Source organism: Caulobacter sp. SRI_014 (assembly GCF_057586315.1).
In genome coordinates this window covers 1-110,511 of record NZ_JBYCZQ010000006.1, presented here as the reverse complement: position 1 = coordinate 110,511, position 110,511 = coordinate 1, and the positions used below count along the sequence as shown (strand labels likewise).

The 110,511-nt window shown below is 68.0% G+C and carries 107 protein-coding genes and 3 tRNA genes (1 of these 110 only partly in view); 44 read left to right on the top strand and 66 right to left on the bottom strand.

What is annotated here, in order from left to right; all coding sequences use genetic code 11:
- Positions 1–347, top strand: the 3' portion of a protein-coding gene (gene pdeM / locus AC2YG9_RS14630; RefSeq protein WP_487298836.1) for a ligase-associated DNA damage response endonuclease PdeM. It extends 319 nt beyond the left edge of the window; 347 of the gene's 666 nt are visible here — the last part of the coding sequence; its start codon lies off the left edge, out of view; it ends in the stop codon at positions 345–347.
- 101 nt (positions 348–448) lie between these two features.
- On the opposite strand, the gene AC2YG9_RS14625 is transcribed toward pdeM, so the two are convergent.
- A complete protein-coding gene (locus AC2YG9_RS14625; protein WP_487298711.1) occupies positions 449–3,385 on the bottom strand; it encodes an SEL1-like repeat protein in 2,937 nt (978 codons plus the stop codon).
- Between the two features lie 266 nt (positions 3,386–3,651).
- On the opposite strand from AC2YG9_RS14625, the gene AC2YG9_RS14620 reads away from it, so the two are divergent.
- The gene (locus AC2YG9_RS14620) at positions 3,652–3,849 is read left to right on the top strand and encodes a hypothetical protein (protein ID WP_487298710.1); all 198 of its coding nucleotides are present in this window, start codon (positions 3,652–3,654) and stop codon (positions 3,847–3,849) included.
- Here AC2YG9_RS14620 and AC2YG9_RS14615 read toward each other — a convergent pair.
- Entirely contained in the window at positions 3,846–5,483 is a 1,638-nt protein-coding gene (locus AC2YG9_RS14615) for a phosphatidylglycerol lysyltransferase domain-containing protein (protein ID WP_487298709.1), read from the bottom strand. The two genes, AC2YG9_RS14620 and AC2YG9_RS14615, sit on opposite strands and share 4 nt — an antisense overlap.
- A gap of 98 nt (positions 5,484–5,581) precedes the next feature.
- Here AC2YG9_RS14615 and AC2YG9_RS14610 point away from each other — a divergent pair, with 98 nt between their 5' ends.
- The gene (locus tag AC2YG9_RS14610; RefSeq protein WP_487298708.1) at positions 5,582–5,959 is read left to right on the top strand and encodes a nuclear transport factor 2 family protein; all 378 of its coding nucleotides are present in this window, start codon (positions 5,582–5,584) and stop codon (positions 5,957–5,959) included.
- A 13-nt stretch (positions 5,960–5,972) separates the two neighbouring features.
- Here AC2YG9_RS14610 and AC2YG9_RS14605 read toward each other — a convergent pair whose 3' ends face one another.
- Positions 5,973–6,788, bottom strand: a complete 816-nt coding sequence (locus AC2YG9_RS14605) for a crotonase/enoyl-CoA hydratase family protein (RefSeq protein WP_487298707.1) — start codon at positions 6,786–6,788, stop codon at positions 5,973–5,975.
- Positions 6,789–6,948: 160 nt separating this feature from the next.
- On the opposite strand from AC2YG9_RS14605, the gene AC2YG9_RS14600 reads away from it, so the two are divergent.
- Complete coding sequence (locus AC2YG9_RS14600) at positions 6,949–8,334, top strand: methyl-accepting chemotaxis protein (RefSeq protein ID WP_487298706.1); 1,386 nt, start codon at positions 6,949–6,951, stop codon at positions 8,332–8,334.
- A 66-nt stretch (positions 8,335–8,400) separates the two neighbouring features.
- Here the strand turns inward: AC2YG9_RS14600 and AC2YG9_RS14595 are convergent, their stop codons facing one another.
- Positions 8,401–9,075, bottom strand: coding sequence for a polyamine aminopropyltransferase (locus tag AC2YG9_RS14595; protein ID WP_487298705.1), 675 nt, complete (start codon positions 9,073–9,075; stop codon positions 8,401–8,403).
- Positions 9,076–9,356: 281 nt separating this feature from the next.
- On the opposite strand from AC2YG9_RS14595, the gene AC2YG9_RS14590 reads away from it, so the two are divergent.
- Positions 9,357–9,716: a DUF6481 family protein gene (locus tag AC2YG9_RS14590; protein WP_487298704.1), complete on the top strand. Its 360-nt coding sequence runs from the start codon at positions 9,357–9,359 to the stop codon at positions 9,714–9,716.
- A gap of 116 nt (positions 9,717–9,832) precedes the next feature.
- Here the strand turns inward: AC2YG9_RS14590 and AC2YG9_RS14585 are convergent, their stop codons facing one another.
- The gene (locus AC2YG9_RS14585; protein ID WP_487298703.1) at positions 9,833–10,906 is read right to left on the bottom strand and encodes a sensor histidine kinase; all 1,074 of its coding nucleotides are present in this window, start codon (positions 10,904–10,906) and stop codon (positions 9,833–9,835) included.
- A 305-nt stretch (positions 10,907–11,211) separates the two neighbouring features.
- Positions 11,212–11,652: a nucleoside diphosphate kinase regulator gene (gene rnk / locus AC2YG9_RS14580; protein ID WP_487298702.1), complete on the bottom strand. Its 441-nt coding sequence runs from the start codon at positions 11,650–11,652 to the stop codon at positions 11,212–11,214.
- A gap of 269 nt (positions 11,653–11,921) precedes the next feature.
- Between rnk and AC2YG9_RS14575 the strand changes: the two genes are divergently transcribed.
- Positions 11,922–12,383 (top strand): tetratricopeptide repeat protein, encoded by a 462-nt coding sequence (locus AC2YG9_RS14575; protein ID WP_487298701.1) that lies wholly within the window; start codon positions 11,922–11,924, stop codon positions 12,381–12,383.
- A 25-nt stretch (positions 12,384–12,408) separates the two neighbouring features.
- On the opposite strand, the gene AC2YG9_RS14570 is transcribed toward AC2YG9_RS14575, so the two are convergent.
- Positions 12,409–13,356 carry a hypothetical protein gene (locus AC2YG9_RS14570; protein WP_487298700.1) on the bottom strand — a complete coding sequence of 316 codons (948 nt, stop codon included), beginning with the start codon at positions 13,354–13,356 and terminating at the stop codon, positions 12,409–12,411.
- A gap of 97 nt (positions 13,357–13,453) precedes the next feature.
- Between AC2YG9_RS14570 and AC2YG9_RS14565 the strand changes: the two genes are divergently transcribed.
- The 7 genes from AC2YG9_RS14565 (at position 13,454) to AC2YG9_RS14535 (ending at position 20,806) form a co-directional block, all read left to right on the top strand.
- Complete coding sequence (locus AC2YG9_RS14565) at positions 13,454–14,728, top strand: hypothetical protein (protein ID WP_487298699.1); 1,275 nt, start codon at positions 13,454–13,456, stop codon at positions 14,726–14,728.
- A gap of 143 nt (positions 14,729–14,871) precedes the next feature.
- Complete coding sequence (locus AC2YG9_RS14560) at positions 14,872–16,080, top strand: acyl-CoA dehydrogenase family protein (protein WP_487298698.1); 1,209 nt, start codon at positions 14,872–14,874, stop codon at positions 16,078–16,080.
- 211 nt (positions 16,081–16,291) lie between these two features.
- Positions 16,292–16,903 (top strand): DsbA family protein, encoded by a 612-nt coding sequence (locus AC2YG9_RS14555; RefSeq protein WP_487298697.1) that lies wholly within the window; start codon positions 16,292–16,294, stop codon positions 16,901–16,903.
- Positions 16,903–18,018: an acyl-CoA dehydrogenase family protein gene (locus AC2YG9_RS14550; RefSeq protein WP_487298696.1), complete on the top strand. Its 1,116-nt coding sequence runs from the start codon at positions 16,903–16,905 to the stop codon at positions 18,016–18,018. Before AC2YG9_RS14555 ends, AC2YG9_RS14550 begins: the two co-directional genes overlap by 1 nt.
- Positions 18,019–18,408: 390 nt before the next feature.
- On the top strand, positions 18,409–19,359 hold the full coding sequence (locus tag AC2YG9_RS14545; protein ID WP_487298695.1) for a CsgG/HfaB family protein: 951 nt from the start codon (positions 18,409–18,411) through the stop codon (positions 19,357–19,359).
- 17 nt (positions 19,360–19,376) lie between these two features.
- Positions 19,377–20,237 carry a DUF4440 domain-containing protein gene (locus AC2YG9_RS14540; protein WP_487298694.1) on the top strand — a complete coding sequence of 287 codons (861 nt, stop codon included), beginning with the start codon at positions 19,377–19,379 and terminating at the stop codon, positions 20,235–20,237.
- A gap of 62 nt (positions 20,238–20,299) precedes the next feature.
- A complete protein-coding gene (locus AC2YG9_RS14535) occupies positions 20,300–20,806 on the top strand; it encodes a pyridoxamine 5'-phosphate oxidase family protein (protein WP_487298693.1) in 507 nt (168 codons plus the stop codon).
- A gap of 9 nt (positions 20,807–20,815) precedes the next feature.
- Here AC2YG9_RS14535 and AC2YG9_RS14530 read toward each other — a convergent pair whose 3' ends face one another.
- Positions 20,816–21,862, bottom strand: coding sequence for an aldo/keto reductase (locus AC2YG9_RS14530; protein ID WP_487298692.1), 1,047 nt, complete (start codon positions 21,860–21,862; stop codon positions 20,816–20,818).
- A 255-nt stretch (positions 21,863–22,117) separates the two neighbouring features.
- Here AC2YG9_RS14530 and AC2YG9_RS14525 point away from each other — a divergent pair, with 255 nt between their 5' ends.
- Positions 22,118–22,801, top strand: coding sequence for a Crp/Fnr family transcriptional regulator (locus tag AC2YG9_RS14525; RefSeq protein ID WP_487298691.1), 684 nt, complete (start codon positions 22,118–22,120; stop codon positions 22,799–22,801).
- Here the strand turns inward: AC2YG9_RS14525 and AC2YG9_RS14520 are convergent.
- A complete protein-coding gene (locus AC2YG9_RS14520) occupies positions 22,798–23,379 on the bottom strand; it encodes a TetR/AcrR family transcriptional regulator (protein WP_487298690.1) in 582 nt (193 codons plus the stop codon). The genes AC2YG9_RS14525 and AC2YG9_RS14520 overlap by 4 nt on opposite strands.
- A gap of 209 nt (positions 23,380–23,588) precedes the next feature.
- On the opposite strand from AC2YG9_RS14520, the gene AC2YG9_RS14515 reads away from it, so the two are divergent.
- The 3 genes from AC2YG9_RS14515 (at position 23,589) to AC2YG9_RS14505 (ending at position 25,966) form a co-directional block, all read left to right on the top strand.
- Positions 23,589–24,806: an NADP-dependent isocitrate dehydrogenase gene (locus AC2YG9_RS14515; protein ID WP_487298689.1), complete on the top strand. Its 1,218-nt coding sequence runs from the start codon at positions 23,589–23,591 to the stop codon at positions 24,804–24,806.
- A gap of 111 nt (positions 24,807–24,917) precedes the next feature.
- Positions 24,918–25,526, top strand: a complete 609-nt coding sequence (locus AC2YG9_RS14510; RefSeq protein WP_487298688.1) for a hypothetical protein — start codon at positions 24,918–24,920, stop codon at positions 25,524–25,526.
- Positions 25,523–25,966 (top strand): N-acetyltransferase family protein, encoded by a 444-nt coding sequence (locus AC2YG9_RS14505; protein WP_487298687.1) that lies wholly within the window; start codon positions 25,523–25,525, stop codon positions 25,964–25,966. Before AC2YG9_RS14510 ends, AC2YG9_RS14505 begins: the two co-directional genes overlap by 4 nt.
- 184 nt (positions 25,967–26,150) lie before the next feature.
- Here AC2YG9_RS14505 and AC2YG9_RS14500 read toward each other — a convergent pair whose 3' ends face one another.
- Positions 26,151–26,420 carry a hypothetical protein gene (locus tag AC2YG9_RS14500; protein WP_487298686.1) on the bottom strand — a complete coding sequence of 90 codons (270 nt, stop codon included), beginning with the start codon at positions 26,418–26,420 and terminating at the stop codon, positions 26,151–26,153.
- 66 nt (positions 26,421–26,486) lie between these two features.
- On the opposite strand from AC2YG9_RS14500, the gene AC2YG9_RS14495 reads away from it, so the two are divergent.
- The 5 genes from AC2YG9_RS14495 to AC2YG9_RS14475 are packed head-to-tail and all read left to right on the top strand — an operon-like array spanning position 26,487 to position 29,823.
- The gene (locus AC2YG9_RS14495) at positions 26,487–27,953 is read left to right on the top strand and encodes an alpha/beta fold hydrolase (RefSeq protein WP_487298685.1); all 1,467 of its coding nucleotides are present in this window, start codon (positions 26,487–26,489) and stop codon (positions 27,951–27,953) included.
- 46 nt (positions 27,954–27,999) lie between these two features.
- Entirely contained in the window at positions 28,000–28,563 is a 564-nt protein-coding gene (locus tag AC2YG9_RS14490) for a DUF2939 domain-containing protein (protein ID WP_487298684.1), read from the top strand.
- A gap of 58 nt (positions 28,564–28,621) precedes the next feature.
- A complete protein-coding gene (locus AC2YG9_RS14485; RefSeq protein ID WP_487298683.1) occupies positions 28,622–29,014 on the top strand; it encodes a VOC family protein in 393 nt (130 codons plus the stop codon).
- A gap of 1 nt (position 29,015) precedes the next feature.
- Positions 29,016–29,408 carry a VOC family protein gene (locus tag AC2YG9_RS14480; RefSeq protein ID WP_487298682.1) on the top strand — a complete coding sequence of 131 codons (393 nt, stop codon included), beginning with the start codon at positions 29,016–29,018 and terminating at the stop codon, positions 29,406–29,408.
- Positions 29,302–29,823, top strand: coding sequence for an endonuclease domain-containing protein (locus tag AC2YG9_RS14475; RefSeq protein WP_487298681.1), 522 nt, complete (start codon positions 29,302–29,304; stop codon positions 29,821–29,823). Before AC2YG9_RS14480 ends, AC2YG9_RS14475 begins: the two co-directional genes overlap by 107 nt.
- 187 nt (positions 29,824–30,010) lie before the next feature.
- Here AC2YG9_RS14475 and alaS read toward each other — a convergent pair whose 3' ends face one another.
- From alaS to AC2YG9_RS14450, 5 genes are all read right to left on the bottom strand, one after another.
- On the bottom strand, positions 30,011–32,653 hold the full coding sequence (gene alaS / locus AC2YG9_RS14470) for an alanine--tRNA ligase (RefSeq protein ID WP_487298680.1): 2,643 nt from the start codon (positions 32,651–32,653) through the stop codon (positions 30,011–30,013).
- A gap of 47 nt (positions 32,654–32,700) precedes the next feature.
- The gene (locus AC2YG9_RS14465; RefSeq protein ID WP_487298679.1) at positions 32,701–33,768 is read right to left on the bottom strand and encodes a LacI family DNA-binding transcriptional regulator; all 1,068 of its coding nucleotides are present in this window, start codon (positions 33,766–33,768) and stop codon (positions 32,701–32,703) included.
- Positions 33,769–36,261, bottom strand: coding sequence for a coiled-coil domain-containing protein (locus AC2YG9_RS14460; protein WP_487298678.1), 2,493 nt, complete (start codon positions 36,259–36,261; stop codon positions 33,769–33,771).
- Positions 36,262–36,481: 220 nt separating this feature from the next.
- Complete coding sequence (locus tag AC2YG9_RS14455) at positions 36,482–36,697, bottom strand: hypothetical protein (protein WP_487298677.1); 216 nt, start codon at positions 36,695–36,697, stop codon at positions 36,482–36,484.
- Positions 36,698–36,766: 69 nt separating this feature from the next.
- Positions 36,767–37,954, bottom strand: a complete 1,188-nt coding sequence (locus AC2YG9_RS14450) for an MFS transporter (protein WP_487298676.1) — start codon at positions 37,952–37,954, stop codon at positions 36,767–36,769.
- Positions 37,955–38,346: 392 nt separating this feature from the next.
- Between AC2YG9_RS14450 and AC2YG9_RS14445 the strand changes: the two genes are divergently transcribed.
- Positions 38,347–38,985, top strand: a complete 639-nt coding sequence (locus AC2YG9_RS14445; protein ID WP_487298675.1) for a glutathione S-transferase family protein — start codon at positions 38,347–38,349, stop codon at positions 38,983–38,985.
- A 35-nt stretch (positions 38,986–39,020) separates the two neighbouring features.
- On the opposite strand, the gene AC2YG9_RS14440 is transcribed toward AC2YG9_RS14445, so the two are convergent.
- From AC2YG9_RS14440 to AC2YG9_RS14425, 4 genes are read right to left on the bottom strand one after another with little or no spacing between them, the layout of a single operon-like run.
- A complete protein-coding gene (locus tag AC2YG9_RS14440) occupies positions 39,021–39,272 on the bottom strand; it encodes a DUF2164 domain-containing protein (RefSeq protein WP_487298674.1) in 252 nt (83 codons plus the stop codon).
- A 21-nt stretch (positions 39,273–39,293) separates the two neighbouring features.
- Positions 39,294–39,710, bottom strand: a complete 417-nt coding sequence (locus AC2YG9_RS14435; protein WP_487298673.1) for a hypothetical protein — start codon at positions 39,708–39,710, stop codon at positions 39,294–39,296.
- On the bottom strand, positions 39,707–40,720 hold the full coding sequence (locus AC2YG9_RS14430) for a phosphotransferase family protein (protein WP_487298672.1): 1,014 nt from the start codon (positions 40,718–40,720) through the stop codon (positions 39,707–39,709). The genes AC2YG9_RS14435 and AC2YG9_RS14430 overlap by 4 nt, the downstream gene beginning before the upstream one ends.
- Positions 40,717–41,826, bottom strand: coding sequence for an Rv3169 family protein (locus AC2YG9_RS14425; RefSeq protein WP_487298671.1), 1,110 nt, complete (start codon positions 41,824–41,826; stop codon positions 40,717–40,719). The genes AC2YG9_RS14430 and AC2YG9_RS14425 overlap by 4 nt, the downstream gene beginning before the upstream one ends.
- 108 nt (positions 41,827–41,934) lie before the next feature.
- Here AC2YG9_RS14425 and AC2YG9_RS14420 point away from each other — a divergent pair, with 108 nt between their 5' ends.
- Positions 41,935–42,492: a DUF423 domain-containing protein gene (locus AC2YG9_RS14420; RefSeq protein WP_487298670.1), complete on the top strand. Its 558-nt coding sequence runs from the start codon at positions 41,935–41,937 to the stop codon at positions 42,490–42,492.
- Here the strand turns inward: AC2YG9_RS14420 and AC2YG9_RS14415 are convergent.
- Complete coding sequence (locus AC2YG9_RS14415) at positions 42,479–43,690, bottom strand: multidrug effflux MFS transporter (protein WP_487298669.1); 1,212 nt, start codon at positions 43,688–43,690, stop codon at positions 42,479–42,481. The two genes, AC2YG9_RS14420 and AC2YG9_RS14415, sit on opposite strands and share 14 nt — an antisense overlap.
- A 173-nt stretch (positions 43,691–43,863) precedes the next feature.
- On the opposite strand from AC2YG9_RS14415, the gene AC2YG9_RS14410 reads away from it, so the two are divergent.
- From AC2YG9_RS14410 to pip, 3 genes are all read left to right on the top strand, one after another.
- Positions 43,864–44,949 (top strand): acyltransferase family protein, encoded by a 1,086-nt coding sequence (locus AC2YG9_RS14410; protein ID WP_487298668.1) that lies wholly within the window; start codon positions 43,864–43,866, stop codon positions 44,947–44,949.
- A 69-nt stretch (positions 44,950–45,018) separates the two neighbouring features.
- Complete coding sequence (locus AC2YG9_RS14405) at positions 45,019–46,023, top strand: alpha/beta fold hydrolase (protein WP_487298667.1); 1,005 nt, start codon at positions 45,019–45,021, stop codon at positions 46,021–46,023.
- 47 nt (positions 46,024–46,070) lie between these two features.
- A complete protein-coding gene (gene pip, locus AC2YG9_RS14400) occupies positions 46,071–47,063 on the top strand; it encodes a prolyl aminopeptidase (RefSeq protein ID WP_487298666.1) in 993 nt (330 codons plus the stop codon).
- Between the two features lie 148 nt (positions 47,064–47,211).
- On the opposite strand, the gene AC2YG9_RS14395 is transcribed toward pip, so the two are convergent.
- Genes AC2YG9_RS14395 through AC2YG9_RS14370 form a run of 6 tightly spaced genes read right to left on the bottom strand, consistent with a single transcriptional unit; the run spans position 47,212 to position 54,688 of the window.
- The gene (locus AC2YG9_RS14395; protein WP_487298665.1) at positions 47,212–47,934 is read right to left on the bottom strand and encodes an RluA family pseudouridine synthase; all 723 of its coding nucleotides are present in this window, start codon (positions 47,932–47,934) and stop codon (positions 47,212–47,214) included.
- On the bottom strand, positions 47,931–49,232 hold the full coding sequence (locus AC2YG9_RS14390) for a replication-associated recombination protein A (protein WP_487298664.1): 1,302 nt from the start codon (positions 49,230–49,232) through the stop codon (positions 47,931–47,933). The genes AC2YG9_RS14395 and AC2YG9_RS14390 overlap by 4 nt, the downstream gene beginning before the upstream one ends.
- Before the next feature lie 58 nt (positions 49,233–49,290).
- Positions 49,291–51,402 (bottom strand): peptidase domain-containing ABC transporter, encoded by a 2,112-nt coding sequence (locus AC2YG9_RS14385; RefSeq protein ID WP_487298663.1) that lies wholly within the window; start codon positions 51,400–51,402, stop codon positions 49,291–49,293.
- Positions 51,403–51,413: 11 nt separating this feature from the next.
- A complete protein-coding gene (locus AC2YG9_RS14380; RefSeq protein WP_487298662.1) occupies positions 51,414–52,664 on the bottom strand; it encodes an HlyD family secretion protein in 1,251 nt (416 codons plus the stop codon).
- Positions 52,665–52,684: 20 nt separating this feature from the next.
- Positions 52,685–53,452 carry a hypothetical protein gene (locus AC2YG9_RS14375; RefSeq protein WP_487298661.1) on the bottom strand — a complete coding sequence of 256 codons (768 nt, stop codon included), beginning with the start codon at positions 53,450–53,452 and terminating at the stop codon, positions 52,685–52,687.
- Between the two features lie 24 nt (positions 53,453–53,476).
- Positions 53,477–54,688, bottom strand: coding sequence for a hypothetical protein (locus AC2YG9_RS14370; RefSeq protein ID WP_487298660.1), 1,212 nt, complete (start codon positions 54,686–54,688; stop codon positions 53,477–53,479).
- Between the two features lie 119 nt (positions 54,689–54,807).
- On the opposite strand from AC2YG9_RS14370, the gene AC2YG9_RS14365 reads away from it, so the two are divergent.
- A complete protein-coding gene (locus AC2YG9_RS14365; RefSeq protein WP_487298659.1) occupies positions 54,808–55,605 on the top strand; it encodes a Fic family protein in 798 nt (265 codons plus the stop codon).
- A gap of 182 nt (positions 55,606–55,787) precedes the next feature.
- Here the strand turns inward: AC2YG9_RS14365 and AC2YG9_RS14360 are convergent, their stop codons facing one another.
- From AC2YG9_RS14360 to glyA, 13 genes are all read right to left on the bottom strand, one after another.
- The gene (locus AC2YG9_RS14360; protein ID WP_487298658.1) at positions 55,788–56,303 is read right to left on the bottom strand and encodes a DUF2846 domain-containing protein; all 516 of its coding nucleotides are present in this window, start codon (positions 56,301–56,303) and stop codon (positions 55,788–55,790) included.
- A 75-nt stretch (positions 56,304–56,378) separates the two neighbouring features.
- Positions 56,379–58,508 carry a sodium-translocating pyrophosphatase gene (locus tag AC2YG9_RS14355; RefSeq protein WP_487298657.1) on the bottom strand — a complete coding sequence of 710 codons (2,130 nt, stop codon included), beginning with the start codon at positions 58,506–58,508 and terminating at the stop codon, positions 56,379–56,381.
- A 162-nt stretch (positions 58,509–58,670) separates the two neighbouring features.
- Positions 58,671–59,105: a hypothetical protein gene (locus AC2YG9_RS14350; RefSeq protein WP_487298656.1), complete on the bottom strand. Its 435-nt coding sequence runs from the start codon at positions 59,103–59,105 to the stop codon at positions 58,671–58,673.
- Between the two features lie 24 nt (positions 59,106–59,129).
- Positions 59,130–59,477: a GIY-YIG nuclease family protein gene (locus tag AC2YG9_RS14345; protein WP_487298655.1), complete on the bottom strand. Its 348-nt coding sequence runs from the start codon at positions 59,475–59,477 to the stop codon at positions 59,130–59,132.
- A gap of 177 nt (positions 59,478–59,654) precedes the next feature.
- Positions 59,655–60,626, bottom strand: coding sequence for a thiamine-phosphate kinase (gene thiL / locus AC2YG9_RS14340; RefSeq protein ID WP_487298654.1), 972 nt, complete (start codon positions 60,624–60,626; stop codon positions 59,655–59,657).
- On the bottom strand, positions 60,610–61,146 hold the full coding sequence (gene nusB / locus AC2YG9_RS14335) for a transcription antitermination factor NusB (RefSeq protein WP_487298653.1): 537 nt from the start codon (positions 61,144–61,146) through the stop codon (positions 60,610–60,612). Before nusB ends, thiL begins: the two co-directional genes overlap by 17 nt.
- Positions 61,143–61,604: a 6,7-dimethyl-8-ribityllumazine synthase gene (gene ribH, locus AC2YG9_RS14330; protein ID WP_487298652.1), complete on the bottom strand. Its 462-nt coding sequence runs from the start codon at positions 61,602–61,604 to the stop codon at positions 61,143–61,145. Before ribH ends, nusB begins: the two co-directional genes overlap by 4 nt.
- Positions 61,601–62,722, bottom strand: a complete 1,122-nt coding sequence (gene ribB / locus AC2YG9_RS14325) for a 3,4-dihydroxy-2-butanone-4-phosphate synthase (RefSeq protein WP_487298651.1) — start codon at positions 62,720–62,722, stop codon at positions 61,601–61,603. Before ribB ends, ribH begins: the two co-directional genes overlap by 4 nt.
- Positions 62,719–63,312, bottom strand: coding sequence for a riboflavin synthase (locus AC2YG9_RS14320; protein WP_487298650.1), 594 nt, complete (start codon positions 63,310–63,312; stop codon positions 62,719–62,721). The genes ribB and AC2YG9_RS14320 overlap by 4 nt, the downstream gene beginning before the upstream one ends.
- Before the next feature lies 1 nt (position 63,313).
- On the bottom strand, positions 63,314–64,009 hold the full coding sequence (locus AC2YG9_RS14315) for a RibD family protein (protein WP_487298649.1): 696 nt from the start codon (positions 64,007–64,009) through the stop codon (positions 63,314–63,316).
- 11 nt (positions 64,010–64,020) lie between these two features.
- Positions 64,021–64,278: a hypothetical protein gene (locus tag AC2YG9_RS14310; RefSeq protein ID WP_487298648.1), complete on the bottom strand. Its 258-nt coding sequence runs from the start codon at positions 64,276–64,278 to the stop codon at positions 64,021–64,023.
- A 41-nt stretch (positions 64,279–64,319) separates the two neighbouring features.
- Positions 64,320–64,787 carry a transcriptional regulator NrdR gene (nrdR, locus tag AC2YG9_RS14305; protein ID WP_487298647.1) on the bottom strand — a complete coding sequence of 156 codons (468 nt, stop codon included), beginning with the start codon at positions 64,785–64,787 and terminating at the stop codon, positions 64,320–64,322.
- Between the two features lie 31 nt (positions 64,788–64,818).
- Positions 64,819–66,108 (bottom strand): serine hydroxymethyltransferase, encoded by a 1,290-nt coding sequence (gene glyA / locus AC2YG9_RS14300; protein WP_487298646.1) that lies wholly within the window; start codon positions 66,106–66,108, stop codon positions 64,819–64,821.
- A 163-nt stretch (positions 66,109–66,271) separates the two neighbouring features.
- Between glyA and AC2YG9_RS14295 the strand changes: the two genes are divergently transcribed.
- Positions 66,272–66,706: a Ros/MucR family transcriptional regulator gene (locus AC2YG9_RS14295; RefSeq protein ID WP_487298645.1), complete on the top strand. Its 435-nt coding sequence runs from the start codon at positions 66,272–66,274 to the stop codon at positions 66,704–66,706.
- A gap of 7 nt (positions 66,707–66,713) precedes the next feature.
- On the opposite strand, the gene AC2YG9_RS14290 is transcribed toward AC2YG9_RS14295, so the two are convergent.
- The 7 genes from AC2YG9_RS14290 to AC2YG9_RS14260 form a co-directional block, all read right to left on the bottom strand.
- On the bottom strand, positions 66,714–67,196 hold the full coding sequence (locus AC2YG9_RS14290; RefSeq protein ID WP_487298644.1) for a hypothetical protein: 483 nt from the start codon (positions 67,194–67,196) through the stop codon (positions 66,714–66,716).
- Positions 67,180–68,406, bottom strand: coding sequence for a 5-aminolevulinate synthase (gene hemA, locus AC2YG9_RS14285; protein WP_487298643.1), 1,227 nt, complete (start codon positions 68,404–68,406; stop codon positions 67,180–67,182). Before hemA ends, AC2YG9_RS14290 begins: the two co-directional genes overlap by 17 nt.
- A gap of 187 nt (positions 68,407–68,593) precedes the next feature.
- Positions 68,594–69,487, bottom strand: a complete 894-nt coding sequence (mmsB, locus tag AC2YG9_RS14280) for a 3-hydroxyisobutyrate dehydrogenase (protein ID WP_487298642.1) — start codon at positions 69,485–69,487, stop codon at positions 68,594–68,596.
- A 68-nt stretch (positions 69,488–69,555) separates the two neighbouring features.
- The gene (locus AC2YG9_RS14275; protein WP_487298641.1) at positions 69,556–70,305 is read right to left on the bottom strand and encodes a class I SAM-dependent methyltransferase; all 750 of its coding nucleotides are present in this window, start codon (positions 70,303–70,305) and stop codon (positions 69,556–69,558) included.
- Positions 70,296–71,096, bottom strand: coding sequence for a class I SAM-dependent methyltransferase (locus AC2YG9_RS14270; protein WP_487298640.1), 801 nt, complete (start codon positions 71,094–71,096; stop codon positions 70,296–70,298). Before AC2YG9_RS14270 ends, AC2YG9_RS14275 begins: the two co-directional genes overlap by 10 nt.
- A gap of 69 nt (positions 71,097–71,165) precedes the next feature.
- Positions 71,166–72,218, bottom strand: coding sequence for an enoyl-CoA hydratase/isomerase family protein (locus AC2YG9_RS14265; protein ID WP_487298639.1), 1,053 nt, complete (start codon positions 72,216–72,218; stop codon positions 71,166–71,168).
- On the bottom strand, positions 72,215–73,354 hold the full coding sequence (locus AC2YG9_RS14260) for an isobutyryl-CoA dehydrogenase (protein ID WP_487298638.1): 1,140 nt from the start codon (positions 73,352–73,354) through the stop codon (positions 72,215–72,217). The genes AC2YG9_RS14265 and AC2YG9_RS14260 overlap by 4 nt, the downstream gene beginning before the upstream one ends.
- 106 nt (positions 73,355–73,460) lie before the next feature.
- Between AC2YG9_RS14260 and AC2YG9_RS14255 the strand changes: the two genes are divergently transcribed.
- Complete coding sequence (locus AC2YG9_RS14255; protein ID WP_487298637.1) at positions 73,461–73,910, top strand: hypothetical protein; 450 nt, start codon at positions 73,461–73,463, stop codon at positions 73,908–73,910.
- Between the two features lie 56 nt (positions 73,911–73,966).
- Positions 73,967–74,983 (top strand): porphobilinogen synthase, encoded by a 1,017-nt coding sequence (hemB, locus tag AC2YG9_RS14250; RefSeq protein WP_487298636.1) that lies wholly within the window; start codon positions 73,967–73,969, stop codon positions 74,981–74,983.
- Here the strand turns inward: hemB and AC2YG9_RS14245 are convergent.
- The 6 genes from AC2YG9_RS14245 to AC2YG9_RS14220 are packed head-to-tail and all read right to left on the bottom strand — an operon-like array spanning position 74,980 to position 85,188.
- Positions 74,980–76,710: an alkaline phosphatase family protein gene (locus tag AC2YG9_RS14245; RefSeq protein ID WP_487298635.1), complete on the bottom strand. Its 1,731-nt coding sequence runs from the start codon at positions 76,708–76,710 to the stop codon at positions 74,980–74,982. The two genes, hemB and AC2YG9_RS14245, sit on opposite strands and share 4 nt — an antisense overlap.
- Positions 76,711–76,765: 55 nt before the next feature.
- A complete protein-coding gene (locus tag AC2YG9_RS14240) occupies positions 76,766–78,883 on the bottom strand; it encodes a xanthine dehydrogenase family protein molybdopterin-binding subunit (RefSeq protein WP_487298634.1) in 2,118 nt (705 codons plus the stop codon).
- A 14-nt stretch (positions 78,884–78,897) separates the two neighbouring features.
- Positions 78,898–79,347 carry a (2Fe-2S)-binding protein gene (locus tag AC2YG9_RS14235; RefSeq protein ID WP_487298633.1) on the bottom strand — a complete coding sequence of 150 codons (450 nt, stop codon included), beginning with the start codon at positions 79,345–79,347 and terminating at the stop codon, positions 78,898–78,900.
- A gap of 57 nt (positions 79,348–79,404) precedes the next feature.
- A complete protein-coding gene (locus tag AC2YG9_RS14230) occupies positions 79,405–81,417 on the bottom strand; it encodes a M3 family metallopeptidase (protein ID WP_487298632.1) in 2,013 nt (670 codons plus the stop codon).
- Between the two features lie 38 nt (positions 81,418–81,455).
- A complete protein-coding gene (gene mfd / locus AC2YG9_RS14225) occupies positions 81,456–84,926 on the bottom strand; it encodes a transcription-repair coupling factor (RefSeq protein WP_487298631.1) in 3,471 nt (1,156 codons plus the stop codon).
- Positions 84,916–85,188: an FAD assembly factor SdhE gene (locus AC2YG9_RS14220; protein WP_487298630.1), complete on the bottom strand. Its 273-nt coding sequence runs from the start codon at positions 85,186–85,188 to the stop codon at positions 84,916–84,918. The genes mfd and AC2YG9_RS14220 overlap by 11 nt, the downstream gene beginning before the upstream one ends.
- Positions 85,189–85,290: 102 nt before the next feature.
- Between AC2YG9_RS14220 and AC2YG9_RS14215 the strand changes: the two genes are divergently transcribed.
- The 3 genes from AC2YG9_RS14215 (at position 85,291) to recG (ending at position 89,507) form a co-directional block, all read left to right on the top strand.
- Complete coding sequence (locus tag AC2YG9_RS14215; RefSeq protein ID WP_487298629.1) at positions 85,291–85,710, top strand: hypothetical protein; 420 nt, start codon at positions 85,291–85,293, stop codon at positions 85,708–85,710.
- A gap of 45 nt (positions 85,711–85,755) precedes the next feature.
- Positions 85,756–87,111 (top strand): DUF6880 family protein, encoded by a 1,356-nt coding sequence (locus tag AC2YG9_RS14210; RefSeq protein ID WP_487298628.1) that lies wholly within the window; start codon positions 85,756–85,758, stop codon positions 87,109–87,111.
- A gap of 326 nt (positions 87,112–87,437) precedes the next feature.
- The gene (gene recG / locus AC2YG9_RS14205; protein ID WP_487298627.1) at positions 87,438–89,507 is read left to right on the top strand and encodes an ATP-dependent DNA helicase RecG; all 2,070 of its coding nucleotides are present in this window, start codon (positions 87,438–87,440) and stop codon (positions 89,505–89,507) included.
- On the opposite strand, the gene AC2YG9_RS14200 is transcribed toward recG, so the two are convergent.
- A complete protein-coding gene (locus tag AC2YG9_RS14200; RefSeq protein WP_487298626.1) occupies positions 89,495–90,745 on the bottom strand; it encodes an MFS transporter in 1,251 nt (416 codons plus the stop codon). The genes recG and AC2YG9_RS14200 overlap by 13 nt on opposite strands.
- 220 nt (positions 90,746–90,965) lie before the next feature.
- On the opposite strand from AC2YG9_RS14200, the gene AC2YG9_RS14195 reads away from it, so the two are divergent.
- Together AC2YG9_RS14195 and AC2YG9_RS14190 are read left to right on the top strand one after the other, a co-directional pair.
- Entirely contained in the window at positions 90,966–91,943 is a 978-nt protein-coding gene (locus AC2YG9_RS14195; RefSeq protein ID WP_487298625.1) for a phosphotransferase family protein, read from the top strand.
- Positions 91,940–92,308, top strand: a complete 369-nt coding sequence (locus AC2YG9_RS14190) for a DUF6285 domain-containing protein (protein WP_487298624.1) — start codon at positions 91,940–91,942, stop codon at positions 92,306–92,308. Before AC2YG9_RS14195 ends, AC2YG9_RS14190 begins: the two co-directional genes overlap by 4 nt.
- Before the next feature lies 1 nt (position 92,309).
- On the opposite strand, the gene AC2YG9_RS14185 is transcribed toward AC2YG9_RS14190, so the two are convergent.
- From AC2YG9_RS14185 to rfaE2, 3 genes are read right to left on the bottom strand one after another with little or no spacing between them, the layout of a single operon-like run.
- Positions 92,310–93,494, bottom strand: a complete 1,185-nt coding sequence (locus AC2YG9_RS14185; protein WP_487298623.1) for a DUF3089 domain-containing protein — start codon at positions 93,492–93,494, stop codon at positions 92,310–92,312.
- A 43-nt stretch (positions 93,495–93,537) separates the two neighbouring features.
- Positions 93,538–94,539: an ADP-glyceromanno-heptose 6-epimerase gene (rfaD, locus tag AC2YG9_RS14180; protein ID WP_487298622.1), complete on the bottom strand. Its 1,002-nt coding sequence runs from the start codon at positions 94,537–94,539 to the stop codon at positions 93,538–93,540.
- Positions 94,539–96,005: a D-glycero-beta-D-manno-heptose 1-phosphate adenylyltransferase gene (gene rfaE2 / locus AC2YG9_RS14175; protein ID WP_487298621.1), complete on the bottom strand. Its 1,467-nt coding sequence runs from the start codon at positions 96,003–96,005 to the stop codon at positions 94,539–94,541. Before rfaE2 ends, rfaD begins: the two co-directional genes overlap by 1 nt.
- A gap of 86 nt (positions 96,006–96,091) precedes the next feature.
- On the opposite strand from rfaE2, the gene AC2YG9_RS14170 reads away from it, so the two are divergent.
- The 8 genes from AC2YG9_RS14170 to metC all read left to right on the top strand — a co-directional run bounded on the left by AC2YG9_RS14170 (position 96,092) and on the right by metC (position 104,564).
- Positions 96,092–97,552: a cryptochrome/photolyase family protein gene (locus AC2YG9_RS14170; protein ID WP_487298620.1), complete on the top strand. Its 1,461-nt coding sequence runs from the start codon at positions 96,092–96,094 to the stop codon at positions 97,550–97,552.
- Positions 97,549–98,853 carry an NAD(P)/FAD-dependent oxidoreductase gene (locus AC2YG9_RS14165; RefSeq protein ID WP_487298619.1) on the top strand — a complete coding sequence of 435 codons (1,305 nt, stop codon included), beginning with the start codon at positions 97,549–97,551 and terminating at the stop codon, positions 98,851–98,853. Before AC2YG9_RS14170 ends, AC2YG9_RS14165 begins: the two co-directional genes overlap by 4 nt.
- Positions 98,850–99,716 carry a DUF1365 domain-containing protein gene (locus tag AC2YG9_RS14160; RefSeq protein WP_487298618.1) on the top strand — a complete coding sequence of 289 codons (867 nt, stop codon included), beginning with the start codon at positions 98,850–98,852 and terminating at the stop codon, positions 99,714–99,716. Before AC2YG9_RS14165 ends, AC2YG9_RS14160 begins: the two co-directional genes overlap by 4 nt.
- A complete protein-coding gene (locus AC2YG9_RS14155) occupies positions 99,670–100,902 on the top strand; it encodes a class I SAM-dependent methyltransferase (protein WP_487298617.1) in 1,233 nt (410 codons plus the stop codon). Before AC2YG9_RS14160 ends, AC2YG9_RS14155 begins: the two co-directional genes overlap by 47 nt.
- An 87-nt stretch (positions 100,903–100,989) precedes the next feature.
- Entirely contained in the window at positions 100,990–101,988 is a 999-nt protein-coding gene (locus AC2YG9_RS14150) for a cysteine synthase A (RefSeq protein WP_487298616.1), read from the top strand.
- Positions 101,989–102,006: 18 nt separating this feature from the next.
- Positions 102,007–102,858 (top strand): 3-mercaptopyruvate sulfurtransferase, encoded by an 852-nt coding sequence (gene sseA, locus AC2YG9_RS14145; protein ID WP_487298835.1) that lies wholly within the window; start codon positions 102,007–102,009, stop codon positions 102,856–102,858.
- Positions 102,855–103,385 carry a GNAT family N-acetyltransferase gene (locus AC2YG9_RS14140; protein ID WP_487298615.1) on the top strand — a complete coding sequence of 177 codons (531 nt, stop codon included), beginning with the start codon at positions 102,855–102,857 and terminating at the stop codon, positions 103,383–103,385. Before sseA ends, AC2YG9_RS14140 begins: the two co-directional genes overlap by 4 nt.
- A 15-nt stretch (positions 103,386–103,400) precedes the next feature.
- A complete protein-coding gene (gene metC / locus AC2YG9_RS14135; RefSeq protein WP_487298614.1) occupies positions 103,401–104,564 on the top strand; it encodes a cystathionine beta-lyase in 1,164 nt (387 codons plus the stop codon).
- On the opposite strand, the gene AC2YG9_RS14130 is transcribed toward metC, so the two are convergent.
- The 10 genes from AC2YG9_RS14130 to glpX form a co-directional block, all read right to left on the bottom strand.
- Positions 104,558–105,007 carry a surface-adhesin E family protein gene (locus AC2YG9_RS14130; RefSeq protein WP_487298613.1) on the bottom strand — a complete coding sequence of 150 codons (450 nt, stop codon included), beginning with the start codon at positions 105,005–105,007 and terminating at the stop codon, positions 104,558–104,560. The two genes, metC and AC2YG9_RS14130, sit on opposite strands and share 7 nt — an antisense overlap.
- A gap of 15 nt (positions 105,008–105,022) precedes the next feature.
- Positions 105,023–105,099, bottom strand: a tRNA-Arg gene (locus tag AC2YG9_RS14125).
- Between the two features lie 21 nt (positions 105,100–105,120).
- Positions 105,121–105,426: an ETC complex I subunit gene (locus AC2YG9_RS14120; protein WP_487298612.1), complete on the bottom strand. Its 306-nt coding sequence runs from the start codon at positions 105,424–105,426 to the stop codon at positions 105,121–105,123.
- 29 nt (positions 105,427–105,455) lie between these two features.
- A tRNA-Pro gene (locus AC2YG9_RS14115) sits at positions 105,456–105,532 on the bottom strand.
- 50 nt (positions 105,533–105,582) lie between these two features.
- A complete protein-coding gene (locus tag AC2YG9_RS14110; RefSeq protein WP_487298611.1) occupies positions 105,583–106,011 on the bottom strand; it encodes a PaaI family thioesterase in 429 nt (142 codons plus the stop codon).
- On the bottom strand, positions 106,004–106,498 hold the full coding sequence (locus tag AC2YG9_RS14105) for a DUF192 domain-containing protein (protein WP_487298610.1): 495 nt from the start codon (positions 106,496–106,498) through the stop codon (positions 106,004–106,006). Before AC2YG9_RS14105 ends, AC2YG9_RS14110 begins: the two co-directional genes overlap by 8 nt.
- A gap of 26 nt (positions 106,499–106,524) precedes the next feature.
- Positions 106,525–107,112: a cold-shock protein gene (locus AC2YG9_RS14100; RefSeq protein ID WP_487298609.1), complete on the bottom strand. Its 588-nt coding sequence runs from the start codon at positions 107,110–107,112 to the stop codon at positions 106,525–106,527.
- A 176-nt stretch (positions 107,113–107,288) separates the two neighbouring features.
- Positions 107,289–107,363 (bottom strand) — tRNA-Glu (locus AC2YG9_RS14095).
- A gap of 65 nt (positions 107,364–107,428) precedes the next feature.
- Positions 107,429–109,234, bottom strand: coding sequence for a single-stranded-DNA-specific exonuclease RecJ (gene recJ / locus AC2YG9_RS14090; protein ID WP_487298608.1), 1,806 nt, complete (start codon positions 109,232–109,234; stop codon positions 107,429–107,431).
- A complete protein-coding gene (glpX, locus tag AC2YG9_RS14085; protein ID WP_487298607.1) occupies positions 109,234–110,184 on the bottom strand; it encodes a class II fructose-bisphosphatase in 951 nt (316 codons plus the stop codon). Before glpX ends, recJ begins: the two co-directional genes overlap by 1 nt.
- Positions 110,185–110,511 lie beyond the last annotated feature (327 nt).

The window sequence follows — 110,511 nt, the reverse complement described above, 5'->3', positions numbered from 1 at the left end:
ACCACGACGAGGACGGTCCCGCCGCCCTGCCCGGCGAGTTGGCCGATGAACTCACCGTCGGAACCCTCATTCTTCGCCATGAGCCGCAGCCCGGCCGTCAGCCCGGCGAGATCGCCGGCCACCTGCATCCCTGCGCCCGGCTGGTCGGCCGTGGCCGCGCCGTACGCCGCCGCTGCTTCGCCACCGACGGGGAACGGGTCATCCTGCCGGCCTTCGGCGCCTACGCCGGCGGCCTCAACATCCGCGACAAGGCCTACGCTGGAATGTTCGGCTCACCGCCGCTGGCCGTGGCGTTGGGCAAGGACAAGGCTCACCCGTTGCGGTGGGACATGTTGGGCGGGGATTGAACCTTCACCAACCGATGCCCTGGCGAACGTCGGGGCCCACGGGCAACGCGCCGGCTCAGGCGGATGGGTCCTGACTTTCGTCGGGACGATCGGAGTTCGTTTTATTGAGCGTAGATCGCCAGGGTCGGCGAGGTCTGGCCGTCCATCCGGCCGGTGACCGGCAGGCCCTTGTCCTTCTGGTAGGCCTTAAGGGCGCCTTCCAGCGCGGGCGAAGCCTTGCCGTCCTGGGGGCCCTGATAGTAGCCGAGCCGCGACAGGGCCCGCTGGGCCTGGGCCGCCGTGCCGACGGCCGGCGCGGGAGCCATCGCCAGCTTGGCCGACGGGTTCGGGGCGGCGGCGCGGTAGCCGCTGGCGGCCCGTTCGGCGCCGGTGCGGGCCTGGGGCGAGAGACTGTCGCGCAGGCGCTGGGCGCTGGCCTTGGCCTCGGCGTCGCCGGCTCGGCCGGCGATCAGGTACCATTTGTAGGCTTCGGCGCTGTTCTGGGTGACCCCCGAACCGATCTCGTACAGCTTGCCGAGGTTGTACTGGCTGTCGGTCAGGCCGAGGTCAGCCGCCTTGCGGAACCACTGGGCGGCGGTGGTCTGGTTGGTCGAGCCACCGGTGCCTTCGAAATAGTAGAGGCCGAGGTTGTGCATGGCCTTGCGCTCACCGCCCTGGGCGGCGCGCTCAGTCCAGGCGCGGGCCTGGCTCATATCCTTGGCCACGCCGCCCTCGCCGTTCTCATAGAGTTTGGCGAGATAGAACTGGGCCGGGGCGTAGCCCTGGTTGGCCGATTTGCGCAGGGCGTCGAGGCCGCCCGTTTGCTTGCTTTCGATCCGGCGCACCGCATCGCCGAACAGACCGGCGGCGGTGTTGACCGGGGCGGCGGCCGGAGTCAGGGGCGCGGCGGTCGGCGCGGCCGGGACGGCGTCCTCGGCGGTCGCCACGTCCGGCGCCAAGGCCATGGCGACGCGCGGGCCGGCGGTGAGGGCCGGAGTCGTGTCCGCCTCGGCGGTCATGATCTCCTGATCGTCGGCGTCCTTGATCTGCAGGCCGCGGGCGATGCGGTCAGCCATGGTCCCGCCGTTGCCCGCATTGAGCGAGATCAGACCAACGGCGGAAACCGAGACGAGGGCCAACACGCCGGTGATGGCCAGGGTTGTGGTCAGGGTCGAGCTGGCCGGCTTCTTGGCCGACTTCGGCCGGCCGCCGAACAGGCCCTTGCGGGCAGGCTTGGCGGCGGCCGGGGCGGCGGCAACGCCACCGGCGTTGCGGGCCGCGGCGCGGGCCTGTTCGATGACTTCGCGGGTGCTCAGAGGGCGACCGGGATCGGCCTCGAACACCGGCGCCGGGGCGGTTTCGAAGTCGAGGCCGTCATTGTCGTCATCCAGCGCGACGAACTCGTCGGCGGCGTCGAAGTCGGCGTCGGAGAAGGCGGCCGGACCGGTGTCGCGGGCCGGGAAGTCGTCATCGTCAAAGCCCGGCTCGGCCGGCCCCAGCGAGGCGGCGCCGAACGACGGCGGCTCAAAGCTGCGCGGCGCGAAGGTGTCGTCCGGGATCGCCTGCCCCCGGGTCGGGAAGGGATCGGGCGCGAAGGGGTCCATGCCGGCCGGCTCGGCGCGGCGGATCGTCGGGGCCGGGGCCGCCACGGGGACAGCAGCGGTGACCGAGTCGGTGATCCGGCGCGTGGCGCTGGTCATCGAGGCGTCGATCTTTTCACGCGCCTCGTCGAGCAGGCGGGCGGTGCGTTCCTCGCTCTGGCGGATGCGTTCGGCCAGATCGGTGGAGACCCGCTCCTGGCGCTGGCTGATCCGCTCGGTGACCCGGGCGACCTGTTCGCCGACGTCGTCGATGGCCTGGGCGCTGCGGCGCTCGCTGTTGGCGATGCGCTCGCTCAGCCGCTCGGTGATGCGGGCGATTTCGACGCCGAGGCGCTCCAGCGCCTGGGCCTGACTGCCATCGTTGTGAGACAACCGCTGCTCGACCAATCCTGCGATCCGCGACACTTCGCTGCCGACGTTCTCGACGGCCTGGGCGCTGCGCCCCTCGACCGACTGCACGCGTCGGCTGAGAACATCGGCCATACTGACCATCTCCCGGCCCATCCGCTCGATGGCCATGGCCGAGCGCTGCTCGGCGGCATGGACGTGGGCGGTCATTTCGCCAAGTTTCTGCTCGACCCGGCCAAACCCGCCGTCCGAGGCGCGGCGCAGCTGTTCGGCCATCTCCTGGCGCACCTGCTCCAGGCGGCTGTTGAGGCCGTGCGACAGGGTCTGCAGGGCGGCGGTGTTGTCGGCCCCCTCCACCTTGCGCAGGCGGCCGTCGAGTTTGACGAAGCTGTAGCCGAGGTCGCGGATGGCCTCGTTGGTCCGGGTCTCCGCAGCTTCCAGGCGGCCCAGGACCCGAGCGGCGACCTCGTCGGCCAGGGCGGCCGTGTCGGGCGCGCCGCCGCCGGCTTCCAGGGCCGCAACCTTGGCTTCCAGGGCGGTGATGGCCTCGCGGCTGCGGGCCTCGGTGTCGTAGACGGCGCTGGCGACCTTGCCGAGCGAGCCCTCCAGAGCGCGCAGGGCCTCGGCCGAGCGGGGACCGGTGCTCTCGGCCTCGATACGGCGCAGGCGTTCGATCGCCCTCGCCTGCTCTGTCCGGATTTCATCGACCGCGCCCTCGAAGCGGGCGGCGACCGAAATCTGCTCGCGCTCGGCGCCTTCCAGGCGGCTCAGCGCGCCGCGCACCGACTGGTCGATGCCGGTGATGGCCAAGGTCGAGCGCTGCTCGGCCGCCTCGATGCGGCTGGTCAGCCGTTCGATGGCTTCGGTTACCTTGCCGACCTCGTCGGCGGGGTGGTGCACGGCCTCAAGACGGGCCGGCGCGTCCGGGCGCGGATGCGGGATCACGGACGGATCAGCGGCCTCAGGCTCGCTCTCGGGCGCCTCGCCCTCGACGATCATGTGGTTGAGCCATTCGCCCAGGGTCATGCCGGAGCGGCGCGCGAGATCCTTCGCGATCTCCCTCGCCTTGGGGTCGATACCCTTAACGCTCCAGGGCGCCCCCGCCGTCATTCGAATCGTTCTCCCGGCACTTAGGTTCGGACGCTAGCCAGCGATCCCTTGTGTGTAAACGCGAGGTTAACGCTATATCTTGCGTTGGCCGCGATATCCTGTGGACGGATGGCCGCACCAACCGTTTCAGGCCCTACCTTCGCGCCGGATATGGTTAACAAGACCTTTCCGGACAGGGTTCTGTGGCCGCCGAACCCCTGGCCGCGCTGAAACATCGCGGCCCCCTTGTGTCCGGGCCCTCACGGTTCCATCTGGGCGTCATGCCGATGAACGCGACCCTCATCCTGCTGGCGGCAATGGCCTCCCTGACCGCCTTCGCCGGCTGGCGCGGCGCGCGGCCGCCGAACCTGGTCAAGGGGCCCCGGATGATCCCCTGGCGGCCGCTGATGATCGTCTTCGCCACGGGTACGGTGGTTACGGCCGCCCACGTGGCCGCCCTGCTGGTCATGATGTTGAACGGCTAGCTGTCTTTCTTCGGCCGCCCCATCACGCCGGCCATGCCGCCGGACGACAGCAGGCCGATGTCGGCGAGCAGGAACGGGACCTGCCATTTGTGCGGGCAGGCCATGTAGCGGGGCCGCCATAGCGGATCGTACTTGTCCTTGTAGCGGCGCACGCCGCGGAAATTGTAGAAGTCCTCGCCCCGCTCGAAGAGCAGACGCCCGACCCGGCTGAGGATCGGAGCCAGGGGCCTGTCCTCCAGCCCGGCCAGGGGCGCGACCCCGAAGTCGAAGGCCAGATAGCCCTGGTCGCGTCCCCAGGTCATCAGTTCGACGAACAGGAAGTCCATGATGTTCTTGGGCGCCTCGGCCCCATAACGCATCAGATCCATCGACAGGCTGGACTTGTTTGCCGTCGGCCACAGGGTGGCGAAGGCGACGATCCGGCCCTCGACGCGAACCAGGGCGACCGGAAACTCCTCGACGTAGCGGGGGATGAAGCCGCCCAGGCTGAAGGACTTCTCGCCGCCGGCGTGATCGGCCAGCCAGGCGTCGGATATGCGCTGCAGCTGGTCCATCGGCGCGGTTCCAGGGGGCAGGACCTCGAAGGTCGCGCCCGCTTCGCCGGCCTTGCGCCAGTTGCGGCGCAGCACCTCGCGGCGGCGCCCGGCGAGGGAAAAGTCGGCCAGCGGCACGCGGGCGCTCTCACCGGTCTTCTGGATGAAGAAGCCGAGCTCGACGACATCGGCCAGATCTTCCGGCTCCAGACCGTAGGCGCAGGGTCGGGCGGCATGGGCGTCGGCCATCTCCCGGAAGCGCCAGAACAGCTCCAGATGCTCGTCGCGGCGCCCGACGGGAGGCCCCATGGACACCCAGCTGCGTCCGCGGACGCCGAACATCAGGAAGGTCTCGCCGCTGGCGGAGAACAGGAACCGCTTGTCGCCCAGCAGGGCCAGGTTGGACTCCGGCTCGGCGCTTTCGGCCTTGGCCAGGATGGCGCGGACGCGGGCGAAGTCCGGGTCGTCCTCGCCGGCCACGGCAGGCGTCGCCGGCGTGGCGAACAGGCGCCAGACCCCGACGGCCAGCAGCAGGACGCCGGCCCCGATCGAGCTGCGGATGGCGCGGGTGACGTCACCGTCGAACATCATCCGCCAGACCTGGCGGTCGCCGTAGTCGGCGTTGCTGAACGACCACCAGCCGAGCAATCCAGCTCCCGCGATGGCGGCGGCGGCCGACAGCAGCCAGCCGGGGGTGATTTCCATACGGGTCAACCGGGCGGTGCGGGTGAAGGCGGCGCGGAACGGCGCGACCAATACAAGCAGCAGCACCAGAATGCCTGTCTCCTCCAGATTCACGCCCTTGAGGGGCGCCAGGGCCGCGGCCACCGCCAGACAGGCCACCGTCGCCGCCCAGGCCGCGCCCAGCCGGGCGCGCAGGCCGAAGGCCAGCAGGATCAGGAGCAGGCCGAGCATCGAGGAGGCGAAGTGGCTGGCGTCGATGACCGCCGGCTCGCTCAGCCGCAGCAGGAAGCTGAGGCGCTCCGGATCGGTCGGCGTCGCGCCCGAGGCCAGCAGCAGCCACCCGCCGAACAGGGCCGCCGCCGCCGACAGGGTCGGGGCGAGCGCGAGCGCGGCGGTGCGGATCTCGGAGGTACGCATGAACCCCTGCAGGCTTAGCGACAGTTGCGGCGCGCCGCCAGACGCGGAACTGTCAGCGCGCGCCGGCCGTTGGCGGCGCGGGCCCAAAGCACGTGAAAATGGCAAAGATCGACCCCGAATCCCTCGTCCGCGACTGCTTCCAGGCCTGGGCCGACAGCGATCGCGAATGGCTGGAAGCGCTGCTGACCGAGGACTTCCAGTTCACCAGCCCGCTCGACAACCGGCTGGATCGCGACACCTACTTTCGCCACTGCTGGCCGAACGGCTCGATGATCGTCGGCTTCGACATCAAGCACCTGGCCGTGGCCGGCGACACGGTCTTCGTCACCTACGAGGGCCAGAACACCGGCGGCAAGGTGTTCCGCAACACCGAACTGCACCGCATCCGGGACGGCAGGATCGCCTCCGTAGAGGTCTACTTCGGCTGGAACGTGCCCCACGACGCCTCGCGGGGCGGGTTCCTCGGCCACGGCTAGCCTTCCAGGACCCCTAGTCTTCGAAGATCGGCGCGCGCTTCTCCATATTGGCCATCACCGCCTCGATATTGCCCTTCGAGCCGATCAGAGCGCCCTGCTCGACGCTTTCGGCCAGCAGGATGGCGTGCTGGTCGCCATCGGCCATCAGGTTCAACAGCCGCTTGTTGCCGCGAATGGCGGCGGGGTTCTTGCCGGCGATTTCACGCGCGGCGGCCAGGGCCTCGGCCCGCGGATCGGCGCAAACCCGCGTGGCGATGCCCAGGGTGAAGGCCTCCTCGCCGGTAAAGATGCGTCCCGTATAGGTCAGGTCCCGCGCCACATCGTCGCGGACCAGGCCGCGCAGCAGGGCGATCCCGGCCATATCCGGCACCAGTCCCCACTTGATTTCCAGCACCGCCATCTTCGCATCCGGGGCCACGAACCGCATGTCCGCGCCCAGCGTCAGCTGAAAGCCGCCGCCCAGCGCCACCCCATGCACGGCGGCGATCACCGGCACGGGAATGTCGCGCCAGACCATGACCGCGTTCTGCGCCCTGTTGGCCCCGCTCTCGGTGCGCGGCGTATCGACCAGCCCGGCCCCGCCACTGCGCTCGCCCGAGGCCATCTTGCCGAAATTGCCCATGTCCAGCCCGGCGCAGAAGGCCCGGCCCTCGCCCGACAGCACCACGGCGCGCACGCCTTTCTCTGCCTTCAGCCGCTCGCCTGCCGCGATCAGGGCGGCGAACATGGCGTCGTCCAGGGCGTTCATCTTGTCGGTGCGGACCATGCGCACATCGGCGACGCCGTCCTGGATATCGATGGTGACGCGGCCTTCGGTTGTTTCTGGCATGGCGTGTCCTCCTGCTTGAGGCACAAACTGGAGAAGTTCCCCAAGGGTCGGCAATACCCATGTTCGGTAACCGAAGGTTGACCCATATCAGGGAACTCGCCTTTAAGGGGAAATTAAGCCCGTCCTCCGCAACCTCACCCCACAAATTGGGGGATCGCACGTGTTCGGAAACAAGAAATCCAAAACCGTCGTCAGCCAGGATACCGGCGCCGCCGCCATCGTCGACGCGCTGTCGCGCTCTCAGGCGCTGATCGAATTCACCCCGGAGGGCATCATCCTCCGCGCCAACGACAACTTCTACAAAACCATGGGCTACACGGCCGATGAGGTCGTCGGAAAGCACCACTCCACCTTCGCCTCGGCCGAGTTCGCGGCCAGCGAGGAGTACCGCCAGTTCTGGCGCACCCTGCAGAGCGGCCAGTTCGTCGCCGGCAAGTTCCACCGCCTGGCCAAGGGCGCCCGGGAAATCTGGCTGCTGGCCAGCTACAACCCGGTCTTCGACATCAACGGCAAGCTCGACAAGGTGGTCAAGCTGGCCAGCGACATCACCGCGTCCGAGCAGCAGGCCCTCCGCGCCGAAGCGGACCGCCAGGAAAGCCGGGCCCAGCAGGAACACGCCGTCGAGACCCTCGGCCAGGCCCTGTCCGCCGTCGCGCGCGGCGACCTGACCTTCCGCATCAGCGGCGCCTTCCCGGCCGAGTACCGCCAGGTGCAGAGCGACTTCAACACCGCACTGGACCAGCTGGAACAGACCATGGGCTCCATCATCGAGTCCGGCGAGGCCATGCACAGCGGGGCCGGCGAGATCAGCAGCGCGGCCGACGACCTGTCGCGCCGCACCGAAAGCCAGGCCGCCCGGCTGGAGGAAACCGCCGCCGCCCTCGACCAGATCACGGCCACCGTCGGCCGCACCGCCGAGGTCTCGCGCACCGCCCGAGGCCTGGTCGACCGCACCACCGAGCGGGCCAGCGCCTCGGGCATCGTGGTCGGCGACGCCATCACCGCCATGGAGCGGATCGAGTCCAGCGCCGGCCAGATCGGCCAGATCGTCGGCGTCATCGACGAGATCGCCTTCCAGACCAACCTGCTGGCCCTCAACGCCGGGGTCGAGGCCGCCCGCGCCGGCGACGCCGGCCGAGGCTTTGCGGTCGTCGCCCAGGAGGTCCGGGCCCTGGCCCAGCGCTCCGCCGACGCGGCCAAGGAGATCAAGGCCCTGATCAGCGCCTCCAGCCGCGAGGTCGGGGCCGGCGTCGAACTGGTCGGCAAGACCGGCGAGGCCCTGCGCCAGATCGTCACCGACGTGGCCTCGATCACCGAACTGGTCACAGAGCTCGCCGCCTCGGCCCAGGAACAGGCCGCCGGCCTGACCGAGGTCAACTCGGCCATCAACGCCATGGACCAGATGACCCAGCAGAACGCCGCCATGGTCGAGGAAAGCACGGCCGCCAGCCATGCCCTGGCCCAGCAGTCGGCCGAACTGTCCCGCCTGACCGGCCAGTTCCGCGTCGGCGGCGGCGGCGCCGAACAGGCCCGCTGGGCGGCTTAAGGTTTCGCCTCGGGGCGCCCTTCTCCCCATGTGGGAGAAGGGCGCCCCGAGGCCACCCCCTGGAAGTCAGCGCTTCACCGCCAGCCAGATCACATGGCTGGCCTTGCGCCGCCCCGGCCCGGCCTTCACCTTCAGCTCCTCCACCGCGAACCCCGCCCCGCGCACCCGCTTGCTGAACACCGCATGCGGCGCCGAGGACCATACCGCCAGCACCCCGCCCGGCTTCAGCGCCGCCCGCGCCGCCGCCAGCCCGCCAGTGTCGTAGAGGCTGTCGTTCGCCCGCCGCGTCAGCCCCTCAGGCCCGTTGTCGACGTCGAGCAGGATCGCGTCCCACACCCCCTCGCCCCGGATCTGCCCGCGCACATCGCCGACCGCGATCGACACGCGCCGATCATCCAGACAGCCGCCGTAAACCGCCGCCATCGGCCCCCGCGCCCAGTCGACGACCTCGGGGACCAGCTCACCGACGACAATCGCCGCGTCCTTCGGCCAGGCCGCCAGCGCCGCCCGCAGGGTGAACCCCATCCCCAGCCCGCCGATCAGCACCCGCGGCGCCGGCCGCCCGGCCAGCCGCTCCGCCGTCAGCCCGGCCAGGGCCTCTTCCGACCCGCTGAGGCGGCTGTTCATCAGTTCGATGCCGCCATCGGCCATGATCGAGAACTCCTGGCCGCGCTGCATCAGGCGCAGGCTTCCGCCGCCGCCGGGCATGGTCGCGGTATCGAGGTGAATCCAGGGGATCATGCCCCTCCTATAGGGGCGGCGGGCGCGTCCGAAAAGCGCGCGCCTAAGGACAATTTTCGGCAAGTTTTCAGCCCTGCCGACAAGTCATCCACCAATGTTTCTTGCTTTTGGGCCGTGAAAAACGCACCCTGTCCCCTCGCATGTCGGCCCGCCATTTCGGTTCGATGACCTGAAAACGACTTCGTTTCGCCGGCTGGACCCTCTGATTTTCTGGCGCGTTACGAACATGGCCTGAGATTTCGCATCTCACGCCCGCTGCCACATCCCTCTCAAGGACCCTGATGAAAAACGCCCTGGGCGATACGTTCGCCGACCGCCAGAAGACCGCCGCCGACGCCAAGGCCGCCCTGCTCGCCCGTTTCAAGCCCAAGCCCACCGTCACCGACCCGACCCTGAAACCCCGCGCCGAGAAGAAGGCCGAGGAACTGGCCCGGGTGCGCGAGGAACGCGTCGCCGAGAAGGCCGCCAAGAAGCAGGCCCAGGCCGACGCCGCCGCCGCAGACGAAGCGGCCCGCGCCGCCGACGAAGCCGCCGCCCTCGACGCCAAGCGCGGCGAACGCAAGGAGCGCAAGGCCCTGACGAAGGCCGAAGCCCAGGCCGCCCGCGACGCCAAATACGCCGCCCGCAAGGCTCGCCGCTAGATCTCTGATCCTGCTCCCGCTCGCCGGGAGAAGGTGGCCCCCGAAGGGGGTCGGATGAGGGCGGCGCCAGCCTCCAACGGCCGCGCGCTTTCTGGCGCGGTCCAGCGCCGTCGCCCCTAGTCCAGCGCATTCTCCCGCGTGAACCAGGCCGTCACCCGCATCCCCTCGCCGGGCGCGGTCTCGATCTCCACCCGCGCCCGCGCGTTCTGGCGCAGGCTCTGGACGATCAGGTTGCTCAGCTTGCCCGGCCGCGGCCAGACCACGCCCTCGGCCAGCCCCACCCCGTCGTCGGCCACCACCACCCGGCAGCCGGTCTCGTCGACCAGGCATTTCAGTGTGATCGTCCCGCCTTCCCGCCCCTCGAAGGCATGCTTCAGCGCATTGGTCAGCAGCTCATTGACCACCAGCCCGGTCGGCATGGCCACATTGATCGACACCGGCCAGGTATCGACCTGCAGGTTCAGGTGGATGCCCTCCACCGCATGCGCCGCCATCACCGAGGCGGCGATGCCCGACAGATAGGTGCCCAGGTCGACGGTGTCCTTCTCGTCCTCCCCGGCCAGCGAGCGGTACAGCAGCCCCATGGCCTCGATCCGCCCGGCCAGCCGGTCGAAGCGGTCGTCGCGCGGCCCGCCGGCGTCGGCCTCTGAAACGTTGCGCGCCTCGATGCGGATCAGGGCGGTGACCATCTGCAGGTTGTTGGCCACCCGGTGCTGCAGCTCGCGCAGCAGGGTGTCCTTCTCCTTGATCCGCGCCTCATAGGCGGTCAGGTCGGCCTCGCCGCGCCCCTCGGCGCTGACCAGGGCGATCAGCCGGAACACCTCCTGCCCGGTCTCGTCCTCGATCAGGTTGCTCCACACATCGACCGACCCCGCCGCCCCGGCCGGCTCGAAGGCGAACACCCCGATGTAGTCGCTCTCCTCGGCGACCGCTTTCGCCAGCGCCCGCCCGTCGCGCGTGGCGGTCCCGGGCAGCGCCGACCACGGCTCGCCCTCCAGGTCGGCGGCGGCCAGCCCCGTCAGCCGCTCGAACTCGACGTTGGCATAGGTGATGTGCTCGTCCGGCCGCAGGCTGGACACGGCGATGGCGATCGGCACCTGGTCGAGGAACTGCCGGAAGCGGTCGGATTCGAGGACATGCGCCAGGTCCGGGGACGCGAGCAGGCCGGTGGGGTCGTCCTGGTCGGTCATGACGGAACTCTACGCGGGTGGCGCCCGGCGCGATGCGCGGACGGCGGGAACGTCCTATAGCGCGGCTGGGGCAAGGGAGCGAGGGCGCTGGCCTGGGCGCAATGACCTCCTCCGTCATCCCGGAAGTCCGCGAAGCGGGCTATCCGGGACCCAGGGGGTGTAAGACCTGGCTATCAAACGCAGCTTTGCCGCCGGCGACCCTGCACCCCCTGGGTCCCGGATAAGCGCTGCGCGCTTTCCGGGATGACGGGCGTTTCATAAGCGATCGCCATGCCGGTGGAGAGCGGAAGGGCGCTAAAACCCCCTCACTCCGCCCCCGTCACCGCCACGATCCGCAACGCCCGCTGCTCCCCACCCCGGTCCGGCCACAGGATGCTCTGCCCGGGCCGCAGCCCGATCAGCCCCGCCCCGACCGGCGTCATCACCGACACCCGCCCCTGCGCGATATCCGCCTCCGCCGGCCAGACCAGCTGCACGGTCCGCGCCTCCCCGTGCGCCTCGTCGACAAAGGCGACGCAGCTGCCGACCCGCACGACATCGGCGGGCACCCGCGCGTCGGGACAGATCCGCGCCCGCTCGATCTCGCCCAGCAACAGCTCGGCGACCAGCGGCGCCGCGGCCTCCATGCGCAGGGCCAGGGCCGACAGCCGCTCGGCCTCGGCGGCGCCTAGGACGATGGCGGGGCGGGTGGCGGCGGCGCGGGACGCGGGCTGCGCCCGGGTGCGGGTCGTGGTGGTGGTGGTCATGGCAAGGGGTTCTTCGCAAACAGCCACGCCTCGCCGCTGGGCGAGACGCGGGGGTGAAATTTGAAATGTGGTGGAAGGGTAGAAACCCCGGACCCCAAGCGCGCGGCGCAAGGACGGCCCGGGGCTAGGAGCCTGCCTGCAGGCTACCGCCGTGATGCCGGAAACGCTGGAAGGTTGCGCGGAACATGCAGGAGATGTGGGGTGTGGGTGGGGTGGAAGTCAACGGTGGGCGACCTCACGACCGCCCACGCCTCGCTCGACGCCACCCGATGAACTGCAACCGCTGCGTCCGCGCCCTCGCCATCCTCGCCTCGGCCGAGCGCGACTGGCCCCGCGCCGACCGCTTCTTCGCCCTGACGACCGGCCTGGCCCCCTCCATCCGGGCCGGCTGGAGCGCCTGGGGCCAGTCCAAGGCCGCGCGCGGCGACCACGCCGCCGCCGTCCCCCTCTACCGCCGCGCCCAGCAGGTCGGCCCCAGCGGGGCCACCCCCCTGAAGTACGAAGGCGACGCCCTCATTGCCCAGGGCAAGGCCACCGCGGCGGCCAAGCGCTACGCCATCGCGGCCGAGCGGGCGCCGAAGTGGGGGGCGCTGCAGATTGCGTGGGGGGAGGCGCTGGCGAAGGCGGGGCGCAGGGATGAGGCCGTGGCGCGGTGGAAGGCGGCGCTGGGGTGTGAGTTGTCGGCGGGGGATCGGACGGTGGTGAAGGGGCGACTAGCTGCAAAACTATGACAGCCGGAGGACCAATGTAGATTGTCTAGCGGGCGGGGTGCCGCTTGCGTCGAATGACGGCGGAATCACCAAAAAGGTCGGCGTCAGCCATCATCGCCTTCAGCGTTTCTGAATTCGCCAAACGGGCCTTGTCCCGGAGTGCTTCAGCTTCAATCTTGTCGAGCTGGGCGTCCGATATCTGATCAAATATCGCCGCAGTTTCTCTGGCTTTGTCCTTCAAGAACTCGAGCAACGTATAGGGCAACACGTATTTGGTCGGCTGAATGACCCCTTGCCTTACGTGAACCTTAGCGCCTTCCCATTTCACCGGTCCGGGCTGGATTAGGCCGAATATTATAAAGCGCCCGAGTTTTGCGTACGTCATGAGGGAGCGGTCGGAACCGATTACATCCATCCCGACAGTGCCGAGCAAAAACCGATTGATATTGTTTGGCAGCCCTTCGATCTGCCCCCCATCGATCACATCAAATATCACTAACTGCTGGGAAAATTCCGCAGGATGAGGAACCTCGCCCAATAAAAATTGCCGCCACCGGCCTTCAGCGCAACTGATGAGACGTTCCTGCTCGGCAGTATATATGTTGCCGGGATTTATCCCTTTGCAGTGCCTCAAAACGCGCCAAGACACTGACACGCAGAATCTCAAGAGCCATTCAGTGTACGGAATTGTATAGGACCCGCCGAGCCAAGGGTGAAACAGCTTAGTCGCGAAGGCCGTTTCCTCTTTGCTTAAAAGACCCTCGCAAGCGTTGCAGAGCCAAGGTTTCTTAAGGCCATCCTGGGTTCGGCGGTTGGGACTGTCTGAATACCGAATGTGCCCGGTCGCTGAGCGCAGCTTCATGCTGCGAAATATAAAGGAGGGAAGAACATGGCTTTCCCGCACATCTCCTTCTGAGAGACACAATGGGCACTGCCCAGATAGAGAACGAGTCTTGGCCATCTGGAACATATTAGCAACATGATCGCTGGCCATCTAGCTGCGATTGCGTCTACGGTCATTGATCGAAATGCAAATGGTGGGGCGACGCACGGACCCGCCACGCCAACTCAGGTGACCTGCGGAGATAGCCTTGGACCAAGCAACAATTGTCGAGGCGACCGAACTGCTGCTTAGGGCCACATTTCCGTACGGCCAGGGCGACGGACGACGCATGCAATTTATGTTCGTTGGCGTGGCCTCGGCCCTCTCAGCACCCCAAGGCGGTGCGAGCATTTCGATGGGAAAAATCGAGCTACTCAAGACGGCTCTGTTTATCCGCCGCCATGGCCCCAACTATCTACGCTCACTATCCATCCACGAGATAGAAGGCCGTCTTTCCAATTTTCTAACGGACAATTACGCCATCCTCGCCAACGAAACTTGGTTCGCAGATTTTTCCGGCTCATTTTACGAAAACATATCAGCCGAAACCAAGGAACAATTGACGGCCGCGCTAGGAAACTCTGAACTGATTTCACCAATTTCTTATCCGACGGTGTTTCCACTTTGCACTGTCGACGTGCAATCCGATTTTGAAGGATCTTCATTCTTTTTGATCAAGCCTGACAGTCTCAGACGAGAAATTCTGGGCGATGACGTAGATGTTCGCGACATAAGATCAAAAAATTTTCCACCCTACGAAGATAAAAACATAAAACCAAAATACCCGCTGTCCTGGCTCGGGGTGCGCTCTCCAACATTGTTTACCTCTAAGAAAATTCGCTCGTCGGTACTTGGATCAATAGCGTTGCTGCCACACCAGAAAGAACGATATTTATTTACGGGAAGAACCTTATTCGGCGGAAGCGCCACACTTAAGCAAGGGCGATGGACTTGGAATGTTGCGTTTGATGGAGCCCATACTCCACGAATATCTGAGGATATTCGCATTGATGGGGACGACCATAGCTGGCTAGAAATATTAGATGAAAAGCTGAGTTCGGACACCATTGAGGATGCGAACGCTATAAAGGCGCTTGAGTATTTCTACCGAGCCTGGTTCCTTCCGGAAGTAGAGAGATTTCCGATATTTTTTCAGGCTATTGACGCAATTTTTGGCGATATCAGTGGTGCTACTCAATCCGCGATGGATGGGTTGGCAACTATCGCCGGTACCGAATTCGACACTCCGCGCCTCAAACTGCTCTTAAAGCTTCGAGGAGCCGTAATTCACGGAGGGGCACCCGATATCTATGACTCTTCCAAGTATTTTAAGTATTATGAGAAGCATGGTGCTGACCCCATTGACGACTTAGAAGTTTTGACTGCGCGAGCTATCCGAACGGTCGTTTTCGGCAATAAGCTCGTTGAGCGTCCTCACACCTATGCTGCATTGGCCAAGTCGGCTCTTGGCATTGATATCTGACGGACGCATTCGATGGTGCCTACGGAGACAGTCTTACCCAAACATCCGTTTGAATCCCCTTCCCCCTCCCCGCCTCCCCCGCTAATCTCCGCCGCGAACCGGCCGCCAACGCCGGACGCCAACATTTCGCGGGAGACCACGCCATGGCCGACTTCGGCGCTACCGAGCTCGACGCTTTCCGGGCCGAGACCCGGGCCTGGCTGGAGGCCAACTATCCCCCGTCGCTGAACGCCCCGATGACGTCCGAGAACGACACCCCCTGGGGCGGGCGCAAGGCCAGCTATTCCAACCCCGATATCCAGGTCTGGATGGACCGGATGGCCGAGAAGGGCTGGACCGCGCCGATGTGGCCCAAGGCCTACGGCGGCGGCGGGCTGACCAAGGAGCAGAACCGCGTGCTCGAAAGCGAGCTGCGGCGGATCAAGGCGCGGCCGGCGCTGGCCAGCTTCGGCATCTGGATGCTGGGCCCGGTGCTGCTGGAGTACGCCACCGAGGAACAGAAGCAGCGGTTCCTGCCCGACATCGTCAAGGGCAAGATCCGCTGGTGCCAGGGGTACTCGGAGCCTGGCGCCGGCTCCGACCTCGCCGGCCTGCAGACCCGCTGCGAGGACCAGGGCGATCACTACCTGATCAACGGCCAGAAGGTCTGGACCTCCTACGCCGACCAGGCCGACTGGATCTTCTGCCTGGTGCGCACCGACACCTCCAAGAAGCATGAGGGCATCAGCTTCATCCTGTTCGACATGACCAGCCCCGGCGTCGAGACCCGGCCGATCAAGCTGATCAGCGGCTCCTCGCCCTTCTGCGAGACATTCTTCACTGACGTGAAGGTCCCCAAGGAACAGCTGGTCGGCAAGCTGAACGGCGGCTGGGAAATCGCCAAGCGCCTCCTCCAGTACGAGCGCCAGAACATCTCGGCCGGCGGCTTCGGCGGCGCGGGCGGGCTCGATGTCGTGGACGCTGCCAAGAGCTACGTCGGCACGGACGAGGCCGGCCGCATCGAGGACGCAGACCTGCGCGGCCGCATCGCCAGCCACAAGATGGACCAGGCCTGCTTCGCCCTGACCATCAAGCGGGCCGAGGCCGAGAGCAAACAGGGCGCAGGCCCCAGCGCCGCCACCTCGATCATCAAGTACGCCGCCGCCAAGCTGAACCAGGAGCGCACCGAGCTCTTGGTCGAAAGCCTCGGCCTGCAGGGCCTGGGCTGGGAGGGCGAGGGCTTCTCGAACGAGGAGCTGGGCTCGATCCGCTCGATGCTGCGGGCCAAGGCCAACTCCATCGAGGGCGGCACCAGCGAGGTGAACCTCAACGTCATCGCCAAGCGGGTGCTTGGGTTGCTGGATCACCAGTAACACCACGGTTCCTTCTCCCGCTTGCCGGGAGAAGGTGGCCCCCGAAGGGGGTCGGATGAGGGCGGCACCAGCGGATGACCTTTTGCCATGACCACCAGCGCTAACCGCGCCAGAACGAGGAGCCCCGGCCACGGCCGGTGCTGCCCTCATCCGTCGGCTTCGCCGACACCTTCTCCCGGCGAGCGGGAGAAGGGCGCATGGGGCGAGCCCCATGCTTGAGTTCTGGTACGAGTTCGCCTCCACCTACAGCTACCCGGCCGCCATGCGGATCGAGGGGCTGGCGGCGCAGCATGGGGTGGCGGTCGCCTGGCGCCCCTTCCTGCTCGGCCCGCTGTTCAATGAACAGCAGGGCCTGACCGACAGCCCCTTCAACACCTTTCCGGTCAAGGGCGCCTACATGTGGCGCGACATGGAGCGGGTCTGCGCCGAGGAGGGCCTGCCCCTCACCCACCCGACCCAGTTTCCCCGCCACACCATCCTGCCGGCCCGTTGCGCCATCGTCGGCCTGGACGAGGGCTGGACCCCGGCCTTCAGCCGCGCCGTCTACCAGGCCAACTTCGTCGCCGACCTCGACATCTCCAAGCCCGAGGTGCTCGAGCCCCTGCTGGCCGAGGTCGGCGCCTCGCCCGGCGCGGTGTTCGACGCCGCCGGCTCCGACACCACCAAGGCCAAACTCAAAGAGCACGTGACCCAGGCCCGCGAGCGCGGCCTGTTCGGCTCTCCCAGCTTCCTGACCGCCGACGGCGAGCTCTTCTGGGGCAACGACCGTCTCGAATCCGCCCTTGAATGGGCTGTCCACCACCGATCGATGGAGACCGCCTGATGGCCGTCCTGAACGAAGAACAAACCATGCTGCGCGACGGGGCCAAGGCCTGGACGCAGACGGAATCTCCGACGACCAAACTCCGCGCCCTGCGCGATTCCGGCAGCCACGCGCCGTTCGACCCGGCCGCCTGGGCCGAGATGGGCGCCATGGGCTGGGCCGGGGTCATCGTCCCCGAGGAGCACGGCGGCTCGGCCTTCGGCTACCTGAGCCTCGGCCTCATCCTTGAGGAGACCGGCCGCACCCTGACCGCCTCGCCCCTGCTCTCCACCGCCCTGATCGGGGCCAGCGCCCTGACCCTGTACGGCTCCGACGCCCAGAAGGCCGAGTGGCTGCCCAGGATCGCCGAGGGCGCCGTCGTCACCGCCCTGGCCGTCGATGAAGGCCCGCACCACAACCCCGCCCGCACCGCGCTCTCCGCCTCCGGCGGCAAGCTGACCGGCAAGAAGACCTTTGTCGTCGACGGCGACGTCGCCGACCTGTTCATCGTCGCGGCCCGCACCAGCGGCAAGCCCGGCGAGACGGACGGCATCTCCCTCTACCTCGTGCCCAGGGGCGCGCCCGGCCTGACCGTCAAGCACCTGGCCCTGGCCGACAGCCGCGGCGCCGCCGAGGTGACCTTCGCGGGCACGCCCGGCGACCTGCTCGGCGCCGAGGGCAAGGGCTGGGAGCCGCTGGAGGCGATCCTCGACCGCGCCCGCATCGGCCTGTCGGCCGAGATGCTGGGCAGCGCCCTGCAGGCCTTCGAGATCACCCTCGACTACCTCAAGGTCCGCACCCAGTTCGGCCAGGTGATCGGCACCTTCCAGTCGCTGCAGCACCGCGCCGCCAAGATGTTCACCGACCTGGAAATGGCCCGCTCGGCCATCGAGGCTGCGCTCGAAGCCCTCGACAGCGGTTCGGGCGCCGTCCGCGCCGCCGCCAGCCTCGCCAAGTGCAAGGCCAGCGAACTGATCCACCTCGTCTCCAACGAGATGGTCCAGATGCACGGCGGCATCGGCATGACCGACGTCCACGACGCCGGCCTCTACATGAAGCGCGCCCGCGTCACCGAGCAGCTGTTCGGCGGCGCCGGTTTCCACAAGGACCGCTACGCCAAGGTGCTGGGCTTCTAGAGCCGACCCCGCCCTGTCATCCTTCGCGCCGCCGAAGGATGACAGCGCAAACATACCCGGAATTCAAAACCCGCGTCCTGCCGCCTCGCCGGCTCCCGCCCGCTCGCCGACCCGTGCGCGGCGGCAAAGGTGGTCGCCGGGTGGTTCCGCCCCGGTCGAAACGGCCCTCCAGGCGGACCCCGGGCGGGTTTCGGATTGGTCATAACGCCCTGAAAAGACGGCACATTTTCCAAACGACGCCGCCCACGCCGTGCTATAATGGAGCCGCTTCGATAAACCACCCTCCAGCCGGCCCGACCTCTCGAATTCTTGCTCCGCATCAAACCGCTGGGCGATTGCCTGCGTAAGGTTCAGCAACTACCGTTCGCGCAACCAATCGGGGAACCTGCCATGCGCAAGATCATCGCCACCCTCGTCGCCATCGGGATGACCGCGGCCCTGTCCGCGCCCGCCTACGCCCAGTACGGAGCCAAGCCCGCGCCCAAGGCCGCGACGCCCGAGCTGCCGCGCTGCGCGGCGCCGATCGCCACCGTGGCCATCCAGGAGCCGGAAGTTCAGTGGTGGCGCTCCTACGGCCTCTCCAACCCCGAGAAGCTGATCAAGCTGTTCGCCTCGCGCTCCAACTGCCTGCGGGTGGTCGATCGCGGCGCCGGCCTCGAGATGCGCAAGGGCGAGCGCGAGCTGGCCGAGTCCGGCGAACTGCGCCGTGACAGCGGCATCGGCCGCGGCACGGTCAAGGCGGCCGACTACTTCATCATCCCCGACCTGGCCAACGCCGACGAGAACACCGGCGGCGGCAACGTCGCGGGCATCGCCGGCGGGCTGATCGGCGGCACGGCCGGCGCCGTGGTCGGCGGCCTGCGGACCAAGAACATCGAAGCCCAGGCCCTTATCACCCTGGTCGACGCCCGCACCACCGAACAGGTCTATGTCGCCGAGGGCACCGCCAAAAAGCGCGACATCAGCTTCATGGCCGGTGGTGGCGGCGGCGGCTTCGGCGCCCTGATCGGCGCGGTCGGCGGCGGCTATTCGGACACCGACATCGGCAAGATCATCAGCGCCGCCTACTTCAACGCCTTCGTCGACCTGATCGACCACATCCAGGCCGGCGGCGTGCAGTCCGGCGATGACGCCAAGTACAACGCCGGTCCGGTCGCCCAGGTGACCACCGCCGAGGTCAAGCTGCGCAAGGCCCCCGCCCCCACCGCCCCGATCCTCTACACCCTGCGCCAGGGCACGCTGGTCTACCCGACCGGCGCCCGCAACGGTGTCTGGATGGAAGTCGACGACGAGAACGGCAACCGGGGCTGGATGAGCAGCGCCTTCGCCAGTCCGCGATGAGTATCCTTGGGGGGAAGATGATGGGATTGAAGTCGGGCCTGGCGGCCCTGGCCGCCGGGCTGCTGCTCAGCAGCGCCGCGCTGGCCGTACCGCCGACGCCAGAGCAGGCCGCCAACGTCAATGGCGTGGTCGAGGCCGAAACCGCCTTCGCCAAACGGGCGGCCGAGATCGGCAACGTCCCGGCCTTCCGCGAATTCGCGGCGCCGGGCGTGATCATGTTCCTGCCCGAACCCATCGTCGCCACCGACTACCTGGCCAAGGCCGACTGGCCGGGCCTGATCGAATGGGCCCCTGACTTCCTGGCCGTGGCCGCGGCGGGCGACCTGGCGTTTGCCTCCGGGCCGTCGCAGTGGACGACCAAGGGCGAAGTCGATCCCGGCTACTACCTGACCGTCTGGGCCCGCCAGCCGGACGGGTCCTGGAAGTTCGTGCTGGATCGCGGCACGCCGGGGACGCCGAACTTCTACAGCAAGCAGGGTGGCGTCCAGATCGCCATCTTCCCCGAGGCCAAGGGCGAGTCGAAGAGCACGCCGGCCGGCCTGGAGGCCGTGCTGGCCGACGGGCTGTCGCGGGACGCGTCCGCCACGCTCAAGAGCCGCCTGACGAAGGACAGTCGGGTGATCCGGGCCGGAGCCCGTCCAGCCGCCACGCCAGAAACCATCCGCGAGCTGCTGTCCAAGGATCCGGCCCATGTCGAGGTGACCTACCTGGGCGGCGGCATGTCGAAGAGCAGCGACCTGGCCTACACCTACGGCGAGACGCGCTGGACGGCCGAGGGCAAGGCGCGGCGGGGCCACTACGTCCGGGTCTGGGTGCGCGACGGCCAGAAGTGGTCGATCCTGGTCGATCAACAGGTCGCTTTGCCGGCGAAAGATTGAGCTTTTTCGGAACGTTGGACAGCTGAGCGGCATTCTGTTGCGACAATCTCGCAGGAGCCGTCATGTCCACCGACACCCATGATCAAGCCGCCGTTGAAGACCGTCTCTGGGACGAGCTCGACAAGGCTCGCATCGGCATGGTGGGCATCGTCGACGGCGATCCGCAGCACTTCCAGCCGATGACCGCCTTCACCGAGCGCGGCGACGGCGAGATCTGGTTCTTCACCCGCGCCGACACCGATCTGGCCCGCGACGCCAGCCGTGGCGCCCGCCAGGTGATGTTCACGGTCCAGGCCAAGGACGGCGACTTCCAGGCCTGTATCGGCGGCGAGATGACCGTCGAAATGGACCGAGCCAAGATCGAGAAGTGGTGGAGCCCGATGGTCGCCGCCTGGTACCCCGAAGGGAAGGATGACCACGACCTGCGACTGCTGCGCGTCAAATGCCACGAGGCCCGCGTCTGGATCAGCGACGCGGGCCCGGTGAAGTACCTCTGGGAAGTGGCCAAGGCCAACGCCACCCACAACCCGCCGGATCTCGGCGGCCGGACCGACGTCAACTTTCACTAGCTCCCATTTCTACTTGCTTGGCGGTTTGAACGGCTTGGGCGCCCGGTTGGGCCCCTGCCGCGCCAGCATCCAGCCCGGGTATTCCGGCGGCAGGGCAGAAACCTCATCGAGGGCCTTCAACTCCTCGGCGGTCAACTCGATCTCGGCGGCGGCCAGATTGTCGTCCAGCTGTTCGTTGGTCTTGGCCCCGATGATCACCGTGGTGACGAAGGGCTTGGCCAACACATAGGCCAGGGCGATGCGGGCCACAGACACGCCGCGCGCGTCCGCGATCTCACGCATGGCGGCCACGCACGGCCAGGCGCGGTCGCGGTTGACCGGCGGGAAGTCGAAGGAGGCGCGGCGGGCGCCCTGCGGATTGTCATCAGGCCCGAACTTGCCCGACAGCAGTCCGCCGGCCAGCGGCGACCAGACCATCAGGCCCATCTGCTGGTCCTCGAGCATCGGCACGATGTCCCGCTCCAGGTCGCGGCCGGCGATGGAATAGTAGGCCTGCACCGTCTCGAACCGGGCATAGCCCAGCCGGTCGCTGATGCCGTGGGCCTTCATCATCTTCCAGGCCTGCCAGTTGGAGCAGCCGATGTAGCGGACCAGGCCCTGGCTCACGAGGTCGTCCAGCGCCCGCAGGGTTTCCTCGACCGGGGTGATGGCGTCGTCGGCGTGGATCTGGAACAGGTCGATATGGTCCAGGCCCATGCGGTCGAGGCTGGCCTTGACCCCGTCCATGATGTGGCCGCGCGATGCGCCCCGGTCGTTGGGGCCCCTGCCCATCTCGCCATAGACCTTGGTGGCGATGACCACGTCGCTGCGCTTGACCCCGAGGTTGCGCAGGGCGGCGCCGACCATCCGCTCGGACTGGCCGGCCGAATAGACGTCGGCGGTGTCGATGAAGTTGACCCCGGCGGCCAGGGCCCGCTCGACCATGGCGTCCACCCCCGGCTGGGCGACGGCCCCGATCGCGCCCCACATGCCGGCGCTCTCCTCGGCGAAGGTCATCGCCCCGAGGCAGATCTCGGAAACATAGAGCCCGGTGCGGCCGAGGCGGCGGTACTTCATGATTATTCTCCGGCTCTGACCCAAAACGAGTGTTACTAAATGAAGTATATGTCGGTTGGCCGACATCGGCATGAACTGGTCAGTGGCTAAAACTGTCGACGTTGAATCTGTATATCCAAATCAAACGCCGATACCCGAAAGACCTATGTCGGCCAACTGACGGTGCTTTCCTCTTCTCCTCGTTAGCTTGCAACCCCCGCCGCAGTAACGGCGTTTCGATTCGCCATGATGAGTTCACCGCGCTTGAAAAACCGATTGCTTGCCAGCCTGCCCCCGGAGGACTTCGCCCTTCTTTCGGCGCAGCTATCGCCCGTGGACCTGGAGAAGGGCCGACTGCTGTACGAGCCGGGCGACCCCATCGAAACCGTATACTTCCCCCACGACTGCGTCATCTCCCTGATGACCCTGATGCACAACGGCGCGGCCATCGAGTCCGTGACCATCGGCCGTGAGGGGGCGTTCGGGCTGATGACGGCGCTGGGGCCCCGCGCCTCGCTGTCGCGGGCGATCATCCAGGTGGCCGGCTCGGCGTCGCGCATCTCGGCCAGCGCCTTCCAGCAGTGCGTCAGGCGCAGCACCGCTCTGCTGGGGCTGGTGGACCGCCACAACGACGCCCTGTTCGGCCACGCCGTGCATTCCGTGGCCTGCAACGCCCTGCACTCGGTGGAAGCCCGGTTCTGCCGCTGGCTGCTCAGCTGCCACGACCGCATCGACAGCGACACGGTCGGGCTGACCCAGGAGTTCCTGGCCGACATGCTGGGCGTGCAGCGCACCACGGTCACCGCCGTGGCCGGCCAGCTGCAGGCCAAGGGCCTGATCCGCTATCGCCGCGGGGTGGTCGACATCCTCGACCGCGACGGGCTCGAGGCCGCCGCCTGCGAATGCTACGACTCCGTGCGCGGCATCTATGAACGCCTGCTGCCCGCCAGCTTCGACTAGCGCGCCGCCCAGGCCCGCAGCAGCCGCTCCAGCACCGCCAGGCTGTCCCCGACATCCACGCCCTTCTCGCCCCGCGCCAGGGCGAGGATCAGTTCGTTCAGGGCGCCCATGATCATGACCGCCATCGGGCGCAGCGCCGCCTCGCCGGCGTGTGGCGCGATATTGCGCAGGCCCTGACGAATGGTCGGCAGGCCGAGTCCGTGGTCGATCTGCTCCCAGACGGTCTCGCCGAGGACCCCTGGCCCCTCGATCATGACAATGCGGGCAAAATCCCGCCGGCCGCCGAACTCCAGCGCCGCCCGGCAGCCGGACAGGAACAGATCCATCGGCTCGCCCAGCAGGCCCGACGAGGCCTCCCGGCAATGGGCGTCGAAGGCCTGCTCCATGGCCACCACGACGGCGGTCAACAGGGCCTTCTTGTCGGGGTAGCGTTCGACCAGCGCCGCCGGGCTCATGCCGGCCCCCTCCGCGATCGCCGCCATATCCGCCGCCTCGAAGCCGACCCGGGCGAAGGCCGAACGGGCGGCGTCCAGGACCCTCTGGTCCTCGGCGGCGGCGGTCTGCTGGTCCAGCGGCATGGGTCGATCATGGCGCCCTGCCCCGCCGACGCAAGCGCCGCGGCTTGAACCAAAAGGGGGGAACCGGTGGCGCCGGCGCGCAAGAGCGCTCACCAGGGCTTCGCAGCCGCCGCCGTTGAGGTTATAGCCACCCCACCTCGCGCGGTGCGGACGGGCCTGTGTCCCCCCGCCATCAGCGCGCTCAACCCCTTTGGGAGACCCCCAACACCATGGCCAAGATCAAGGTCGCCAATCCCGTCGTCGACATGGACGGCGATGAAATGACCCGCATCATCTGGAAGCTCATCAAGGACAAGCTGATCTTCCCCTACCTCGACCTCGAGCTCGATTACTACGACCTCTCGATCGAGCACCGCGACGCGACCGACGACCAGGTGACCATCGACGCCGCCAACGCCACCAAGCGCCACGGCGTGGCGGTGAAGTGCGCCACCATCACTCCCGACGAGCAACGGGTCGAGGAGTTCGGCCTGAAGAAGATGTGGAAGAGCCCCAACGGCACGATCCGCAACATCCTCGGCGGCGTCATCTTCCGCGAGCCGATCATCTGCCAGAACGTGCCGCGCCTGGTGCCCGGCTGGACCCAGCCGATCATCGTCGGCCGCCACGCCTTCGGCGACCAGTACCGCGCCACCGACTTCCTGTTCCCCGGCGCCGGCAAGCTGACCATCAAGTTCGTCGGTGAAGACGGCACGGTCATCGAGAAGGAAGTGTTCGACGCGCCCAGCGCCGGCGTCGCCATGGCGATGTACAACCTCGACGACTCGATCCGCGACTTCGCCCGCGCCAGCTTCGCCTACGGCCTGGCCCGCCAGTACCCGGTCTACCTGTCGACCAAGAACACGATCCTCAAAGCCTACGACGGCCGTTTCAAGGACATCTTCCAGGAAGTCTTCGACGCCGAGTTCAAGGCCGAGTTCGACAAGTTCGGCGGCACCTACGAGCACCGCCTCATCGACGACATGGTGGCCTCGGCCCTCAAGTGGTCGGGTGGCTATGTCTGGGCCTGCAAGAACTACGACGGCGACGTGCAGTCGGACATCGTCGCCCAGGGCTTCGGCTCGCTGGGCCTGATGACCTCGGTGCTGCTGACCCCCGACGGCCAGACCGTCGAGGCCGAAGCCGCCCACGGCACCGTCACCCGCCACTACCGCCAGCACCAGAAGGGTCAGTCGACCTCGACCAACTCGATCGCCTCGATCTTCGCCTGGACCCGGGGCCTGGCCCACCGCGCCAAGCTGGACGGCAACGACGAACTGGCCAACTTCGCCGACACCCTGGAAAAGGTCTGCATCGACACCGTCGAGGCCGGCTTCATGACCAAGGATCTGGCGCTGCTGGTCGGCGACAAGCAGAGCTGGCTGACCACCGAAGGGTTCCTCGACAAGGTCGATGAGAACCTCAAGGTGGCGATGGCCAAGGCCTGATCGGCCCTGTCCTTCCGGAAGATCGAGGGCGGAGGGAAACCTCCGCCCTTTTTCTTTGCCGCCTCGGCGCGATAGGTTGGAGGGCCGATTGTTGGCGGGGGGATTGCGACCATGAAGATGATTTCCGCGGCCCTGGCCGCCTTGGCTATTCTGCTGCCCGCGGCCGCCTCGGCCGCCGAGCGGCTGGTGGTCAAACCCTATCCGGCCGATCCGGCCTGGGTGAAGGCCACCGACGGGATGAGCGAAGTCGGCCCCATCCAGGAATACATTCCGCCGGGTCAGACGCTGGAAGACCACCGCGACATCCTCAGCGTCCAGACCTTCCCGAGCTTGCAACAGGTTCCGCCGGCCGAGTTTCTCCAGAAGATGTTGAGCCGGGTCAACGGCGCCTGCTCAGCGGTCCGGGTCAACGGGCCGGTCGAGCAGACGGAGGGCGGCTTCAAGGTCGCCTACGGCCAGGCCTACTGCGGCCAGCAGAACGGCAAGCCCTATGGACTGCACATCTTCTTCAAGATCATCCAGGGGCGGGAGGCGCTGTACGTCATCAACCGCGAGTTCCGCACCCCGGCCTCGAAGACGCCCGGCGCCCTCGCCTTCCCGCCAGAACGCCAGGCCGAGGCACTGGCCCTGTTCAAGGCTGAGGGCCAGGCGGACCGCTACCTGACGGACGGCGTCTACCTCTGTGCCGATGGCTCGGCCGAGGCCCGCTGCCGGCCATGAGCTTTAACGGGACCCTCCGTGACCTGACAGCCGCCGACCGGCGCGACTGGGACCGGCTGTGGGCCGGCTATCTCAGCTTCTACAGCGCCAGCGTCGAGGAAGAGGTGAGCAACGCCACCTTCGAGCGACTGCTCGATCCGGCCCAGCCCTTGTTCGCCCTGGTCGCCGAGCAGGACGGCGCGGTGATCGGCCTGGCCCATTGCGTGCTGCACGCCACCACCTGGTCGACCTCGCCCTACTGCTACCTGTCGGACCTGTTCGTCGATCCGGGCGTGCGCGGCAGCGGCGCCGGCCGGGCCTTGATCGAGGCGGTCTACGCCCGGGCCGATACCCTCGGCGCAGCGCGGGTTTACTGGCTGACCCATGAGAGCAACGCCGATGCCCGAGCCCTCTACGACAAGGTGGCGCTGAACCTTGGGTTCATCCAGTACCGTCGCTGAGCAAAGCTCGTGAAAAAATTGACGTGATGACTGTCACGGCAAGCCATACGTTCTATCTGTAACGCTGCTCTCCAGGCGACAGTACGGGATTGCAGCCCTTTGGTTTCTACCTTTAGTAGAGTTGGTGTGACCTGACATGGACCGGCTGACGCCCTTCAACGAGGACGAGAGCATGGCTGGACGGTCACTTGAGCCCTGGCTGACGGATCACGCCGCGCTGACTGAAGCTCTGCGCACCGGTTCGCGCGCCTTTGCCAAGGACCTTGGTGAGGATGGGACGGTCTTCGCGCTTCTGAGAGCCGAAAGGCTGGGTGTCGCGGTTCTCGACAAGCGCGGCGCGCCGCTGTTCGTGAACGCCGCCTGGCGCGAGGCTTTTGCCAATGCCGGTCTGCAGCCCGAACTCGTCGACGATGTCATCGCCAGACAGGAGCGTCGCACGGTCCTCGTCGACCATGAAACGGGTTCGGCCGGGCGCTCCACGGCCGTTCTCGCGCCGGCGGATCTTGCTCGGGATTGGACGTTGCCTCCCGAGGCTGTGGCCCTGCTGGAGGACCCTCGCGCCGTGCTGGTCGGTGTCGTCGCAAGCCCTCTTTCGGCGAGCCAGGTGCTTGCCGATGTCTGCCGCGCCTTCGGACTGACCGACCTGCAGACCCGGGTGGCGATCGGACTCGTCCGGACGGGCGATGTAAGGGGGGCGGCGCTTGAGGCGCAGATCTCCTACCAGACAGCCCGAAAAGTCGCCTTCGACGCCATGCGCCGCATTGGCGCGCCCCGCATCACGGGCCTGATCGAGCGGCTGGTGCGCCTGTCCTACGGCGTCTGGCCCGAGGGACCGGGCGGCGCAGCCGAGCTCGCCGATGTCTGGGGTTTGAGCGCCCGACAGGCCAGTCTGGCCCTTCGGATCGCCGAAGGCCTGAGCCGGGCGGAGGCCGCATCGGCGGCGGGGATCTCCGAGGCCACGGCCAAGAAGGAACTGGAACTCATATTCGAGACCCTTGGCGTCCATTCGGCGACGGCCCTGGCGCGGGCGGTGACCGAGGCTCGGGCGCTGGCCCTGATTACAGACGCCACGCAGGGCGACACGGAGGTAGAAAACGATCACTACGAGCCGCTCGGCCTCCTCAAGCGGCCAGACGGATCGCAGGTCGCCTACAGCGATTTTGGCCCCCGTAGCGGTCGGCCGGTGCTGGTCGTGCATAGTTCCAGCGCCAGCCGCAGCGTCTCAAGTCGCTTTGTAACCCTGCTGCATGCGCGGGGTTTCCGGCCCCTGACGCTGGACCGGCCGGGCTTTGGACTGACTGATCCCCACCCCGACCGGGCGGCCCATCGCGCCGATCCCTTCGGCGCCGCCTGCGAGGATCTGCGGCTGCTGATGAAGCATCTCAAGATTCCGCGCATCGACCTGGTGGCGCGCGGCGGCGCCCAGTTCGCCGTGGCCATGGCCCAACAGTCGCCGGAGCTGCTGGGCAAGGTGGTGCTGGTCAATCCCGATCCGGCGACGGCGACACACAACCGGCGCAGGGGGCCGGTGGGCGCAATCCAGGAGGCCTATTTCCGCCATCCGGACCTGATCGAGCGTCTGGTCCGCCTGCTGGTGTCCAACCTCTCGGCGGAGCAATCGCGCCGGATCATGATGAAGGCCGTGGAAAGCAGTCCGCTGGACATGGCGGTCATGAGCGACCCTCGGAACATGGCCGAATACCGCCGGGCCTTCCGGATGTTCTCAACCGGCCGGATCGCCGGCTATGTCGCTGAACAGACGGCGATGACGCGCTGGAGCTCCCCTCCGCTCCAGGGCGCCGGGCACTGGCAGGTTATCCTCGGCCGACACGACTTCCTTCACGACCCGGACCGGACGTACGAGGTCTGGCGCGCCATACTTCCTGAAGCCGGCTTCCACTGGGTCGAGGACGCCGCGCGGTTTGTGGGTCTCAGCCACCCCGACCTCATCGCCGACATCCTGGCCGCCGCTTCAGAGAGCAGTTGAACCGGAGGCAGGCGACAGGGCGGCCGTTTCGTGATGACATGCGGCCATGCGCAACAGCCTCTTCCGTATCGTCCTGCTCGCCCTGGCGGTCTTCGCCGTCGCCTTCGTGTCGGCGCCCTTCTACAGCTACCGGGCCCTGCGGGCGGCGACCGTGGCCGAGGATGTGCAGGCCATGAGCCAGCTCGTCGACTTCCCCGCCGTTCGCAAGAGCCTGGCGGGCCAGCTCGACCCCGACAGCACCCGTACCGCCGAGGCGCCGACAATCTGGCAGGACCCGATCGGGGCGGTCAAACGGGCCTGGAAAGACGTCGCCCAAGAGCCGCCGAAGGTCGACCGCTATGTCACCGTGGCGGGCCTGGGCGACGTGCTGCGCGGCTATGCGCCGGGAACCGCGCCGCCCGAGGCCAAGCCGGACGGCAGTTTCATGAGCGGGGTCAAGGGCATGGTCAGCGGGCCTTGGCCGGGTGTGGCCTACTTCGGGCTGGAGCGGGTGCGGTTCGCGGTCAAGCGGCCGGGCGACGCGGCCAAGGTGACCCTGCTGACCTTTGAGCGCCGCAGCCTGTTTGCGTGGAAATTGACCCATGTGCAGCTGCCCGAGGGCGAACGATAGTTCTTGTTTTGTTCTGATTCGGGCGTAGAGTTCTCCTCCACAGACACGGGAGGTTTTCATGATCGGCTACGTCACCATCGGCGCACTCGACAGCGAGCAATCGGGCAAGTTCTACGACGCGGTGTTCGACGCGCTGGGTCACGACCGCCGCACGGAAGGCGGCGGCTGGATCGGCTATGGTCCAAAGGGCGGCGGCGAAGGCTTCGCCGACTGCCACACCGCCATCTGCCCGCCCTTCGACGGCCAGCCGGCTCGGGCCGGCAACGGCATCATGGTCGCCTACCAGGCCAGGACGGCGGCCGAGGTCGACGCCGCCCACGCGGCGGGCCTGGCGGCCGGCGGCTCCGACGAAGGCGCTCCGGGACATCGCCCGCCGGGCACGCCGGGCTTCTACGGGTCCTATCTGCGCGACCCGACCGGCAACAAGATCGCCATCTTCGCGGCGGCGTGAGATGCGCAAGGTTGTCAGCTACCTGACCCTCGGCTGCAATGATCTGGACCAGGCGGTGGCCTTCTACGACCCGGTGCTGGGGGCGCTGGGCCTCCAGCGGGCCTGGATGCAGAACGGTTGGGCCGGCTACGGTCCGGAGGGCGACGACCACGGCACGATCCTCCTCTGCCCGCCATTCGACGAGCAGCCGGCCCGGGCCGGCAACGGCGTGATGATCGGCCTGCACGCGGAGTCGGCGGCGGAGGTCGACGCCTTCCACGCGGCGGCGCTGGCCAACGGCGGGACCTGTGAGGGACCGCCGGGGCCGAGGGCGTCGTACGGCGAGGGGTACTACCTGGCGTACGTGCGGGACCCGACGGGGAACAAGCTGTCGGCGTTCTTCAAGGCCGAGTGACGTCGTGCGCAGTCGGCGGACGTCTGTCGTTCGGGCGCGGGCGCTCAGGCGCGAGATGAGCCTGCCGGAGGTGCTTCTCTGGCAGGCTCTTCGAAGCCGGAAGTTCGAAAGCATTCGCTTTCGACGCCAGCAGCCGATCGGCCCTTATGTGGCGGACTTCTACTGCGGGGCCTGTCGGCTGGTGATCGAGGTCGACGGCCAGTGGCACCACTTCGATGGCCGCCCCGAACGAGACGCGGCTCGTGACCGCTGGCTGACTGACCAAGGCTTCGGTGTCCTTCGCCTACCCGCCTCCGTGGTCCTCGGCGACATGGACTCTGCCGTCATGACCATTCTCGCCGCCGTCCACGACCACTCAAATCCTCCTTCGGGACGCGAAGCGTCACGGGGGAGGGGGACCGCCGGCCCGACTTAGGGCCGGGGGTGGAGGGGGCAGCGCCGGCGGATGGGGTTGGCCGCGTTATGGCGCGAACGGCGACGACAGCGTTCAGGGTCATCTTCGGGGGCCGGTGCTGCCCCCTCCACCACGCGCTTCGCGCGCGGTCCCCCTCCCCCGTCAGGCCTTCGGCCTGCCGAGGGAGGATTTTCCGAGCCTGGCCCGGTTAGGCCAACGCCGCCTTCACAGCCGCCACGCCTTCGCCGGCCTTGCTGTCGTCCGGGGCGCCGCCCTGGGCGAAGTCGGGTTTGCCGCCGGCGCCTTGGCCGCCCATGGCGATGACGGCGGCCTTCGCCAGCTCGGCGGCGTTGAAGCGCGCAGTGAGGTCAGCCGTTACGGCCACGGCCACGGCGGCCTTGCCGTCGGAGACGCCAACCAGGGCGACGACGCCCGAGCCGACCTGCTTCTTGAAGTCCTCGACCAGGCCCCGCAGGTCCTTGCCGCCAACGCCGTCCAGCACCCGGCCGATGAAGGCGACGCCGCCGACATCTTCCGGACCGGACGCCGCCGAACCGCCGCCGCCCAGCGCCAGCGCCTTCTTGGCGTCGGCCAGGGCTTTTTCGAGCGCCTTGCGCTGACCCTCGAGGGCCTCGACGCGGGCGGCGACCTCAGCCACCGGCACCTTGAACTTCTCGGCCAGGCCCGTGGCCACACCGGCTTGGCCTTCCAGCCACTTGCGGGCCGCGTCGCCGGTCAGGGCTTCGATGCGGCGGATGCCGGCGGCAATGCCGCCCTCGGACACCACCTTGAACAGGCCGATGTCGCCGGTGCGCGAGACGTGGGTGCCGCCGCAGAGTTCGACCGAATAGTCGCCTTCCCCGTCCAGCGCCTTGCCCAGCGCCAGCACGCGGACCTCGTCGCCGTACTTCTCGCCGAACAGGGCCATGGCGCCGGCCTCGATGGCTTGCTCCGGCTTCATCAGCTTGGTCTCGGCCGCGCGGTTCTGCAGGACGACCGTGTTGACCTCGTCCTCGATGGCCCCGATCTCGGCGGCGGTCAGCGGACCGCCGTGGCTGAAGTCGAAGCGGATGCGTTCGCCGTCGACCATCTGGCCCTTCTGACTGACGTGCGGTCCCAGCACATGGCGCAGGGCGGCGTGCAGCAGGTGGGTGGCCGAGTGGTTGGCGCGGGTCGCCTGGCGGGCCGGCGGATCGACGTGCAGCGCCGCCGACGTCCCGACGGTCAGGGAGCCGCTCAGCACCTTGATGTCATGGACGAAGAGGTCGCCGGCCTGCTTCTGGACGTCGAGCACCTCGCCGGAGCCGCCGTCCCATTCGACGACGCCCTTGTCCCCGGCCTGGCCGCCGCTCTCGGCGTAGAAGGGGGTGCGGTCGAAGACGGCCTGGACGGTTTCGCCCGAGGCGGCAGCTTCCACCGCCGCGCCGTCGATCAGCAGGGCCTGCACCTTGCCGGTCCCGTCGACGCTGTCGTAGCCGGTGAAATCGGTCGCGCCGACCTCGTCGCGGACGGAGAACCAGGCAGCGGCGGCAGACTTCTGACCCGAGCCCTTCCAGTTGGCGCGGCTGTTGTCCTGCTGGTCCTTCATGGCCGCGTCGAAGCCGTCGGTATCGACGGTCAGGCCCTTGGCGCGCACGGCGTCCTGGGTCAGGTCGAGCGGGAAGCCATAGGTGTCGTAGAGCTTGAAGGCCACGTCGCCGGACAGCACGCCGCCCTCGGCCAGGTTGGCGGTCGCCTCGTCGAGCAGGCCCATGCCGCGGCCGAGCGTGCGGCGGAACCGCTCTTCTTCCTGGCGCAGGGTGTCGATGATGGCCGGCTCGGCCCGGCGCAGTTCGCCGTAGGCCCCGCCCATCTCACCGACCAGGGTCGGAACCAGGCGGTGCATCAGCGGGTCTTCCGCGCCCAGCAGGTGGGCGTGGCGCATGGCCCGGCGCATGATCCGGCGCAGGACGTAGCCCCTTCCTTCATTGGAAGGAGTCACGCCGTCGGCGATCAGGAAGGCGCTGGTGCGCAGGTGGTCGGCGATGACCCGGTGGCTGGGGGCGCGGTCGCCCTCGGCCTTCACGCCGGTCAGGTCGACGCTGGCCGCAATCAGGGTCTTGAACAGGTCGGTGTCGTAGTTGTCGTGCACGCCCTGGAGCACGGCGCCGATCCGTTCCAGCCCCATGCCGGTGTCGATCGAGGGCTTGGGCAGCTCGTTGCGCGTGCCATCGGCATGCTGTTCGAACTGCATGAACACCAGGTTCCAGATCTCGACGAAACGGTCGCCGTCCTCTTCCGGGCTGCCGGGCGGGCCGCCCCAGATGTGGTCGCCGTGGTCGTAGAAGATTTCCGAGCAGGGGCCGCAGGGGCCGGTGTCGCCCATGGACCAGAAGTTGTCGTTGGTCGGGATGCGGATGATCCGCTCGTCGGACAGGCCGGCGATCTTCTTCCACAGCGCGGCCGCCTCGTCGTCGGTGTGGTAGACGGTGACGGTCAGCTTGTCCTTCGGCAGGGCGAAGTCGCGGGTCAGCAGGGTCCAGGCGTGGTTGATCGCCTCTTCCTTGAAGTAGTCGCCAAACGAGAAGTTGCCCAGCATCTCGAAGAAGGTGTGGTGGCGGGCGGTGTAGCCGACGTTGTCGAGGTCATTGTGCTTGCCGCCGGCGCGGACGCACTTCTGCGAGCTGGCCGCGCGGGGGCTGGCCGGAGTCTCGGCGCCGGTGAAGACGTTCTTGAACGGCACCATGCCGGCATTCACGAACAGCAGCGTCGGATCGTTCTGCGGAACGAGCGGAGCCGACGGCGTGACGGTGTGACCGGTCTTGCCGAAGTAGTCGAGGAAGGTGGCGCGGATGTCGTTCAGGCTCTTCATGCCGCGTATCTAGTGTGCGGCGCGGCAGAACGGAACACCGATTTACGTTACCGGGGCGGCGGACCGCTGGATTGCCGCACGACGATCATCGGCAGACGGTCTTCCGGCGCCGGTTCGGCCGTCTCCCTGCCCATCAGTTTCTCGGCCGCCATCTGGCCGATGCGGCGGGTGGGCGTGCGCACGGTCGTCAGCGGCGGCCAGACGCGGCTGGCGATCTGGAAGTCGTCATAGCCGACGATGGAGACGTCGTCGGGCACCTTGAGGCCCAGCTCGCGGGCGGCATGCAGGGCGCCGGCGGCCATCTCGTCGTTACCGGCGAAGATGGCGGTGGGGCGGTCGGCCCTGCCCAGCAGGGCGCGGGCGCATTCGAGGCCGGACTCGAAGGTGTAGGCGCCCTCGGCGACCAGGGCCGGATCGAGCTTGAGGCCCTTCTCGACCAGGCCCTCTTCGAGACCCGAGCGGCGTTCAGCGCTGGAGCGGAAGGTGGCGACGCCGGAGATGAAGCCGATGCGCCTGTGGCCGAGTTCGGCCAGGTGGCGGGCCGCGGCCAGGCCGCCGAGGCGATCCTGGGTCTCGATCATATGGCCCGGCGCGTCGAGGGCAACCGAGGCGACGCGGATGTAGGCGCAGTCGATCTCGCGCAGCATCTCGGCGATGCGCTCATCTTCCGACACCGACGGCGTGAGGACGACGCCGTAGAGCTTCTGGCGTTCGATAAAGTTGCGGATGTCCTCGACCAACGGCGGGCTGGCCCGGTCGCAGGGGTGGACGACGAGCTCGAAGCCGCTGCCACGCATGGCGTCGAGCAGGCCCAGCTGCATGTTCACGACATACTGCGGGTTGGGGTTGTCGTAGATCAGGCCGATCAGGAACGAGCGGCGGAAGGCCAGGCCCCGGGCCTGCGGGTCGGGGACATAGCCGGTCTGCTTGATGACCGCCTCGATGCGCTCGCGGGTTTCTTGCTGCACCGAGGGGCTGTCGTTGATGACCCGGCTGACGGTCTTCTTGGAGACGCCGGCCAGGCGGGCGACGTCATTGATCGTCGCTCGTTTGCGCGAGAAATCGGTCTCACCCCCCAAAGGAGTATTGGCCGACGTCGGCTTGCGAGGCGGCATCTAGACCAGGTCGCCGTGGGCGGCGTCGAGCAACAGCCAGGCGCGGCCGGCGTCGGAGCTCAGCAGGCTGGCGACCAGCATGCCGCCGCGATCACGCTCGGCGGCTTCGTCCAGCATGCCGGTGAAGCGGCGCAGGTAGCGCTCCGTCTGCCCGCGAAGCGCGGCGTCGGAGAACAGGCGGCGGACCAGGCGGCGGATGGCGGCGGGGGCCAGGCGGCGGACCACCTCGCGAGCGCCGCCGTAGTCGCGGGTCTGGACGGCGGCGGCCAGCTCGTCGATGCGGTTGCGCGGCAGCAGGGCCGTCGGGTCAATGCCCATGGCCTCGATCTCGCCCAACAGGCGCTCAGCCAGGCCCTCGGCGTCGCTGTCGTCGCCGTCGATGGTCGAAAGCAGGTCCTTCCAGCTCCAGGCTCCCTCGCCTTCCGGCGCGGGTTCGGGAGGCGCGCGGCCGCCGGCGGCCTCAAAGACGCTACGGAACTCCTCGTCGGTGGCCGTCGGGGTCAGGCGCAGGCGGGGGCGCAGGCCGGCCTCGCGGCTGACGACCTCACCGCTGATCTCGCGGCTGCGCAGGGAGGCCGGCGGCGGGGTGACCGGGGCGGCAGGCGCGGTCTGGCCGGCGGCGCCGGCGACGACGCCCATCAGCTTCACCGCGTCGGTCAGCATGTCGTAGTTGCGGCGGACCCGGTCCTGGAAGGCGCTGTCGATGGCTTGCGTTTCCTCGGCCGTGCGGCGGGCCGAGTCCATCAGATCTTCCATGCCCTGGTCGACGGCGGCCTTGACCTGTTGGGTCTGGGCGCGGGCCTGTTCGGGCAGGGCGCGGGTGCGGGTCTCGAGATCGGTCAGCAGGGCCTGCAGCTCGGCGAGCGTCGCCTTGGCCGAAGCCGCCCCTTCTTCCAGCCGCTGGGCGGTCTGGGCGCCGGCCTGCTCGACCATCTGGGCCGAGGATTCTATGAGATCGCGGGCCTCGTCGAGCCTGGCCTGGAAGATGGCGTCGGCCTTCTGGTGGGCGGCGAAGGCGGCTTCGTTCAGCTGATCGACGCGGCTCTGGGCGGCGCCGGCGTGGCCTTCCGCCGCCTCCTTGGCGTCGAGGGCGGCGCGGGTCAGACGGTCGATCGCCTCGCGCAGGTCGCGTTCCATGCGCTGACGTTCGCCGGCGGCGGCGTCGCTCAGCAGGTTGAGGGCGTTCTGGCTCTCGCCGGTCAGGGCTTCACGCTCGGCGGCGGCCGTTTCCAGCAGGGCCGACATCTGGCTGGCCGCCTCGCCGATCAGGTTGCGCAGGGCCTCGCCGCCGCGGGCGGCGGTGTCGCCGAGCTCGCTGGCGCTCATCGTCGCCTGGGCCATGAATTCGGACAGCTGGGCGGCGCGGGTCTCGGCCTGGGCGGCGAAGTCTTCCTGGTCGGCGCGGATTGCGTGGCTGACCGTCACCAGGCTGGCGCGTTGCTGCGACAGGCCGGCCTCGACCAGGCGCATCTGGTCGCCGACGCCGACACCGGCGGTCTCCAGGCGGGCAACCTGGCGGGCCAGGTCCTCGCCGGCGACGCGGGCTGCGTCGCTGGCCTCGCCGGCGGCGGCGGCCAGGTCGGCGGCGCGGGCGGTGAGCGCCGCCTCGGCTTCGCGCAGTTGGGTCTCGGCCAGGTCGGAGGCCTCGGCGACCATTCGGGCCTGCATCGAGATGCTGTCGGAGACGGCGGCGGCGCGGTTGTCGAGTTCGCCGCTGAGGGCGCTGAGGGAATCACGTTGCCGGCCAAGGGTTTCGGCCAGGTCCCTCGAGGTGCGCTCGGCCGTGGCGGCGGCGGCGGCGAGGCGTTCGGTCTCTTCCGCGAGCGCCTGGCGCAGGGCCAGCATGGTCTCGCGGGCCTCGGTGGCGGAGGCGGCGGCGGCGTCGATCTGGCCGCGAATGGCCTCGACGGCGGTGCCGGCCTCGGCGGCGGCCAGGGCGGCGGGGCCGACCATGGTCTGGGCCAGCTCGCGGGTGCGGCGGATCTCGACGGTCAGCTTGCGGCCCTGGAGGGCGAAGTAGGCGACCAGCCAGATCAGGGCCAGCGGGCCTATGGCCAGCAGGCCGATGACGGTCATCGCCATCGGGTCGTTCTGCAGCGGAACGATATTCTGGCGATAGGCGAAGGCGTAGGCGATCGGCGCGACGGCCCAGGCGGCCGACGCGATGCAGGCAAGCACGACGACCGGAACGTAGCTCGGTTCCTTGACCTTGGGCGCGCGTTGCAGGACGGCCGGCGGCAGCGGCGGTTCGGCGACGGGCTTGAGAACCTGTTCGGGGATCGGCGGAGTCAGGGCGGTCTCGGGCTCGGGCGTCGGGGCCTCTTCGCGCACGGGCTCGGCCTTCATCTCGACGATGGGGGCTTCGATGATTTCCAGCTCGGCCTCAAGCACCGGCGGCGCATCGAGGCGCTGGTCCGGGGCGGGCTCGAAACGCGGGACGATTCCCTCCGGTGCGATGCGAGTGAAATCGAGCGTCGGGCGCTTCTTGGCCATGCGCTTAGCGTCGTCCTGGGGGCCGGACCTCCAACCTGCGCCAAGGCCCCGACCCCTGCCTCGCGCAACGGGAGAAACCTAGACGGGAAAGTGCTGCGCGTTAAGCGGCTTGCAACGATTTCGTTAAGGTTCGCGGGCGGATCGACGCAGCAACTCGGCGCGGAGGCGCAAACGGCCCCGCAGGCAGGCGTTTATTCAGGGAAATCAGGCGCCAAAGCCGCTAGGCGGCGGTGGCCCTGGGCTTCTCGACCTTCACCGCGTCGGGGCAGTCGGTGGACCGGGTGTCGGCCTTCGCGGCCGAGGGCGATTCGCGTTCGATCACCCGCTCGGCCTTGGCCGGCGGTTCAGGCAGATCGACCTTGAGACCAAGCTGATTGAGGCTCGCCACGGCCATCCAGACGATGACGGCGACGATCAGATCAACAATGGCTTGCATGGGGCGTCCCTCCCCGGAACCAGATATCCCGGTTATCCAACGAGCAACTCAGTGTGGCAATATGTCCGATCATGAAGAATTAGACAGGTTGTCACGCCCCCCTGCCCCTTGGGGCTGACGGATCAGCAGCCCGATGATAGACATCCCGATCAGGGTCATCACGGTCATTCCGAGATAGCCGAAGGCCCCAAAGGCGTCGAACAGGGGGCCGGAACCCAAGGTCGCCAGGCCGATGAACAGACCGCCGGACAGGGACGAGCTGATCGTCTGGGCGGCGCTGGCGGTGTGCGGCGGGGCATAGCGCTCGATCAGCGCCAGGGAGCTGAGGAAAGTTGCGCAGAAGCTGAGGGCATGCAGGCCCTGCAGCGGAAACAGCAGCCACAGCGGCGGCGAGAAGGCCAGGGCCGTCCAGCGGACCAGGGCGGCGACGCCGCCGATGGCGACCATGACCTCCGGCCGGACGCGGCGTCGCCAGCCCTCGGCGAACCACATGAAGGCGACCTCGAGGATGACGCCGATGGCCCAGAGGGCGCCGATCCAGGCCTCGCCGATCTCCTGTTTGCGCCAGAGCAGGGCCGAGAAGGCGTAGTAGAAGCCATGGCTGGCCTGGATGACCCCCGCCCCGACCACGGCGAGCATGAAGAGGCGATTGCGGAGCAGGTCGGAGAGACCGCGCCAGCGCGAGGCGCGCGGCGGGGCCTCGCCGGCCTCATGGACGGGCTCGGCCGGCAGCAGGACGCCGGCGAAGAGCGCCGTCAAGGCGGCGGCGGCGATGGTCCAGAACAGCACCAGGTCGGGCGTCATGAAGCCGAGCAGGGCACCGACCGTGAGGTTGCCGACGATGAAGGCGACCGAGCCCAGCCCCCGGGCGAAGGGATAGGAGAAGCCTTCCCGGCGGGACAGCCGCAGGCCCATGACATCGGCCAGGGACGGCAGGGTGCCGAGCATGGCGGCGGCGATGGTCCAGGCCAGCAGCCAGGCGGTGAAGCCGTGGATCAGGCCGATGGCGCCGTAGGCCAGGGCGGCGACCGTGCCGATGATGACCAGGGGCGTGCGGCGCAGGCGGAAGCCATCGGCCCAGACCGCGGCGATCGGCGAGATGACCACCCGAGCCAGCGACGGCGCCGCCAGGATGATGCCGATCTCCGCCCCGCTCAGCCCCTGGCTGCGGAACCACACCGGCATGTAGGGCAGGCTGGCCCCCGTGCCGATGAAGATGGCGCAGTAGTACAGGCCAAGGCGCAGGTTGGTCGGCATGGCTTCCGTTAGCAGGAGTCGCGGGTGGTTTCCCCTGCCGAGGGTGGTCAGGGCGGCGCTGCGGGCGTCAAGGGATGGGAACGGCGATCATTATAGCAGAAGAGGGCGCCTTTGTCGCTTGATTTTGTTGAGCAAACTGACCACCGGAGATGTCCGGATCGATCCGTCGAGAACCAACTTTTGCGCCGCCTGTCGCGCCGGATGCGCCTCTCCCTGACCACCCTGAAGTCACCCTGGAACAGAGGATACGGCGGCAAGGCGGATCGCTCGTCGCCAGGGTCCAAAGTGAATATGTCTAGACATATTCATCTGCCATGCGCCGGTCCGACGGCTGCTGCCACACCGCTGTCAGCAGCCCCCGACTATGCTCCGGTCATCAACAGGAGCCGGCCATGACCAACCTCGTCTTCTACACCAACCCGATGTCCCGGGGCCGCATCGTCCGCTGGATGCTTGAGGAGGTTGGCCAGCCCTATGAGACCAGGGTCCTGAACTGGGAGACCGGAGACGCGAAGGCGGCCAGCTATCTCGCGATCAATCCCATGGGCAAGGTCCCCGCCATCGTCCATGACGGGGTGGTGGTCACCGAGTGCGCGGCCATCTGCGCCTACCTCGCCGACGCCTTCCCCCAGGCCGGCCTCGCGCCGCCGGCGAACAGTCCGCTGCGCGGTCCCTACTATCGCTGGCTGTTCTTCGGGGCCGGGCCGATCGAGCAGGCCGTAGGCGCCAAGGCCGTGAACCTGGAACCGACGGCAGAACAGAGCCGCTCGCTGGGGTTCGGCTGCATCGGCGACGTCCTGGACGCCGTCGAGGGCGCGGTCAGGGATCGACCCTACCTGGTGGGCGACGGCTTTACGGCGGCCGACCTCTACCTCGCCTCCCACCTGTCGTGGGGGATGAACTTCGGCACGATCGAAAAGCGTCCGGCCTTCGAGACCTACGCCGACCGTCACCTGCAGCGCCCCGCGGCCATGCGGGCGGATGAGATCGACGACGCGCTCATTGCCGCGCAGGCACAGCCAGCGGCTTGAACCCGCGGGGTGGCGGCTGGAATGCCGATCAGCCGCTACAGCTTCACCGGCTTCTCGATGGCGCTGACGGCCTCGATCAGGTCGTCGGCGCGTTTCCGCAGGACGGCCTGGGCGTCGTAGAGGGCCTGGTTGTAGTAGAGGGGACCAAGGTTTTCGGCGAGCCAGTCGAGCAGGTCGAGGGCCTCGAACTGGCCGAGCTCGAAGCCGTACTCATCCTGCAGATGCTTGCGGATTTTCCGTTCCAGGATGTCGGTGGTCTGGCGGTCGAGGGCGATAGGTTTGGCCATGCGCCCTCTCCTACCCGAGTCTCAGGTCGCAGGCAGCGGCGGCATGTCGAGGCGGCGCATGTCGGCGCTCTTGACGTAGAAGCGCAGGATGGCGTGGTCGAGGTCACGGTCGCCCTCCTGCTCGACCTCGGTGTGCAGGGCGATCAGAGCCTTGCGCAAAGCGGCGTTGACGCGGTCGAGGCCGGCGATGGCGTAGTCCTTCTCGGTCTCCGCCCCGGCGGGGATGGCCGCGCCGCCCTGTCTGAGGAGGTCGCGGATGGCCTGGTTTTCCCAGAGCCTCGCCTCGGCGCCGCGTTCGGCTTCCTGGGCGGCGAGCATGGCGATCATGCCGGTGACGGCGACCTTGCCCTGCATGAACTCGCCCATGGCTTCGGGGGGCGGCGGCTCCATCAGGGCGATGAAGTTGCCGAGCAGCAGTTCGGAGACGGTCGGGGTCATGCCAGGCCCTCCAGTTTGGCCAGGACATTGGCGAGGATCTCGTCTTGGCGGCGGGCGGTGAACCAGCCCGACAGACCCAGAACCGGGTCCTTCATGCCGCCGGCCCGGTATTCCTTGGCCGAACTGATCCAGATGGCGGCGCCTTTCACCGAGGCGAACAGTTCCCACCAGGCGAAGGCGGCGGGGTCGACCTTGAGGCCGCTGGCCGCTTCCCACAGGGCGATGGCCTTCTCGCGCGGGACCATGCCGGACACGCGGTCGGTCTCCCGGTAGCACCACAGCGGCTCGATGGCCCAGCCGAGGTCTTCCAGCGGATCACCGATGTGGGCCATTTCCCAGTCGAGCAGGGCGATGATCTTGCCGGCGCCGTCGTGCATGAAGTTGCCAGTCCGGTAGTCGCCGTGGACGACGCTGAGCTTTTGGGCCGGCGGCGGCGGATTGCGGCGCAGGCGGCGGATGGCCGCCCGGACGATCATCTGGGGATGTTCCTCATCCTCGTCGATGACGCCTTCCCAATAGTCGATTTCCTTTTTCCAGCAGGCGTCGAGGGCCGGCGAGACCGCCGCCTCGGCGATCGGCAGGGTCGCCGGGTCGGCGGCGGCGATCTTGCCCAGATGGCTGAAGAACTGCTCGCCGATGGCGGCGGCGTGCTCGCCGTAGGGCGGCAGGGTGAAGGGGCTCTGGGCCTTGCCGCCGTCGATGCGGCCCATGATGAAGAAGGGCCGTTCGAGCTCGGCCCCCTCCTCTTCCAGGGCCAGGGCTTCGGGGACCGGCAGGCCCTTGTCGAAGAAGGAGCGGAAGGCGAGGAACTCGACGCGGCGGTCGGTGTCGATCAGGCTGCCGACCGGGTCGCGTCGCAGGATCATGCCGCGTCTGGCGCCGTCGACCTCAAGGTCGAAGCGGTAGGTCTCGCGGCTGGCCCCGCCGGGGATTCGGCTGAGGTCGTGGACCCTGGCCGGCTTGCCGCCGGTGCGGGTCAGATAGGCTTCCAGCTGATCCTGGAGGCTCATTTGGCCATGTCCAGGATGTCGGCGAAGCCGGACGGCTTGTGCGGCCCCATGACCAGCTGTTCGAGGACGCCGCGGCCCTTGCGCACCCCGCCGTCGGCGTCGGTGTAGATCACCTCGCTGAGGGCCTGGACGTGCAGGTTCCAGGGCAGGGTCGGATCGACGTCGGCCAGGACGATGTCCTCGCGCTCGACCTCCAGCACGCCGTGAAGCAGGCCGTGGTTCCATTTGGGATGGGTGTAGCCCAGGCCCATCATCTGGAAATTATAGATCGGCTTGAACTCGACCTTGCCGGCCGGCTTGCCCCAGTCGTCGGTCAGCTCGACGACGGCGTCGGTGGCATGGCGGGTCCCGGACTTCCAGTTCACATTGGCCTGGCCGTTGAGGTGTTCGAAGTCGCTTTCCTGGGCCTGGTCCGGGGCCCAGACGGCGCGGGTGTTCCAGGCGCGGCCAAGCGCATCCTCGTTGGAGTGGAAGAAGAAAGAGCCGCTCTCGAAGCTGGAGGGCGACCACAGCCAGTAGAACTGCGGGGCCGGGGCCGGGATGATGTCCTGGCTGTCGCGGGCCCCGACCGGGCGGATGCCCCAGCTGCGGTCGCGGGTGCCGACGAAACCGTCGACGGAGCGGCGCTCGCCGTCCAGCTCGATCCAGCCGGTGTAGCGGCCGTTCTGGGTCAGGCGGGTGTAGTCCATGAAGGCGCGGGTGCCGTTGCGGCGAATGAAGCGCGGCTCTTCGATGGGACCGGAGCGGCTTGTGAACTCGATTTCGGCCTTGAGCCCCTGGTCGGGGGCGTTGACGTGGATCTTCAGGCGGTGGAGCGGCTCGACGATCTCGATGCGCAGAGGACCACAAGCAATGTCCATGCGGTCGCCGAGCTGGCCGCTGACATGCAGGGCGGTCTCGACGCCGTTACGCACGACCACGAAGGCCCCGTCAGTGACGTTGAGGTGGGGATAGACGCCGAAGGCGACGGCGAAGAAGTCCTCGCCCTCGGTCGGGTGATAGCCGTTGAAGAAGTAGCGGTCGTAGAAATTCCGGTCTGTGCCGCCGTAGGCGATGGGCTCCGGTGTCTGGTGGATCGGATAGTCGTCGCCACGAGTCAGCGCCATGCCGTATTCCTTCCCTCGAAGAGCCCGCGCCTCTTGCTGGACGTCGATGCCTTATCAATGTTCAGGTTACGCGCCCGGCAGCGAGACGCAACCGTGACGGAGGGTCAATTGACGCGGAATTGGGATGTCGTGGCGGCGGCGGTGCTCGGCCTGCTGACGGTGGTCGTCGGGGCCTTCGCCGCGCACGGGATCAAGGACCCGCAGATCGTCGACCGGATCAAGACCGTGGCCGAGTGGGGCATGAGGTTCAGCCTGGTCATCCTGGTGGTGGGGGCCGTCAACCGCAATCGCTGGAAGTTCAACGCCGGCATGATCTTGGGCGGGATGGCCATGATTTTCCTGACCTTGGTGGGGTTCGGCCTGCTGCATCAGACCACGGGTCTGCGCATGGTGGAGAAGGGCTGGGCCTGGTCCGAGACGGCGTTGAGGTACGGCATTATGCATGGCTGGGCGATCCTGGGGGCGACCGGCCTTTGGCGGGGCGGCATGGACCTGGTTCCCGGAACCCGTGTCGCCTTTCTGGTCGGTATCCTGCTGTTCAGCGGCTCGCTCTATGCGATGTCGATCGGCGCGCCGCGCTGGTTCGGGGCGATCACGCCGATCGGCGGGCTGGCTTTCATCGTCGGCTGGGCGATGCTGGCCCGGGCCGGTTTCAGGCGCGCCTGAGGGCGAGCAGCCGCAGACTCAACGCCGACCCCACCAGGCAGGCCAGCATGACCGCCGCCATCGGCGCGGGCGTGCCGTTGTGCATCAGGCCGCCGAGGGCCGAGGCCACGGCCCCTGCCCCGAATGACAGGCCGCCGCTGAGGGCCGAGACCGAACCGGCGCGTTTGGGATCGCAGCTGAGGGCGCCGGCGGTGGTGTTGCCGGCCATCAGGGCGTAGCTGGCCAGGGTGATGAAGAGCAGCGGCAGGACGCTCCAGGGGCCGCCGAGGCCGGTCATGGCGGCAATCAGCAAGAGGACGCCGAAGACGATGCCGCCGGTGCTGGCGACCTTGAGCACCGCGTCGGGGCTCCAGGTGCGCAGCAGCATGCGGTTGACCTGGTTGGCGCCGATGATGCCGACGGCGTTGAGGCCGAACAGCCAGGCGTAGGCCACCGGTCCGACCCCGTAGATGCCCATGATCAGGCCGGGCGAGGCGCTGATGTAGGTGAAGAGCACCGCCCCGTTGAGGGCCCCGGCCAGCAGGTAGCCGATCAGCTTCGGCTGGGTCAGCAGGGCCAGGTAGGCCTGGAAGGGGTTTTCCGAGCGGGCCTGGGCGGCGGTTTCCTCCGACCGGGACTCCGGCAGGCGGAAGGCGACGGCGAGGGCGACCAGGATGCCGAACCCGGCCAGGCACCAGAAGATGGCCCGCCAGTCGGCGATCTGCAGCACCAGGCTGCCCGCCGCCGGGGCGAGGATGGGCGCCAGGCCCATGACCAGCATGAGCAGCGACAGGATGCGGGCGGTGTCGCGGTGGTCGAAGTTGTCGCGCACGATGGCCCGGGCGACGACGCCGCCGGCGCAGCCGCCGAGCGCCTGCAGGAAGCGGGCGGCGATCAGGGCGTTGATGTCGCTCGACAGGGCGCAGATCACCGAGGCGACGGTGTAGACGCCGCAGCCGACCAGGATGGGGACGCGTCGGCCGAAGCGGTCCGAGGCGCTGCCGTAGAAGAACTGGCCGATGGCCATGCCGGCCAGGAAGGTCGACAGGGTCAGCTCGACCTGGGCCTGGCTGGCGTTCAGGGCGCCGACGATGGCCGTCTGGGCCGGCAGATACATGTCGATCGACATCGGCGCGAAGGCCGTCATCGCGCCGAGCAGGATGACGAGGCCCCAGGGCGTCGGAGCCGGCGGCGGGAGGGTCTGGGAGGTGTCTGACAAGGTGGCGGTTACCTAGGCCGTTCGAGGAAAGAGCGCAAACTCCGGGCCTTCAACCCCAGTTAACGCCCGGCTCGATACACTACTCGAAGTGAGTAAGTCTCCTTCGGGAGCGGGGGGCGTAAGCGTTTGAGTAGCGTAAGGGGGACAGCAGGTGCGCCTGCCGTTGGCGGCCCGTGACCCGGGTTCGCGAGCTCGACGGCCTGCGGGGCCTGGCGGCGTTGGCGGTGCTTCTGGCCCATCTGTTCGGCGAGCCGGAGCAAGGGTTCAAGGGCCTGTCGCTGGGGTGGCTGGGGGTCAGCGTGTTCTTCGCCCTGTCCGGCTACCTGATCGGCGGCATCATCCTGGACGACATCGGCAAGCCCGGGTTTTTCCGCGCCTTCTTCACCCGGCGGGCGGCGCGGATCATTCCGATCTATCTGGCGGTGGTCGGGCTGACGCTCGGAGCCCTGGCGCTGGCGCGGGGGACCGACTGGGCCGACACGACCCTGCATCCGGCCGCCTATCTGACCTTCACCAGCAACATCGCCATTGCGGTGGGCGCCGAGGGCGGACACTGGTTGCTGCCGACCTGGACGCTGGCGGTGGAGGAGCAGTTCTATCTGCTGTTGCCGCCGCTGATCGCCTTCGTGCCGCGCCGGCGTCTGGCGGTCGTGCTGCTGGCGCTGTGCGCGGCGTCGATCCTGTTCCGGGCGGCGCTGTTTCCCGCCCATGCGGAGGCGGCGGGCATGCTGTTGCCCGGGCGCTGGGACACGCTGCTGTACGGGGTGCTGGCGGCCTGGATGCAACGCAACCTCGCCCTGGAGGCCCGGCTGGGGACCATTCGCCTTGTCGTGCTGGTCGCGGTGGCCGCCCTGGTCGGCGTGCTGGCGACGGGCAGCTATGGCCTGACGGTGGTCGCCTCACCGGCCCTGGTCGGGCTGGCGGCGTCGGGGCTGATCCTGCTGGCGGCGCTGGGGCAGAGCGACATCCGGTTCGCCCGGGCGTCGGTGCTGGTCTGGCTGGGGTCGATTTCCTATGGGCTGTATCTCGTGCACCAGCCGATCAACGGCCTGTTGCACGGCCTGGTGCTGGGTGACCGGCCCGATGTCGGCAGCGGTCCGCAGCTGGCCGTGACCGGGCTGGCGGCCGGAGTGTCCGTGCTGGTGGCCTGGGCCTCGTGGAAGGGGCTGGAGAAGCCGATCCTCGACTACGCCCGCCGCGCGGACGCCCGCCGGACGGCGGGACCGGCCGTAGAGCCGGCGACCGAAACGGTGGGCTGATCACGCTCAAAGCTGTTGCCTTCCGTGGCGGCCACCGGTTCAGCTTGCCCCAAAACAGGGAGGGACCCCATGTCCGCCATCGAGACGATGATGCCGCCGGTGCAGTACGCCGAGGTGAACGGCATCCGCATGGCCTATTACGAGGCCGGCCCGAAGAAGGGCGTGCCCATCATCTTTAGTCACGGCTTCCCCGAGCTGGCCTTCAGCTGGCGCCACCAGGTCAAGACGCTGAGCGACCACGGCCGCTGGGTGATCGCGCCGGACCAGCGGGGCTATGGCCTGACCGAGCGGCCTGAGGCGGTCGAGAGCTATGACCTGGAGAACCTGTGCGGCGACCTGGTCGGGCTGATGGACCATCTGGGCATCGAGAAGGCGATCTTCTGCGGCCACGACTGGGGCGGCTTCGTGGTCTGGTACATGTCGGTGCGCCATCCGGACCGGGTGGCCGGGGTGATCAGCCTGAACACCCCCTTCAGCCCGCGCGCGCCGGCCGACCCCATCGAGATCATGCGCAACCGGCTGGGCGAGCGGATGTACATCGTTCACTTCCAGACGCCGGGCGAGGCCGACGAGGCGCTGGGCAAGAACCCGCGCAAGGTGATGGACTTCTTCCTGCGGCGTCCCCTGGACATGCCGATGCCGGCCTCGGGCGGTTTTTCGACCGAGCGCAAGCCTGGCGATCCCTCGCTGTTCGCCATGGTCGACATGCTGGAGCTGTGGAGCCCGGAGGTCGATCCCCGGCCCTTCTTCCTGACCGACGACGAGTTCGAGGCCTATGTCGAGACCTTCGAGCGGACGGGGTTCACCGGCGGCATCAACTGGTACCGCAACTTCACGCGCAACTGGCATGCCTCGAAGGACATCGAGCATCGGGTGCGCCAGCCGTCGCTGATGGTCATGGCCGAGAAGGACGCGGTGCTGCCGCCCTCCTCCGCCGACGGCATGGAGGCGATCTGCGAGGACCTGGAAAAGGTGCTGATCGAGGGCAGCGGCCACTGGACGCAGCAGGAGAAGCCGGAAGAGGTCAATCGGGCGCTGCTGGCGTGGCTCGACAAGCGGTTTCCGGTGACGTGAACGTTACGTCACTGGCGAGGTTTTGCGCGGCAGCGTAGAAACCACGGATGGACCGTGCTTCCCAGAATCCCTCCGTCGCTCAAAGCCATGGCCGGCGGGGTCTTTACCCCGAGATCGACCCGTACAATTTCGGCTGGCTGAAAACCGACGGGCCGCACGAGATCTTCTTCGAGGAGTGCGGCAATCCGGGCGGCGTTCCGGCCGTGGTGCTGCACGGCGGCCCGGGCGGGGCGATCAACCCGACCATGCGGCGGTTCTTCGACCCGCAGAAGTACCGGGTGGCGCTGTTCGACCAGCGCGGCTGCGGCAAGAGCCGGCCCAATGCGTCGCTGGACGACAACACGACCTGGACGCTGATCGAGGACATCGAGCGGCTGCGCGAGCATCTGGGCATCGAGAAGTGGGTGGTGTTCGGGGGCAGCTGGGGTTCGACCCTTGCCCTTGCCTACGCCATCACCCATCCCGAGCGGGTCATGGGGCTGGTGCTGCGGGGGATCTTCCTGGTCACCCAGCGCGAGTTGAAGTGGTTCTACCAGGACGGCGCGGGGATGCTGTTCCCCGACGCCTTCGAGAAGTTCAAGGCCCCAATCCCGGAAGCCGAGCGCGGCGACCTGATCGCCGCCTATCACCGCCGCCTGACCGACCCGGACCGCCGGGTGCAAGGCGTGGCGGCGGCGGCCTGGAGCCAGTGGGAAGGCGACACCATCTCGATCCGGGGGCCCGAGGCGCGCCCGCCGAAGTTCAACGAGACGGACTTCGCCATCGCCTTTGCAAGAATCGAAAACCACTTCTTCGCCAACCGGGGGTTCTTCGAGGAGGACGGCTGGCTGCTGAAGAATGTGCAGAGCATCCGGCACATTCCGGGCTGGATCGTGCAGGGCCGGTTCGACGTGGTGACGCCGCTGGAGACAGCCTATGCGCTGCACAAGGCGTGGCCGGAGGCGCAGTTCGAGATCATCTGGGACGCGGGGCATGCCTCCACCGAGCCCGGGATCATCGACGGCCTGATCCGGGCGACGGACGCGGCGTTGAAGGTTTAGGCTCCTCCAGGCCTCCATCCCCCGTCCGCTCATCCCGACGAAAGTCGGGACCCAGCGGGCAGGCCGTTGAAGGGCTCAGCTCTGGTCAGCGCCACCGCTTGGTCCGCTGGCGGACACTGGATCCCGACTTTCGTCGGGACGAGCGGAACTAGGGATTGAGGCCGAGGCTCTCCGCCACCGATTGCATATCCTCCGGCATCGGCGCTTCAATGGTCGTCGTCCCGCCCTCTGGATGCGGGAAGCTCAGTCGCACCGCGTGCAGCATCAGTCTCGGGACCGCGACGCCGTTCACCGTCAGCGCCCCGCCATAACGGACATCGCCAGCGATCGGCCGGCCTATACTGGCCAGGTGGACGCGTAGCTGGTGCATCCGCCCCGTCTGGGGGCTGCATTCGACAAGGGCCGCACCCTCTGTCTTCGCCAGGGTGCGGTAGCGGGTGAGCGCGGTCTCGGCCCCCGCTTCATCGGCCTTGGCGATCCGCATGTAGCTCTCGCGGCCGATTTCCTCGCGGCGCAGGGCATGCTCGATGGTTCCCCCCGTCGGATCGGGCGCGCCGGGGGTGACGATGGCCAGGTAGGTCTTGCGGAAGCGGCGGCCCATCATCGCCTTGCCGAGGAAGCCGGCGGCCGGCTTGGTGCGGGCGGTGAGGATGACGCCCGAAGTGTCGCGGTCGAGGCGGTGGACCAGGCGGGGGCGGTTGCCGCTGGCCTTGGCGAAGGCGGCCAGCAGGTCGTCGAGGGTGTGGGCCTGGATGCGGCCGCCCTGGCTGGAGAGGCCGGACGGCTTGTTCAGGGCGATGATGGCGGCGTCCTCGTGGATGACGAGGGATTTGACGAAGGCGATGTCCGCTTCACTCAGCGGACCGCTCACTCGCCCTCCTCCCGCATGGCTGCCCAGCGGTCGAGGCGCTCCTTGATGCGGGCTTCGGCCCCCTCGCCTTTCGGCTGGTAGAACTTGCGGCGGGCCATGCCGTCCGGGAAGTAGTTCTGGCCGGAGAAGCCGCGCTCGGTATCGGGGTCGTAGGCGTAGTTCTTGCCGTAGCCTATGTCCTTCATCAGCTTGGTGGGCGCATTCAGGACATGGGCCGGCGGCATCAGGGAGCCGGTTTCCTTCGCGGCCCGGCGGGCCTCGCCGAAGGCCTTGTAAACAGCATTGGACTTCGGCGCGGCGGCCAGGTGGACCACGGCCTGGGCAAGGGCCAGTTCGCCTTCCGGACTGCCCAGGAAATCGTAGGTGTCCTTGGCGGCGTTGGCGATCACCAGGGCCAGGGGGTCGGCCTCGCCGATGTCCTCGCTGGCCATGCGGACGATGCGGCGGGCCAGGAACAGCGGGTTCTCGCCGCCCTCCAGCATGCGGGCCAGCCAGTAGAGGGCGGCGTCCGGATCGGAGCCGCGCACCGACTTATGGAGGGCCGAAATGAGGTTGTAGTGCTCCTCGCGGTCCTTGTCGTAGGCCGGGCTGCGTTTCTGCAGGACCTGAGAGAGGCCGGCGATGTCGAGGGGCTGGGGGAAGTCCAGGCCCAGCAGGGTGTCGGCCAGGGTCAGCAGATAGCGGCCATCGCCGTCGGCCATGGCGATCAGGGCCTCGCGGGCATTGTCGTCGACCGGCAGGCTGCGGCCCTCGACAGCCTCGGCCTTGGTCAGCAGGCCCCGCTGTGCGTCGTCGTCGAGCCGGCGCAGGACGAAGACCTGGCTGCGGGACAGCAGGGCGCCGTTGAGCTCGAAACTGGGATTTTCGGTGGTGGCGCCGACCAGGGTGACGATGCCCTCCTCGACGAAGGGCAGGAATCCGTCCTGCTGGGCGCGGTTGAAGCGGTGGATCTCGTCGACGAACAGCAGGGTCGACTGGCCGGCGGCGCGGCGCATGCGGGCCTGTTCGAAGGCCTTCTTGAGGTCGGCGACGCCGGAGAAGACGGCGGAGAGTTGCTGGAACTCGTAGCCAGAGGCCTTGGCGAGAAGCCGGGCGATGGTGGTCTTGCCGGTGCCGGGCGGGCCCCAGAGGATCATCGAGGCCAGACGATTGCCCTCGACCATCCGGCGGATCGGGCCGCCGGGGCCAAGCAGGTGCTCCTGGCCGACGACGTCGTCGAGAGTTTGCGGGCGCAGGCGTTCGGGAAGCGGCGCGGGCGCGTGCGGCGTCAGGCCGGCGGCTTCGAAGAGGTCGGACATGGCGCTTCTCTTAGCGGAGTTCGCGGCCGTTTGGACCCTCCGGCGGAAAAGAGCCCGGTCAGGTGGCCAGGGCGACCGCCTCCAGCCCGGGCCGGGTCGGCGCCTTGGCGCCGAACAGCGCGCCGTTCTGCAGCAGCATGACCCGGTCGGCCGCGGCGATGGTTTCAGGCCGGTGGGCGGCGACGATGCGGGTGATCCGGAGTTCGGCCAGGGCCCGGTTGATCTCCAGCTCGCAACCGACGTCGACGTGCGAGGTCGCCTCGTCGAGCACCAGGATCTTCGGCTGGCGATAGAGGGCGCGGGCCAGGAGGATGCGCTGCTTCTGCCCGCCAGACAGGGTGGAGCCAAGGTCGCCGACCGGCGTGTCGCACAGCAGGGGCATCTCGCGCACGTCGGCCGCCATGCTGGCCGTGGCCAGGCAATCCCAGACCCGCTCCATGTCGATCAGCGGATCGAAGGAGGAAACATTCTCGGCGATGGTGCCGGAAAACAGTTCGTCGTCCTGCAGCACGACGCCGATGGCGCTGCGGACGGTTCGCACGCCCAGGGTCTCGAGCGTCGAGTCGTCATAGCGCACCTGGCCCGCCGAGGGCGGATAGAGGCCGGCGATGATCTTGAGCAGGGTGGACTTGCCCGACCCCGACGGGCCGACAATGGCGACGAACTCGCCCGGCGCCACATTCAGGGTCAGTTGCCGCAGGATCGGCCGGTCGCCGTGGCCGTAGACGAAGGACAGGTTCGAGACCGTGATGGCGCCGGTGAGGTCGACGGTCGGCGCGACCGGCCGGTCGATGCCGGGCTCGGCCGGGCTCAGGACCACATCGGCGAGGCGGTGGGTGTACATGTCCAGCAGCCGCCACTGCATCGCCTGATCCACCACGGCGGTGATGCGCCCGGAGAACTGCGACCGGTAGGCGAGGAAGGCGTAGAGGACGCCGACCGTGGTCTTGCCCTCCATCACCGACAGGACGCCCAGATAGATGCTGGAGACCACCACCAGCGCCTCGATCAGCGAGGCGGCGGCGCGTTGATAGACGTTGACCTGGGCGGCCTCGTAGTTGGCGGCGACCGACTTGGCCAGTTTGCCCTCCCAGTCCCCGACCCGCTCGGGCTCGATGGCCAGCGCCTTGATCGTCTGGATGGCGCGGACCGCCTCGATGCGCTTGGACTGTTCGGCGATGGTCGCCATCAGGGCGTCCATCCCGCGCCGCAGGGAGACCGGCAGGAAGGCGATCTGGACCACGATGTAGACCAGCACCCCGCCGATGGCGACGAAGGCCAGGGTCGGCAGGTAGATCAGCATCATGATCAGGGTGGTGATCGACAGCATCCCGTCGACGAGCGCGCCGACCACGCCGTTGGAGATCATCATCTTCAACGGGATGAGGGCGTCGAGCCGGCTGATCGTGTCCGCCAGCTTGCGCTTCTGGAACCAGAGCAGCGGCAGCTTGATCATGTGCCGCAGCAGGCGGCGGCTCATGTCCCAGGCGAGCATGGCGCCGATCCGCTGGACCGACAGGCCGCGCAGGATCTCCGCCGCGAAGTTGAAGATGGCGACGACCAGGAAGACCCCGAACAGCAGCTGGACGATATCGACATCGCCCCGCGCCGCCCCCTGGTCGACCGCCACCTGCAGGAACATGGGCGACAGCAGCACGAAGCCCTGGAGGACGGCCGAGATCAGGAGCGTCTGCACCAGGCCGGCCTTCAGGCCCCGCGACCACTCGAACAGGCTGAAGATATTGAGCGTGGACTTCTCGACCCGGCGTTTGAACTCGCCGGAACGGGCCAGTTCGATGGCGACGCCGGTAAAGGCCTGATCGGCGCGTGCCCGCGACACCCAGGCTTCGCCGGACCTGGGGTCGTAGATCCGCAGGCGGTCGCCCTTCACCTGGGTGAGCACGACGAAGTGGTTGAACTCCCAGTGCAGCACCGCCGGCAGCCGCAGCCGCGCCAGGTCCTCCAGCTCGCACCGCACAGCCCGGGGGGACAGGCCCATGCCCTGGGCGATCTCGACCAGCTGGGCCGCCGTAAGCCCGCGCGAGGACACCGAATAGGTGCGCCGCAGGGTTCCGAGCTCATGCTCGACCCCGAGGATCTGCGCCGCCGCCGCCAGGGCGATGAGACCGCATTCGGAAACTTCGGACTGTCTGAGATTGCGATAGTTCACGCGGCGCCGGCCTACAGTACGTGGCGGCGTTGGGCGCCGCGGATGCCATCGGTCAGCCATTCGAAGATCGACTGACGCTCGAGAATGATGTCGGCCTGCAGGGTCATGCCGGAGGCCAGGGTCCAGTTGCGGCCGTAGGCGTTGACGTCCTGCGAGGCCAGTCTGACCAGGACCATGTACAGCGGCTGCTCGGTCTTGATGCCGACCGCCTGCAGCTCGGTGGGCGAGACGGGGGCCAGGGCGACCTCCTGGACCGATCCCTCGGCGGCGCCGAACCGCTCGTAGGGATAGGCGTCGTACATCAGGCGGACGCGGCCGCCCTTGCGCACGAAGCCGATGCTGGACGAGGAGACCCAGAGCACAGCCTGGAGGCCAAGGTCCTTTGGCAGCACCGCGCCGACGGTGGAGCCCGCCTGGACAGCGGCGCCGGTCGTGGCCTGCAGGGCGCCGAGGCGACCCGCCACCGGCGCCGACAGGACAAAGGATCTCTCGGCCTTCATGGCCGCAAGGCGCTCGTCGAGCTGAGCGCGGCCGAACTGGACGCTGGCGATAGCGTCCTTGTCCTCGGCCTGCATGCGGAGCATCTGGGCGTCGATCTGGCGGATCTCGGCGCCGCCGCTTTCGATCTGCCGAAGCAGCTGCGACAGCCCCTGTTCGGCGAAGGCCAAGGCGTCCTGCCGCTGGCGATACTGCAGCGCTGGCAGCAGTTGTTTGTCGAACAGGGTCTTGGCCGCCTCGGCGCTCTCGCGGGCGTATTTGATGCGTTGCTCCTGCAGAGCCGCCTCGTGCTTCAGGCGCGGCAGGTCCTCGATCAGGGCCTGGCGCCGGTTGGCCATCTCGCTCTGCCGGACGCGCAGCACGGCCGATTTGGCGGCAGCCTGGTCGCCCAGCGCCGAGGCCTGGTCGGCGGTGGCGGCGGTCAGCAGATCGCTGAGGCGCTCTCCCCCCGGCAGGGTCGGGTCGGAGGCGATGATGGCGATGGGATCGCCCTTTTCCAGCCAGTCCCCCTCGCGATGGAAGACCTGGGTCACGACTCCGCCCGAGGGCGCGACGACCCGCGCCGCGCCGGCCGGCGGCTGCAGCACGCCGATGACGGTTTCCTTGCGGCTGACATGAACCTGGGTGAGCGCCACGACGCCAAAGACCACGATCGCCGCCAGCAGGCCGACGAAGGCCCAGCTAAGGGCGCCCGGCGGCTTGACCGGCGTATGCAGTTCTTCGGCCGCGGTGGAGGTGGCCTGGGGGCGGAAGAGATCGTCCACGGAGGGGGCTCTCGTCCGGATCAGGGCGTCGCACAGGCCGCCGGGCTGTCCAGCCAGACGATCTTGCGGCCAAGGAACTGGACGGCCGAGTCGCGGACTTCGGCGGGGGCGAACCAGCCTCCCTCGGCAAGTTCGAAGCCGGCTCCGGTCAGTTGGTCGGAAGAAATGGCCGCCAGGTCATAGGCCGTTGGCAGGCGGACGGTGCGCAAGTCACCCTCCCGTCGCGGGCCGGCTGCGGCGGCGGCGATATTGGCCTTCAGCCCCCTGTCCGCACAGGCGAGCACCCCTTCGGCGCCGGGGACCCTGGCCAGGAGCTTGCGGTAGCGCGTCAGATGCCGGGTCCAGGCCGCGACCTCCTCAGGCTTCAACAGATCGGGCTTGAGATTGAGCGCCGCTTCGGTCGCCAGGGGACTGGGACCAAACAGGAGGTAGGTTCCGCGCCGGATCGTACCGCCCCGCGCGGCAAGGAAGACATAGGTGGCGCACTGCGCGAAGCAGCGGCCATTGACCAGCACCCCGACATCGCGGGCCACGACCAGTTCGGCGAGGCGCAGGGCGGCGCCGTCGTCACCGCCCTGGCTGTCGATGAGCAGCCTGTCGCCCGGCCGGAGCTCGCGCTCCAGCCGGTCGACCGCGGGGGTATCGATCACCCCTTCGAAGATGAGACCGTCCGGCACCCTTTCGATGCCGGCGACCTGTCCCCGCGCCGGCGCCGGCGCGCAGGCGACCGCGACGATACAGAACAGCAGGCTCGCCGCCGAGGCGAGCCGGGACCGATGCGAGGACATTTCGATACTCCTTACTGAGAGAGGTTAGTTCGGCGGGTTGTAGCCCTGGAGCTTCAACTTCCGCATTTCGTAGGCGACTTCCTGCGCCCGCACGAACAGGTCCGGGTTGCCCTGGCCGGCGGCCCAACCGGTGGCGTTCACGCCGAACTTCCCGAGAATATCCACCACGATGGGCATGAGCCCGCTCGTCGTGGCGTTGAGCGGGCCGAAGAACATGGCCTGGATCACCTTCGAGAGCGGATTGCCCCAGGCGCGATCCTGGAACGCGAGTTGCTCCTGGAACGTCACGCCCTCGAGCGTGCCCCAATTGGTCGGATACTCCTTGTTGAACGTCATGACGTCATTGCTGTTCTCGAAGTACCAACCGGTGCTGGTGACGGTCACCCAGCCCGCGAACTGGCCATCCGCATCGGTGATGGCATAGCTCCAGCTGCCGTCCGGATTGGTCCGGATATGCTCGGCGCTGACCATCGGGGTGTTGACGTCATCAGCCGTCTTGATGAGCTCGAACGCGCCCTCGATCGCATCGAGAACATCCATAGCCTGCGTAACCCTGTCGTAGATTCCGCCGGCGATGTTCCAGCCCTGCCCCGACGTGAAGACCAGGCTGGAGATGCTCCCGTTGCTGTCGCAGTTGGCAATGACGATCACCGGCGACACATCGCCGTCGCTCTCGGTGAAGGTGTAGACGGTCTGGCCGCCGGCCGTCTGAGCCGCGGTGACGGTTCCGGGCGGAAGGTTGTAGCCCAACTGGATAAGATAGGGCGCGATATCGTCGCCGTTGGCGATGGCCTGGTTGAGCGAAGCCTGGAAGGCCTGCACCGCCTGCTGGTGGGCGAAATAGTCTCCGGCCTCCTGCTGGAAGGCCTGAAACTGCATGTCGAAGTTCGACATGATCTGCTGGCCGAGCGTCTCCCAGTAGTAGCTGTTCTGGTCGTGCCCGACCTGGCCGCCGCCACTGTCGTCGCCCCCGGCCGTCCACGCCGGATCGAGGTAGTTGGTGCCCGCCTGATCGATCAGATTGAGGATCTCATCGACCAGTTCGTCCGTCGTGATCGGATCGGGATCGCCGCCACCCCCGCCGCCGCCGGGGTCACCACCGCCGCCCGGGTCGCCGCCACCGTCGTCGCCGCCGATGCCGCCATCGCCGCCGCCCAGATCAAAAGTGGCAAAGGGATTTTCAGGATCATAGCCGCCCGCAACGCGGTCCATCTCTTCCGGTAAAAGTCTACGCATAGTAAATCTTCCCGACTATACATGGCCATTAGCAACCATGGGTCATCTAATCGAAAGTTATATTCAACTGTCAATTGTTTCTCTATGGTGTTCTCGCGCTTAAACTGTGGATAATTTTCATGCAACGGATGCTCTGCCCGAGCGCGGATCGATTTCTGGGGATTGCGCCCGACGCGGCCCTGGAGTCGCGGGTGCGCGAGGCGTCCGGCCGGTTCCCGACGGCCACCCATGCGATCGGAAACGAGCTGCGCCTGGCCCATGCCATGGCCTCGGGCGCCTTCACACCGGACCTGGCGATGGAGACCCTGGACCCGGCGGCTCTTGGCCACATGCTGCGACGGACCCTGCTGCGGCCGGCCAGTGAGCCGACCCTGTCGGCTCTATGGCCGAGGTTCATGGAGCCCCGGATCGAGCTTGCGCCCGTGACCGCCCTCGCCTCCAGCCTGCTGGGCGCCCGCGCGACCCTGCGGGAGCGCGGCGAGATCGGACCGCAGGGCGCCGTCGAGGGTGTGCGGATGCTGTTCGAACCACCCGAACGGACCACGGCGTGGCTGCCCTGGATCAACGACGCGTTGGCGTTCCCGCCGGGCGGGCTGGCCACGCCGGCCGCCCTGTTCGCCGGGACCATCCTGTTCCACCCAATGATCGACGGAAACGGCCGGCTGGCCCGCGCCCTGTTCCAACTGGGCCTGGCCCGCGCATACGGGCTTGATGCCCCGAGCATCCCCCTGACCCCCATCTTCTACCTGCTGAGCCCCAGCCTGAACAAAGCGCTCCTGGCGCTGTCGAGAACGGGCGAGCCGGCGGCGCTGGAACGGGCCCTGAGCGCAGTTGTCCATACGGCCTGTGATGCCGTTGCCTGGCTTGATGAGGAACTCAGACGGCGCCCGAACCCAGCAATTGGGGACGGCGCTTGATGCCATCTGGATACGAATCCGACCACGAAACATCCCCCGGATGATCAACCCTTGCATGCGTCATACGGTCGCGCAAGTTCATTTCGGGAGCATGGCAGAAGTATTGCCGGGGTCGCCTAACGGGGCTTTGGCAACAGGGAATTGGCCCTGACGAGCCATGGACAGGGTGGGCGCCCGCCCCCCTACTCGTCCGTCGCGCCGAGCGCAGCGGCTTCCTTCAGGAGCGGCTTGCGCTTGTAGCCGTTGGGGCCGCGCTTGAAGTCACCACGGATGAACGGAAGAGCCTGCTGCTCGCTGGTGGATTCCAGGAAGCCGACGATGGCGTTCGGCCTGCCCTGCAGCGTGATGCGGGTGAAATAGGTCGCGCCTCCCTCCATCGTGGCCTGCGCCCACTTCGGAGGGATCATGAGGCCCAGCTCCAGGTCGCCGGTCAGGGCAACCTCATAGGGCCCCGCCTTGAGGTACATCCAGCTGTACTCTTCGGTGTTCAGCTTGATCGCCTTCACACCATTCACGCGGATCATCATCGCGCGCCCGCCCAGGGCAAAGCTCCAGGGCCGGTAGACGTAGATCAGCGCCTCGTCGGGGCCCGGCGGGCGCGGGGCCATGATGGGGGCAGGCTTGAGCGCCCAGGCGGGCGTGGCCAACGGCGCGATGGCCAGGGACGCAAGCATGGCCCGACGAGACAGACGCGACACTGTGGAATCCCCCAAACGAAACGCCCCGGAGATTGCTCTCCGGGGCGTCCGCAACTCAACACATAATCGACAGCCTTAGTGCGCCAGGATGGCCAGCAGCAGCAGGGCGACGATGTTGGTGATCTTGATCATCGGGTTCACGGCGGGACCCGAGGTGTCCTTGTAGGGGTCGCCGACGGTGTCGCCGGTGACGGCGGCCTTGTGAGCCTCCGAACCCTTGCCATGGAGGACGCCGTCCTTGTCGGTGAAGCCCTCTTCGATGATCTTCTTGGCGTTGTCCCAGGCGCCGCCGCCGCTGGTCATCGAGATGGCGACGAACAGGCCGGTGACGATCACCCCCATCAGCATCGCGCCGAGGCCGGCGAAGGCGTTCTGGCGGGTGGTGATCTGGTCGAGGATGAAGAACAGCGCGATGGGCGACACGACCGGCAGCAGCGAGGGTACGATCATCTCGCGGATCGCGGCCTTGGTCAGGATGTCGACGGCCTTGCCGTACTCGGGCTTGACCTCGCCGGTCATGATGCCGGGGTTTTCCCGGAACTGACGGCGGACCTCATGCACCACCGCTTCGGCGGCGCGGCCCACGGCGGTCATCGACATGCCGCCGAACAGGAAGGGCAGCAGCCCCCCGAACAGCAGGCCGACCACGACGTAGGGGTTGGACAGGTCGAAGGCGACGTCGCCGAGGCCGAAGAAGAAGGAGCCGTCCACCGCGTTGGCGGCGAAGAACTTCAGGTCTTCGGTGTAGGCGGCGAACAGCACCAGGGCGCCGAGACCGGCCGAACCGATCGCATAGCCCTTGGTGACGGCCTTGGTGGTGTTGCCGACGGCGTCCAGGGCGTCGGTGGTGACGCGGACTTCCGGGGGCAGACCGGCCATTTCGGCGATGCCGCCGGCGTTGTCGGTGACCGGGCCGAAGGCGTCCAGCGCCACGATGAAGCCGGCGAGCGACAGCATGGTGGTGGTGGCGATGGCGATGCCGAACAGGCCGCCCAGGGTGTAGGTGACGATGATGCCGACGATGATCACCAGCGCGGGCAGCGCGGTGGACTCGAGGCTCATGGCCAGGCCCTGGATGACGTTGGTGCCGTGCCCGCTGACCGAAGCCTGAGCGACCGAGCGGACCGGGCGGAAGTTGGTGCCGGTGTAGTACTCGGTGATCATGACGATCAGGGCGGTGACGGCGAGGCCGGCGAAGCCGCAGTAGCTGAGGGCGTCGGCGGTGTAGGTGACGCCGCCCGCGGTGATCGGGGTCGGGACCAGAGCATGGACAACCCACCAGACAGCCGGGATCGACAGGATGCCGGTGACGATGAGGCCCTGGTAGAGGGCGCCCATGATGTTCTGCTTCTTGCCCAGACGGACGGCGAAGGTGCCGATGATCGAGGTGAAGATGCAGATGCCGCAGATGGCCAGCGGCAGCATCATCATCGCCACGCCTTCGGCGCCGGTGAACAGGATGCTGGCCAGGACCATGGTGGCGACGGTGGTCACCGCATAGGTCTCGAACAGGTCGGCGGCCATGCCGGCGCAGTCGCCGACGTTGTCGCCGACGTTGTCGGCGATGGTGGCGGCGTTGCGGGGGTCATCTTCCGGGATACCGGCTTCGACCTTGCCGACCATGTCGCCGCCGACGTCGGCGCCCTTGGTGAAGATACCGCCGCCGAGACGGGCGAAGATGGAGATCAGCGAGGCGCCGAGACCCAGGCAGACCAGGCTGTCGACGATGTCGCGGCCTTGGGTCTCCACCAGGTTGGTCAGCACGTAGTAGTAGCCCGCGACGCCCAGCAGGGCGAGGCCGGCCACCAGCATGCCGGTGATGGCGCCCGAGGTGAAGGCGACGTTGAGGCCCTTGCCGAGGCTCTCGGACGCGGCCTGGGCCGTGCGCACGTTGGCCCGGACCGAGATCAGCATGCCGATGAAGCCGGCGGCGCCGGACAGCACCGCGCCGACCAGGAAGCCGATGGCCGGCAGCAGGCCCAGCACGAAGTAGAGCGCGACCAGGATGACCGCGCCGATGGCGCCGATGGTGGCGTACTGGCGGTTCAGGTAGGCTTGCGCGCCTTCCTGAATGGCGGCGGCGATTTCCTGCATGCGGGCGTTGCCCGGCGATTTGCGCAGCAGCGCCATGGTCTGGAAGATGCCGTAGAGGACGGCGACAAAGCCGCCCCCGATGGCAAGCCAGAGGAATTGATCGGTAGTCATTGTGAGAAGAAGCCCCTTTGTTTCCTTGCGGGAGGCTTTGGCCCGCTGCTCTGAGCGGCTTCCAGACCCCCTTCTCATCAGGCGGAATCCGCCCGTGTGCGAAAAGACGGCCAGTCTTTGCCAGTTAGGGAAATGCGGCGCAATGGCGCCGAAGGGTTTTGGCTACGCCGGAGGGCGCGGCAAACCGCTGCGCTGCTTGGGCGTCATCGAGGTAACGGTCACCGAGGTGAAGTTCCGAGCGCCGGCAATGGCGCCCGCCTCGCGCAGCAGAACCGACTTCAGCCGGGCCTCGTCGAGGACCAGATAGTTCTTCGGATTGGTGAAAGGGGCGCGGTGGCCGGCCCGGACCATGGCGTCGCGGAACCAGGGTTCCTTGGCGCGCAGCTTCACGGCGTCAGCCGAGGGGCTGAGATTCAGCCGCAGGGAGACGAAGACGTAGTTGATCAGCTTGCCGCCGGCCACGACCGGCAGGGCGATGGGGGCGAGATCGACGTACTGGCCCGCGGAGTCCTTCTTGGCTCCGCCCCCGCCCGCGGCCTGGGCGGCGGTGGCGACCAGCAGGGCTGGCGCAAGGGCAAAGAGGGCGCGGCGATCCATGAGGGTGGTTATGCGCGGGTGTGGTTAAGGGTGGGTTTCGGGCAGATCGAGACCGGTGATGACGTAGGGTTTCGATGGGTCGTGGATGCCACAGGCCTCCCAGTAGAGGTCACGCCAGTCTGGGTTGGAAGTTTCGATGAGCTGGAGTTTCCAATCGCGGCGCCACTCTTTCAGTCTGCGCTCGTGAAGGAAGGCCGCTTCTCGGCTGTCATGGGGGCAGAACCAGACGAGTTGGTCGCAGCCGTACCTTGAGGTGAAGCCCGGGATCAGTTTCTGCTTGTGCTGACTGATGCGGACCGTGAGGTCATCGGTATGGCCGATGTAGAGGGTCCCGTTTCGACCGCTCGCCACGATGTAGCAATAGAAGGCCATGGCTGAGTTTGATCAAAATAGAACAAACAAGCAACATATTTTCCGCTCATCCCGACCAAAGTCGGGACCCAGCTGGCAAGCGGCGAATGGCTTCAGCTCTGATCAGCGCCAGCGCCTGTTCCGCCGGCGGACACTGGGTCCCGACTTTCGTCGGGATGAGCGGATTTTGGGGAGAGGTTAGTGGGTCCAACCGAAGGAGGAGACTGAGAGCGGTTCGCCGTCAAAGGTCGCCGACACCCCTTCCCCCAAGCGGAACCGGCCAACCACTGTCAGCCCCGTCTCCGCCGCGTGCAGCGCCGGCAGTTCCGACGGGTCGACGGCGCAGACGATCTGGTAGTCGTCGCCGCCGGTGGCCAGGGTCAGGCGGGCCCGGGCCTCGTCCGGTTGGTCGGCCAGCCAACGTGCAGCTTCCTCCGAGACGGGCATCTGGTCCAAGGCCACCTCGACCGCTAAGCCGCTGGCGATCGCGATCCGGCCCGCGTCTGCAAGCAGCCCGTCCGATACATCGGCGCTGGCTCGCGCGAACTGGCGGAGGGTTCCGATCAGGTCCAGGCGCGGTTCGGGCGTGCGGTAGTGTGCGGCCAGGCGAGGTCCTGCGATCAGACCCCGCGCCGCCTGTAGCCCCAGCCAGCCATCGCCAATGGGGCCGCTGACCATCAGGAGGTCGCCGGGTTGGGCCGTGGCGCGGCGGATCATGCCGCCGGTGGGGACCTCGCCCATCAGGGTGGCGGACAGGGTCAAGGGGCCGGGGGTGGAGACAGTGTCGCCGCCGAGGAGGGGCAGGCGCCAGCGTTGCCCGGCGTCACGCAGGCCATCGGTGAACAGGACCTTGGCGGACCAGTCGGTGTCCCTGGGCCAGGCGACCGACAGGAAGTACCCAATCGGCTCGGCGCCCTTGGCGGCGAGGTCGGAGAGGTTCACGGCCAGCAGCTTGCGGGCCACCGTGTCCAGGGGGTCGTCCGGCAGGAAGTGGACGCCGGAGACCATGGCGTCCTTGGTGACGACGAGGTCACAGCCCTCGCGCGGGCGGATGACGGCGGCGTCGTCGAGCAGGTCCAGGGCCCCGGGCGCGCCCAGGGTAAGCGGGCGGAGGAGGCGCTCGATCCAGTCGAACTCCCCCTCCCCTTGCGGATCAGGCCCTGCGGGCATCCTTGGCGATCCCGTCCAGCGCGCCGTTGATGAAGCCCGGTTCCGGGCCCTCGAAGAAGGACTTGGCGATTTCGACGTACTCGTCGATGGCCACTTCCAGCGGCACGTCGGGGCGGCGCAGCAGCTCCCAGGCGCCGGCGCGCAGGATGGCGCGGGCGGTGGCGTCGAGGCGGTCGAGCTTCCAGTTGGAGGCCAGGCGGGCGGTGACGGCCTTGTCGATCTCGCCCTGCTCGCCGACGGCGCCGCGGATCAGGTCGGCGAAGAATTCCTCGTCGGCCTGGGCCAGCAGTTCGCCCTCGATGTCGCGGTCGAAGCGGTGGTCGCTGAACTCGCGGATGACGGCTTCGACGCCGGCCCCGGTCATTTCCATCTGGTACAGCGCCTGGACGGCGGCCAGGCGGGAGACCGTGCGGGCCCGGCGCTCCTTGGCGCTCAGGTTGGCGACCGGCCTGTCCTCGGCCAGCTTCTGCAGCTTGTCGAAGGCATCGGCCAGGTTGCCCGGCTTGGGATCGTCGCTCATCGCGGGCCTCCCAGCAGGCGGCGCTTGTGGGTGATGACGTCGAGCGCCGCGCGGGCCGCGCCGCCGCCCTTGTCGCCCTCGGAAACGCGGGCGCGGGCCCAGGCCTGTTCCTCGTCCTCGACGGTCAGGATGCCGTTGCCGATCGGCAGGCCCTTCAGCGTCAGGTCCATGACGCCCCGGCAGCTTTCATTGGAGACAATCTCGAAGTGGTACGTCTCGCCACGGATGACGACGCCCAGGGCGACGTAGCCGTCGTACTTCACGCCGGCCGGGCGTCGGCCACCCTCGTCGGCCAGGGCGATGACACCGGGAATCTCCAGGGCGCCGGGCACGGTGACGACGTCATACTCGGCGCCGAACGCGGTGATGGCGTCGGTGGCCCCGCGCAGCAGTTCGTCCGAGAGGTCGTTATAGAAACGCCCCTCGACGATCAGGATGCGGACGATGTCGTCGATCATTCACTCTCTCCAGAGATCGGGGCCCGGCCCACGATCTTAAGCCCATAACCTTCGAGCGCCGCCGGCTTGAACGGGCTGGAGGTCAGCAGGATCATCTCCCGCACGCCAAGGTCGAGGAGGATTTGCGCCCCGACGCCATAGTCGCGCAAGGCGTTGTTTCGATACTGGCTGCCGACCTCGGTGTCGATGCCGTAGCGCTCGCTGAGCCAGGCGGGGTTCGGGTCGCGGATGAAGACCGCCACGCCGGGACCGTCATGCTCGCCGATGGCCTTCAGGGCCGACGGAATGTAGTCGGTGCGGGCCCCCAGGGCGCCCAGCATGTCGGCGGCCATATCGACCTGGTGCATGCGCACGAGGGTCGGGTGATCGGGGTCGATCCTGCCCTTCACCAGGGCCACGTGTTCGCATTTGTCGATGCTGTTGCGGTAGACGATCATCCGGAACTCGCCGCCGAAGTTCGAGATGAAGGGCCGCTCCAGCGCCCGTTCGACCTGGCGCTCGTTGCGGCGGCGATAGGCGATCAGATCCGCGATGGTGCCGATCTTCAGGCCGTGCAGCTGGGCGAAGGCGACCAGTTCCGGCAGGCGGGCCATGGTGCCGTCATCGTTCATGATCTCGCAGATCACGCCGGCCGGGTTGAGGCCGGCCAGGCGCGAGATATCGACGGCCGCCTCGGTGTGGCCGGCGCGAACCAGCACGCCGCCGTCCTTGGCGACCAGCGGGAAGACGTGGCCGGGGGTGACGATGTCGTCCGGGCCCTTGGTCGGATCGATGGCGACGGCGACGGTGTGCGACCGGTCGTGGGCCGAGATGCCTGTGGTGACGCCTTCCTTGGCCTCGATGGAGACGGTGAAGGCCGTGCCCATGCTCTCGCGGTTCTCAGCGGCCATAGGCGGCAGGCGCAGGGCCTTGGCGCGGTCGTTGGTGATGGAGAGACAGATCAGCCCCCGCGCGAAGCGCGCCATGAAGTTGATCTGTTCGGGGGTGGCGAACTGGGCGGGGATGATGACATCGCCCTCGTTCTCGCGGTCTTCCGCATCGACGAGGATGTAGGGACGGCCATTGCGGGCGTCCTCGATGATGTCCTCGATGGCGGAGATGGGGGTGTCGTGGCTCATGACGCGGTCTCCTGCCACCGCGCGAGGTATCGCGCCAGCATATCGATCTCGAGATTGACCTTCGAACCGGGTTTCAGTTCGCCCAGCGTGGTGACGTCCCAGGTGTGCGGGATGATGTTGAGGCCGAAGACGTCGTCCTCGACTTCATTGACGGTCAGGCTGACGCCCTCGACCGAGATCGACCCCTTGGGCGCAATCAGGCGATGCAACGGGCGCGGGGCACGGATGCGATAGCGGTGCGAGCCGCCTTCAGGCGTGATGGAGAGCACCTCTCCCACCCCGTCGACATGGCCGCTGACCACATGGCCGCCCATCTCGTCGCCGAGGCGCGCGGCGCGTTCGAGGTTGACCCGGTGGCCCTCCTCCCATTGCCCAAGGGTCGTGTGGGCCAGGGTCTCGCCCGAGACCTCGACGGCGAACCAGGTATCGCCCTTCTCGACCACGGTCAGGCAACAGCCGGCGTGGCTGATGCTGGCGCCCAGATCGATCGAGGCGACGTCGTAGGCCGTCTCGATCTCGTAGCGGCGGTCGCGATTGGTCTGTCGGACCGAGCGGACCCGGCCGACGTCGGTGACTATTCCGGTGAACATCTCAAAGCCTTTCGTAGCGCTCCCACAGGTCGTCGCCGACCTGATGAACCGCAAGCCGTTTGAACCGGGGCGCGTCGGCCAGGCGGTTCAGCACGAACTCGCCGACGGCCGGACGCCCCTCATCCCCAAGGATCATCGGCGCCCGAAACCACTCGATGGCGTCGACCAGGCCGGCTTTGAGGAAACTCGCCGCCACCTGACCGCCGCCCTCGATCAACACGCTGGCCTCGAACGCGAAGTCCTCGGGCGGCGTGGTCGGCAGGCGTGCGCTGACCCTACGGTTCAGCCAACCGGACAGGGCGTTCAAGGCCTGTGGCAAGTCCGGTCGGGCATCTTGCGAGTCCACCTGTAGGACGTTGACCCCCGCGTCAGTCAAACGATTGTTTGGCGGCAGGGTGGAAATCACCACGGTGTCGAGGCGGTTGGCCTCGTGGACCAGTTTCGTGTTGGACGGCAGACGTTGGCGACTGTCCAGAACGACCCGCGCCGGCTGAAGGCCGACGAAGCCCGAAAGGCGGACGGTGAGTTCCGGATCATCGGCGATGGCGGTATCGACCCCGACCAGCACGGCCTGGTGCATGGCGCGCAGGCGGTGCACCTCCTCACGGGCCGCGGGACCCGTGATCCAGCGGCTTTCACCAGACGCGGTGGCGATCCGGCCGTCGAGAGAAGTTGCGAGCTTGAGGGTGACGCGCACTGGGGACGAACCTAATCCAGCCCAAAGTTCTCAAGGAAGCCGGCTGCAAATTCAGCAAGCTCCGGCCGAGCGCCGTCCTTGGAAACCGAGGCGATCACGCCCGCGAGTTCAGCGCGCTCCTGGTCTGACAGTTGCTGGAGCGAGAAGCTGATGGACTCCATCACCTCAACCGCCGCATCATCTGCTTCGTCGCCGAGCTCGTGGCTCTCCAGAAAGAACAGCGCCTCAAGCAGGGCCGCGGCCAGAGCCGATGTCAGTTTGGCGGTCATTTCACAGTCTTCCGATCCCCGCCGGGGTTGGCGGAAAATGATCAGTCCTCAGCTTCCTCGTTCAGCCCCTCGTCGGAGAGGAACTTGGCGAAGTCGTCGGTGTGGCGGAAGTCGCGGTAGACGCTGGCGTAGCGGACGTAGGCCACGTCATCGAGGCTCTTGAGGGCCTTCATAACCATCTCGCCGACGGCGCTGCTGGGCAGTTCGGTTTCGCCCATGCTTTCCAGCTGGCGGACGATGCCGTTGACCATGCGGTCGACGCGCTCGGTGTCGATCGGACGCTTGCGGGTGGCGATGGCGATCGAACGGACCAGCTTCTCCCGGTCGAAGGGCGAGCGGCGGCCCGAGCGCTTGAGAATGGTCAGTTCGCGCAGCTGGACGCGTTCGAAGGTGGTGAAGCGACCGCCGCACTCGGGGCAGAGACGGCGACGGCGGATGGCCGCGCCGTCTTCCGACGGGCGGCTGTCCTTGACCTGGCTTTCCATGTGTCCGCAGAACGGGCAACGCATGATGTAGCCCCTCCCGGCGGGCTCAGCCCTACTAGTTGTAGATCGGGAAGCGTTTCGTCAATGCGATGACCTCTTCACGAACGCGGGCTTCCACGGCCGGGTCGCCGGCTTCATTACCGGACAGGCCATCGAGAACTTCACCGATCCACTTGCCGATCTGACGGAATTCTTCCTCGCCGAAGCCGCGCGTCGTGCCGGCCGGGGTGCCGACGCGGATGCCCGAGGTCTTGGTGGGCGGCAGCGGGTCGAAGGGAATGCCGTTCTTGTTGGTGGTGATGTGGGCGCGTTCGAGCGCCTCTTCGGCCAGTTTGCCGGTGACGTTCTTGGGCCGCAGATCGACCAGCATGACGTGGCTGTCGGTGCCGCCCGAGACGATGTTGAGACCCGCCGCCTGCAGGCTGTCGGACAGGGCAACGGCGTTGGCGATGACCTGGGCGCCGTAGTCCTTGAAGGACGGCTGCAGGGCTTCACCGAAGGCCACGGCCTTGGCGGCGATGACGTGCTCGAGCGGGCCGCCCTGGATGCCGGGGAAGATGGCGCTGTTGAACTTCTTGCCCAGATCCAGGTCGTTGCTGAGGATCAGGCCGCCGCGCGGGCCGCGCAGGGTCTTGTGGGTGGTGGTGGTCACCACATGGGCGTGCGGCACGGGGCTGGGGTAGTGGCCGCCGGCCACCAGACCGGCGAAGTGGGCCATGTCGACCATCAGATACGCGCCGATGCTGTCGGCGATCTGGCGGAACTTGGCGAAGTCGATGATGCGGCCGTAGGCGCTGCCGCCGGCAATGATCAGCTTGGGCTTCTCGGCCTGGGCGACGTCGTTGACGTTGTCGTAGTCGATCAGCTGGTCCTGCTGGCGCACCGTGTAGCTGACCGGGCGGAACCACTTGCCCGACTGGTTGGCCGGGCTGCCGTGGGTCAGGTGGCCGCCGGCGGCCAGATCCATGCCCATGAAGGTGTCGCCGGGCTTCAGAAGCGCGTTGAACACCGCCTGGTTGGCCTGGGAGCCCGAGTGCGGCTGGACGTTGGCGTAGGCCGCGCCGAACAGTTCCTTGGCCCGGTCGATGGCGATCTGTTCGATGACATCGACGTATTCGCAGCCGCCGTAGTAGCGCTTGCCGGGATAGCCCTCGGCGTACTTGTTGGTCAGGATCGAGCCCTGGGCCTCGAGCACGGCCTTGGAGACGATGTTCTCCGAGGCGATCAGCTCGATCTGATCCCGTTGCCGGTTCAGCTCGAAATCGATGGCCTTGGCGATGTCCGGGTCGGCCTTGGCCAGATCGGCGCCGAAGAAGGCGGGGGCAACTTTGGTGTGGGCGGTCATGGGGTCTCTCCGGCTGGCGGGGGCGCGGGGTCGCGCCCTGTTAAGGGTTGGAAGCGGGGGGATCAATCGGAACCGGCGCGGCGGCGAGACGTTGGCCATCGCAAGCCGTTCGCAACTGGACGGTGAGCTCCGTTAGTCTTTGAGTTTGAAAGGTTTTGAAACCATGGCCGACTCCACCCGCCCTTTGGGTTCGTCGGACACCGAGCTGCTGCAACTCGGTTCGGACATCGTATCGGCCTATGTGACGCGCAACCAGATCGGCGCCAGCGCCCTGCCGGATTTGATTCGTAGCGTCCATCAGGCGCTGAAAGGCCTGGACAGCGGCGAAGCGGCCCCCGCCCAGCCGGCCGCCAAGCAGAAGCCGGCCGTGCCCGTCGGCCGGTCGGTGCAGCACGACTACATTGTCTGTCTGGAAGACGGCAAACGACTGACCATGCTGAAGCGCTACCTGCGGGCGCGCTACGACCTGTCGCCGGAAGAGTATCGCCGCAAATGGGGCCTGCCGCCCGAGTACCCGATGGTCGCGCCGGCCTACGCCGAGCGACGGTCTGATTTCGCCAAGAAGATCGGGCTCGGAAAGGGTGTGCGGCGGAAGTAGCTCCTGATCAGCTGTAGAGCAGCTTAAGCCGTTTGTGCCGGCGACGGAAGACGTAGGCGGTCAGCGCCTGGGTGATTCCGTCGAGAAAGCCGAACTTGGCGTCGACCGTGACGATGTCGCGGACGATGCAGCCGCCACCGTCGGCGGGGCGGACGCTGCGCTCGTGCTTCCAGTACCAGTACTGCAGGAGACCCAGCGAGGTTTCCACGAACCCGGTCGGTCCGATGTCGGCGAACAGCAGGGTGTGGCGCTCGAACGGGATGAGACCGAAGGCGTAGAGCCAGCAGTCGGCGACCCGTTCGCCCAACGGCGCCTGGCGCAGATCGGTCAGCTCGGGCGGAAAGCTCATCCGGACCAGCGGCATGAGCTCGGCGTTGACGCCTTCAGGCGTGGCGACGGCCGCCCAGATTTCCTCAGGCGGCCGCGGCAGATGCGTCGAGATGTCGATCGCGGGGGTGGAGGACCACCGCTCCTTAGGCAGCGACGCCACCCAGGCGGGCGATGTTGCAGTGGGCCCAGAGCTTTTCCATCGCCCCGACCAGCTCGCGCATCATCTCGTCCGTATGGAACGGGGTCGGGGTGAAGCGCAGGCGCTCGGTGCCGCGCGGCACGGTCGGGTAGTTGATCGGCTGGACGTAGATGCCGTGGTCTTCCAGCAGCATGTCCGAGACCATCTTGCAGTGGACGGGGTCGCCGACCATCACCGGCACGATATGGCTGACCGACGGCATGACCGGCAGGCCGGCGTCGCGGAACATCTGCTTGAGGGTCTCGGCGCGTTCCTGGTGGATCTCGCGGACCTCGTTGTGCTGCTTGAGCCAGCGGACCGACGCGGCGGCGCCGGCGGTCAGGGCCGGCGGCAGCGACGTCGTGAAGATGAAGCCCGAGGCGTAGGAGCGGATGGCGTCGACCATCTCGATGTCGCCGGCGATGTAGCCGCCCATGACGCCGAACGCCTTGCCCAGGGTGCCTTCGATGATGTCGATGTCGGCCATGACCCCGTCGCGCTCGGCGACGCCGGCGCCGCGCTGGCCGTAGAGGCCGACGGCATGGACTTCGTCGAGGTAGGTCAGGGCGCCGTACTTCCTGGCCAGGGCCACGGTGCCCGCCAGGTCGGCGATGTCGCCGTCCATCGAATAGACGCTCTCGAAGGCGATCAGCTTCGGCGCATCGGCCGGGGCGTCGATCAGCAGGCTTTCGAGGTGTTCCAGGTCGTTGTGGCGGAAGATGTGCCGGGCGCCGCCGCCGTTGCGGATGCCGGCGATCATGCTGGCGTGGTTCAGCTCGTCCGAGAAGACGATCAGGCCGGGCAGCACCTTGTAGAGGATCGACAGGGTCGCCTCATTGGCCACGTAGCCGGAGGTGAACAGCAGGGCGGCGTCCTTGCCATGCAGGTCGGCGAGTTCGCGCTCAAGCTCGACGTGATGGTGGGTGGTGCCGGAAATGTTGCGGGTGCCGCCCGAGCCCGAGCCGTTGGCGTCGATGGCCGCGTGCATGGCGTCGAGCACGACCGGGTTCTGGCCCTGGCCGAGGTAGTCGTTGGAACACCAGACGATGATGTCCTTGGACGAGCCGTCGTCACGCGTCCACGTCGCGCGCGGGAAGGCGCCGCGATGCCGCTTGAGATCGGCGAACACCCGGTAGCGACCTTCGGAACGGACCTGCTCGACGGCGGTCCGGAACGCGGCTTTGTAGTCCATCGACGTGTGTCCGAACCCCGCCCCGGGGCCCGGTCCCTCTTCTTCTCGTTTGCCGGCGGTGTTTATCGCCCTTCGCCGACGGCTGTCCAATTAAGGAATTTTACTGAGCCACAATACTCCGCCTATGGTCGCGGGTCTTGCGATAACGGTTCTCAGGTAAGGTGACGCAGGCGTCAGGTTTTTTCGCTCAGAGCGTGTCCAGCTTGCCCCGCATCAGCTGCAGCACAGCCGAGAAGTCCTTCTGGCCGAAGCCAAGGCCGTCGAACATGGCATAGAGGGCCTCGGCCTGTGCGCCCATCGGGGTGGTGGCGTTGGCCTTGGCGGCCGCGTCCTGAGCCAGCTTGAGATCCTTGAGCATCAGGGCGGTGAGGAAGCCGCCCTCGTAGTTGCGGTTCGACGGGGCCGATTCCACCGGCCCCGGCCAGGGGCAGTAGGTGGTCAGGCTCCAGCATTGGCCGGAGGACTTCGAGGCGATGTCGAAGAACTTCGTGGGGTCGAGGCCCAGCTTCTCGGCCAGGGCCAGGGATTCGCAGACGCCCAGCATCGAGACGCCCAGCAGCATGTTGTTGCAGATCTTGGCCGCCTGGCCGGCCCCGAGTTCACCGGCGTGGAAGATGGCGCGGGCCATGGGCTGCAGGGCCTCTTCGAAGGCCGGGTAGTCGGCCTCGTCGCAGCCGACCATGAAGGCAAGCGTGCCGGCGTCGGCGGCCATGATGCCGCCGCTGACCGGGGCGTCGCCGAAGCGGAAGCCGGCCGCCTTGGCCAGGGCCCCGACGGCGCGGGCGCTGTCGACGTCGATGGTCGAGCAGTCGATCAGCAGGGCCGACTTCGGGGCGTTGGGCAGGATGTCCTTCTCGTAGACCTCCCGCACATGCTTGCCGGCCGGCAGCATGGTGATGACGATGTCCGCGTCCTTGACCGCCTCGGCGACCGAGGCCGAGGGCGAGCAGCCGTGGGCCACGGCCTTGTCGAGCGCGGCCGCCGACAGGTCGAAAGCGGCGACGTGACGGTCGGCTTTCACCTGGTTGGACGCCATGCCGGCGCCCATGTTGCCGACGCCGATGAAGGCTACGCGGGTCATCGCAAACACTCCCTGCGCCGGCCCCCGCTCGGGGGCCGGCGTCTTCGTGAGTTAAGGAACCGCAGGCCTTACTTCGGTTTGCGGAACTTGAGAACGAACTGGTCGGACTGGCCGCGGATCGAGGCGTCGAAGACGCTGGCGGTGCGCGGGTCTTTGGGGTTGCGCAGGATGTCGCTCTGGCTTTCCAGCACGAAGCCGGCGGCGAGAACTTCCTTCTTCACCGTCTCGATGTCGATGCGGTGCAGGCTGTCAGTGTCCCGCGTGCCCGAACCGTCGGCCGCATAGTGGTCGACGACGACCAGCAGGCCACCAGGTTTCAGCGAGTCGAACAGCGCCTTGTCGACCAGACCTGCCAGCGGCTCGGGCGCCATCTTCAGGTGCATGTCGTGGTAGTTCTGGGCCGTGAAGATGACGTCCAGCTTTTCCGGGAAGGCGATGGCGCCCAGGGACGGCCGCAGCGGGACGACGTTGGCGTAGTCGGCGACGACCGCGTCCTGATCCGTTCCGTACTTTGCCTGGAAGCTGATGAACTCGGCCGGCTGCAGAGCGTAGACCTTGCCGGTCGGGCCGACCGCGGCGGAGAAGATGCGGGTGAAGTAGCCGCCGCCCATGATGAAGTCGCCGACCTTGTCGCCCGGCTTCACTTCAGCAATGGCCAGCAGTTCGGCCGGCTTGCGGGCGGCGTCACGGGCCTTCTGCTCGGCCGGACGCTTGGCGTCGTTCAGGGCGGCGCTGTAGTCGGCGGCGACCACGGTTCCGGTGATGGCCAGGGTCAGAGCCCCGGCCATGGCGGCGATCAGTCTGATGTTCAACGGCATGCCCTCCCAGGCTTCCGGAAGCGGTAGACGAACTGGTCGGTCTCGCCCCGGATGGATTTGTCGAAGACGCTCACATTCAGCCTGTCCTTCGGGTCGCGCAGGAACTGACCCTGCCCGTCGAGGACGAAGCCGGCCGCCTCGATTTCCCGCCGCACAATGGCCGGGTCGATGCGGTGGAAACTGTTCACGGCCTCGAGGCCGCTGCCCGGACGGGCCGAGTGGTCGATGACGATGTAGAGACCACCCGGCTTCAAGGCCCGACAGATCTGGGCATTGACCGCCTTCACATCAACCGGGCCCATGAAGTCGGCGTGCATGTCGTGGTAGTTCTGGGCCGTAAAGACGACGTCCAGCTTCTCCGGCGTGCTGAACAGCGGAAGGGTGCTGAGCAGGACGCGGACGTTCGAATAGGCCGGGTCCCTGGCCACGGCGTTCACCGCCGGCTCGCGCTTGGCCAGCTTGGACAGCTCGTCGGGCACATAGGCATAGACCCGCCCCTTGGGGCCGACCGCCTTTGAGAAGATGCGGGTGAAGTAGCCGCCGCCGGGGATCAGATCGGCGACCTTCATGCCCGGCTTGATGCCGGCGAAGAGCACTGTCTCGCCCGGCTTGCGGTTGGCGTCGCGGGCCATGTCGGCGGCGGGACGGTTGGGGTCGCTGAGGGCGGCGTCCAGCCAGGCCGGCAGCGCAGCGCCCGCTTCCACCGGCGGGGGCGGAGGCGGCGGCGTGGTGGCGCAGGCAGTCAAGGTCAGGGCGGCGGCCAGGGCCAGCCAACTCACGCGGGGCGTCATTCGTCTCTCCTGGACGTCTTGTCTCGTTCGGTCCCCCGACCTGCGAAACTCTCTAGGCGAGAATGTGGCTCACGTCAGGGGGGACCACTCCTGATCGGCCGGGAGAGGCGCGAAAATCTCGTCCAGCAGGTCGTCGCCGACCGCCTCGACGGTCTCCGGGTTCCAGCGCGGGGTATTGTCCTTGTCGACGATGACGGCGCGGACGCCCTCGATGAAGTCCGGGCGTTGAACGACGCGGGCCCCGATGCGGTACTCCATGACCATGTTGTCGGCGAAGTCGTCGAACATGGCCCCGTGAGCCAGCTGGCGGAAGGCGACCTTCAGGGTCTGCGGCGACTTGGTCCCCAGCGTGACCAGGGTCCCGCGCGCCCATTCGCCGGTGTCCTGCTCCAGGTCCTCGAGGATGGCCTCGACGGTCGGGCGGCCGAAGAACCTGTCGATGTCGGCCAGGTGCGGCTCGATCGGGGCCGGACCGGCGTCGCGGACGAAATGGGCCAAGGCTCCGGGAATGGAATCGGGATGCTCGGCCAGGGCGGCCTTGAAGCCCTCGACGTGCTCGGAGGGCATGTAGTGGGTGGCGATGCCCAGCCGCACGCAATCGGCCCCCTTGATCCGCGCCCCGGTCAGGGCCAGCCACAGGCCCGACTTGCCCGGCAGACGCGGCAGGAACCAGCCCCCGCCGACATCGGGGAACAGGCCGATGCCGGTCTCGGGCATGGCGAAAGTGGTCCGCTCGGTGGCGATGCGCACGGCGGCCGGCATGGAGAGGCCGACGCCGCCGCCCATGGTCACCCCGTCCATCACCGCGATGACGGGCTTGGGATAGACGAACAGCAGATGGTTCAGTCGGTACTCGGTGTGGAAGAATTCGCGGGCAGCCTTGCCATCCCCTGCCCCGCTCTCGGCCAGCATGCGGATGTCGCCGCCGGCGCAGAAGCCGCGCTCACCACTGTGGTCGATGAGCACGCACTGCACGGCGTCATCGTCGCGCCAGGCCAGCAGGGCCTCGGTGATCAGCCGGCACATGTTGGTCGTCAGCGCGTGGAGCGCTTTCGGCCGATTGAGGGTGACGCGGCCGACGCCACCTTCGACGCGGGTGAGGACTTCGGGTTCTTCGGTCACTGTCTGAACATCTCCCGGCCGATGATGACCCGCATGATCTCGTTGGTGCCCTCGAGGATCTGGTGGACGCGCAGGTCGCGGACGATGCGCTCCATCGGATAGTCGGCCAGATAGCCGTACCCGCCGTGCAGCTGCAGAGCGTTGTTGGCCACCTCGAAGCAGCTGTCGGTGGCGAACCGCTTGGCCATGGCGCAGAGCTTGGTGGCGTGGGGGTCGCGCTTGTCGAGGGCGCTGGCGGCGTTGCGGACCATCAGCTGCGAGGCCTGAAGCTCGGTCGCCATGTCGGCGATCTTGAACTGCAGGGCCTGGAAGTCCTTCAGGGGGCGGCCGAACTGGTTGCGCTGTTCCATGTAGGCCTTGGCCGTATCGAGGGCGAAGGCGGCGCCGCCGAGCGAGCAGCTGGCGATGTTCAGCCGGCCGCCGTCCAGGCCCATCATGGCGAATCGGAAGCCCTCGCCCTCGCCGCCGATGCGGTTCTCGACCGGCACGCGGACGTTGTCGAAATTGACCTGGGCCGTGGGCTGCGACTTCCAGCCCATCTTCTTTTCGTTGGCCCCGAAGGAGAGGCCTTCCCAGCCCTTCTCGACCACGAAGGCCGAGACGCCCTTGGGGCCGTCACCGCCGCTGCGGGCCATGACGACGTAGACGTCCGAGACGCCGGCCCCGGAGATGAAGGCCTTGGAGCCGTTGAGGACGTAATGGTCGCCGTCCAGCCGCGCGCTGGTGCGCATGGCGGCGGCGTCGGAGCCGCTGCCCGGCTCGGTCAGGCAGTAGCTGGCGATCAGCTCCATGGTGGTCAGGCGCGGCAGGTATTTGTGGCGCAGCTCGTCGCCGGCGAACCGGTCGATCATCCAGGACGCCATGTTGTGGATGGTCAGATAGGCGGCGGTCGGCACGCAGCCGTAGCTGAGGGCCTCAAAGATCAGCGAGGCGTCGAGGCGCGACAGGCCCGAGCCGCCGACGTCTTCCTGCACATAGACTCCGGCGAAGCCGAGGGCCGCCGCCTGGCGCAGGACATCGACCGGGAAGTGGCTTTCCTCGTCCCATTTGGCGGCGTTCGGGGCGAGTTCATCCCTTGCGAAGGCCTGGGCCATCTCCTGGATCGCGCGCTGATCGTCGGTGAGGGAGAAATCCATGCTGCAAAAGTCCTGATCTTGGGCGAACCATTGCCGGTAGGCCGTGGGCTTGCTGACCTGACGCCGAGAGGCCAAGCTGTCAATCGTCACCTGACGGGAGATCCGCATGACCGTAACGGACGCCGAGGCCCGCCGGTTCGACACTGACCGGGTGATGGGCCTCATCGGCTATGGCCTGTTGTTCAGCGGCATCTTCTTCGCCGGGGTGCCCGCCATCGTGGCTGTGATCATGGCCTATACCCAGCGCGGATCGGCCAGCCCGGCGTTGCGCGACCATTACCGTTTCCAGATCCAGATCTTCTGGATCGGCATGTTGCTGGGCCTGATTGCCGGAATCTGCGGCCTTTGGGCCGTGATCGACGTGTTCGCCAATACCGGCGGGCGGCAGATGCACGACGTGGTCGAGGTCTCGGACCTGGACTTCAGCGCCAAGGTCGTCGGGCTGTTCATCGCCTGCGGAGTCGGGCTGGCCCTGATGACCCTGTGGTCCCTGGCCGCGCCGGCGGTGGGTTTCCTGCGCCTGGTGACCGCGCCTCGGCCCGTCGCGGCGGCATGAACAGGCTGCGGGTCGGCATACTTGCCTAAGCCCCGGCATTGCGCGACACCGCCTCCATGACCGTTCCGCCCCTCGCCGCCTATCCCGCCACCCGCCTGCGACGCCTGCGCCAGGCCGACTGGTCGCGCCGCATGGTGCGCGAGACCAGCCTGCAGCCCGCCGACCTGATCTGGTCGATGGTGGTGCACGAGGGCGAGGGCCGCATTCCCGTCGCCAGCATGCCCGGCGTCGAGCGCCTGAGCGTCACGGAAGCCGCCAAGGCCGCCGTCGAGGCGCGTGAGCTGGGCATCCCCTGCATCGCCATCTTCCCCCACATCGACGGGGCCCGGAAGGACGCCGAGGGCAGCCTGGCGGCCGAGGAAACCGGCGTCATCTGCCGGGCCATCAAGGCCATGAAGGCCGCCGCCCCCGAGGTCGGCATCATGTGCGACGTGGCGCTGGACCCCTTCACCACCCACGGCCACGACGGAGTCCTCAAGGATGGCAGGATCGTCAACGACGCCACCATCGAGCGGCTGGTCGAGCAGGCCCTGGTCCAGGCCCGGGCCGGCTGTGACATCCTCGCCCCCTCCGACATGATGGACGGCCGGGTCGGCGCTATTCGTGCAGCCCTCGAAGCCGAAGGCCTCCAGGACGTGATGATCATGTCCTACGCGGCCAAGTATGCGTCCGCCTTCTACGGCCCCTACCGCGACGCCATCGGCTCGGGGAAGCTGGGCAGCGGCGACGTCGCCAACCCCGGCGACAAGAAGACCTACCAGATGGACCCGGCCAACTCCGACGAGGCCATCCGCGAGGTCGCCCTCGATATCGCCGAGGGGGCCGACATGGTCATGGTCAAGCCGGGCATGCCCTACCTCGACATCGCGAGGCGGCTGGTCGACGAATTCGCCATGCCGACCTTCGCCTTCCAGGTCAGCGGCGAGTACGCGATGATCATGGCCGCCGCCCGGAACGGCTGGATCGACGAGGAGCGGGCGATCCTGGAAAGCCTGGGCGCCTTCAAGCGCGCCGGCTGCGCCGGGATCATCACCTATTTCGCGCCGCGCGCGGCCCGAATGTTGCGCGGCTAGTCCTTCTTGCCGAAGGGCCAGCGCAGCCAGCCCTTCTTCTCAGTCTTCGGCTCGGCGACCGGCGGCGGCGCGGGCGGCTGCGCCTCGGGGCAGGCCTGGACCGCGAAGCCGCCCAGATCCAGGCAGCGGCCGTCGATGTCTGCCGGGGTCGGCAGGCCGACCAGATGGGCCAGGGTCGGGGCGATGTCGGTGGTCTCGATGGAGAAGAAGCGCTCCTGCCCTTCCGCGCCCGGCCACCAGAACAGGATCGGCACGCGGCGGTCATAGTCCCAGGCGCTGCCGTGGGTGCTCATCGCGCCGCCGGGCTTATGGGGACGCAAGGGGGCGATGCCCGAGCGCAGGATCAGGGACACGTCCGTCGAGCGGCCCTCGACGGCGCTCAACGAGGCGCGTTCGCGCAGGGAGTATTCCTCGGGCGGCGTGCCCGGCCGGGGCGGCGGGGTGCGGAGGAGTTCTTCCGTGGTGAAGGCGTCCGCGACGTCGGGCTCCTTGCGCAGGAAGGCGACGGCGGCCGCCGCTACCCGGCCACGGAGCGGCTGGGGCAGGCGAACCTTGTCCTTGCCCACCAGGAACAGCCCCCAGCCGTCAAACTCGGCCGGGTCGATGGCCAGCTTGAACTGGGCCTTCAGGTGATCGTTGAGCCGCCGCAGGATCGCCGGGTCGGCGCGGCGGGCCTCGGGGAAGCCGCGCTCGGCCGAGCGCTCGGGGAAGTCGGAGCCGCCGTGGTCGGCAGTCAGCACCACCACCGCGCCGCCGGGAACCTTGGCGGCGGCGGCCAGCAGCCGGCCGATGTTGGCGTCGAGGCGGAAGATCTGCTCGCAGGTCTCGGGCCCTTGAGTGCCATAGCCGTGGCCGATGCGGTCGGTGGCCGACAGGCTGACGGCCAGGACGTCGGTGGCGGTCCCCGTCCCCAGCTTCTGTTCGGACAGGATGCGCAGGGCGCCATCGACGGTCACATCATCGAGCAGCGGCGAGTTGTCGAAGGCGAACTTGGCCGGCAGCTGGGCGCGGAAGTCGTAGTCGCCGACCTTGTAGTCGCGCTCCAGGGTGCGGCAGTAGGGGTTCTGGTAGTCCCAGGTCGGCGCCTTGGCCACGAACCGGGCCTTCAGCTCGGCGTTGATGCCCTTCACCGCCGCCAGCTTCGCCTCGCCGTCCTGACCGGGCTCGACATAGGTGGTGAAGCCGAAGCCCTCGCGATACCAGAAGACACCGTCGGCCTTGTGTCCGGCCATGCTGATGGCCCCGCGGTCCTTGCCGGCGATGGCGAACACCTTGCCGGGGTTCGGGCTGTCCTTCAGCCAGTCGCCAAGCGTGGTGGCGCGCAGGTTGTCCGGCCCGACCGGCAGGCCGCTGGCCCCGCCGGCGATGGTGTTGGCCGGGGCCGACAGGCAGTAGACGTTGCGGCCGCTCGTCGGGTCCAGCCAGTCGTTGGCCGGGATGCCGGTCTTGTTGGGGTGTTTGCCGGTCAGGATGGTCGAGTGGCCGGGGCAGGTCTCGGTGTTGGCGTGGCTCTGCCAGCCGTTGGCGTAGACCAGGCCCTCGTTGGTCAGGGTGCGCAGGCCGGCGGTGTAGCGGCTGCGATACTGGTTGAAGAGGTTGGTGCTGAACTGATCGACGCTGATCACCACCACCAGCTTCGGCGCGGGTTTCGGGTCCGCTGCATGCGCGGCGCCGGCGGCGAGGAGCGTGAGGCCGGCAAGGGCGCCGGACCAGCGACGAAAGGTCATGGAACAACCTGAACAACGGAGCGGAGCGTCCTCATAGGGCGCCCCGGCGACTTTTTCACGACGCAAGCGCCGCGCTGATCGGAAGCTTGCGGATCGGCTTGCCGGTCAGCTTGGCCAGGGCATTGACCAGGGCCGGCGTGGCCGGCGGCAGGCCGGGCTCGCCGATGCCGCCGAGCACCGGCTCGTCGTTCTCGATGAAGATGGTCTCGATGACCTTGGGGGCCTCGTTCATCCGCATGATGCGGTAGCCGTCGAAGTTGCGGTTGGTGCAGGCGCCGCCCGACACCTCGATGCCCTCGAACAGGGCCGTCGACAGGCCCTGGACGATGCCGCCCTCCATCTGGTTGCGGGCGCCGTCGGGGGTGACCACGCGGGCGCAGTCGATGACGCAGGTCACCTTGTGCACCGTGACCTCCGAGCCGTTCAGGCTGGCCTCGACGACGTGGGCGCAGAGGCTCGCGAAGCTGTAGACGAAGGCAAATCCCCGCGCCCGGCCCGCAGGGACCGGTTTGCCCCAGTCGCCGGCCTTGGCGGCGGCGTCGATGACCTTGAGAGCTCTGGGATTGTCGGCCAGCAGTTCGCGGCGCAGCTGGACCGGGTCCTTGCCGGCGGCCAGGGCCACCTCGTCGAGGAAGCTCTCGACGAAATAGCCGTTCTGGGTGGCGCCGACCGAGCGCCAGGGCGCCATCGGGATGACCTGGTCGACCCGCACCCAGTCGATCTTGTAGACCGGGAATTTGTAGAGGATCTCCGGCAGGATCTGGATCGAGGAGCCGTCGATCTGGCCCTTGGGCAGACCGCCGGGGGCGAAGCTGTCGCGCATCGAGGGGCCGGCGGTGCGGATGTGGAAGGCGGTCAGCTTGCCGTCCTTGTCCAGCGCCGCCTTCATGCGGGCGACCTGGGCCGGGCGATACCAGCCCTGGCCGATCTCGTCCTCGCGCTTCCAGAAGACCTTGACCGGCTTCTTCACCGCCAGGGCCACGGCGACCGCCGCCGGCACCCCGTCGTCGCCCAGCCGCCGGCCAAAGCCGCCGCCGAGCATCAGGGTGTGCAGCTTGACCTTCTCGACCGGCAGGTTGGCGGCCTTGGCGGCCGTGCCCCGGTTGCGGTCCTGCGTCTGGAACGGTCCCCACAGCTCCAGCCCACCGTCGGCCGTCGGGGCGATCGTCACCGAGAAGGGCTCCATCGGCGTGTGGGCCAGGTAGGGAACTTCGTAGTCGGCCTCGACCATCCTGGCCGCCCCGGCGAAGGGGCCGGAGACGTCGTCGTTGCGCGCCCCGATGGCCTCGGCGTCCTTGTCCAGCCCCATCAGCATGGCCGCCGAGATGGCGTCGGAGCTGAGGCCGTCCCACGGGGTCGAGGCCCAGGAGACCTCCAGCGCCTGGGCGCCCTTCATGGCCGCCCACTGGCTCTTGGCGACCACCGCCGCGCCGCCATCGAAGGTCACGACCCGCTCGACGCCCTTCACGGCCAGGGCCGGGGCGTCATTGAGCTTGGCGACCTTGCCGGTCCAGACGGGCGACAGCACGGCGCAGGCGTAAACCATGCCCGGCAGGGTGAAATCGGCCGAGAAGATCGGCTCGCCCCGCACCTTGGCGGGGATGTCGACGCGCGGCGTGAACTTGCCGACGATGGTGTAGATCTTGGGGTCCTTGGGAACGCCTTCGACCGCCGGGGCGGCGGCGGCCAGCTTGGCGGCCTCGCCCAGTGGCATGACCGACTTTCCGGCCCGCAGCAGCTTGCCGTCGACAATCGTGACCTCGGCGGCCGGGACATTGGCCTTGGTCGCGGCGGCGTTGATCAGGCTCTGGCGAGCCGAGGCCCCGACCTTGCGCAGCGCGTCCCACCAGGCGCGCACGCCCTGGCTGCCGCCCGAGCCCATGGCTCCTCCGCGCCGGAACGGGTCCGACGGCTCCGGCGTATCGACCGTGACCCAGGCCAGCGGCACGCCGATCTCGTCGGCGATGATGGCGGCGTGGGCGGTGTGAGTCCCCTGCCCCATCTCGGTGGTCGGCGAATGCAGGTGCACCCGGCCGTCGGCGCTGATGGCCAGATAGGCGGTCCAGGCGGCGGCGGCGGCGTTCTGGGCGCCGGCCGGCGGGGTGACCGTGAAGCTGAGGGTGAAGGCGCCGGCGGTGGCGAGGAAGGCGCGGCGATTGACGGGAGCGTTCATGACTGTGTTTCCCCTCACGCGGCCTGGCCGCTGGCCGCCTTGATGGCGGCGCGGATGCGCAGATAGGTCCCGCAGCGGCAGAGGTTTCCGGCCATGCCGGCGTCGATGGCGGCGTCGTCGGGCTTGGGGTTCTCGGCCAGCAGGCCCTTGGCGCTCATGATCTGGCCCGGCTGGCAGAAGCCGCACTGCGGCACCTGGATGTCGATCCAGGCCTTCTGGACCGGATCGTCCTTGGCCAGGCCCTCGATGGTCGTGACCTCCGCCCCGGCGATGTCGCCGACGGGCAGGCTGCACGATCGCACCGGCTGGCCCGAGACCAGCACCGTGCAGGCGCCGCACTGGGCGATGCCGCAGCCGTACTTGGCGCCCTTGAGGTCAAGCTCGTCGCGCAGGACCCACAGCAGAGGCGTATCCGCCTCCGAGGCCACGGTCACGGGTTTGCCGTTCACGGTCAGTTTGGTCATGCGGGGGTCCCTCGAAACCCCGCCATGCTAGGGCCTCGCCGCCCCCGCCGACAAGCGTTACTGCGCCCCCTGCAGCCGCCGCTCGAGCGGCTCGAGGCTCAGCGGCCGTCCGAGAAAGGCCTTGATGTTGTCCTCCGCCGGCCGAGCACCGCCTGGCGCCAGCACCTCGGCTCGGTAGCGCGCCGCCGTCGCCCTGTCCCGCAGGCCGTTCGTCTTGAACTGGCTGAACAGGTCCAGCGCGATCGCCTTGGACCAGGGGTAGGTATAGTAGATGGCCGAATAGCCATCGAGGTGGCCGAAGTTGGCGTAGGGATGGGTGTCCGGCGTGTAGGCGTAGTTGCCGTACTTCTCGTAATTCGCTTTCCACACCTCGGTCAGGTCCAGCCCTTCGGGCGAACGGTTGTAGTAGTTCAGCGAGATGGCGGCGTAGGTCGCCTGCGAGCGCCATTGGGCGGGTTCGCCGAAGCCTCGGCCGGCGACCATCTTGGCCACCAGGCTCTGGGGGATGGGTTCTCCCTTGTCGTTGAACGCGAAGGTCCGAAGCGTATCGTAGTCCCAGACCCACTCTTCGAGCATCTGCGAAGGGGCTTCGACAAAGTCCCACTCGACCTGTCCGAAGTTCTGCAGCGCCAGCTGCTGCCGTCCGGCGAACATCCAGTGCAACAGATGCCCGAACTCGTGAAAAAAGGTCTCCACGTCGGCGTGGTCCATCGGCCCCTCGGCCGGGAAGTTGCAGATCAGGGCGCTGATCGGGATCACCCGTCCGGCCTGACCAATGCGGACCGGGAAGGCGGCGGCGTGGCCGAACTTGCCGTCGCGTGGATGCATGTCGAGGTAGAAACGGCCGATGACCTTGCCGCCGTCGACCATCTCGTATGCCCCGACGCTCTCGTGCCAGACCGGCGTCTTCCACGGCCGGATCTCGACGCCGTAGAGGTCCTGGACGACCCTGAACAGGCCATCGCGGGTGCGGCCATAGCTGAAGTAGGTTCGCACCACGGCGCTGTCGACGTCGTACTTTTGCAGGCGCACCAGCCGCGTCAGGTAGCCCGAATCCCAGCGCTTCACTTCGGTGGCGGCCGGGTCGATGGTCTTCAGTTGCGCCAGAAGATCACCCTTCTCCCGCACTGCGGCCGGCTTGGCGGCCTGGTCCAGCCGGTCGATGAAGGCCTGCGCCTTCTCGGGCGAGCCGATCATCTTGTCCTCAATGACCATGGCCGCGTAGTTCGAATAGCCGAGCGTGCGGGCCAGATCGTAGCGCTTGACCAGAAGGTCCTTCAGAACCGTCTCGTTCTGCGGCCAGGCCCGGTTGTCGAACTCCCGCAGCATCCTGCGGCGGGTTTCGGAACTGCTGGCGAACTCCAGCACCGGGAATACGTCCGGGTAGTCGGTGGTGACCGTGATCAGACCGTCCGGTCCCGGCTTATGGGTGTCCAGCCAGTCCTTCGGCAGGCCGGCCAGTTCCTCGGGTCGGAACTTCACCGAACCCTGGATTTCCCGCAGGTTGCGGTTGAACACCAGGCTGGTGGCGGTGATCTCCTTCTGCAGCGTCTCGACCCTGGCGCGCGTCGCCCCATCCTTGTCGACCCCGCCTCGCCGGAACTTGGTCAGCTGCTTCTTCAGGGCGAAGGCGACGGCCGGGTCGACCTTGGTCATGTCGATGGCGTTGAGCCGATCATAGATCGGGCGCGACAGGTCGATGGCCGTGCCGGCGTCCGACAGCTTCTGGGTGCAAGCCTCGGCGGCAGCCCGAATTGGCTTGGCCGGATGGGTCTCCGACAGCAGCCCCATCTCGAAACTGGCGGTCTGCAACAACTGGAAAAGGGCGTCGAAGGGCAGGAAGGCCGTCTCGACGGTCGGCTTGCGCTTGTCGGTTTCCAGCCGCTTCTGCAGGCCGCCCGCCCGGGTCAGGAACAGCTGGCAGCGGGCATCGACCTCCGATGCGGCGGCGGGCGCGACCGGCAAGGGCGTCAGCAGCGCATCCACCTCCACCGCCTCAGGAACCAACTTCGCGGGCGCGAAGCCCGTCGCCAGAACCGCCGCCGCCAGGCCCGCCAGTATTGTGCGCATCACCGCTCTCCCAAGGAACGGCGTTACCCTAATCGGGTTCAGGCTGCCTTGGCCAGACGGGCGAGCACGCCCAGAACCTTTTCAGCCGCGTCCAGCCGCGCCGCGGGCGTATCCCACTCGCCCTGCACGACGATCTTCTGGTCCGGCCGCAGCCGCCACACGGCGCCGTTCTTGGCGATATGCCCGACCAGCGCGCCGGGGTTCTCGAAGAAGTCGTTCCTGAACTGGATCACCGCCCCCTTCGGCCCGACGTCGATCTTGGCGACGTTGGCCTCGCGGCACAGGCCCTTGATCGCCACAACCTTCAGCAGGCTGTCGGTCTCCGGCGGCAGCGGCCCGAACCGGTCGATCAGTTCGGCGGCCAGGGCCTCGCGGTCGGCGGACTTCTCGGCCTCCGACAGGCGGCGGTACAGCGACAGGCGGACGTTGAGGTCCGGCACATACTCTTCCGGAATCAGCACGGCGGCGCCGGTGTTGATGGCCGGCGACCAGCCGCGGTCGGTCAGGGCCTCTTCCCCTGCCCGCTCCTTCAGGGCCGCCACGGCCTCCTCCAGCATCTGCTGGTACAGCTCGACCCCGACCTCGCGGATATGCCCGCTCTGTTCGTCGCCCAGCAGGTTGCCGCCGCCCCGGATGTCGAGGTCGTGGCTGGCGAGCTGGAAGCCCGCCCCCAGGCTGTCGAGGCTCTGCAGCACCTGCAGCCGCTTCTCGGCCGACAGGGTCAGCTGCCGCTCCACGGGCGTGGTCATGTAGGCGTAGGCGCGGGCCTTCGACCGGCCCACCCGTCCGCGCAGCTGGTAGAGCTGGCTCAGGCCGAACATGTCGGCCCGGTGGATGATCATCGTATTGGCCGACGGGATATCCAGCCCGCTCTCGACGATCGTGGTCGACAGCAGGACGTCGTACTGCCCGTCGTAGAAGGCGGTCATCACCTCCTCGAGCTGGGTCGGCGCCATCTGGCCGTGACCGACCACGAACTTCACCTCGGGCACCGAGACGCGCAGGAACTTTTCGAGGTCCGGCAGATCCTTGATGCGTGGGGTGACGAAATAGCTCTGGCCGCCGCGGTACTTCTCGCGCAGCAGCGCCTCGCGCAGACTGACCTCGTCCCACGGCATGACGTAGGTCCGCACGGCCAGCCGGTCGACCGGCGGGGTGGCGATGATCGACATCTCGCGGATGCCACTAAGCGCCATCTGCAGGGTGCGCGGGATCGGCGTCGCGGTCAGGGTCAGCATGTGCACGTCGGCGCGAAGCTCCTTCAGCTTCTCCTTGTGCTTGACCCCGAAGTGCTGCTCCTCGTCGACGATGACCAGGCCGAGGTCCTTGAAGCTGACCAGCTTGGACAGCACCGCATGGGTGCCGACGACGATCTCGAACTCGCCATTGGCCAGCCCCTCGCGGGTCTCGGCGGCTTCGGCGGCCGGCGCCAGGCGCGACAGCCGCCGCACCTTGATCGGCCAGCCCTGGAACCGCTCGACGAAGGTCTTGTAGTGCTGACGCGCCAGCAGCGTCGTCGGACAGACCACCGCCACCTGCTTGCCGCTCATCGCCACCACGAAGGCCGCCCTCAGGGCGACCTCGGTCTTGCCGAACCCGACGTCCCCGCAGATCAGCCGGTCCATCGGCTTGCCGGAGCCCAGGTCGGTCAACACATCGGCGATGGCGCTCAGCTGGTCGTCCGTCTCCTCATAGGGGAAGCGGGCGCAGAACTCGTCGAACAGGCCGGACGGCGGATCGGTCTCCTCGACCGACTTGGTGGCGCGGGCGGCGGCGATGGCGATCAGCCCCTCGGCCATGACCCGCAGCCGCTCCTTGGCCTTCGACTTGCGCGACTGCCAGGCGGCCCCGCCCAGCTTGTCGAGCTGCACCCCGTCGCCCTCGGCGCCGTAGCGGGTCAGGAGGTCGATGTTCTCGACGGGCAGGTACAGCTTGGCCTCACCGCCGTACTGCAGCTCCAGGCAATCGTGCGGGGCCTGCTGCACCTCCAGGGTCTTGAGGCCCTCGTACCGCCCGATCCCATGGTCGATATGCACGACCAGGTCGCCGGGCGTCAGGGCGCTGGCCTCGGCCAGGAAGTTGGCGGCGCGCCGCTTCTTGCGCGGCCGGGCCAGCCGGTCGCCGAGGATGTCGGTTTCCGAGATGACCGCCAGATTGTCCGTCTCGAAGCCGTGCTCCAGCGGCAGCACCACCCGCTGCGGGGTCTTGGGATCGTTGGCCCTGGCCGCCTGCCAGTATCTGGCGACCGGCAGTTTCTTCATGCCGTGGTCGGCCAGCATGGTCCCGAGGCGTTCGGAACTGCCCTCCGACCAGCTGGCGAACAGCACCCGCTTGCCGGCTTCAGACAGCGCCTTGGCGTGCTCGGCCGTCGCCTCGAACAGGTTGACGCTGTCCTGCTGGCGTTCGGCGGCGAAGGTCCGCCCCTGCCGCGCGCCCATATCGACCACCGCCGCGCCCTCGCGCTGGAACGGCGTGAACCAGCGGGTGGCCTTCAGGCTCATCAGCCCGTCGAATTCCTTGCCGGTCAGGTAGAGGGCGTCCGGTTTCAGCGGCCGGTAGCTGTCCTTGCGCTGGGCGTCGGCGCGCGCCTCGTAGGCATCGTTGATGACCGAGAGCCGCTCTTCGCGGGCCTCCAGGGCCTGGTGATCGAAGGCGATCAGGGCCTCGTCCGGCAGGTAGTCGAACAGGGTCTCCAGCCGCGGATAGAACAGCGGCAGCCAATGCTCCATCCCGGCCCGGCGGCCGCCCTCGCTGACCGCTTCATAGAGCGCGTCCTGCCCCGGGGCGCCGAACTCGCCGACATAGCCCTTGCGGAAGCGGGCGACGGCATCCTTGTCGAGCAGAGCCTCGCTGACCGGCAGCAGGCGGATATCGTGCAGCTGTTTGGTCGACCTCTGGGTCTCGGGATCGAAGGCGCGGATCGATTCCAGGGTGTCGCCGAACAGGTCCAGCCGCACCGGCTCATCGCCGCCCGGCGGGAAGACATCGATCACCCCGCCCCGGATGGCGAACTCGCCCCGTTCGGAAACGGTGGAGGCCCGGTGATAGCCATTGACCGCGAAATAGCGTTCGAGGTCCTCGATCTTCACGGTCGCGCCGGGACGGGTCGCATAGCTGGCTTCGGCGACGGAGGCGCGCGGCGGCGCCCGCTGCATGGCCCCGGCCATCGCGGCGACCAGCAGCAGCGGCTTTTTCGCGTCCACCCCGGCCACCAGCCGCGACAGGGTGGCCATCCGCTGGGCGGCGACGGCGGGGGCCGGTCCGACGCGGTCATAGGGCAGGCAGTCCCAGCTGGGGAACTGCACGACCTCGATCTCGGGGGCGAAGAAGGCCATCGCCCCGATGAAGGCCTCGGCGCGGGCCCCGTCGCGAGCCACGAACAGGGCCGGGCCGCCGCGCGCACGCAGGATGTCGGCCATGACCAGGGCGTCGTAGCCTTCCGGCGCCGAGGTCAGGTCCAGCCGGCCTTCAGCCTTGGCGAGCGTCTTCAGATCGCCGTCACGCGCCACGGATGATGCCTTGCGAAGGATCGAAGGCCTGCAGCTTCTTCATGAGGGGGGTATCGTGCTCGGCCGCCGGAGGTTCCCGCCCGATGATCCAGCCGTAGACGTCCTGGTCGTCGGCGAGGAGCAGCGCCTCGAAGGCAGCCATCTCGGCTTCGTCCAGATTCTGGCCGTGCTGATCCGCGAACGGCCCCAGAATGAGGTCCATTTCCCGGAAACCACGCCGCCAGGCGCGCATCCGCAGGCGTTTCAGTCGAGCGTCATCCATGCAGAGGCGCGGGATATAGGGCGCGCCGCAGGCGGGGGCCAGCCCCCAATGCAGCGGCGCATGCTATCGTTGTCGCCGGTTCGAGATCAGGCGGAGGGCGGGATGAGAATCCTGGGCATCGGTTTGGCGACCCTGGTCCTGGCGGCCTGTGGTCCGGATACCAAGAATCGCCATGTGGCGGTCGCCGACGATCAGAGGTTGATCATCGTCTCCGACCGGGACCAGATCGGCGAAGGTCGTCATATCGCCCTGGTGCATTCGCGCGTCGCCGGCGCCGGCGCGGCGGCCCGTGTCAGCCGCATCGAGTTCGAATGCCACGGCGGCCGGCTTCGAAGCCTGGCGACCGGCGCGACCGTCGGCTCGCTGGTCGCCGCTCGCGGCCAATGGACAAGGCCAGGCCCGGACAGTCCGGAGGCGGCGGCCTTTCGCGTTATCTGCAAACCCCGGATCGCACGGCGCACGATCACCAAACGGTCGGTCGAGGACATCACCGCCGCCTGGCGCCCGACAGGCCACGACTAGAAGCCGCTTCCAAGGCCCCGGCGACACACGGTATCCACGGGGCGAATGAAGGCGCCCGCCAAACGCACCGGCTCGAAGAAGACCCTCAACCTCGCCAACCTCGAGCGGCTGGGGGCCGAGCGGCTGGCCGCCCTGATGATGGAGATCACCGAGGGCCAGGCGGCGATCAAGCGGCGGCTGCGGCTGGAGCTGGCGGGCGAAGCCGGGCCGGACGACCTGGCCAGCGAACTCGACAAGCGCCTGGCCTCGATCGCCGAGAAGCGGACGCGGATCACCTGGCGGCGCTATGCCGAGTTCACCCGCGAACTGCGCCAGCTGCGGGCGGCCATCGCGGGGCCGATGGCGGAGCTCAATCCGTTCGTAGCCCTCGAACTGCTCTGGCGGCTGCTGGCCCTGGCCGACCCGGTGATGGACCGCATCGATGACAGCAAGGGCGAGGTGGCCGCCGTCTTCACCGCCGCCGTCGAGGACCTCGGTCCCCTGGCCGTCGCCGCCAAGGCCCGGCCGGCGGGCCTCGCCGACCGGGTGTTCGAGATGCTCACCGCCGATACCGAGGGGCTGATGAGCGGCATCGTCGCCGCCGTGCTGCCGGCCCTGGACGACGCAGCCATGTGGTCGCTGCGCGCCAAACTGACCGACGCCATCAACCGCCGCGCCCGCACCAGCCTGACCCTGCGCCGCGCCGTGCAGCAGATCGCCGACGCCCAGGGCGACGTCGAGGGCTTCATCGCCACCTGGACGCCCAAGGAATTGCAGGAACCGCTGGTCGGCGCCCACATCGCCTCGCGCCTGTTGGCCGCCGGTCGGACGGCCGAAGCCTTCAAGGCCCTGGAACGCTCGCGCCCGACCGCCGGGCCGCGCACACGCAGCACCGCCGACTGGGAACGCGGCTGGCTGGCCGCCCTGGAGGCCGACGGCCGCGACGCCGAGGCCCAGGAAATCCGCTGGGCCGGCTTTGAGGCGCGGCTCGACGCCGACCTCCTCCGCGCCCACCTCAAACGTCTGGGCGATTTTGATGACGTCGAAGCCGAGGACAAGGCCATGGCCTACGCCCGCGCCTTCCCCAACGCCGCTATGGCCCTGCGCTTCTTCGTCGAATGGCCCAACGCGGGCGAGGCCGCGCGCCTGGTTCTGACCCGCACCGACGACCTCAAGGGCGACGCCGTCGATCTCCTCGAACCGGCCGCCCGCCTGCTGGAGGCCCGCCACCCGCTGGCGGCGGCGCTGGTCCTGCGCGCCATGATCGAGGACACCGCGCGTTGGCGGAGGCACGAACGCTACGGCTCGGCCCAGCGCTGGCTGCTGGAGGCCGCCTCCCTGCAACCCCAGATCACCGACCACCAGGGCTTCGGCACGCATCAGGAATTCTTGAGGAAAATCGAGCCCTTGCGTCGCTTCTGAACAATATGTCTAGACATATTCAGCAACGAAGAACGGCCATCCGACCGACCACTCGGGGCGCCGGCCGCCCGCGTTGACAGCCCGTTGACATGCGGTGTCAACCTTCCCCGCTCCGGCGCCTACGCGATGTCAACGCCGGCGCCTACATTCCCTGCTCCTTGCGCAACGCCAAAGCCAACGCCGCAGGGCTTTTCCGGCGCCAAGAGCGGAATCACGCCCGTGAATGTTGCTTCCGGCCCGCCGTGGTATGATGGAGGCCCGCTTCGATAGCGCCGCCGCCGGCCTTCCGGTGTCAGCCGCCCCGCCCCGCGCTATACCTGCGATCCATGCGTCCGGAGATTCTCTTCCCGCTGTTCGCCTCGATCTCGACCCTCAAGGGCGTCGGGCCCAAGGTTGCGCCCCTGGTCGAGAAGCTCGCCGGACCGCTGGTGCGGGACGTGCTGTTCCTCAAACCCCACAGCCTGATCCACCGCAAGCCGTCGAGTTTCTTCAGCCTCGTCGATGGCGATGTCGCCACCCTGTCGGTGGTGGTCAACGATCACCAGCGTCCGCGCGCCGCCAACCAGCCCTGGCGCATCCGGGTGGTCGATGGTGAGAGCGGCTTTGTCACCATCACCTTCTTCAAGGGCCACGGCCCGCACCTGGAGCGGCAACACCCTGTCGGCGCCAAACGCATCGTCAGCGGCAAGGTCGAGCGCTTCAATGACACCTGGAACATCGTCCACCCCGACTATCTCGTCGATGTCGCCCGCGCCGCCGAGGTGCCGGAGCTGGAAGCCATCTACCCGGCCACCGCCGGCCTCGCCGCCCGGGTGGTGCGCAAGCTGGCCCATGAGGCGCTGGAGCGGGCTCCTGCTCTACCGGAGTGGCAGGACGCCGCCTGGCTGGCGCGGGAGCGCTGGCCCAGCTGGCGCGAGGCGCTGGAGCATCTGCACAACCCGCGCGACGACGCAGACCTGTCCCTGCTCGGCCCCACCCGTCGGCGGCTGGCCTTCGACGAGCTGCTGGCCCACCAGCTGGCGCTGGCCCAGCGCAAGGCGGCGCGAAAGAGCGAGCCGGCGCCGGCCATCCTCGCCGGCCCGATGGCCGACCGGCTGGAGGCGGCCCTGCCCTGGAAGCTGACCGGGGCTCAGATCCGGGCGCTTTCGGAAATTCGCGGCGACCTGCAGGCGGGCGAACGGATGAGCCGGCTGCTGCAGGGCGACGTCGGCTCGGGCAAGACCGTGGTCTGCACCCTGGCCATGGCCGATGTTCTCGACGCCGGGCGGCAGGCGGCCCTGATGGCCCCGACCGAAATCCTCGCCCGCCAGCATTTCGAGACCATCGCCCCGATGCTGGAGGCGCAGGGGGTGCGGGTCGTGCTGCTCACGGGGCGCGACAAGGGCGGGGTGCGGGCCGAGAAGCTGATGGCCCTGATGGACGGCACGGCGGGGGTCGCCGTCGGCACCCATGCCCTGTTCCAGGACGAAGTGAGGTTCAAGGGCCTCAGCCTGGCCGTCATCGACGAACAGCACCGGTTCGGGGTCAATGAACGCAAGCGGCTGACCGACAAGGGCGACGGCGTCCACCTGCTGGCCATGTCGGCCACCCCGATCCCGCGCACCCTGGAGCTGACCGTCTTCGGCGACCTCGACGTCAGCCGCATCGACGAGAAGCCGCCCGGCCGCACGCCGGTGGCGACGGCGGCGGTCCCCTCCCCGCGCCTGCCGCAGGTCATCGACCGGCTGAAGAAGGCGGTGGCCGAGGGGGCCCAGGCCTTCTGGATCTGCCCGCTGGTCGCCGAGTCGGAAGAGTTGGACGTGATGGCCGCCGAGACGCGGGCGGCCGAGCTGCGCAAGGTGATGGGCTCGCAGGTCGGTCTGGTCCACGGCCAGATGAGCGGAGCCGAGAAGGACGAGGTGATGGGCGCCTTCGCCGACGGCCGCTTGCCGGTGCTGGTCGCCACCACAGTGGTCGAGGTCGGGGTCAATGTGCCCAACGCCACCATCATGGTCATCGAGCACGCCGACCGCTTCGGCCTGGCGCAGCTTCACCAGCTGCGCGGGCGCGTCGGCCGGGGCCGGCGGGAGAGCGCCTGCCTGCTGATCTACGACCCGCCGCTCGGCGACATCGCCGAACAGCGGCTCGACATCCTGCGCAAGACCGACGACGGCTTCGAGATCGCCGAGAAGGACCTCGAACTGCGCGGCGGCGGCGATCCGCTGGGCCTGAAGCAGAGCGGATTCCCGGCCTATCGCCTGGCCGACCCGGCGGCGCACCGCGAGCTGATCGCGGTGGCCGCCGACGACGCCCGCCTGGTGCTGGCCCGCGATCCCGAGCTCACCGGGGAACGGGGCCAGCGCCTGCGCCTGCTGCAGGAACTGTTCGACTGGCGTCCCGGCGCTCAGGGGGACTGAGGCTCACCGGTCGGCATGGCCTTCAGCGTCCGGAGCGGCGAGAAGACCGGGATCAGCCCCGCCGCCACCATGCCGATGACCGCCACCCACATGGCGTTGCGGACACCGATGGCTTCCCCGAGAACCCCGCCGATCAGGGCTCCGATAACCGTCATGGAACCACGGGCCACGTGGAACACCGCCCCCGTCCGCCCAAGCTTGGCCTGATCGAACACCGACTGGCGCAGGGTACCGGCCGGAATGATCGCCGCCAGACCCAGACCGTCGCCAAGGATCTGACCAATGATCAGAAAGCCCGCCCCGGCGAACACGCTGGCCGGCGCCAGGGGGATGACGACGGCGGACGCCGCCGCCGCCAGCCCCAGCCAGATGATCGCCGGACCGACGCCCATCAGCCGCATCGTGACGGGCGCGACGGCCACGCCCAGCAGAGCGCCAACGCCGCCAAGCGCGATGACCACCCCCAGCAGGTCGGTTGTCAGGCCCAGCGTCTTGAGGGCGAACAGGGCGTACAGCGGCCAGAAGAAGCTGCTGAACAGGGTCTGGACCACGGTCATGATCAGCAGCGGCCGGACCAGCGGCTGCCGCCAGATCGCCCGCACCCCGAACACCAGGTCGGAGAACGGATGCTCGGGCTTGTCCGACGGCTCCGGCGGTGGCTCCGGCGTACGGATGTTCCACAGGAAGATCGCCGAGATCAGGTAGGTGGCGGCATTGACCAGCAGGGCGAACGGCGCGGTCAGGACCTTGAACAGCAGCCCTGCCAGCGCCGGACCGCCGATCTCCGCCACCGACTCGGTGACGCCCAGCTTGCTGTTGGCTTCCAGCAGCTGTTCGCGTCCGACCAGGCTCGGCAGGTAGGCATGGTCGGCAATGGCGAACACCAGGCTGGAGGCCCCGACCGCCGCCGCCACCAGATACAGCTGGGGCATCGACAGCCAGTGCATCCAGGCGGCGATGGGCACGCTGAGCAGCAGCAGGGCCCGCAGGAGGTCGGCCCCGATCAGGATCGGCCGGCGATAGTTGCGGTCGGCCCAACCGCCTGCGAACAGACCGAGGATCACGCCCGGGCCGAGGCTCAGCGCGGCCAGGACGCCAAGCTCGGCCGGCTTGGCGTTGAGGGAGAAGATAGCGGCGATCGGCAGGCCTTCACGGGTGATCCGCGAGCCGAACGCGGAGACGGCCTGGGCCGCCCATAGATTCAGGAAGTCACGATGGCGCCAGAGGGTCTGGGTCATTGGAAGCTTTCGATGAGGAGTCATGCGGCGTCGCCCGCTTCAGCGGGGGACGGGGTGTTCGTGGCGCGCCTTGATTGCGCCTACGATCTACCGGACAGCGGTGGCCTGCATGGTGTTGACTCCTTTCACGGGGGACCGGGAAAGCGCGGGTTCCATACCCGTGGTTGTCCAGAATCGCAACCGGTTGACTGACGGTGGGTGAAGGGTCGGAATCGAAAGCATGGACGATCTTCAACAGGCCCTCACGCCCCTCGCCCCGCAGCTCGACGCGGGCGCGGCCTCGGTGGTCAACCTGCGCCGGCTGTCCGGCGGGGCCAGCCAGGAAACCTGGGCCTTCGAGACCGACACCGGCGCGCCGATGATCCTGCGCCGCAAGCCGCCGAGCAGCACCGGCAGCGGCAACGCCGTCCCCCTGGCCACCGAGGCCGCCCTGATCCGCGCCGCCGCCGCCAACGGAGCCGCCGTGCCCAGGGTGCTGGCCGAGAGCGCACCGGGCAGCGACATCGGCGAGGCCTATGTGATGGCCCGGCTCGAGGGCGAGACCCTCGGCAAGCGCATCGCCCGCGATCCGCCGTTCGAGGGCATTCGTCCGGGCCTGGCGGCGCAGTGCGGCAAGGCGCTGGCCGCCATCCATGCCGTGCCGACGGCCGGCCTGCCCGATCTGGTCACCTCCAGCGCCCTGACCGAGCTTGAGAAGTACGAGGCCGTCTACCGCGGCTCGGGGGCCGAGCGGCCGATCTTCGAGGCGGCGATCCGTTTCCTGCGCGACCGCGCCCCCCCGCTGGAAACGCCGGTGCTGGTGCATGGCGATTTCCGCAATGGCAACATCATGGTTCACCCGGAGCAGGGCCTGGTCGGGGTGCTCGACTGGGAACTGGCGCACCTGGGCGATCCCGCCGAGGACATGGGCTGGATCTGCACCCGCAGCTGGCGGTTCGGCGGGGCCAAACCGGTGGGCGGGTTCGGCGAATACGCCGATCTTCTGGACGCCTATCACACGGCCGGCGGTCGCGAACTGACCCTCGAACGCGTCCTCTACTGGGAGATGCTGGGCTCGCTGAAGTGGGGCTGCATGTGCCTGACCATGTACATGGCCTACGCCAGCGGGGCCGACGCCTCGGTCGAGCGGGCGATGATCGGCCGCCGGGCCAGCGAAACCGAAATCGACCTCGTCGCCCTGCTGGAGCAAGCCGCATGATCACCCAGCCGACCAGCATCGAACTGATCGAGAGCGTCATCAAGTTCATCGAGGAACGGGCCGCGCCGCAGCTCAAGGACCGCGACGCCTTTCACGCCCGGGTCGCCGTCAACGCCCTGGCCGCCATCAAGCGCGAGATCGCCGGCGGTCAGGCGGCGGAAGACGCCCAGACGGCGCGGATGGTCGAACTGCTCGGCCATGACGGCGACTGGGCGGCGCTGAACACTGAACTGTGCGGCAAGATCCGGGATGGCGAGATTTCCCCGACCGACCCGGCCCTGCTCGCCCACCTGCGCGCCTCGACCATCGACCAGGTGCGGATCGACCAGCCGCAGTATGCGGGGCTGAAGACCCTGGCGGGCTGACCTAGTCGATCTTGTGGGTCGGCACGACGCCGACGCTGATCGACTGGCTGATCGGCGGGGCGGCCTTGGCCCCCTCGGGAACGCCGAGCAGCGCCGCCACCCGCGCCTCGGCGTCGGCTTCCAGGTCGCCGTAAAACAGGTTGTAGGGCGGCATCTTCAGGCGGTCCGTCCAGCCGCCCGCTTGCCGGAACGCACCCGACTTCGGCCTTGAGACCTTGAGGATACCTTCGTCACACTTGGCGTGGACGGCCCGGCCGATCAGCGGCGGGCGCTCGCCCCAGGCCAGGCGCGAGGCGTTGGCGGCGCCGAGGTTGGCGCGTTCGGGGGCCTCAGCCGTCGTCGCCGTGCCGGTCAGCGGATTGACGCAGAGCGGCATGCGGCCGGCCAGGCCGACCAGCGTCCCGTTCGGTCCCCAGACCAGCGAGCGTTCCTTGATCCGGCCCCGCTCCAGGGCGCCGCCCGACTTCCAGGCCAGGACGCAGCCAGCCTGGTAGCGCGCCGTGCAGGCGGCCGGCGGCTGCGTCGGCCCATAGGCATCGGCCGGGACGACGGTCTCGATGAAGTAGGCGGCGGCCATCCGCTTCATCAGCGCCGCGTCGGGCATGATTTCCTCGGCCAGCAGGCGGGCGGCCAGCATACCCCCCTGCTCCACCCCGACCAGGATCAAGGGCCGGTTGCCCCCGTACTTCGCCTTCCACAGGCGGAAGGCGTCGCGGACGTCGTCATAGGCGAAGGCGCGCGCCTCGCGGGCGTCCTCGCGCTGGGTCATCTGGGCATAGAGGCTGGCCTGGCGGTAGTGGGGGGCGAACACCCGGCCGGCCTTGGCGAAGGGGCCGGCATAGTTGGGCAGCATGATCTCGCGGGTCAGGCGGGTGGCCTTCGAATCGCGGAACGGGGCGTTCCAGTGGTCGCCGCCGTCGTAAGTGGTCGGGTGGATGAAGAAGACGTCCGCGGCCGGGTCGTCGATGCGCGGTTTGTCGGGCGCCGTGGGGATCAGGGCCCAGGCGCGGGCCTGCTCATAGTTGGGCTTGCCCGGCGGATCGTAGGTCTGGAACGGCACCCTGGGATCGAGCGAGGCGCGCAGCACATCGACGCCATAGACCATCCAGGCAAGGCCCAGCACGACGCCGAGCGCCACGGCGCCCAGCGCGATCCAGAGTCGGCGTTTTGTGAGCCAAGGAGGCATGAGCGTCAGCCTCGCATGCCCGCTTCCCCTGGTTAAGCCCTGATCAGCGGTAGCTGTCGCTGGCCGCCAGATACTTGGTCACATACTCGGTGATGCCGTCCTCGAGCGGGGTGAACTGGCCGGGGTAGCCGGCTTCGCGCAGGCGATCCATGCGGGCCTGGGTGAAGTACTGGTACTTGTCGCGGATGCTGTAGGGCATGTCGACATAGTCGATCAGCGGGGCCTTGCCGGCCGCCTTGAACACCGCCTGGGCCATTTCCTCGAAACTGCGGGCCTGGCCGGAGCCGAGGTTGTAGATGCCGTTGACCTCGGGGGTCTCGAGCAGCCAGGCGATGACGTCGGCGACGTCGCGGACGTAGACGAAGTCGCGCAGCTGGCCGCCGTCGGCGTAGTCGGGGTTGTGGCTCTTGAACAGCTGGACGGTGTGGCCCGACTTCACCTTCGGGAAGATCTGGGCGGCCACCGACTTCATGCTGTCCTTGTGGTGCTCGTTGGGGCCGTAGACGTTGAAGAACTTCAGCCCCACCCATTGCGGCGGCTTGTAATCCCGCGCCGCCTGACGAGCGGCGAAGACGTCGAACAGGGCCTTGGACCAGCCGTACGCGTTCAGCGGCTTGAGGGCCTTCAGCGACTCCAGATCGTCGTTGTCGTCAAAACCGGTGACGCCGTCGCCGTAGGTGGCGGCGCTGGAGGCATAGATGAAGCGACGCTGGCGGTCGGTGCACCAGCGGTAGAGGTCGCGGCTCAGGCAGAAGTTGGTCTGCATGATCTTGTCGGCGTCGGCCTCGGTGGTCGAGCTGATGGCGCCCATGTGGATGACGCATTCGATGTCGCGCCAGCGCTTCTCCAGCCAGTCGAACATCTCTTCCGGCGGCACGAAGTCACCGATCGGATGCTTGGAGATGTTCTTCCACTTGCCGCCCTCGGCGCTGCCCAGCCAGTCGCAGACCACGACGTCGAGGGTCGGGTCCTCGCACAGCTTGGCGACGACGTTGGAGCCGATGAAACCGGCCCCGCCGGTGATGAAGACGATACGGCGGGTCATCAGTTATCCTTCCCAGTCATGCGGGCAATGGCGGCGGTGGTCGAATAGCCGTCGACCAGCGGGGCGAGCTTCACCTCGCCGCCCCAGCCCTGCACCAGTTCATGGCCGACCACGCCTTCGACGGTGTAGTCGGCGCCCTTGATCAGCACGTCGGGCCGGGCGGCCTCAATCAGCTTTAGCGGGGTGTCTTCGTCGAAGGCGGTGACCAGGTCGACGCCGGCCAGGCCCGCGAGCACCATGGCCCGGCTCTCCAGGTCGTTGACGGGGCGGCCTTCGCCCTTGAGTGCGCGGACGGAGCTGTCGCTGTTCACGGCCACGATCAGGCGGTCGCACCAGGCGCGGGCCTGGGCCAGATAGGCGACATGGCCCTTGTGCAGGATGTCGAAGCAGCCGTTGGTGAAGCCGACCTTGAGGCCCTGCTCTCGCCATTCGGCGGCCTGGGCGGCCATCTGGGCAGGGCTGGCAAGCTTGGCCTCGGCCGGAGCGATGTGGGCGGCGATCTCGGCCTCGACCAGGTCGCGCGGGGTGGCGGTGGCGGTGCCGGCCTTGCCGACCACCACGCCGCTGGCCAGCAGGGCGAAGCTTACGGCGTCGTCCATCGGCTGGCCCGCGGCCAGGGCCAGGCCGAGAGCGGCGAGCGCCGTGTCCCCGGCCCCGGAGACGTCGAACACCTCGCGCGGGCGGCCAGGATAATGCTTCACCCCCTCCCCGCGCACGGCGAGGCTCATGCCCTTGGCGGCGCGGGTGACCAGGACCGCCTTGCAGCGGCTCAGTTCCAGGGCGTGCTTCAGGGCGGCCTCGACCTCTTCGTCGGTCTCGGTCGGCAGGTCGGTGGCGCGGGCCAGTTCGCTGGCGTTCGGCTTGACGATGTCGGCGGCGCCGTAGCGGGCGAAGCTGCGGGCCTTGGAGTCGACGATCAGGACCACGCCCTTGGCGCGGGCCTCCAGGCAGGCCTCGATGACCTTCTGGGTCACCGCCCCCTTGCCGTAGTCGGAGAGCAGGATGGCCCCCGCCCCCTCGGCGGCGTAGCGGGCGGAATCGGCGATCTTCTTTTCGGTCTCACGGACGGCGGGCGAGGCGTCTTCCGAATCGACGCGGAGCAGCTGCTGGCCGGAGGCGACATAGCGGGTCTTGACCGTGGTCGGGCGCCCGGCGTCGCTGATCAGGTGGGATTCCATGCCCGCCTCGGCGCTGATCATCCGCAGCGCCTCCTTGCCGGCCGCGTCGTCGCCGATCAGCCCGGCCAGGGCCGCCTTGCCGCCGAGGGCCGCGACGTTGCGGGCCACATTGCCGGCCCCGCCGAGCATGGCCGTCTCCCGGCCCAACGCCAGAACGGGCACGGGGGCTTCGGGGCTGGTGCGGCTGACGTCGCCGTAGACGAAGCGGTCGACCATCACATCGCCCACGCAGGCCACGCGGGCGCCGACGACGGCGTCGAGGAGTTTCTGAAGGCCGGCTAGGTCCATAAAGGGGAGGCTCTGCTCTTTGACGTGGGGTCGGTCAAGACGCAGCAAGAGTGATCCGGTCGGCATCCTTGTGCGTACGGCTTGGCGTGAGTACGCCAAGACAAGACACCCCCACCCTGCTCTGGCTGCGCCAGGACCTGCGCCTGGCCGACAACCCGGCCCTGTCGGGCATCGAGGGACCGGTCATCCCGGTCTACATCCTCGATGAGACCGATGGCGTGCGGCCGGTGGGCGGGGCTTCGCTGTGGTGGCTGGACAAGTCGCTCAAGGCGCTGGGCGCCGATCTGGAGGCGCGCGGGTCGCGGCTTATCCTGCGGCGGGGTGAAGCGGCCAGGGTCTTGGTCCAGCTGATCGAGGAAACCGGGGCGACGGCGGTTCACTGGAACCGGCTGTACGACAAGGGCGCCATTGCCCGGGACAAGGCGATCAAGGCGCAGCTGACCGCGGCCGGGATCAAGGCCGTCTCCTGCAACGGCGGCCTGCTCAACGAGCCCTGGGAGATCCAGTCCGGAACCGGCGGCCCCTACAAGGTCTACACGCCCTACTGGCGGGCGGCGCGGCAGCGGGTCGGCGACTTCGTGCTGCATCGGGCGCCGAGCGAGATCGAAGCGCCTGAGGCATGGCCGAAGTCGGACAGGCTGGCGGACTGGAAGCTGCACCCGCAAACGCCTGACTGGTCGAAGGGGTTCGGTGACTGGACTCCCGGCGAGGCGGGCGCGAAACAGGCCCTGCACGACTTCCTGGATGGCCCGATCCGCGACTATGCCGAGGACCGCGACCGGCCGGACCGGGCCGGGACCTCGCGCCTGTCGCCCCACATGCATTTTGGCGAGATCAGTCCGCGCCAGATCTGGCGCGCGGCCCAGGACGCCGCCCACCACGGCGCCTCCCATGCCCAGATCGAGAAGTTTCTGTCCGAGGTCGGCTGGCGTGAGTTTCACCACCATCTGATCTTCCACTGGCCCGATCTGCCGACGAAGAACTTCCGGCCCGAATGGGACGGCTTCGTCTGGAGCCATGCCGAAAAGCCCTTCGAGGCCTGGGCCATGGGCCAGACCGGCTTTCCCATCGTCGACGCCGGCATGCGCGAGCTGTGGGCCACCGGCTTCATGCACAACCGGGTGCGGATGATCGTCGCCAGCTTCCTGATCAAGGACCTGCTGATCGACTGGCGGCGCGGCGAGGCCTGGTTCTGGGACTGCCTGGTCGACGCCGACCTCGCCCAGAATGCCGCCAACTGGCAGTGGGTGGCCGGCAGCGGGGCCGACGCCTCGCCCTACTTCCGAATCTTCAACCCGGTGACCCAGGGCCAGAAGTTCGATCCGAACGGCACTTACGTCCGCCAATGGGTCCCCGAGTTGCGAAACCTGCCCAACAAGGTCATCCATGAACCCTGGACGGCCGTATCTGAAGTGCTCGACCGGGCTGGCGTCCAGCTTGGTCAGGATTACCCGAAGCCCATCGTCGACCATGGCGTGGCCCGGGATCGTGCGCTTGAAGCTTACGCGGCCCTGAGAGCCGCCTCCAAGGAGACGGAACCCTCGTGAAAATCGCCATCATCGGGTCAGGGGTTTCGGGTCTGGGCGCCGCGCTCGCGCTGAAGGACGTCCATGAGGTGGTGCTGTTCGAGAAGGACAGCCGGCTGGGCGGCCACGCCAATACCGTCACCGTCGACTGCTCTGACGGGCCGGTCGCGGTGGACACCGGCTTCATCGTCTACAACGAGGCCAACTATCCCAACCTCGTCGGGCTGCTCGACAGCCTGGGGGTCGAGACGCGGCTGACCGACATGAGCTTTGCCTGCGCCGGCGGCGGGGTGGAGTGGTCGTCCAACTTCCCCAGGGGGGTGTTCGCCCAGAAGCGCAATCTGGTGAACCCGTCTTTCCTGTGGATGCTCAATGACATCCGACGGTTCAACGAGCTGGCTCGCAACGACCTGTTGAAGGCCGACCTCAAGGACCTGTCGCTCGGCGCCTATCTGAAACTGCGCGGCTTCGCCGAGGGCTTCCGCGACCGCTACCTGCTGCCGATGGGCGCGGCCATCTGGTCGACGACCGAGGGGCGGATCGGCGACTTCCCGGCCGAGAGCTTCCTGCGCTTCCTGCAGAACCACGGCCTGCTGCAATTCACCCCGCCGATGTGGCGGACGGTCGCCGGCGGCAGCCGGGCCTATGTCGAAAGGATCGGCGGCCTCCTTGGCGACCGCGTTCGCACCAACGCCGCCGTCACCTCCGTCCGCCGCGTGCCCGGCGGCGTGCTGGTCGAGGCCGGCCATGGACCGGAACTGTTCGACCAGGTCATCCTGGCCTGCCATTCGGACCAGAGCCTCAAGCTTCTCGATGCCGATCCCGAGGAGCGCGCCTTCCTCGGCGCCGTTCGCTACTCGGCCAACAAGGCGGTGCTGCACCGCGACCCGGCCCTGATGCCCGGCCGCCGGCCGGCCTGGGGAAGCTGGAACTACATTGGGGATAAGCAATCTGGTTCAACACCTTACGTCACATACTGGATGAACAACCTTCAGATGTTGACCACGGCGGACCCGCTGTTCGTTACCCTCAATGGCCCGCCCGCCGATCCGGCCCTTGTCATTGCCGAGTACGACTACGACCATCCCCAGTTCGACACCGCCGCCCTGGCCGCCCAGCGCCGCATCGGGCGCATCCAGGGCCGAGGCGGCGTCTGGTACGCCGGCGCCTGGCTGGGCTACGGCTTCCATGAGGACGGCATCACCTCCGGCCTGAAGGTGGCGTTGGAACTGGGCGGCCGCATCCCCTGGGACTTCGTCGACCATCGCGTCGCCAGCTTTGAGGGCGCCAGCAACAGTTTGGCCCGGGCAGCGGCCGCATGACCGCCGCCGCCCTCTATGTGGGCGAGACCTGGCACCGGCGTTTCGCTCCCCGTCCCCATGAATTCCGCTACCGGCTGTTCCAGCTGCTGGTCGATGTCGACCGGCTGGACGAGGCCTTCGCCGGCGTCAACTGGATGAAGCTGGGCAAGGGCGGACTGATGAGCTTCAGCCCGCGCGATCACGGCGACCGGACGAGCGACCTGCTACGCCCCTGGGTCGGGGTTACCCTGGCCCAGGCCGGGGTCGAGGCGACGGCGGCAGCCATCCGCCTGCTCTGTTTCCCGCGCGTGCTGGGATTCGTGTTCAATCCGCTGTCGATCTTCTTCGTCCATGCCGAGGACGGGCGGCTGGAGGCGGTGATCTATGAGGTCAACAACACCTTCGGCCAGACCCATGCCTATGTGATCCCGGCCACCGGCGGCGCGCGCGAGACCCAGCGGGCGGCCAAGGCCTTCTATGTCTCGCCCTTCTACAAGGTCGAGGGCGAGTACCGGTTCAACATCTCGGCGCCGGGCGAGACGCTCGACCTGCGGATCGTCAAGGCGGTGGCCGGCAAACCGGACTTCGTCGCTACCCAGGCGGCGGCGCGGGAAGAGCTGACCGATCAGCGGCTTAAGGCGCTCTTCTGGTCGATTCCGCTGCTCACCGTGAAGGTGGCGGCGGCCATCCACTGGGAAGCTTTTCGATTATTCCTGAAAGGCGCCCCGTTCGGGGCGCGGCCGCCGGGGCCGAAATCCGGGGTCAGCGCCGGCGAGCCCCTGGGTCTCGCGCATCCAGAAAACGATGGTACAATTTCTCCAGAGACGCGGAGCGAATATGAGCGAGATCGCCGCAAACGCCACGTCGGAGTGGGAAACGCCTGACTTCAGGAGGGCGCCCGCCGCCTTCCGCACGGCCATGAAGGTCCTGCGCAGCAACTGGGATACAGGCAATCTCGACGTGGTCATGCCGGGAGGCCGGCGCCTGCAATTCCGGGGCGCCAAGGAGGGTCCAACGGCCGAGCTGATCGTCAACGATTACAAGGCGATAGGCCGGGTCATGTCAGCCGCTGACATCGGCTTCGCCGAGGGCTACATGGCCGGCGAGTGGGATACGCCCGATCTGCCGGCCCTGCTGACCGCCTTCACCTACAACCTCGACCGGATCGGCCGGCTCATGGCCGGCAACCCCCTGGTCAAGGCGTACAATTTCCTGATCCACCTGCTCAGGCGTAACGACCGCGAGGGCTCCAAGCGCAACATCCACGCCCACTACGATCTGGGGAACCGGTTCTATGAGCTGTGGCTGGACCGGACGATGACCTACTCATCGGCCCGCTTCGAGCGGCCTGACCAGTCGCTGGAAGAGGCCCAGCACGAGAAGTACGCCGCCCTGGCCCGGTCCATCGACCTGAAGACCGACCAGAGCGTGCTGGAGATCGGCTGCGGCTGGGGCGGTTTCGCCGAGTTCGCGGCCAGGGAGGTCGGCGCCAAGGTGACCGGCATCACCATCTCCCAGGCCCAGTACGACTATGCCCGCGAGCGGCTGTTCAGGCAGGGGCTGGCGGAGAAGGCCGACATCCAGCTGATCGACTACCGCGATGTGCAGGGCCGGTTCGACCGGGTGGCCTCGATCGAGATGTTCGAGGCGGTCGGCGAGGAATACTGGCCGACCTATTTCGGCAAGATCCATGAGGTGCTGTCGCCGGGCGGTCGGGCCGGACTGCAGATCATCACCATCAAGGACGAGCTGTTCGAGCACTATCGGTCCCACGCCGACTTCATCCAGAAGTACGTCTTCCCTGGCGGCATGCTGCCCAGCGAGGAGAGGCTGAAAGCCCAGACCGACCGTGCGGGCCTCGGCTGGACCGGGCTCAACCGGTTCGGCGAATGCTATGCCGACACCCTGAACCAGTGGCTGCACCGCTTCGACGCGGTCTGGGACCAGGTCAAGGCGCAGGGCTTCGATGAGCGGTTCCGCAAGCTGTGGCGCTTCTACCTGGCCTACTGCGAGGCCGGCATGCGAACGGGGCGGACCAACGTCATCCAGCTGGGCCTGTCACGCGCCTGACCTTGGGCAGGGCTTAGATTTTCTCCCTTGCGGATCGGCCACGCCGCACGATCTAGAAGGCCTTGAGAAGCAACAAAGGCCGCCCGCATGACCGTCGCCCCCAGCGTGATCGAGGCTATCGGCAATACGCCCCTGATCCGCCTGCGGGCCGCCAGCGACGCCACCGGCTGTGAGATTCTCGGCAAGGCCGAGTTCATGAACCCGGGCCAGTCGGTGAAGGACCGGGCGGCGCTCTACATCATCCGCGACGCCATCGCCTCGGGGGCGCTGAGGCCCGGCGGGCGGATCGTCGAGGGCACGGCCGGCAACACCGGCATCGGCCTGGCCATGGTCGGGGCGGCGCTTGGCTACAAGACGACCATCGTCATCCCTCGCACCCAGAGCCAGGAGAAGAAGGACGCCATCCGCCTGGCCGGCGCCGACCTGGTCGAGGTGGACGCGGTCCCCTATTCCAACCCCGACAATTACGTGAAGTATTCCGGTCGGTTGGCGGCCGAACTTGATGCGAAGGAACCGGCCGGCGCCATCTGGGCCAACCAGTTCGACAACGTCGCCAACCGCCGGGCCCACGAGGAGACCACCGGCCCCGAAATCTGGGAGCAGACGGGCGGCGGCGTCGATGGCTTCATCTGCGCCGTCGGCTCGGGCGGCACCCTGGCCGGGGTCGCGGCGGCGCTGCGGGCCCGCAAGCCTTCGGTGAAGATCGGCCTGGCCGATCCGCACGGGGCGGCGTTGCACAGCTGGTACACGGCCGGCGAGTTGAAGGCCGAGGGAACCTCGATCACCGAGGGCATCGGTCAAGGCCGGATTACCGCCAATCTTGAAGGATTTACGCCGGACTTCTCCTATCGCATCGATGACCAGGAGCTGGTCCGGGTGGTCTTTGACCTGGCCGAGCACGAGGGCCTGCTGATGGGCGGCTCGACGGGGATCAACATCGCCGGGGCCATCCGGCTTGCCCGCGATCTGGGACCCGGCCACACCATTGTGACGGTGTTGTGCGACCACGGATCGCGCTATCAGAGCAAGCTGTTCAACCCGGCTTTCCTGGCGGAGAAGGGACTGCCCCTCCCCAATTGGCTTTAAAGACTGGCTTTAGGAGCTCTGCGCATGGCCAAGGATCCGCTCGTCTCCACGGCCTGGCTGGCCGAGCATCTGAACGCGCCGGACGTGCGCATCATCGACGCCAGCCTGTTCATGCCGGGCGATCCCCGCGACCAGCGGGCCGAGTACGCCCTGGTCCACATTCCCGGCGCGGTGTTCTTCGACATCGAGGAGATCGTCGACGAGACCAGCGACCTGCCCCACATGCTGCCCAGCGCCGTGAAGTTCGCCTCGCGGATGCGCAAGCTCGGCATCGGCGACGGCGCGCGGCTGGTCATCTACGACAGCCAGGGCCTGTTCTCGGCCGCCCGCGTCTGGTGGACCTTCAAGGCCATGGGACACGAGGATGTCGTGGTGCTGGACGGAGGTCTGCCCAAATGGATCGCCGAGGGGCGCCCTGTCGAGGACGGGGTCCCGCCGCCGCGCGAGCGCCATTTCACCGCCCGCTACCGCAACGACCTGGTCCGCGATCAGGCCCAGGTCCGCCGCGCCCTGGCCAGCGGCAAGGAACAGCTGCTCGACGCCCGCTCCGCCGCCCGCTTCCGCGGCGAGGCGCCCGAGCCCCGCGCCGGGCTGCGTAGCGGCCACATGCCCGGCGCCCTCAACCTGCCCTTCCAGCAGGTCATCGGCCCCGACGGCACGATGAAGTCGGCCGACCAGCTGCGGGAAGTGTTCGAGGCGGCCGGGGTCGATCTGGCCCGCCCGGTCGTCACCACCTGTGGATCGGGCGTCACCGCCGCCATTCTCTCGCTGGCCCTCGCCCGCATCGGCCACGACCGCAACGCCGTCTATGACGGCAGCTGGTCCGAATGGGGCCTGCCGGGCGACACCGAGGTCGTCACCGGCCCATGAGCGGCTGGCGGGTGCGCCAGGCCGTCCGGGCCGACCTGCCGCTGATGGCCGAGCTGGAACGGTCCGGCGACCAGGCCTTCCTGAACAGCGACCGGCCAGAGTTTGCGCAGGCCGATCCCACGCCCTCGAACCTGCTGGCGCCCCATCTCGACGCCGGCGGCGGCTGGATCGTCGAAGACCGGACCGGCCGGGCCGCCGGCTTCGTCGTCGGCGGGGTGCGCGACGGCCAGTTCATCATCTTCCAGATCTCGGTCGCCCTGGATGACCAGGGGACGGGCGCCGGCGCCCTCCTGATGCGCACGGCTATCGAGGCCACCCGCCGGCTCGGCTGCCGCCAGGCGGTGCTGACCACCTTCCGCGACATTCCCTGGAACGCGCCCTGGTACAGCCGCTTCGGCTTTCGCATCCTCAAGGACGCCGAGTTGTCGCCGGCCCTCGCCGCCCTGCGGGACAAGGAGGCGGCGGCGGGGTTCGACATGGCCCTGCGCTGCGCAATGGGCCTCGACCTTGATCCGGCTGCTGCCTAGGCCCTAACTGCGCCCATGGACGAGAAGACCCGCCTGATCCACGCTGGCCGCGACGCGAAGCCCCGCGCCCGCACGGTCGGACCGGCGATCCAGCGGGGCTCGACGGTTCTGCTGCCCGACAGCCGCTCGCTCTATGAGGAAGACCTCGGTTACGGCCGCGCCGGGTTGGTGGCGCAGGAGGCCCTGCGTGAGGGCCTCGGCGAACTGGAGGGCGCGAGCAACGTCCATCTCTATCCCAGCGGCCTGGCGGCCCTCTCAGGGGCCCTGACGGCGGTGCTGAAGGCCGGAGACGCCATCCTCGTCACCGAGGGCGTCTACAAGCCCACCCGGGTCTTCTGCCAGCGGGTGCTGACGCGGTTCGGGGTACGGGTCGAACTCTACGACGCCCGCCTGTCGCCCGATGAACTGATGGCCCTGGTCAAGGACGACACCCGGCTGATCCTGCTGGAATCGCCCAGTTCCCTGACCTTCGAGGTGCAGGATGTTCCCGCCATCGCCGCCGCCGCCAGGGCGCGGGGGGTGCTGACCCTGATGGACAACACCTGGGCGGCCGGCCTCTATTTCAAGCCGCTGGCCCACGGCGTCGACATTTCCGTCCAGGCCCTGACCAAGTACGTCTGCGGCCACAGCGACATCTTCATGGGCAGCGCCGCCACCAACGACCGTGGCCTCGCGGCCAAGCTGGAGGCCGGGGTCCACGACTTCGGCTGGGCGGTCACGGGCGATTCCGCCTACGACATGCTGCGCGGCCTGCGCACCCTGCCCACCCGCATGGCCCGCCACGACGAGACGGCCCGCGCCGTCGCCGGCTGGCTGAGCGCCCAGCCGCAGGTGATGCGGGTGCTCCACCCCGCCCTGCCCGGCGCCCCTGGCCACGCGATCTGGGACCGCGACTACAGTGGCGCCAGCGGCCTGTTCGGCTTCGTGCTCCACCCCTGCCCGCTGGACGCCGAACACGCCTTCCTCGACGCCCTGCAGATCTTCGGCCTCGGCTTCAGCTGGGGCGGCTTCGAGAGCCTGGCCATCCGCTGCGACCCGCAACTGAAGTCGCGGACGTTCGTAACCAAACTGGAGGGGCCGCTAATGCGGCTGCACATCGGGCTGGAACAGGCGAGCGACCTGATCGCCGACCTGTCGGCGGGGCTCGACGCGCTGGATGCCGCCGCCAGACCTCAGTAGTGGGGCTGAACCAGCCTCGAGATTGAATCCGCCCTGAGGCGCGTCAGTTCTGGCGATTCAGGCGAGCAGGCAGCCTTGAGCATGGCTTCGCCCATGCTGTCAGGACGAACCTCGCGCCACTCGTCGGGGTCGTCGTACAGCCGATTGTGGTCGTGGTTCTCGAAGTACAGATCGAGCGACAGGTCCTGACTCCGCCTTCCGACGCAATCGACCTTCAGGCTGACCACGACGTATCGGTAGGCCGGCTTTCCACTCAGGGTCTGTGTTTCCGGCCAAAGCCGGACGGCTTCGACAACCCGGTAGCCGCCAGAGGTCTGGATGTTGTCGAGGCGGACAAAACCCGTGTTGTGGTCGAAGGCAAGCAAGGCGTACTCGCCGGCGGCGGCTGTCCCTGCCGCAAACAAAACCACTGCAGCAGCGCCGCTCGCCAGAAACTTCCGCATACCTTCCCCCATGTTTGGCGACCCCAGCAGGATTCGAACCTGCGACCGTCCGCTTAGAAGGCGGATGCTCTATCCAGCTGAGCTATGGGGTCCTCAGAGGCCTGATAACACGCCTAGTGGGTCCAGGGGGCCCGTCTGTTGGTGGCGAAGTTGTCGGCGTAGGCCTTGATGATCTTCTTCGGCTCTTTGGGCTCGATGACCTGGAAGGCGATGCCGTGCTTCTGGGCGTAGGCGACGGCCTCGTCGCGGCCTTCGAAGGTCAGGCGGATCTGGCCGTTCATGTCGCCGCTCTGGGTCCAGCCGGTCAGCGGGTCGTTGCGCTTGGCGGCGGCCGGTTCGAATTCCAGCACCCAGTCCTGGGTCTTGGCCTTGCCCGACTGCATGGCGGTCTTGGCGGGGCGGAAGATGCGAGCGAGCATGGCGGGTCCTTCGAATTCTCTTCCCATGATGGTCGGGGCGGCAGGATTTGAACCTGCGACCCTCTGCTCCCAAAGCAGATGCGCTACCAGGCTGCGCTACGCCCCGTCATCTTGGAAGGGCGGTGTTTGCCACTTTGCGCCGCAACTTGGAAGGCTTCAGGGGACCTTCCGTCTCAAGGGTTTGAAGATGGCCGTGGCGCGGGCCACGTCGCGGCCCGAAGCGTGGATGCGGCCCTCGACGAAGACCAGGTCGGTCGTCTCGCGGGTGACGCGCCCTTCCCCGAACAGCCACTCGCCCTTGCGGCCGGCGCTGAGGTAGTCGAGCGACAGATGCACCGTCACCGCCGCGTGGCCGCCGGTGGCGCCGTGAACGGCCCTGGCCAGCACCCCGTCCATGAAGGTGGCGATCATGCCGCCGTGGGCGAAACCCATGCCGTTGCAGTGGCGCGGCAGCACGAAGAAGGCGTGCTCGTAGGTCCCGTCATCCCGGTTCAGGTGGAACATCGGGCCATTGTGGGTGGTGTAGGGGCCGCGGGCGGAGGGAACGAAGCCCTCCGGGGGCGTGGGGACCTCGTCGCTACTCACCCTTGAAGATCCGGTGCGAAACCTTGTCGCCGGGCTTGATGCCCAGTTCGCCGGCCCGCCCACCGGCGATCTCCAGCACGCCGAGGGCCGCGCCGTGCGAGGGGATCGATTGCTCGGACTTCGGCGTGGTCAGCTGGGCGATGGAGACGATGGAGCCGTCGGCGGCGATATAGATGATGTCGAGCGGGATGAGGGTGTTCTTCATCCAGAAGGAGCGCGGCGCCTCCGCCTTGAAGTCGAACAGCATGCCGCGGTCGGGGGCCAGGCTCTCGCGCCACATCAGGCCGTTCTGGCGTTCGGTCTCGTCGTCGGCGATCTCGACCTGGAAGGTCACCGGGCCGTTGGTGGTGGCGATGGTCACCGGCTCCAGCGGCGAGATCAGGGTCTCGGCCTTGACCTCCTGGCCGCCCTTGCAGGCGGCGAGGCCCGAACAACTCAGAGCCGCCGCCAGCAACAGGGCGCGGCCGATGCGATACGCTGGGGTCAAACGGGGTACTCCGAACCTCTTGAGGCTCAGGAGGCCTCGATCTGCGCCACGACCAGACCCTTGGGCCCTTCGGCGAAGCGGACCATGACCGCTTCCCCGGGCTGCAGGTCATCGAGGCCGCTGCGACGCAGGGTCTCGATATGGACGAAGATATCGCCCGGCTCGTTGTCGCGCACCACGAAACCGTAGCCCTTGGTGCGGTTGAACCATTTGACGCTGCAGCGCTCCATCGGGCCGTCGGCGACGACCAGGGTGGCGCGCTGACGCGATTCCTTGGCGCCCAGGCGGCCGTCGCGGCGCGGCTCCTCGATACGGCGCGGGCGTTCGGCGGCGGGCGGAGCGGCGCTCTCGTCCAGCTCGACAATGTCGGTCACCTGCCAGCCCTTGGGCCGCTTGACCGCGTCGCAGACGATGATGGAGCCCTCAAGGACAGAATCGCGGCCCAGATGGCGCAGAGACGTCACATGCAGCAGCACGTCGCGGAGTTCCGTGATGTCCGGGTCGTCAGGCACGATGAAACCGTAGCCCTTGCCCAGATCGAACCACTTGATCCGGCCACTGATCCTCACGGCGTCTTCGTGCGGATCCTCGATATGCACATCCAAACTCGACATCACTCTCCCCCACCTACCGGAAAACAGATCGGTAAGCGCCTCAGGAATAACAATGTTCGCTTGTGAGGTGAGCCGTCAATCACAGATTAACCGGAAACCGCCGCAGCGCCTCTCAATCGCGACAGTCTGCCGCACCCAATTGGGGTAATTGTTGCAACTGTCGGAGGAAGGCCTCGTGGCACGCCCTAGGGGAGTCGAACCCCTCTTACCAGATTGAAAATCTGGGGTCCTAACCGATAGACGAAGGGCGCGCGGCGAGGAAGCGGCGATATAGCCAACCGTTCGGAGGTGCGCAACCCCGCCCGGAAGAGAAAAATCAGCTGACCGCCATTCGGGGGTCGGCGGCGTCCTCGATCTCCAGTTCCACGTCCTCGCGGCCCTGCCAGTCATCGGGTTTCAGCTTGCCGGCCAGGTGCAGCCCGCCGCCGCCAGCCAGCAGCCTTTGGCCCATTTCAGTCTCGCCAGCCCGCCAGGCGACCGCTTTCAGCCGCTGTCCGGACGAATCGACCAGGGTGACCCGCACATGGCCGCCGCGCATGGCGATGGGGCGCTCGATTCGGGCGTCCGGGATGGCGAACAGCGGCTCGGGATTGCCGGGGCCATAGGGCGCCAGACGCTGGAAGTCGTTCCACAGGGCTCTGGTCGCGCCGCCGGGGGCGATCAAAGCGTCGATCTCGACGGCGTCCTGGGCGGCGGCGTCGATCATCTCGCCGGCCAGCTGTTCGGCAAGATAGGCGCGCAGTTCCGGAATGGCGGCGGGGCGGACGGTCAGGCCGGCGGCCATGGCGTGGCCGCCGCCGGCCAGCAGCAGGCCCTCGTCGAAAGCGCTCTGCACGGCGCGGCCGAGGTTCACCCCCGGCTGCGAGCGGCCCGAGCCCTTGCCGATGTCGGCGGGACGGTCGATGCCGATGACGATCACCGGCTTGCGGTAGCGCTCGCGCAGGCGGCCGGCGGCGATGCCGACGACGCCGGGATGCCAGCCGTCGCCGGCGGCGACGATGACCGGGGCGTCGGGATCGAAGTTGCTCTGTTTCTCGATGGAGGCGACGGCCTCGTCGATCACCGCCTTTTCGACCTCCTTGCGGGAGGCGTTGAGGGCGTCGAGCTCTTGGGCCAGGGCGGCGGCTTCCTCGGGGTCCTCGGTGCTGAGCAGGCGGGCGCCCAGATCGGCGCGGCCGATGCGGCCCCCGGCGTTGATGCGCGGCCCCAGGATGAAGCCGGCGTGGAAGGATGTGGCCGGCCCCTGGGACTTGGCGACGTCGAGCAGGGCTTTGAGGCCAATGTTGCGCCAGCCCGACATGACCTTCAGGCCCTGGGCGGCCAGGGCGCGGTTGAAGCCGGTCAGGGAGGTGACGTCGCAGAAGGCCCCCATGGCGGCCAGGTCCAGCCAGTCCATGACGTTGGGGGCGGCGCGGTCCTCGAACAGGCCGCGCTTGCGGGCCTCGCGGTTGAGGGCGGCCAACAGCACGAAGACGACCCCGGCGGCGGCGAGGTGGCCCTGGCCGGAGGTGTCGTCGGGGCGGTTGGGGTTGACGAGGGCGGCGGCCGGCGGCGGCTCGCCACGCATCAGATGGTGGTCGATGACCACGACATCGAGGCCGATGCGAGCGGCCTCGTGCAGCGCGTCGTGGGCGGCGGCGCCGCAATCGACGGTGATGACCAGCTCGGCCCCGCTGTCCTTGAGTTTGCGGAAGGCGGCGGGGCTGGGGCCGTAGCCCTCGAGGATACGGTCGGGGACATAGACCGGCAGGTCGCGGCCCATGGCGCGGAACCAGCGGACCAGCTGGGCGGCGCTGGAGGCCCCGTCGACGTCATAGTCGGCGAAGACCACGGCCGGGCGGCCGCTGACCGCGGCGTCGACGAGGATCTCGGCGGCGCGGTCCATGTCGGCGAAGGTCGAGGGGTCGGGGAACAGGGCTTTGAGCGTGGGGTTGAGGAAGTCCCCTCCCCCCTCGGCCGTGATGCCGCGCGAGGCCAGGGCCCGGGCCAGTGGCTCGGAGAGGCCATGGCGCAGCTGGTGTTCGCGGGTAATGGTCTCGTCGGCCGCGCGGCGGCGCCAGACGCGGCCCGTCAGGGACTTGCGAACGCCCAGGAAATCCGTCGGCGCCGAGCCGTCAGCCATTACAGAGCCCGCTTCATCCGTACTTCGCGCACGGTGTGGCTGTGGCTGTTCATGACCAGGGAATGGGTATGGACGAAGCCATTGCGATAGGTGACGCCGTCGAGCAGCGCGCCGGTGGTGACCCCGGTGGCGACGAAGATGGCGTCGGCGCGGACGATGTCGTCGAGGTCGTACTTGCGGTCCAGGTCGGTGATGCCCAGCCGCGCGGCGCGGGCCCGCTCGTCGGCGTTGCGGAAAACCAGCCGGCCCTGGAACTGGCCGCCGACGCACTTCAGCGCCGCGCAGGCCAGAACGCCTTCCGGAGCCCCACCGGCCCCGATGTAGAGGTCGATACCGGTCTCCGGATCGGCGGTGTTGATCACCCCGGCCACGTCGCCGTCGGAGATCAGATAGACCCGCGCCCCGACCGAGCGCAGGCTGGCGACGATCTCGGCGTGGCGTGGCCGGTCCAGCACGCAGACGGTGATCTTGTCGGCGGTCGTCCCCTTGGCGTCGGCGAGGGCCAGGACGTTGTCGGCCGGGCTCTTGTCGAGATCGAGGATGCCGGCCGGATAGCCCGGTCCGCAGGCGATCTTGTCCATGTAGGTGTCGGGGGCGTTGAGCAGCGTCCCGGCCGGCGCCCAGGCCATGACGGCGAGGGCATTGGCCTGGGCCTTCGCGGTCAGGCTGGTGCCTTCCAGCGGATCGAGGGCGATATCGACCCGGGGACCGCCCTTGCCGACCTTTTCGCCGATGTAGAGCATCGGGGCCTCGTCCCGCTCGCCCTCGCCGATGACGATGACGCCTTCGATGTCGAGGTCGTTGAGGGCGTTGCGCATGGCGTCGACGGCGGCCTGGTCGGCGGCCATCTCGTCGCCGCGGCCAACCAGGGCCCAGGAGGCGATGGCGGCGGCCTCGGTGACGCGCACGGCGTCGAGAACCAGACCGCGATCGAGGGTGTCGGAACTCATACAGGCATCTCCCGGCCCTTGCCCGTCAGCTGCGGGAACAGGGGGTTTAGCCGCTGCGGGGAGTCGGGGCGAGGGGCAACTGGGACGGCCCGGCAGGATGGCGGCAATCGAAGCGGCCGACATTATACCCCGGCCACGGCTGGTCGAGGACGGACTTTCGAATAAGGCGTTGAAATCATGTGGCTGTTGCGTAGGCGGGCCGGCAGGGAATGTAGGCGCCCGCGTAGGCATGACGTAGGCGCCGGCGCGGGGAATGTAGGCGGGGTTTTGAGCCGCGGCGCCTACAAATCGGCGGCTCGGCAAGGCCCCCACTTTGGGGCGGTTTTG

What these genes read in the sequence shown, in the direction of transcription:
- recJ (WP_487298608.1), bottom strand. Translation starts at nt 109,234, where the DNA reads ATGGCTGACGGCTCGGCGCCGACGGATTTCCTGGGCGTTCGCAAGTCC.
- pip (WP_487298666.1), top strand. Translation starts at nt 46,071, where the DNA reads ATGGACCGTGCTTCCCAGAATCCCTCCGTCGCTCAAAGCCATGGCCGG.
- AC2YG9_RS14480 (WP_487298682.1), top strand. Translation starts at nt 29,016, where the DNA reads ATGCGCAAGGTTGTCAGCTACCTGACCCTCGGCTGCAATGATCTGGAC.
- rfaD (WP_487298622.1), bottom strand. Translation starts at nt 94,539, where the DNA reads ATGACCCGCCGTATCGTCTTCATCACCGGCGGGGCCGGTTTCATCGGC.
- AC2YG9_RS14445 (WP_487298675.1), top strand. Translation starts at nt 38,347, where the DNA reads ATGACCAACCTCGTCTTCTACACCAACCCGATGTCCCGGGGCCGCATC.
- AC2YG9_RS14210 (WP_487298628.1), top strand. Translation starts at nt 85,756, where the DNA reads ATGAAGGCGCCCGCCAAACGCACCGGCTCGAAGAAGACCCTCAACCTC.
- AC2YG9_RS14455 (WP_487298677.1), bottom strand. Translation starts at nt 36,697, where the DNA reads ATGCAAGCCATTGTTGATCTGATCGTCGCCGTCATCGTCTGGATGGCC.
- AC2YG9_RS14140 (WP_487298615.1), top strand. Translation starts at nt 102,855, where the DNA reads ATGAGCGGCTGGCGGGTGCGCCAGGCCGTCCGGGCCGACCTGCCGCTG.
- AC2YG9_RS14345 (WP_487298655.1), bottom strand. Translation starts at nt 59,477, where the DNA reads ATGGCCTTCTATTGCTACATCGTGGCGAGCGGTCGAAACGGGACCCTC.
- AC2YG9_RS14195 (WP_487298625.1), top strand. Translation starts at nt 90,966, where the DNA reads ATGGACGATCTTCAACAGGCCCTCACGCCCCTCGCCCCGCAGCTCGAC.
- rnk (WP_487298702.1), bottom strand. Translation starts at nt 11,652, where the DNA reads ATGACCACCACCACCACGACCCGCACCCGGGCGCAGCCCGCGTCCCGC.
- AC2YG9_RS14200 (WP_487298626.1), bottom strand. Translation starts at nt 90,745, where the DNA reads ATGACCCAGACCCTCTGGCGCCATCGTGACTTCCTGAATCTATGGGCG.
- AC2YG9_RS14240 (WP_487298634.1), bottom strand. Translation starts at nt 78,883, where the DNA reads ATGAACGCTCCCGTCAATCGCCGCGCCTTCCTCGCCACCGCCGGCGCC.
- nusB (WP_487298653.1), bottom strand. Translation starts at nt 61,146, where the DNA reads ATGAGCGACGATCCCAAGCCGGGCAACCTGGCCGATGCCTTCGACAAG.
- AC2YG9_RS14460 (WP_487298678.1), bottom strand. Translation starts at nt 36,261, where the DNA reads ATGGCCAAGAAGCGCCCGACGCTCGATTTCACTCGCATCGCACCGGAG.
- ribH (WP_487298652.1), bottom strand. Translation starts at nt 61,604, where the DNA reads ATGATCGACGACATCGTCCGCATCCTGATCGTCGAGGGGCGTTTCTAT.
- AC2YG9_RS14560 (WP_487298698.1), top strand. Translation starts at nt 14,872, where the DNA reads ATGGCCGACTTCGGCGCTACCGAGCTCGACGCTTTCCGGGCCGAGACC.
- AC2YG9_RS14485 (WP_487298683.1), top strand. Translation starts at nt 28,622, where the DNA reads ATGATCGGCTACGTCACCATCGGCGCACTCGACAGCGAGCAATCGGGC.
- AC2YG9_RS14260 (WP_487298638.1), bottom strand. Translation starts at nt 73,354, where the DNA reads ATGGATTTCTCCCTCACCGACGATCAGCGCGCGATCCAGGAGATGGCC.
- hemB (WP_487298636.1), top strand. Translation starts at nt 73,967, where the DNA reads ATGACCGTTCCGCCCCTCGCCGCCTATCCCGCCACCCGCCTGCGACGC.
- AC2YG9_RS14220 (WP_487298630.1), bottom strand. Translation starts at nt 85,188, where the DNA reads ATGGATGACGCTCGACTGAAACGCCTGCGGATGCGCGCCTGGCGGCGT.
- AC2YG9_RS14510 (WP_487298688.1), top strand. Translation starts at nt 24,918, where the DNA reads ATGAAGATGATTTCCGCGGCCCTGGCCGCCTTGGCTATTCTGCTGCCC.
- AC2YG9_RS14530 (WP_487298692.1), bottom strand. Translation starts at nt 21,862, where the DNA reads ATGAAGTACCGCCGCCTCGGCCGCACCGGGCTCTATGTTTCCGAGATC.
- AC2YG9_RS14390 (WP_487298664.1), bottom strand. Translation starts at nt 49,232, where the DNA reads ATGTCCGACCTCTTCGAAGCCGCCGGCCTGACGCCGCACGCGCCCGCG.
- recG (WP_487298627.1), top strand. Translation starts at nt 87,438, where the DNA reads ATGCGTCCGGAGATTCTCTTCCCGCTGTTCGCCTCGATCTCGACCCTC.
- AC2YG9_RS14490 (WP_487298684.1), top strand. Translation starts at nt 28,000, where the DNA reads ATGCGCAACAGCCTCTTCCGTATCGTCCTGCTCGCCCTGGCGGTCTTC.
- AC2YG9_RS14555 (WP_487298697.1), top strand. Translation starts at nt 16,292, where the DNA reads ATGCTTGAGTTCTGGTACGAGTTCGCCTCCACCTACAGCTACCCGGCC.
- AC2YG9_RS14230 (WP_487298632.1), bottom strand. Translation starts at nt 81,417, where the DNA reads ATGCGCACAATACTGGCGGGCCTGGCGGCGGCGGTTCTGGCGACGGGC.
- AC2YG9_RS14120 (WP_487298612.1), bottom strand. Translation starts at nt 105,426, where the DNA reads ATGCTCGCTCGCATCTTCCGCCCCGCCAAGACCGCCATGCAGTCGGGC.
- AC2YG9_RS14245 (WP_487298635.1), bottom strand. Translation starts at nt 76,710, where the DNA reads ATGACCTTTCGTCGCTGGTCCGGCGCCCTTGCCGGCCTCACGCTCCTC.
- AC2YG9_RS14570 (WP_487298700.1), bottom strand. Translation starts at nt 13,356, where the DNA reads ATGGCCAGCGATCATGTTGCTAATATGTTCCAGATGGCCAAGACTCGT.
- AC2YG9_RS14320 (WP_487298650.1), bottom strand. Translation starts at nt 63,312, where the DNA reads ATGTTCACCGGAATAGTCACCGACGTCGGCCGGGTCCGCTCGGTCCGA.
- AC2YG9_RS14350 (WP_487298656.1), bottom strand. Translation starts at nt 59,105, where the DNA reads ATGGATCGCCGCGCCCTCTTTGCCCTTGCGCCAGCCCTGCTGGTCGCC.
- AC2YG9_RS14235 (WP_487298633.1), bottom strand. Translation starts at nt 79,347, where the DNA reads ATGACCAAACTGACCGTGAACGGCAAACCCGTGACCGTGGCCTCGGAG.
- AC2YG9_RS14190 (WP_487298624.1), top strand. Translation starts at nt 91,940, where the DNA reads ATGATCACCCAGCCGACCAGCATCGAACTGATCGAGAGCGTCATCAAG.
- AC2YG9_RS14440 (WP_487298674.1), bottom strand. Translation starts at nt 39,272, where the DNA reads ATGGCCAAACCTATCGCCCTCGACCGCCAGACCACCGACATCCTGGAA.
- rfaE2 (WP_487298621.1), bottom strand. Translation starts at nt 96,005, where the DNA reads ATGGACCTAGCCGGCCTTCAGAAACTCCTCGACGCCGTCGTCGGCGCC.
- AC2YG9_RS14520 (WP_487298690.1), bottom strand. Translation starts at nt 23,379, where the DNA reads ATGCCGCTGGACCAGCAGACCGCCGCCGCCGAGGACCAGAGGGTCCTG.
- alaS (WP_487298680.1), bottom strand. Translation starts at nt 32,653, where the DNA reads ATGAAGAGCCTGAACGACATCCGCGCCACCTTCCTCGACTACTTCGGC.
- AC2YG9_RS14590 (WP_487298704.1), top strand. Translation starts at nt 9,357, where the DNA reads ATGAAAAACGCCCTGGGCGATACGTTCGCCGACCGCCAGAAGACCGCC.
- AC2YG9_RS14155 (WP_487298617.1), top strand. Translation starts at nt 99,670, where the DNA reads ATGAGCGAGATCGCCGCAAACGCCACGTCGGAGTGGGAAACGCCTGAC.
- hemA (WP_487298643.1), bottom strand. Translation starts at nt 68,406, where the DNA reads ATGGACTACAAAGCCGCGTTCCGGACCGCCGTCGAGCAGGTCCGTTCC.
- AC2YG9_RS14425 (WP_487298671.1), bottom strand. Translation starts at nt 41,826, where the DNA reads ATGGCGCTGACTCGTGGCGACGACTATCCGATCCACCAGACACCGGAG.
- AC2YG9_RS14185 (WP_487298623.1), bottom strand. Translation starts at nt 93,494, where the DNA reads ATGCCTCCTTGGCTCACAAAACGCCGACTCTGGATCGCGCTGGGCGCC.
- AC2YG9_RS14270 (WP_487298640.1), bottom strand. Translation starts at nt 71,096, where the DNA reads ATGACGCCCCGCGTGAGTTGGCTGGCCCTGGCCGCCGCCCTGACCTTG.
- AC2YG9_RS14585 (WP_487298703.1), bottom strand. Translation starts at nt 10,906, where the DNA reads ATGACCGACCAGGACGACCCCACCGGCCTGCTCGCGTCCCCGGACCTG.
- AC2YG9_RS14100 (WP_487298609.1), bottom strand. Translation starts at nt 107,112, where the DNA reads ATGTCGAGTTTGGATGTGCATATCGAGGATCCGCACGAAGACGCCGTG.
- AC2YG9_RS14575 (WP_487298701.1), top strand. Translation starts at nt 11,922, where the DNA reads ATGAACTGCAACCGCTGCGTCCGCGCCCTCGCCATCCTCGCCTCGGCC.
- AC2YG9_RS14535 (WP_487298693.1), top strand. Translation starts at nt 20,300, where the DNA reads ATGTCCACCGACACCCATGATCAAGCCGCCGTTGAAGACCGTCTCTGG.
- mmsB (WP_487298642.1), bottom strand. Translation starts at nt 69,487, where the DNA reads ATGACCCGCGTAGCCTTCATCGGCGTCGGCAACATGGGCGCCGGCATG.
- AC2YG9_RS14500 (WP_487298686.1), bottom strand. Translation starts at nt 26,420, where the DNA reads ATGGTCGACGAGGACCGTGCGACGCTCCTGTCTGGCGATGACATCGTC.
- metC (WP_487298614.1), top strand. Translation starts at nt 103,401, where the DNA reads ATGGACGAGAAGACCCGCCTGATCCACGCTGGCCGCGACGCGAAGCCC.
- AC2YG9_RS14615 (WP_487298709.1), bottom strand. Translation starts at nt 5,483, where the DNA reads ATGCGTACCTCCGAGATCCGCACCGCCGCGCTCGCGCTCGCCCCGACC.
- AC2YG9_RS14295 (WP_487298645.1), top strand. Translation starts at nt 66,272, where the DNA reads ATGGCCGACTCCACCCGCCCTTTGGGTTCGTCGGACACCGAGCTGCTG.
- AC2YG9_RS14160 (WP_487298618.1), top strand. Translation starts at nt 98,850, where the DNA reads ATGACCGCCGCCGCCCTCTATGTGGGCGAGACCTGGCACCGGCGTTTC.
- ribB (WP_487298651.1), bottom strand. Translation starts at nt 62,722, where the DNA reads ATGAGCCACGACACCCCCATCTCCGCCATCGAGGACATCATCGAGGAC.
- AC2YG9_RS14275 (WP_487298641.1), bottom strand. Translation starts at nt 70,305, where the DNA reads ATGCCGTTGAACATCAGACTGATCGCCGCCATGGCCGGGGCTCTGACC.
- AC2YG9_RS14435 (WP_487298673.1), bottom strand. Translation starts at nt 39,710, where the DNA reads ATGACCCCGACCGTCTCCGAACTGCTGCTCGGCAACTTCATCGCCCTG.
- AC2YG9_RS14625 (WP_487298711.1), bottom strand. Translation starts at nt 3,385, where the DNA reads ATGACGGCGGGGGCGCCCTGGAGCGTTAAGGGTATCGACCCCAAGGCG.
- AC2YG9_RS14620 (WP_487298710.1), top strand. Translation starts at nt 3,652, where the DNA reads ATGAACGCGACCCTCATCCTGCTGGCGGCAATGGCCTCCCTGACCGCC.
- AC2YG9_RS14405 (WP_487298667.1), top strand. Translation starts at nt 45,019, where the DNA reads ATGTCCGCCATCGAGACGATGATGCCGCCGGTGCAGTACGCCGAGGTG.
- AC2YG9_RS14540 (WP_487298694.1), top strand. Translation starts at nt 19,377, where the DNA reads ATGATGGGATTGAAGTCGGGCCTGGCGGCCCTGGCCGCCGGGCTGCTG.
- glpX (WP_487298607.1), bottom strand. Translation starts at nt 110,184, where the DNA reads ATGAGTTCCGACACCCTCGATCGCGGTCTGGTTCTCGACGCCGTGCGC.
- AC2YG9_RS14310 (WP_487298648.1), bottom strand. Translation starts at nt 64,278, where the DNA reads ATGACCGCCAAACTGACATCGGCTCTGGCCGCGGCCCTGCTTGAGGCG.
- glyA (WP_487298646.1), bottom strand. Translation starts at nt 66,108, where the DNA reads ATGACCGCCCACACCAAAGTTGCCCCCGCCTTCTTCGGCGCCGATCTG.
- AC2YG9_RS14255 (WP_487298637.1), top strand. Translation starts at nt 73,461, where the DNA reads ATGACCGTAACGGACGCCGAGGCCCGCCGGTTCGACACTGACCGGGTG.
- AC2YG9_RS14370 (WP_487298660.1), bottom strand. Translation starts at nt 54,688, where the DNA reads ATGCGTAGACTTTTACCGGAAGAGATGGACCGCGTTGCGGGCGGCTAT.
- AC2YG9_RS14545 (WP_487298695.1), top strand. Translation starts at nt 18,409, where the DNA reads ATGCGCAAGATCATCGCCACCCTCGTCGCCATCGGGATGACCGCGGCC.
- AC2YG9_RS14610 (WP_487298708.1), top strand. Translation starts at nt 5,582, where the DNA reads ATGGCAAAGATCGACCCCGAATCCCTCGTCCGCGACTGCTTCCAGGCC.
- AC2YG9_RS14515 (WP_487298689.1), top strand. Translation starts at nt 23,589, where the DNA reads ATGGCCAAGATCAAGGTCGCCAATCCCGTCGTCGACATGGACGGCGAT.
- thiL (WP_487298654.1), bottom strand. Translation starts at nt 60,626, where the DNA reads ATGCCCGCAGGGCCTGATCCGCAAGGGGAGGGGGAGTTCGACTGGATC.
- AC2YG9_RS14355 (WP_487298657.1), bottom strand. Translation starts at nt 58,508, where the DNA reads ATGACTACCGATCAATTCCTCTGGCTTGCCATCGGGGGCGGCTTTGTC.
- AC2YG9_RS14430 (WP_487298672.1), bottom strand. Translation starts at nt 40,720, where the DNA reads ATGAGCCTCCAGGATCAGCTGGAAGCCTATCTGACCCGCACCGGCGGC.
- nrdR (WP_487298647.1), bottom strand. Translation starts at nt 64,787, where the DNA reads ATGCGTTGCCCGTTCTGCGGACACATGGAAAGCCAGGTCAAGGACAGC.
- AC2YG9_RS14365 (WP_487298659.1), top strand. Translation starts at nt 54,808, where the DNA reads ATGCAACGGATGCTCTGCCCGAGCGCGGATCGATTTCTGGGGATTGCG.
- AC2YG9_RS14595 (WP_487298705.1), bottom strand. Translation starts at nt 9,075, where the DNA reads ATGATCCCCTGGATTCACCTCGATACCGCGACCATGCCCGGCGGCGGC.
- AC2YG9_RS14450 (WP_487298676.1), bottom strand. Translation starts at nt 37,954, where the DNA reads ATGCCGACCAACCTGCGCCTTGGCCTGTACTACTGCGCCATCTTCATC.
- AC2YG9_RS14465 (WP_487298679.1), bottom strand. Translation starts at nt 33,768, where the DNA reads ATGCCGCCTCGCAAGCCGACGTCGGCCAATACTCCTTTGGGGGGTGAG.
- AC2YG9_RS14375 (WP_487298661.1), bottom strand. Translation starts at nt 53,452, where the DNA reads ATGTCCTCGCATCGGTCCCGGCTCGCCTCGGCGGCGAGCCTGCTGTTC.
- AC2YG9_RS14130 (WP_487298613.1), bottom strand. Translation starts at nt 105,007, where the DNA reads ATGCGGAAGTTTCTGGCGAGCGGCGCTGCTGCAGTGGTTTTGTTTGCG.
- AC2YG9_RS14150 (WP_487298616.1), top strand. Translation starts at nt 100,990, where the DNA reads ATGACCGTCGCCCCCAGCGTGATCGAGGCTATCGGCAATACGCCCCTG.
- AC2YG9_RS14550 (WP_487298696.1), top strand. Translation starts at nt 16,903, where the DNA reads ATGGCCGTCCTGAACGAAGAACAAACCATGCTGCGCGACGGGGCCAAG.
- AC2YG9_RS14215 (WP_487298629.1), top strand. Translation starts at nt 85,291, where the DNA reads ATGAGAATCCTGGGCATCGGTTTGGCGACCCTGGTCCTGGCGGCCTGT.
- AC2YG9_RS14505 (WP_487298687.1), top strand. Translation starts at nt 25,523, where the DNA reads ATGAGCTTTAACGGGACCCTCCGTGACCTGACAGCCGCCGACCGGCGC.
- AC2YG9_RS14605 (WP_487298707.1), bottom strand. Translation starts at nt 6,788, where the DNA reads ATGCCAGAAACAACCGAAGGCCGCGTCACCATCGATATCCAGGACGGC.